Below are 112169 nucleotides of genomic sequence, written 5' to 3'. Positions count from 1 at the left end.
GAGCCGCGGCACGATCCGGCGCAACATGGCGGCGCTGCCGGCGTACTCGTTCCTGCTGGCCCTGCTCGCGCTGCTCGGCTACGTCGCGATCGCGGCCGGGGTGAAGCCGATCGTCAACGGCTCCACCGGGCGGGGGGACTCGAACACCATCGTGCCGGTCCTGTTCGACACCCAGTTCCCGTCGTGGTTCGCGGGCATCGCGTTCGCCGCGATCGGCATCGGGGCGCTCGTGCCCGCCGCGATCATGTCGATCGCCGCGGCGAACCTGTGGACCCGCAACATCTACAAGGAGTTCCTCCGTCGCGACGCCACCCCGCGCGAGGAGGCCCGTCAGGCCAAGCTCGCGTCGCTGGTGGTCAAGGTCGGCGCCGTGCTGTTCATCGTGCTGATCGACCCGCAGTTCTCGGTCGACCTCCAGCTGATCGGCGGCGTGATCATCCTGATGACGCTGCCGGCGGTGGCGATCGCGCTCTACACCCGCTGGTTCCACCGCTGGGCCCTGGTCGCCGGCTGGGTCGCCGGCATGGCGTGGGGGATGTACCTGCTCTACCAGATCCCCAACCCGTCGAACGGCAAGCAGCACTTCGGCGGCTCGGCGCTCGCGCTGGACAAGCTGTCGTTCTTCGGGTGGGCGCCCTGGGACGGCTCCAAGGTGCAGATCTACGTCGGGTTCGTGGCGCTGATCCTCAACATCGTCGTGGCCGTCGTCGCCACCCTCGTGCTCCGCGCGGCGAAGACGGCCGAGGGCCGCGACCACACCGCCGTCTCCGACTACCACGCGACACGCGTCCCGGAGTCGACGACGCCGGAGACGGTCTCGAGCGTGTAGATCGGGCCATACTCCGACGTCATGACCGCAGACGGGCCGGCCGCCGGCACGCTCGCCGACGTCTCGCCCTCGCTGGCGGCCGCGCTCGGCGTCGAGGGGTTCGACGACACCCTCGGCGTCGGCGCGGCCCGCGGGGTCGCGCTGCTGCTCGTCGACGGGCTGGGCGCGACACTGCTCGACGCCCACGCGGAGCGGGCCCCGGCGCTCGCCGAGCTCGCGGCGCGTGGGCGCGTCCTCGACGCCGGGTTCCCGGCGACCACCGCCGTCAGCGTCACGAGCCTGGGCACCGGCCTGCCCTCGGGCGAGCACGGCATCGTCGGCTACAGCATGGGCGTGCCGCCGCTGGACGACCCGACCGGGCCGGCGGACGTCGTCCTCAACACCCTGCGCTGGTGCGCCCACGGCGCCACCGACCCCGTCGACCTGCGCCGGGAGCTGCCGCCGGAGCAGGTGCAGTCCGCACCGACGGTGCTGCAGCGCGCGGCGCGGGCGGGGGTGGCGGTGACGACGGTCGCCCCGGAGATCCAGCGCCGCTCGGGGCTCACGCGGGCCGCGCTGCGGGGCGGGCGGTTCCACGGGGTGTCGGCGCTGGGCGACCTCGGCGCCGAGGTCCTCGACGCCCTCGCCACGGGTTCCGCCGAGGAACGGGCGTTCTGCTACGCCTACCACGGCGACCTCGACATGATCGGCCACGCGCACGGCCCGGGCTCGCGGCCGTGGCTGCTCCAGCTCGCGGTGGTCGACCGGCTCGTCGCGGCGATCACCGAGGAGCTGCCCGCCGACACCGTGCTGGCCGTCGTCGCCGACCACGGCATGGTCGGCACCGACGCGGGCTGGCGCATCGACCTCGACACGACCCCCGCCCTGCTCACCGGCGTGCGTCGCCTGGCCGGCGAGGCGCGGGTGCGGCACGTCTTCGTCGCCGACGGGGCGCTCGACGACGTCGTGGCCGCCTGGCGCGCCGAGCTCGGCGACGCGGCCTGGGTCCGCAGCCGGGACGAGGCGATCGACGACGGGTGGTTCGGCCCGAAGGTCACCGACGCCGCCCGGGGGCGCATCGGCGACGTCGTCGCCGCGGCGCAGGGGAACTGGACGCTGGTCCGCTCGCGGATCGAGCCGATGGAGACCGCGCTCGTCGGACACCACGGGTCGCTCACCGACGCCGAGCAGAAGGTGCCCTTCCTCCTCGCCCGGGGCGCCTGACGGCATGTGAGCGGTTCCTGACCCCGTGACGTAGGAAACCGCTCACATGAGGCCAGGCACCGGGATCCGCGCGTGGACCCGGCCGCCGGCGGTCGTCGCGTCCGCCTCCAGCACGCCGCCGAGCTGCTCGAGGCGTTCGCGCATCGAGGTCAGCCCGACGCCCGGTGTCCACGCCGCCCCGGAGGGCCCGTCGTCGGCGACGAGCAGCTCGAGCACCCCGTCCTCGCGGCACACCGTCACCTCGGCGGTCCGCGCCCGTGCGTGGCGCACGACGTTGAGCACCGCTTCCGACACGACCCGGTACGCCGCGACCTCGACGGCGGCCGGCAGCGCGCCGACGGCGTCGGCCCGGACGGTCACCGTGGGCCCGTCGGCGTCCTGGGTGACGCGCTCGGCCTGCTGGCGGACGGCGGCGACGAGGCCGAGCTGGTCGAGCACCGGGGGCCGCAGGTCGTGCACGAGGCGCCGGACCTCCCCGATCGCGCCGGCGACGTCCTCGCGCAGGGTCGCGAGCAGCTCCGCCGACCGGTCCGGGCGCGACGCGACGACGTTGCGGGCGGCGTCGGCGGTGTAGGCGACGCCGGCGAGCACCGGACCCAGCCCGTCGTGGAGGTCGCGCCGCAGCCGTCGCCGTTCCTCCTCCGCGGCGAGCACGACGAGGCGGCGGGACTCCCGCAGCTCGTCGGCGAGCCGCGCGCTCTGCAGGGCGCGGGCCAGCGGGCCGGCGGCGAGGCGCAGCACGGCGTCGGTCGCCCGCGGCAGCTCGCGGTGGTGCTCGGGCAGGCCGACGACGAGGTCGCCGACGTGGTCGTCCCCGGCCTGGAGCGGGATGGTCGTCACCGCCCCGTCGGCGACGCCGGAGGACGCCACGATCTCGTCGCCGTGCCGCAGGGCGACCGACGGCAGGTCCACCGACGCCCGCAACGCGTCGAGCCACTGCTGCGGACCGCCGCCGCGGCGGAACTCGTCGCCCAGCGTCGTGACGACCCCGACCGGGTCGGGGCGGCCGCCGAAGAGCACCTGGTCCAGGGTGTCGCGGACCTGCAGCCAGGCCGGGTGGAAGCCGGCCGCGACCGCGACGCACAGCAGCGCGGTCACCAGCCGCGACGGCGGCGCGCCGGTCGCCAGCGTGACCACGGCCTGGGCGCCGACGAAGACGCCGAGGGTGAGGTCGACCATGACGACCGACGCCGCCACCTTCGCGATCAGCGCGCGCACGTCGGTCGCGCGGGGGGCGAGGAGCGCCACGACCAGCGTCACCGGCACGGCCAGCCCGCAGAGCAGCGTGAGCGTCAGGAGGACGGTGTCGGCGACGGTGCCGGAGAACTCCTGGGCCGCGAAGACGAGGTGCCCGCCGACGACGGCCGCCGCCCCCGCGCCGAGCAGCAGCCACAGGACGCGTTCGCGGTCGAGGTCGCGGGCCCGCTCGCTGCGCACCCACACGGCGGCCGCGACCGCGGTGACGACCACGATCGCCGCCGGGAGGCCGGCGGGACCCTCGGGGTCGGCGACGAGGACGGCCCCGCCGACCACGGTGACCAGGGCGGCGATCCGTCCGGCGAGGTGCTCGAGCCGCCCCGAGGGGAAGGTCAGCGCGAGCCCGGGCAGCACGAGCGTCAGGACCACCGCGAGCCACCGCTGCTCGAGGGGGATCACCGCGGGGTCGCGGTCGGTCGCGGCCTCGAGCACGGCGAGGACGAGCAGCGAGCAGCCCGTGACGGCGATCCACGCGACGACCCGCCGGTTCCCGCCGCCGCGCCGCACGACCACGGCCGCGGCCCCGCACGCCGCGCCCAGCACCAGCGCGCCGAGCGCCCACGCCGCGCCGATCACCGTCACGGGTGGTCGGGCGACGACCAGCACCGCCGCCGCGACCGTCACGAGGACCCCGACGACCTCGACGACGGTCGGACGGCCGATCGCCCCCGGGCGCCGCAGCACGCCGGCGCCGGTCATCCCGGGCCGCCCAGCCCCGCCGCGCGGGCCTTCGCCGCGGCCTCGGCGCGGGTCTCGACGCCGAGCTTGGTGAGGATCGCCGACACGTGGTTGCCGACGGTCTTGGCGGCGAGGCCGAGCTCGGTCGCGATCGCCCCGTTGCGCCGCCCCCGGGCCATGGCGGTGAGGACGTCGCGCTCGCGCGGGGTGAGGTCCGCGAAGGGGGCCGGGGTGGTGCCGGCGAGCCGGGCGAGCACGTGCGCGGCGGCGGTGGGCGCGACGATCATCTCCCCGGCCACCACGGCGTGGACCGCGCGCCGGATCTCGTCCTGGTCGGCGCCCTTGAGCAGGTAGCCGCGCGCGCCGGCACGCAGCGCGGCCACCACGGTCTCGTCGTCGTCGTGCATCGTGAGCACGAGGACGGCGACCCCCGGGCTCGACGCGGCGATGCGACGGCTCGCCTCGACGCCGTCGAGATCGGGCATCCGGATGTCCATGAGCACGACGTCGGGGGCGAGCAGCTGGGCCTCGCGCACCGCCTCCCGCCCGGTGGCGGCCTGCCCGACGACGTCGATGCCCTCGACCGACTCGAGCAGCGCGGCGAGCCCGCGCCGCACCACGGGGTGGTCGTCGGCGAGCACCACGCGGATCGGCGGGCTGGTCACGCGCCGATCGTGACACTTCGTGGTCACGGTGTCCCCGGCCTTGGCGTCCCGGTTCACCCGGGAAGACGCCCGACCCGATCGGGAGCCCGACGGTTGTGACCGGGTGTGCCCGGCGCGCAGGCTCGTCGGTGTCGCGCCGCCCGTGGGAGGGCCGCGCATCGTCAGGGGGTCGTCATGAGCACACTCACCACGCGCGCCAAGATCGGCTACTGGCTCGCCGTCGTCCTCGGCGTCGTCGACGTCGCGTTCGTCCTGGTCCCGCAGCAGCCCGACGGGCAGGGGCCGCCGTGGGCGGTCACCGTCTTCTCCGCGGTGATGGGCGTGATCACGCTGGTGGCCGCGATCGTCGTCGCGCGGTCGGGGAGCCGGCCGGCGCTGCGGGTCATGGCCGTCGCGCGGATCCTCTCCGGGCTCACGGCGGTCCCCGCCTTCTTCGAGCCCGACGTGCCGCCGCCCTTCGTCGCCGCGGGCGCCGTGCTCGTCGTGCTGACGATCGTCGCCGTCGTCCTGATGATGAGCCGCGCGCGGAGCCGGGTCCCTGCCGGGACCTGAGCCGCGCCGGACCGAGGGGCGCCCTCGCTGCCGGGGGAGCAGCGAGGGCGCCCCTCGCTGCGTCGGCACCTAGGCTGGTGCGCGATGAGTGAGACGCCACCCGAGGACGGGGTCCGCGAGCTCGCGACGCGCGTGTTCGACATGGCGCGCGAGGGCGACGCCGCGACACTCGCGCAGTACGTCGACGCCGGGGTGCCGGTGAACCTCACGAACGACAGCGGCGACACCCTCGTCATGCTCGCCGCGTACCACGGTCACGCCGACGCCGTGGCCGCGCTCGTCGCGCGGGGTGCCGACGTCAACCGGCTCAACGACCGCGGGCAGTCGCCGATCGCCGGGGCGGTGTTCAAGGGCGAGGACGCCGTCGTGCGAGCGCTGCTCGACGGCGGCGCCGACCCCCGGGCGGGTCACCCCACCGCGATCGACACCGCGCAGATGTTCGGCCGCCAGGACCTGCTCGCGATCCTCACAGCGCCTTGAGGATGTCCTCGACCCGGGTCTTGGCGTCGCCGAAGATCATGGACGTGTTGTCGCGGAAGAACAGCGGGTTCTGCACACCCGCGTAGCCCACGGCCATCGAGCGCTTGAACACGACGACGTCCTTGGCCTCCCACACGCGCAGCACCGGCATCCCGGCGATGGGACTGGCCGGGTCCTCCATCGCCGCCGGGTTCACGGTGTCGTTGGCTCCGATGACGAGGACGACGCTCGTGGCGGCGAGGTCGTCGTTGATCTCGTCCATCTCGAGCACGATGTCGTAGGGGACCTTGGCCTCGGCGAGCAGCACGTTCATGTGCCCGGGCAGGCGCCCGGCGACCGGGTGGATGCCGAAGCGGACCTCGACACCGCGCTCGGTCAGTCGACGGGTGAGGTCGGCGACGGGGTACTGCGCCTGGGCCACCGCCATGCCGTAGCCGGGGACGATGACGACCGACGAGGCGTCGGCGAGCATCTCGGCGACGTCGTCGGCCTGGACCTCGCGGTGCTCGCCCTCGACGGCGGCCGACGTCCCGGACTCCACGCCGAAGCCACCCGCGATCACCGAGAGGAACGAGCGGTTCATCGCCTGGCACATGACGTACGAGAGGTACGCACCGGAGGAGCCGACGAGCGCGCCGGTGACGATCAGCAGGGTGTTGTCGAGCAGGAAGCCCGAGGCGGCCGCCGCCCAGCCGGAGTAGCTGTTGAGCATCGAGACGACGACGGGCATGTCGCCGCCGCCGATCGAGGCGACGAGGTGCCAGCCCAGCGCCAGGGCCACCGCGGTGATGCCGATCATCAGGCCGAGCGAGGGCGCGATCGTGAACCCGACGGTCAGGGCGCCGAAGGCCACGAGCGCGCCGAGGTTCAGCGCGTTCTTGCCCGGCAGCGTCAGCGGGCGGGACTTCATCCGCCCGGAGAGCTTGCCGTACGCGACGATCGAGCCGGTGAAGGTGACCGCGCCGATGAAGACGCCGACACCGACCTCGACGGAGTGGATGCCGAGCAGCTCGGGCGCCACCGTGGTCTGGCCTCCGGCGGCCTCGACTGCTTCCACTTCGAGGTAGCCGTTCCAGCCGACCAGGACCGCGGCGAGACCGACGAAGCTGTGCAGCAGCGCGATGAGCTCGGGCATCCCGGTCATCTCGACGACCCGCGCGCGCCAGAGCCCGATGCCGCCGCCGATGACCATGGCCACCGCGAGCAGCGCGATGGCGCCTGCGGTCAGCGACTGGGCGGCGAGCACCACGGTCGCGACGAGGGCGACCGCCATGCCCGCGATGCCGTAGGCGACACCGGAGCGCGCGGTCTCGTGCTTCGAGAGGCCGGCGAGGCTCATCACGGTGAGCAGCGCGGCGACGATGTAGGCGGCGGTCGCCGCGGCCTGGGCACTCACCGGGCCGTCCTCTCCTGGGCGGGGCCCTTCGTGAACATGGCCAGCATCCGTCGCGTGACGGCGAAGCCGCCAACGATGTTGATGCTCGCGAGCAGCACGGCCACGCCGGCGAGCACCGAGACCACGACGCCGTGCTGCCCGAACTGCAGCAGCGCGCCGACGATCACGACGCCGGAGATCGCGTTGGTCACCGACATCAGGGGCGTGTGCAGGGCGTGGTGCACCTTGCCGATGACGTAGTAACCGATCACCACGGCGAGCACGAACACCGTCAGGTTGGTCGCGAGCTCCGCCGGCGCGAACGCGGTGGCGACGAAGAGCACGGCGAACGCGACCGCGATCGCCGCGTAGCGACGGGCCGGCGAGGCGGGCCGCTTCGGCTCGGCGACCGGCGTCGCGGCCTCGGGCTCGACCGGTGCGGCCGGGGCCGCGGACACCGGGATCGGCGGTGGCGGCCAGAGCACGTCGCCGTGGTGGGTCACCGTGACCGAGCGGATGACGACGTCGTCGAGATCGAGGACGAGGGTGCCGTCCTTCTCGGGCACCAGCAGCTTGAGGAGGTTGACGAGGTTGGTGCCGTAGAGCTGCGAGGCCTGCGTGGGCAGGCGCGCGGCGAGGTCGGTGTCGCCGACGATCGTCACGCCGCTCTCGGTCACGACCACCTCGTCGGCGACCGAGCCCTCGACGTTGCCGCCCTGGCCCGCGGCCATGTCGACGACGACGCTGCCCGGCTTCATGCTCGCGACGTCGGCCGCGGTGAGCAGGCGCGGCGCCTGCCGGCCCGGGATCAGTGCGGTGGTGATGACGACGTCGACGTCGGCGGCCTGCTCGGAGTAGATCTCCGCCGCCCGGGCGTCGTAGGCCTCGGAGGTGGCGCGGGCGTACCCGTCGGTGCTCGCCTCCTGCTCGACCTCGACGGCGAGGAACTCGCCGCCCAGGGAGCGGACCTGCTCGGCGACCTCGGGGCGCGGGTCGGTGGCGCGCACGACCGCGCCCAGGCTCGAGGCGGCGCCGACCGCGGCCAGCCCGGCGACACCGGCGCCGGCCACCAGGACCGTCGCCGGCGGCACCTTGCCCGCCGCCGTGACCTGGCCGGTGAAGAAGCGGCCGAAGCGGTGCGCGGCCTCGACGACGGCGCGGTAGCCGGCGATGTTGGCCATCGAGCTGAGCACGTCGAGCGACTGCGCCCGGGAGATGCGCGGGACCGCGTCCGTCGCGAGCACGGTGATGCCGCGGCGCGCGAGGTCCGCGAGCAGGTCCGGGTTGCGGGCCGGGCCGACCATCGCGATGAGCGTCGTCCCGGCGGCGAGCCGGTCCAGCTTGTCCGTCTCGGGAGTGCGCAGCGCGAGCACCACGTCGGCCGACCACGGGTCGCCGATCTCCGCCCCGGCCTCCGCGTACGCGGTGTCGGTGAAGCTCGCCCGCTCCCCCGCGCCCGGCTCGACGACGACCGTCGCCCCCAGGTTGGTCAGACCCACCACCGTGGCCGGCGTCGCCGCCACGCGGGTCTCGTGGTCCCCGGACTCCCGGGGCACGCCGATCCGCACCGTCGTGCTCCCTCTCCCGACCGGCGCCATCGCCGGGTCCGCCGGTCGGGGCTCGCCCGCTGACCGGTCGCAGTGAACCTTAGTCCCGGCGGGTGAGTCCGCTCGGGAGTGGGCTGTCTCACCCTGAGACGGCGTGTGATCCGCGTCAGGTCCGGCGCGAGCGTGTGGCGTCACGGACGCGGACCGTCTGCGGTGGCCCACCGCTGACACGCCCGCAGGAATCACGCGCGGCCGACGGAACGTTGCTCCGGACATGCGCGATCTCGACCTCTCGGTCCTCGACCTCTCCCCGGTGCCCTCCGGCACGCCGACCTCGGCGGCCCTGCGCGAGACCGTGGAGCTCGGGCAGACCGTCGAGCGCGCCGGGTACCGGCGGATGTGGCTCGCCGAGCACCACGGCATCCCGAGCGTCGCGAGCTCCAGCCCCGAGATCCTCATCGGCGCGGTCGCGGGCGCCACGAGCACGCTGCGCGTCGGCTCCGGCGGGATCATGCTGCCGAACCACTCGCCGCTGAAGGTCGCCGAGACGTTCCGGGCGCTGGCGGGCCTCTACCCCGACCGCATCGACCTGGGCCTCGGCCGCGCCCCGGGCACCGACCCGCGCACGGCGATCGCGCTGCGCCGCAGCCGCGAGGCACTGACCGCGGACGACTTCCCCGAGCAGTTCGCCGAGCTCCGCGGCTACGTCGACGGCCTGCCCGCCGACCACCCGTTCGCCGGCATCGTCGCGATCCCCGACGACATCCCGCTGCCGCCGGTGTGGATCCTCGCCTCGAGCTACTACGGCGGGCAGGCCGCGGCGGCGTTCGGCACCGGCTTCGCCTACGCCGGGCACTTCGGGGGCGCCGACCCGGCCGAGGCCACCCGGATCTACCGCCAGCAGTTCCGCCCCAGCGACGCCGCCGGCGCCCAGGACCCGCACGTGATCCTCGCCGCGGCCGTGATGTGCAGCGAGGACGCGGAGCGCGCCCGCGCGATGGGCCGCGCCCACGCCCTGTCGATGGCGCGCCTGCGCACCGGGAACCCCGGGCCGCTGCCGAGTCCCGAGGAGGCCACCGCGCACGACTGGAGCCCGGTCGAGCGGCAGGTCGAGCAGGCGATGGCCCCGAAGATGACCGCCGGCACGCCCGCGGAGGTCCGCGACGACCTCGAGCGGCGGGCCCGGGAGGCCGACGCCGACGAGATCATGATCGTGACGCCGATCCATGATGCCGCCGAGCGGCGCCGGTCCTACGAGCTGATCGCCCGGGAGTTCGGCCTGTCCAGCCCGCAGGGCGCCGAGGCGTCGCTCGCCCAGGTGTAGCCGCCCGTCCTCGGGTGCGGTGTCGATCCCGCCACCCGCGACGTGACGTAGCGCCCGCGTAACAGCCTGGAAACGGCGCGCCCGCAACGTGGGGGCATGGCCGGGCCCCACCTGCCGATCTCCGGATCGGCGCCCGAGCAGGGCGTCAGCACCCACTGCCCGTACTGCTCGCTCCAGTGCGCGATGACGCTGACCCCGCGCGAGCACGGTGCGGGCCCGGTGCTCGAGGTGGCGGGCGCGCCGTTCCCCACCAACCGCGGCGGGCTGTGCGAGAAGGGCCTGTCCGCCGCCGAGCTGCTCACCCATCCCGACCGCCTGACGACTCCCCTGGTGCGGGACGCACGCAACGAACCGTTCCGGGCGGCGACCTGGGACGAGGCGATGCAGCGGATCGCCGACGGCCTCACCGTCGCCCAGGAGCGGTTCGGCCGGGACGCCGCCGGGCTCTTCGGCGGCGGGGGCATGACCAACGAGAAGGCCTACCAGGCCGGCAAGTTCGTGCGCGTCGCGCTGCGCAGCGCCTCGATCGACTACAACGGCCGCTTCTGCATGTCCTCCGCCGCCGCGGCGGCGAACAAGGCGTTCGGCGTCGACCGCGGGATGCCGTTCCCGCTCGCCGACATCGCCCGAGCCGACACTGTGCTGCTCGTCGGCTCCAACCCCGCCGACGTCATGCCCCCGGCGATGCGCTGGTTCGCCGCCGGCCGCGAGCGCGGCGCGCAGCACCTCGTCGTCGACCCCCGCTACACCGCCACCGCGGCCGCGTCCGACGTCCACCTGCAGCCGGTGCCGGGCACCGACCTCGCGCTCGCCAACGGGTTGCTGCATCTCGCGGTGAAGCACCGCCTCGTCGACACCGCCTACATCGCCGAGCGCACCACCGGCTGGCCGGCGGTCAAGCGGGCGCTGCGGCAGTACTGGCCCGACCGGGTCGAGCGCATCACCGGAGTGCCGGTGCGCGTGATGGAGCGCGCGGTGCGGATGCTCGCCGAGTCGCGCGCCACGATGATCCTGTCCGGCCGCGGCGCCGAGCAGCACGCCAAGGGCTCGGACACCGCGCTGGCCTGGATCAACCTCGCGCTCGCCCTCGGTCTGCCCGGCCGCCCGAACTCCGGCTGGGCGACGATGACCGGCCAGGGCAACGGGCAGGGCGGCCGCGAGCACGGGCAGAAGGCCGATCAGCTCCCCGGCTACCGGATGCTCGCCGACCCCGCCGCCCGCGAGCACGTCGCCGGCGTCTGGGGCGTCGATCCCGACGAGCTCCCGCAGCCCGGGGTCTCGGCGTACGAGATGCTCGACCGCCTCGGGACCGACGGCGGCGTGCGCGCCCTGATGATCATGGCGTCCAACGTCGCCGTGTCCGCGCCGCGCGCCGCCCACGTCCGCGAGCGCCTCCGGTCCCTGGACTTCCTCGCGGTCTCCGACATCTTCCTGTCCGAGACCGCCGAGCTCGCCGACGTCGTCCTGCCCACCACCCAGTGGGCCGAGGAGGACGGCACGATGACCAACGTCGAGGGCCGCGTGCTGCGCCGCCGCCGCGCCACCGACGCCCCCGAGGGCGCGCGCAGCGACCTGGCCGTGCTCGCCGACCTCGCCGACCGCCTCGGTCGCGGCGAGCTCTTCGACGACGACCCCCGCACGGTCTTCGACGAGCTGCGCCGCGCCAGCGCCGGCGGGAAGGCCGACTACGCCGGCATCACCTGGGAGCGCATCGAGGCCGAACGCGGGGTGTTCTGGCCGTGCCCCACGGAGGACCACGAGGGCACCCCGCGCCTGTTCCGTGACGGGTTCCCGACCCCGGACGGGCGCGCCCGCTTCCACGTCGTGCACCACCGCGACGCCGCCGAGACACCCGACGACGAGTACCCGTACCGCCTGACGACCGGTCGCAGTCGCGCGCACTACCAGTCCGGCACGCAGACCCGGCGGACCAAGACGCTCCTCGATGCCGAGCCGGAGCCCGCCGTCGAGGTCCACCCCGATCTCGCCGCGCGCCTCGGCGTCGCCGACGGCGGCGACCTGCTGCTGCGCACCCGCCGGGGCAGCGCGCGGATGCGGGTGCGCCTGAGCACGACGATCCGCCCGGACACCGTCTTCGCGCCGTTCCACTGGGCCGGCGAGCAGACGATCAACGACCTCACCAACCCCGCCCTGGACCCGGCGTCGCGGATGCCGGAGTTCAAGGTCTGCGCGGTCGAGCTCACGGCCGTCCCCACCAGCACCGATCGCTGAGTCGATCCCCGTCGCTCCGCTCGCCCCAGGAGAGGACTCCTCCGCATGATGACCACCCCGCGCTTCCTGCAGGGCGCGTTCGCGTTCGAGGGGCAGGGCCTGGACAAGCCGGCGCCCCTGCACCCGTCGCTGACCTACACCGTCCCGGAGGGCGTCACCGGCCAGGTCCTCTACGTCCGCGCCGGCAACTCCTCCGACGAGCTGGCGACCGTCGTGCTGGTGTTCGACGGCGCGCCGGCCCGCTGGCTGCCGGTCGGGGCCAAGGGCGACATGCACGTCTCGCTGCGCGTCGTCGAGGACCTGCTCGCCGGCACCACCGTCGAGGTGCACTACACCGCGCCCGCCGGCGCCGCCGGCACGCTCGTCGTCGACTGCGGCCTGGTGGAGGTCTAGGGGTGACGCAGACCGCCGAACGCCCCGACACCCCGCCGTCCGCCCCGGCCCGCTCGCGCCTCGTCGTCGTCGGCAACGGCATGTCCGGCGCCCGGGCGCTGGAGGAGATCCTCGCCCGCGGCGGCGGCGACACGTTCGCGATCACCGTCTTCGGCGAGGAGCCCTACGGCAACTACAACCGCATCCTGCTCTCGGAGGTCCTGGCGAACGCCGCGGGCGAGGCCGTGGACAACGAAGATGCCGACGACGAGATCTACCTCAACCCGCTCGACTGGTACGACGAGAACGGGATCACGCTGCACGCCGGCGTGCGGATCGTGCGGATCGACCGGCCGTCCAAGGTCGTGTACGGCGACGACGGGTCGGTGACGCCGTACGACACGCTCGTGCTCGCCACCGGCAGCCGCTCGTTCTTCCCGCCGATGGAGGGCATGTGGGCCTCCACGACGCGGCTGACCCCGGGGGTCTTCGGCTTCCGGTCGCTCGACGACGCGACGGGGATGCTCGAGCACGTGCGCGAGCACCGGACGGCGGTCGTCATCGGCGGCGGGCTGCTCGGGCTCGAGGCGGCCGCCGGACTGCAGGCGCACGGTGTCGCCGTGCACGTCGTGCACCCCACCGAGGTGCTGATGAACCAGCAGCTCGAGGCCGAGGCGTCGAAGGTGCTGCGCTCGAAGCTGCAGGACATGGGCATGCACATGCACCTCGGGGTGAAGACGTCGGAGATCCTCGTCGAGGACGGCCGCGTCGCCGGGGTCCGGTTCACCGACGGCTCGGACCTCGCCTGCGACATGGTCGTCGTCACCGCCGGGATCCGGCCCAACATCGGGCTGGCGATGGTGTCCGGGCTGGAGACCCAGCGCGCGATCGTCGTCGACGACACGATGCGCTCGGTCGACGACGACGACATCTACGTGGTCGGCGAGTGCGCCCAGCACCGCGGCGAGGTCTACGGGGTCGTCGGCCCGCTGTGGGAGCAGGCCGCCGTGCTCGCCGACGTGGTCACCGGGACGAACCCCGACGCGCGCTACCACGGCTCGCGGCTGGCCACGAAGCTCAAGGTCGCGGGCGTCGACGTGGCGCAGATGGGCGTGAAGATCCCTGAGCGGTCGTCCGACGAGTTCGTGCAGTTCTCCGAGACCGGACGCGGCGTCTACCAGACCGTCGTCATCCGCGACGGCACGCTGATCGGCGCGACGCTCGTGGGCGACGTCAGCAAGGTCGCGGCGCTGACCCAGGCGTTCGACAGCCGCTCGGCGCTGCCCGAGGAGCGCGTGAAGCTGCTCTTCGACCTCGGCAGCGCGGACGACGGCGCGGCGGCCGCGGACCTCCCCGACGACACCCAGATCTGCAACTGCAACGGCGTCTCCAAGGGCGACCTCGTCGGGTGCGTCGAGGACGGCGCCGAGTCGGTGTCCGCGTGCATGGCCGCCACCCGCGCCGGCAAGGGCTGCGGGTCGTGCAAGGGCCTGGTGAAAGAGGTCGTCGAGGCCGCGCTCGGCGGCGCGGGGCGTGAGGACCCCGCGGACTCCTACTACGTGCCGGGCATCCCGATGGACAAGCCGACGCTGATGCGGGAGATCCGCAGCCGGGGCCTGACGAGCGTGTCGGCGGTGTTCGAGGCCCTGGCCCCGGAGGGCAGGGACCACGTCGGGTCGAAGATGGGCCTGACCGCGCTGCTGCGGATGATGTGGCCGCACGAGTTCGTCGACGAGCGCGACGGCCGGTTCATCAACGACCGCGTGCACGCCAACATCCAGCGCGACGGCACGTTCTCGGTGGTCCCCCGGATGTCGGGCGGGGTGACGTCGCCCGACCAGCTGCGGCGCATCGCCGACGTCGCCGAGAAGCACGAGATCCCCATGGTCAAGCTGACCGGCGGGCAGCGCATCGACCTGCTCGGGGTGCCCAAGGAGAAGCTCCAGGAGGTGTGGGCGGACCTCGACATGCCCTCCGGCTGGGCCTACGGCAAGAGCTTCCGCACCGTGAAGACCTGCGTAGGCACCGACTTCTGCCGGTTCGGGCTCGGGGACTCGACGCAGCTCGGGATCGACATCGAGGAGACCTACAAGGGCATCGAGGGCCCGGCGAAGATGAAGCTCGCCGTCTCCGGCTGCCCGCGGAACTGCGCGGAGTCGATGGTGAAGGATGTCGGTCTGGTCGCTGTGGAGGGCGGGTCCTGGCAGATCTACGTCGGCGGCGCCGCGGGGGCGACGATCCGGAAGGGCGACATCCTGGCCACCGTCGACTCCCACGAGGAGGCCCTGCGGATCACCGGACGGTTCCTGCAGTACTACCGGGAGAACGCGAACTGGCTCGAGCGCACCTACGACTTCGTGCCCCGCATGGGCCTGGAGTACCTGCAGGCCGTGATCGTGGACGACAGCGAGGGGATCGCCGCCGACCTGGACGCCCGCATGCAGGAGGCGGTCGACGCGTACGTCGATCCGTGGGCGAGCGACCAGACCGAGCGGACGCCCGGCCAGTTCCACGACGCGCTGCCGCTCGTCCCGCTGCCCCAGGTGCCCGTGCGATGAGCAGCGTCGACGTGGTCGAGGGCCGCCTGGGGCCGGTCGACCAGATCCCCGTGGGCGAGGGGCGCGCGTTCCTCGTCGGCGACGAGCCGGTCGCGGTGTTCCGCCCGCGCTCGGGCGGACTGCACGCGCTGCGGGCGATCTGTCCCCACCGCGGCGGCCCGCTCGCCGACGGGCTCGTGGACGGTGAGGTCGTGATGTGCCCCCTGCACAACCACCAGTTCTCGCTGGTCGACGGCTCCTGCGCGACCGGGACCGACGACGTCGCGGCCTACAGCGCCGCCGAGGAGGACGGCGAACTGGTGGTGCGCCTCCGCCACACGTGAGCGGAATTCCCGGCTACAGCCGTGAATTTCGCTCACGTGACCATGGGCGCGAGGATGGCCGCATGCCGACGGTGCCCCGCTTCCTCGACGAGATCACCGCCCACACCACGGCGTTCGCGGACGCCACGCGTGCCGTCGACCACGACACCCTGGTGCCGTCGTGCCCGGAGTGGACCGTGCACGACCTCGCCGACCACCTCGGCGGGGTCCATCGCTGGTGCGCGGCGACCGTCGGCAACCCGGGCAAGAAGCTCAAGCGCCGCGGCCCCACGTCCCCGCCGCTGCCCGACCACGAGGGCGAGGTCTCGCTCTGGCTCCGCGAGGGCGCCGTAGGGCTCACGCAGGCCATCCGCGACGCCGGCGAGGACACCGAGGTCGGCGGGTTCGGCCGGATGGTGCCGGTGTCGTTCTGGGCGCGCCGGCAGTGCCACGAGACGCTGGTGCACCGCGCCGACGCCGAGCTCGCCGCGCGCCTGCCGGTGCTCGCCGACGTGGACCCGGTGATCGCCGCCGACGCGGTCGACGAGCACCTGTCCATGGTGGCCATGGGCGCGAAGTACCGGACGGGCCTGCGCGCGGAGGGCGCCACGCTGCACCTGCACGCGACCGACGAGGGGCTGCCCGAGGGTGTGGGCGAGTGGGTCGTGACGCTCGGCGCCGACGGTCCGGTCGTGGAGCACGCGCACCGCAAGAGCGACGTCGCGGTCCGGGGCCCGGCCCGCGCCCTGCTGACCGTGCTCACGAGCCGCGAACGCCCCGAGGACGCCGGTGTCGACGTCCTCGGGGCGGGCGAGCTGCTCACGCTCTGGCGCGAGCACGGGGCGGTCTGATCAGAGGGTGCCGGTGAAGACGGCCGGGTCGTGGCTGAACGACGGGGTCACGTCGACCTGGGCCTCGCCGCTGTTCGCCGTGGTGGAGAAGGCGACGTCGTAGGTCAGGCTGCGGCCGGGCTGGAGCTGGTTCTGCGGGGCGAACCCGTTGATGTCGTTCTGCGAGTCGATGATCGACGACGCCTGGACACCACCGGTGGTCATCGCGACCTGCAGCAGGGTCGGGTCGAACGCGGCACCGGTGTTGTTCGTGACGCGCACCGTGACCTTGTACGCGTGCGGGTTGGTGTTGCCGGCCGCGTAGCGCGAGGGGTCGTAGGACGTCGGCTCGCTGACGGTGACGGCGAGGCCGTCGGCGTAGGTGAAGGTCTGGCCGAAGCCGACGGCGGCGGCGGCCGGCGCCGAGGTCGCGGCCGGGGTGCCGGCGCCGACCGAGGAGAGGTCCTGGCCGAGCTGGTTCACGGCGCCGAACACGATCACGATGCCCCAGATGCCGAGCGCCACCGCGAGGACGGAGGCGACCACGCCGGTGGCCGCGGTCTGGTGTTGGTGGCGAGGCGCTTGCGGGCGCGGGTCACGCCGACGAGCCCGAGCACCAGACCGACGACGCCGAGCAGGATGGCGCCGATCCCGAACAGCGGGATGAGGCCGACGACCAGGCCGCAGAGCCCCAGGACCAGGCCGGCGATGCCGAGTCCGTTGCGGGGCGCGACCGGAGCGGCCATCGGAGCCAGGGGCGCCATCGGGGCGGCCATCGGCATCGGCATGGGCGCCGGGGCCGGGGCGGCGGCGCGGGCGGCGTCCAGAGCGGCCCGCGCGATCGGGACGGTCGGGGCGTCGGTGGCGACGTCGGCCGCCTGGGCACCGTGACGGGAGCGGCGGGGGGCGACCGTGATCGGCCCCGACGGGTGCGGCTCGTGGCCGAAGCCCTGGGCCCCGGTGGGAGCGCGGTGGCGGGGCGGCTGGACGACGGTCATGGTTGGCGATCCCCCGACGAGATGTGTGGTGCCCGCCGTGCGGCGGACTTGCCGCTCATGTCGTCGGGGGTCGCGAACCGTTAGCACCCCTCACCGGATCGAGTGGGTCGAGCCCGTGCGCGGCACCACCAGGGGTCGGCTCCGGCACCGCCGCCGGCGCGTGGTCAGACCGTGAGCACGAGCTTGCCGAACGTCGACCCCTTCTCGAGCTCGCGGTGGGCCGCCGCGGCGTCCTCGAGCGCGAACGTGCCGGCGATCCGGACCGTCACCACGTCCTCGTCCAGGAGCCGCGCGATCCCGGTGAGCGCGACGCCGTCGGGTTCGACGAGGAAGTCGGTGACCCGCTTGCCCTCGGCGTGTGCCTGCTCGGCGAGACCCTCGGGCACGCCGGACGGCACGCACACCACGAGCCCGCCGGGGCGCAGCACCGCCAGCGAGGAGGGCCCGTTCACCTCGGTCAGGTCGACCGCGACGTCGATGTCCCGCGTGGCCTCGGCGATCTCCTCGGTGTGGTGGTCGATCACCTCGTCGAGCCCGAGGGCGACGAGGTCGGCGTGCTTGGCGGCCGACGCCGTCCCGACCACGTACGCGCCGCGGGCCTTCGCGATCTGCATCGCCAGGTGACCGACGCCCCCGCCGGCCGCGTGGATCAGCACCCGCTGGTCGCGCTGCACGTCGGCGGTGTCCACGAGGATCTGCCAGGCGGTGAGGGCGGCGAGCGGGGTGGCCGCGGCGGTGACGTCGTCCACGCCGTCGGGGATGTGCGCGAACTGCCGGGACGGCGCGGTGACGTACTCGGCGTAGCCGCCGGCCTCGCGCGGGAACCACGGCATCCCGAAGACACGGTCGCCCACGGCAAAGCGGGTGACGCCCATGCCCACGGCGTCGACGACCCCGGCGACGTCCCACCCGACCGTGAACGGCGGGGCCGTCATGTCCCCGCCGGCCGAGCCGAGCCCGGCCCCGCCCGCGCGCACCTTCGTGTCGACCGGGTTGACGCCGGCGGCGGTCACCCGCACCCGGATCTCTGTCGGGATCGGCTCCGGGACCGGGGCCTCGGTCAGGTGCAGGACCTCGGGTCCGCCTGCGGTGTCCTGGGTGATCCGTCGCATCTGCTCCGAGTCCCCCGACACCCCCGGACGCACACCCCGTCTGCGCAGCTCCGCTCCGCTGCGTGCGTCGCGAGCAGGCCGGAAGTCGCTCCGAACCCCTCGGTAAACTGGGTGTCATGGTGCAGTCCGACCCCGGTACACGCGTGCCCGAGAAGCCGACCCTCGACGGCCTCGAGGACCGGTGGGCGGACGTATGGGAGAACGAGGGCACCTACGCGTTCGACCGCTCCGCGACGCGCGAGCAGGTGTTCTCCGTCGACACCCCTCCGCCGACGGTGTCCGGGTCGCTGCACGTCGGGCACGTGTTCAGCTACACCCACACCGACATCGTCGCCCGCTTCCAGCGCATGCGGGGCAAGCAGGTCTTCTACCCGATGGGCTGGGACGACAACGGCCTGCCCACCGAGCGCCGCGTGCAGAACTACTACGGCGTGCGCTGCGAGCCGAGCCTGCCGTACGACCCGGACTTCACCCCGCCCGACAAGCCCGGCAAGCAGCAGATCCCGGTCTCGCGACGGAACTTCGTCGAGCTCTGCGAGACGCTGACCGCCGACGACGAGAAGGCGTTCGAGGCGCTGTGGCGGCGCAACGGGCTGTCGGTCGACTGGTCGCACGGCTACCAGACCATCGACGCCCGGGCCCGCGCGATCAGCCAGCGCGCGTTCCTGCGCAACGTCGAGCGCGGCCAGGCCTACGTCTCGATGGCGCCGACACTCTGGGACGTCACGTTCCGCACCGCGGTCGCGCAGGCCGAGCTGGAGGACCGCGAGCACACCGGTGCCTGGCACCGGATCGCCTACCACGGCCCCGGCGACGACATCTTCATCGAGACGACGCGGCCCGAGCTGATCCCGGCGTGCGTCGCGCTGGTCGCGCACCCCGACGACGAGCGCTACCGGGCGCTCTTCGGCACCACGGTGCGCTCGCCGCTGTTCGACGTCGAGGTCCCGGTCCTCGCCCACCCGGCGGCGGAGATGGACCGCGGCGCCGGCATCGCGATGTGCTGCACGTTCGGCGACCTCACCGACGTCCAGTGGTGGCGCGAGCTCGACCTGCCCAACCGCACGGTGATCAACCGCGACGGTCGTCTGGTGCGCGACACCCCGGACTGGATCACCTCGGAACGGGGCCGCGAGCGCTACGCCGAGGTCGCCGGCGCGACGGTGCACACCGCCAAGGAGCGGATCGTCGCGATGCTGCAGGAGACCGGCGAGCTCTCCGGCGACGTCCGCCCCGTCACGCGGCCCGTGAAGTTCTACGAGAAGGGCGACAAGCCGCTCGAGATCGTCTCCAGCCGCCAGTGGTACATCCGCAACGGCGGGCGCGAGGCGACCGTCCGCGAGGAGATGCTCGCCCGCGGCCGTGAGCTGCAGTGGCACCCCGAGTACATGCGGCACCGCTACGAGGACTGGGTGCGCGGCCTCAACGGCGACTGGCTCGTCAGCCGCCAGCGGTTCTTCGGCGTCCCGGTGCCGGTCTGGTACCCGCTCGACGCCGAGGGCGAGGTCGTCCCCGACAAGCCGCTGACTCCGGACGACAGCGCGCTGCCGATCGATCCCACCACCGACGTCCCGCCCGGCTTCACCGCCGAGCAGCGCGACGTCCCCGGTGGGTTCACCGGTGACCCGGACGTCCTGGACACCTGGGCGACCTCGTCGCTGACCCCCCAGATCGCGGGGCTGTGGAGCGTCGACGACGACCTGTTCGCCCGCGTCTTCCCGATGGACCTGCGCCCGCAGGGCCACGACATCATCCGCACCTGGCTGTTCTCGACGGTGCTGCGCAGCCACCTCGAGCACGACAGCCTGCCCTGGGCCCACGCCGCGCTGTCCGGATGGATCCTCGACCCGGACCGCAAGAAGATGTCGAAGTCCAAGGGCAACGTCGTGACGCCCATGGACCTGCTCGTCGAGTTCGGCTCCGACGCGGTGCGCTACTGGGCCGCCGGCGGGCGCCCGGGTGTCGACACGGCGTTCGACCGCGGCCAGATGAAGGTCGGTCGGCGGCTCGCGATGAAGCTGCTGAACGCCTCGAAGTTCATCCTCGGCGTCGGCGTCCCGGCCGGGGAGCCCGACGTGTCCGCGGTGTCGACACCGCTCGACCGCGCGCTGCTGGCCCGCCTCACCGAGGTCGTGCAGAAGGCGACGGCCGCGCTCGAGGGTTACGACTACGCGGTCGCGCTCGAGCTGACCGAGCAGTTCTTCTGGTTCTTCTGCGACGACTACCTCGAGCTGGTGAAGTCGCGGGCCTACGGCGAGTTCGACGAGGCCGGGCGCGACTCGGCCCGCGCGACGCTCGCGGCCGCGCTGCGGGTGCTGCAGCGGCTGTTCGCCCCGGTGCTGCCGTTCGTCGCCGAGGAGGTCTGGTCGTGGTGGCAGGAGGGCTCGGTGCACCGGGCCGCCTGGCCGGACATCCACGAGCTGGCCACGTCGGCGGAGGTCGACCCGCAGGTCCTCGTCGTGGCCTCGGACGTCATCGGCGGCATCCGCCGCGCGAAGTCCGAGCAGAAGCTCTCGATCCGCACGGAGGTCGAGAGCCTGTCGGTGCAGGCGTCGTCGTCGGCGCTCGAGGCCCTGCGCGAGGCGCTCGGCGACGTGCGCGCCGCGGGGCGGGTGCGTGACGTCGAGCTGGTCGTCTCCGCGGACGGCGAGCTGGTCACCACCGTCGGCGGCCCCACGGCCTGAGCTCCGCCGGCATGGAGGATCTCCTCGACTGGGTCGACGACCCCGACGCCGGCTGGAGCGTCGGCACGTTCGGCGCGCTCGCGGAGTTCCTGCGCGACCCCGACGAGCCTGCCGACGTCACCCGCGGCCCGGGGCGGGCCACCGCGGTCACCGCGCGCGGGGCCGTCGACGTCCACCTGAACGGGAACGTCGTCCCGGTGGCGTGGGAACGCCGGTCGGGCGACGCCTGGAACCAGGCTGTCGCGCTGTGCGTGCCGATCGGGGCGGGTGGTCGCTCGGTGATCACCGAGCTCGGTCCCGACACCGACGCGACGCGCGCCGGGGACCGGGAGGACGTGCTCGTCGACCTGGGTGTCGGCGCACCGCACCTCGCCGCGTGCGTCCGGACCGGCGATGCGGCGCTGCTGGCATCGTTGCGCGCCGCCGCCGGACGCCCGCTCGCGGAGGCGGGCTCCGTGGCGGCGGCCCTGGTCGAGGCCGGACCGCACCGGGTGTTCCGGACGGCGGCCGCACGGCTGGAGGTCTACACGCCGATCCCGCCGCCGACCGGCGCCAGCCCCGAGGGGCCGCACACCCACCTGTTGCCGCACCTGCTCGCCCACGGGCGCACCCACGCGGCGACCGATCCGATCCCGCCGGGCCGGGCGCCGGGCGCGACCATCCACCTGCCGCACCCGACACGGGCCGTCGACGGCCGGCGCATCCCGCCGCGTGCCGAGCGCCATCGCCGGGCCCAGGAGGTGCTCGAGCGCTACGGCGACCCCGCGGCGCTGGCGGCGAAGGCGGCGGTGACCGAGGCGCTGGCGACGTCGGCCGAACCGCCGCCGTGGACGCTGACGCGCGACCACCGGGCGACGGTGGAACTGGCGCTACGACAGATGGAGGAGCTGGAGCCCACTCACCCGCACCTCGAGGCGTGGCGAGCCCGGGTGCCACGAGAGCGCTCGGAGAGCGAGGGCCGGCCGCTGACCCACGACCCGGCGCAGGGATGACACGCGCCGGGCGGGTCGCGGGATCAGTCCTGGAGCTCGGACTGCGGGGTGATCGCGAAGCGGAACTCGTCGCCCTCGCCACGCTCGGCGTCGGGCACCCGCTCGACGTCGAGCACCTTGTCGTCGAGCGCCGACGCGGCCTGGGGCTCGAGGAAGATGACGGCGCCGCCACCCTCGAGCACGGTGTCGTCCGCGGCAGGCGTCGGAGCCACGGAGAGCTCGAGGCCCTCCTCGGCCATGTTCGGGGTGGCTGCGATGCGCAGACCCGACCCCTCGGGCATCTCGTTGGACTCGAGGATGGACGAGATGGCCTCGGCCGCCGTCTCCGTCAGTGCCAGCATGCCTCGTTACCATACGGGTCACGGAATGGTCACGCACGTGGATGCGCGTGCCGTCACGCCACGGAAATCCCCAGCTCCACGGCTGAACACGGAGGGGAACAAGAGGATGGCCCTCCCGGTGAGCACTGACCCCACCGATCGGCGCGCCGCGGTGCTCCGAATGCTCAGTGCGTCACCGGATGGGCTGAGCGACGCCGCCCTGGCCCGCGAGCTCGGTGACGACGTCCGCCCGCAGACCGTCAACCAGCTCTGCCGCAAGCTGGTCGCCGAGGGCGAGCTCGAGCGCATCGGGACCCGCCCGATCCTCAACCGTCTCCCCGCTCCGAAGCGCCGCTCGCGCAAGGTCGCGGGCAGGTCGTCGGCGTCGACGTCCTCGCGTTCGGGTGACGCTGATGCGCCGACGTCCGCGGCGCGGCGGCGTGGGTCGGGCGCGACACCTGCGCGGGGTCGTGACGAACCGGCAGCATCGGCCGACTCCGACCAGGACTCTTCGAGAACCGAAGCATCTCCCGGCCCCGAGCCGACCACGGACGTCGAGCCGACCGCCGCCTCGGAGACCACGACCCCGGAGACCACGACCGCGCAGCCGACGACCCGCGGACGCCGAACCCGCTCGACGGCGACGTCGCGTGCCGAGACCGCCGAGACCGCCGAGGCCGCCAAGGCCGCCACCGCCGACGAGGTGCCCGCCGAGCCGGCGGTGACGGCCGACTCCGACCAGGACGCTTCGAAATCCGAAGCGTCTCCCGACCCTGAGCCGACCCCTGCGGCGGTGCCGTCGTCGACGAGCGGGACCTCCGCGAAGAGCACGAAGGCCGGGTCGACGTCGCGGCGCCGCAAGGCCGATCCGGGGATCGCCGCGGAGCCCGCGGCGGGGGCCGCGACACCCACGAGCGCCGCGCCCGACGTCGCCGACGTCGAGGTCGACTCTTCGGAAACCGAAGCATCACCGGAGCCCGCGGCCTCCCCCGCCGCGAACGGCAGCGCCTCGGCGTCGCGGGGTCGCAAGAACGGCGGCCGACGGAAGAAGACCGCGAACAGCGCCGTCACCACTAACGGGACGACGCCGACCGACGCCGGGCTCGAGGAGACGGCCGACGTCCCCGCCTCGGACGACGCGGCGGATCAGCCCGTCGACCAGGTCGATGTGACGTGCGGTCCGCCGGAGTACGACGTGCTCCAGGCGTGGTCGCGGGTGGTCAACGTCCAGGCGCTCGTGGCGGGCTGGCTGGTGCGCTCCGGCGGGACGCTGCGGTCGGCGTCCGCCGACGGGAAGGGCCCCGCGCGGGACCTCGTGGCGTCGCTGGACGGCGACGACGTGCACGTCGAGGTGACGGGCTGGCCGGCGGACGGGGCGCGGACCCACCCGACGACGATCGCCGGGGACTGGTTCAGCGCGGCCGAGCAGGCGGCGGCCCAGCGGCGGCGGGCGCACCCGCAGGCGCGGATCGTGATCGCCCTGCCCGACACCCGCCGCTACCGGGCCCTCACCGAGCAGCGGTCGGCGTCGCTGGCGGGGACGCGGGCCGAGGTGTGGTTCGTGGACCCGGCGGGGGCCGTCCACGCGAGGTGAGGCTCGCCTACCGGTTCGTGCCGGCGGAGCCCGGGTAGCTCCCGGACGCCACCACGCGAACGGAAGGTCTCCATGTCCGCCGACATCACCGAAATGATCCTCGACGACCACGACTGGTTCCGGCGCCAGTTCCTGCGGCTCGCCGACCTCCGGGAGGAGACCGACGAGGCCGAGAAGGTCTGGGACGAGCTGGCGATCCACCTCGAGGTGCACGCCTCGGCGGAGGAGCAGCACTTCTACCCGTCGATGGCGCGCCGCGCCGACGACGACGACGCCTCGGCGACCGAGGACGCGATCGGCGACCACGACGAGATCCGCGAGGGCACGGAGAAGGCGCGCCAGGCGAAGGTGGGCAGCCAGGAGTGGTGGGACGCCATCGACGAGACCGACCAGGCGAACAACCACCACATGGCCGAGGAGGAGCGCGACGACCTCGCTCCGTTCCGGAAGGCGACGTCGCTGGCGTTCCGCCAGGAGCTCGGCGCCAAGTTCGAGCAGTTCAAGGTCGAGCACGCGGGCGGCCGCGGGCTGTCCTTCGAGGAGAAGGACCCCGAGAAGTACGTCGAGGCCGTCACCTCCTGACGGTCACCGTCCGGGATCGGCCGGGAGATCCAGGCCGACCGGGACGACCGGCACGTCCGGCGACACGGCGCCGGCGTCGGTGGCGGCGGACTCCGGTGACGGGTGCGTGACGAGCACGGCCCCGGCACCGGCGAGGCTCAGCACGAGCAGGGTCGACAGCGCCGGCACCGCCCAGCGCGGCGGGCCGTGGTACGCCGCCGGCTGGTACGGCACCCGGACGATGTCGGAGCCCGTCGGCGGTGGCAGCGCGGTCGCGAGGAACGGGACACCGTCGGTCGGGTCGGGATCGTCCGCGGCGTCGGCGACGGGCTCCTCGCCGTGCACCGGCCGCGGCAGGACGAGCGCCGCGGCGCCGTCGAGCGAGCTCTTCCCGACCGGAGCGGGCAGCACGGTCGCCCCGGTGATGCCGGCGAGGTGCTCGACGATCGGCGTGGCGCAGCCCGCGACGAGGATGGTGTCGGCCGACGCCTCCTCGGCGCCGAGGATCAGGGTCACGGTGTCGCGCAGGGCGTGCTCGACGAGGCCGGTGAACTCGTCGCGGGTCAGGTACACCTCCGCCTCGCCCGCGGTGACGATCAGCTCCTCGCCGTCGGTGGTGCACATGATGTGCCGTGCCTCGCGCAGCTCGCGGGCCAGGTGGGCGGCGTCGCGTCGGCCGGCCGCGTCGGCGCGCTCGCGCAGCGCGTCGGCGATCTCCGGCGCCACCACCGCGAGCTTCGAGTACACGACCCCGGAGAGCAGCGCGTCGAGCCGGCTGGTGAGGTCGATCGGCCCGTCGCGGCCGATCTCGACACCGTCGTCGGCGGTGCGCACCGACCACGCCGCGACCTGGTCGCGCCGCGCGTCGAGGACGATCACCGCGGTACCCGCCTCGCGCACCGCCAGCTGCGGTCCCGCCCAGGCCACGGCGTCGGGGAGCCAGGAGGGGTCAGGCAGGCCGGCGAGGTTGACCGCCTCGGTGAGGTCGGCGAAGCGTCCGCTCTCGAGATCACCCGGAACCACGAGCACGAGGTGCTCGGGATCGCTGCCCTCGACCTCCACCACCGTCGTGAGCGCGGCGCTCAGTGCGGTGGCGTACCCGTCCTTCAGCTCGGCCTCGACGCGCCGGTACTCGTCGTCGTCCACCCTGATCGCCGCGAGCGAGCCCGGGACCGCCTCCAGCACCATCGTCCACCGATCCATGTCTCCCCCTTCGGTGGTGCTGACGTAGCCCGAACAGGCGTCTTCTTCCTAGTCTGTTCGGCGTACGATCGCTCTGCGTTAGCCGATCCCGGGATCTTCACCACACTGCGTACATCCCGGTAGACCGTTCACCGATTGATCGTGACCACCGGTGTACGCGCAGACAAGCTGCGGATCAGACGCAGCTCGGGGTCAGAGTGGAGTCACCAGCCGCCGCAACACGCTCAGACCGAGCTGTCCGTGCCGCCGAGGGGTGCGGTTCCGAGTAGTCCCCCGGATCCGTCCGCGCCCGATCCGCGCCAGCGTGGCGCCCGTGCCGGATAGGCTCGGAACCCGTTTCGGGGCAGGTCGGGGAGGTGTCGTGCGCCGGGACCGCGCCCACCCGCACCTCGTGCCGCTGTGGCGCGGCCTGGTGGTCTACCGGGTGGTGGCGCTCGTCGCCGCGATCGTCAACCTCGTCCGCTACGGCGACGGGTGGGCGCGCCCGGTCCTCGGCCTGCTGGTGGTCGCCGTGATGGCGGTGTGGACGGCGCTGTCGTCGCTGCGCTACCTGCACCGCGGCGACCCGCCCACCGCCATCGTCGACCTCGTCGTCACCGCGCTCGCGACCCTCTCGACGCTCCTGGTGGAGAGCCCGGAGCAGATCGCCGCGGGCGACCCGGTGATCACCACGGTGTGGTCGGCGGGCCCGGTGCTGGCGCTGGCCGTCGCCCTGGGGTGGCGCGGTGGTCTCGCGGGCGGGGTGGTCACGGTCGGGGTGCTGTTCGCGGTGCGCCGGACCCTGGACACCGACCTGCTCTACGACGCCCAGCTGCTGCTCGTCGCCGGCCTCGCGGTCGGGCTCGCCGCCGACACCATGCGTCGCTCCGCCGAGCAGCTGCGCACCGCCACCGCGCTCGAAGCGGCCACCGCGGAACGCGAGCGGCTGGCGCGCGACATCCACGACGGAGTGCTCCAGGTGCTCGCGCTCGTCCGGCGCCGGGGCGACGAGCTGGCGCGGCACGTCGACGCCGACGCCCCCGCCGTCGAGATCGCCCGCCTCGCCGGCGAGCAGGAGGTCGCGCTGCGCCGCCTGATCACCTCGGCGCCCACGCCCGGCCCGGACGGCACGGTCGACCTCGGGGCCCGCCTGGCCACGGCGCTGCCCGCACGCGCCTCGCTCGCGGTGCCGGCCGAGCCCGTCCTGCTGCCCGCCGCGGTGGTCGACGAGCTCGCGGCCGTCCTCCGCGAGGGCGCCGCGAACGCCCGCGCGCACGCCGGTCCGGGCGCGGGGCTGTGGGTGCTGGTGGAGGACGACGGCGCCGCGGTCACGGTGAGCCTGCGCGACGACGGCGCCGGCATCCCCGAGGGGCGCCTCGAGGAGGCCGCCGCGGAGGGGCACCTGGGCGTCGCGGGGTCGATGCGGGGTCGCGTGGAGGGCCTCGGCGGCACGATCGCGCTGCACACCGCGCCCGGCGAGGGCACCGAATGGGAGATCACGGTGCCACGGAGCCGGCACGCATGACCGTCGTACCCCCGCACCGGAAGGACGGCTGAATGGTCCGCGTCATGGTCGTCGACGACCACCCGATCTGGCGCGAGGGCGTCGCCCGGGACCTCGCCGAACGGGGTCTCGAGATCGTCGCCACCGCACCGGACGGCGCCGCCGCCGTCCGCATCGCGCCGGCCGCACGCCCGGACGTCGTGCTCATGGACCTCCAGCTCCCCGAGCTCCCGGGTGCCGAGGCGACGGCGCGCATCCGCGAGGCGCTGCCCGACACCCGGGTGCTCGTGCTCTCGGCGAGCACCGAGCACGGCGACGTCCTGGGCGCCGTGCGGGCGGGCGCGTCGGGCTACCTGCTCAAGTCCGCGGCGCTCGACGAGCTCGTCGACGCCGTCACGCGCACCGCCGCGGGCCACGCCGTGTTCTCCCCCGGACTCGCCGGGCTCGTGCTCGGCGAGTACCGCCGCCTCGAGTCCGAGGGCCCCGACGAACCGCGCCTGACGCCCCGCGAGACCGAGGTCCTGCGGCTGGTCGCCAAGGGGCTCACCGCGCGGGCGATCGCGGAGCGCCTGGTGCTCTCCCACCGCACGGTCGAGAATCACGTGCAGAACTCCCTGCGCAAGCTCCAGCTCACCAACCGGGTGGAGCTCACCCGGTACGCCATCGAGCGCGGGCTGGACGCCGACGACTGACATGTCGGAATTGACATGTCAGTTCTGACACGTCAAGGTGGACCCATCGCCGAGGGAGGGCCGCGACGTGGAGCGAGACACCGGTAAGGCCGTGGAGAACGACGAGGGCGGGGAGCAGGGTCGCGGGCACGGCAAGCCCACGCGCCAGATGCTCACCGCGCTGCTCTACGACGTCGGGGCGCCGCTGATCGCCTACTACGTCCTGCACGCGCTGGGGGCGACGGACTGGGTCGCGCTCCTCGTCGCGACGCTCGCCGCCGGGCTGCGCCTGGTGTGGGTCGCGGTGCGCACCCGCGAGATCACGTGGTTCGCCGCGGTGATGCTCGGGGTGTTCGGCCTCGGCCTGGCGCTGGCGTTCGTCGGGGGCGACCCGCGGTTCCTGCTGGTCAAGGACTCGTTCGGCACCGCGCTGGTCGGCATCGTCTTCCTCGCGAGCCTGTTCTTCGGCAAGCCGCTGACGCTCTCGGCGTTCCAGACCTGGCAGCCGCGGCAGGCGCAGGAGATGGAGGGCTACTACCGGACCCTGCCGCCGATCCGGCGGATGTTCCGGCGCAGCGCGATCGTCTGGGGCGTCGGGCTGCTGCTCGAGGCGACGGTCCGCATCCCGCTGATCTACCTGCTGCCGATCGACGTCATGGTCGGGCTGTCCACCGGGATGATGGTCACGGTCATCGTCGGGCTTTCGGTCTGGAACGGCTGGTACGGCCAGCGCGCCGGCAAGAAGGCGCGCGCCTGGGCCGCCGAGCACCTGCCGTCCGACGACGAGCAGCGGGCCGCCACGTCGTGACGACGTTCCGGCCGCGCCCGGCGGAGCGCCGCGACGTCGGCGCCATCTCCGTGGTCCTGGCCCGCGCGTTCCAGGACGATCCGGTCTACCGCTTCGCGATCCCCGACCCGCGGCGGCGGGCGCAGGTCCTCCCCGGCCTGATGCGCACGATGGTCACGGTGATGCACGCCGGGATGGGACCGACGGAGGTCGTCGACGTCGACGGTCACGTGGTCGGCGCCGCGGCGTGGGACGACCCCGGTGCGGTCGAGCCCGGCCCGTGGCGCTCCGCGCGGGCCCTGCCCGGCCTGGTGCGGGCGGTCGGCTCGCGGCTGACCGCGTTCGGGGAGCTCGGCGCCGCCCTGGAGCACGCCCGCCCGACGACCCCGCACCGCTACCTGTTCCACCTCGGCACCGACCCCGGCTGGTGGGGACACGGCGTGGGCACCGCGCTCCTGCGACCCGCGCTGGCCGGCGCCGACGCCCGCGGGGAGACCGTCTACCTCGAGACCCGGCCCGAGAACGTCGGGTACTACGAGCGGTTCGGGTTCGCCGTGGCCGGGGAGATCCCGTCCTCGCCCGTACCGCTCGTCGGGATGAGCCGCTAGCTGAACCAGCCCTGCCGCGCGCCCGGCGACGGAGGAGGCTGTCGCCGGGATCGAGCGGAGGGGCACGCGATGAGCACATCCGAGGCGGACGGGACGGCGTCCGGCGAGGCGCGGCTGGGCCGGCGGGTCGTCGGCCTGTTCCGGCCCTACCGCGCCCGCCTGGTGCTGATCGGCCTCGCCATCCTGGTGACGGCGGGCCTCGGCATCGTCAACCCGTTCCTCACGCAGGCCATGTTCGACGACGCGCTGTTCGCGCCAGGCGGGGCACGGCTGGGGCTGCTCGGCGCCCTGGTCGCCGCGATGGTCGTCATCGCCCTCGTGTCCGGGCTGATCGGCGTCGGCCAGACCTACCTGACGACGGTCGTGGGCAACCGCGTCATGCAGAACCTGCGGGACCGGCTGTTCGCCCACCTGCAGCGGATGCACCTGGGCTTCTTCACCCAGACGAAGACCGGCGTGATCCAGTCACGGCTGGACAACGACGTCGCGGGCGTCCAGTCCGTCGTCACCGAGACCGCGTCGTCGATCCTCGGCAACGTCGTGACGGTGGTGGCGTCGGTGATCGCCATGCTGGCGCTGTCGTGGCAGCTGTCGCTGGTGGCGTTCGTGCTGATGCCGGTGTTCATCCTGCTGCAGATCCGGGTCGGGCGGGTGCGGCGGCGTGTCGCGGCGAGCACCCAGGCGTCCCTGTCGGACATGTCGGCGATCACGCAGGAGTCGCTGTCGGTGTCCGGGGTGCTGCTGGCCAAGGTGTTCGGGCGCCAGGAGCACGAGGTCGACCGCTACCGGACCGAGAACGCCCGGCAGACCGACCTGCAGGTCCGCCAGACCATGACCGGGCAGTCGTTCTTCGCCGTCGTCCAGGCCTTCTTCGCCATCACCCCGGCCGCGGTGTACCTGGTCGCCGGCTACGTGGGCACCGGGACGGGCGGGGCGCTGCTGTCGGCGGGCACGCTCGTCGCGTTCACGACCCTGCAGAGCCGGCTGCTCTTCCCGGCCGTGCAGCTGCTGCGCGTCTCGCTCGACGTCCAGACGTCCCTGGCGCTCTTCAGCCGCATCTTCGCCTACCTCGACCTCGTCCCCGCGATCACCGATCCGCCGGGCGCACGGACCCTCGACAAGGAGCACGCGGCGGGCTCGGTGGAGTTCCGCGACGTCTGGTTCCGCTACCCGCCGTCGGAGGAGGACGGGGACGCCGACGCGCTGCCGGCGGCGCCCACCTGGGCGCTCCAGGAGCTCTCGCTGCGCATCGAGCCCGGGCAGCTGGCCGCCGTCGTCGGGCCCAGCGGCGCCGGGAAGACCAGCCTGTCGTACCTCGTGCCCCGCCTCTACGACGTCGACCGCGGCGCCGTGTGCCTCGACGACACCGACGTGCGGGACCTGACCCTGTCGTCGCTGGCCGAGATCATCGGCATGGTCACCCAGGACACCTACCTGTTCCACGCCACGATCGCCGAGAACCTGCGTTACGCGGCGCCGGACGCCACGGACGCGGAGCTGGAGGCGGCGGCCCGGGCCGCGAACATCCACGACCGGATCGTGAGCTTCGATCTCGGCTACCGGACCGTGGTCGGCGAGCGGGGCTACCGGCTCTCCGGCGGCGAGAAGCAGCGCCTGGCCATCGCCCGCGTCATCCTCGCCGATCCCCGCATCCTCATCCTCGACGAGGCGACGTCCGCGCTGGACACCGTGAGCGAGCGGCTCGTCCAGCACGCGCTGCAGACGGTGATGTCCGGGCGCACGACGATCGCGATCGCCCACCGGCTCTCCACGGTGCTCGCGGCCGACGTGATCTTCGCGCTGGACGGCGGGCGGCTCGTCGAGCACGGCACGCACGCCGAGCTGCTGGCGCGCGACGGGCTCTACGCGAAGCTCTACGCGGAGCAGTTCGGCGCCGGGCAGATCGAGGCGCGCTGCGCGGACGGCGTCCGCTTCCGCGACGGCGAGGTGATCCGCCAGGAGCCGCAGGCCGAGGTCGCCTAGCCCACGGCGGGCTCGACGGCCGCCATCCGCTCCAGCGACCACAGCGCCCAGCCGTGCACGGCCTCGTACTGGCGCAGGCCGTACTCGCCGGCGAGCCGACCGAACGGCAACGGGTCGCCCGGGTGGTGCTCGGCGTCCTCGGCCTCCATGACGGGCCGCAGGCGTGCGATCTCGGCGGCACAGTGCTCCGCGATGCCCTCGAGCAGGCGGCGGGCGTCGTCCGGCTCGAGCGACTGGACGAGGAACATCCGCAGCACCGTCTCGTCGCGCACGGTCGCCTGCTCGGGCCAGTGCAGCATCCAGCGACGCAGCTCGGTGCGCCCGGCGTCGGTGAGCGTGTAGGTCTTGCGGCCGCGCGGGCCCGCCTCGTCGACGACGACCTGCTCCGCCTCCGCCATCTTGCCCAGCTCCGGGTAGATGCGGCTGTGGCCGGCCTGCCAGGCGTACTGGCCGATGCCGCCCTCGAACGCGCGGGTGAGGTCGTACCCGCTGGCCGGACCGTGGGCCAGCAGCCCCAGCAGAGCGTGGCGCAGCGACATGAACCGGACAGTACCAGTCCGATCTGACATGTCCATGTTGACACGTCCTGGCGGAGTGGTCGAGGGTGGCGGCACGTCGTCAGGAGGGCCCGCATGACTCGTTCGACCACCACCCCCACCCCGCTCGGCCGCCGGTCCACGCTCGGCGGCCGCTTCGCCCCGGTGCCGGACGAGATCAACGGGGTCGACCTGCCCGTCGAGGGGACGCTGCCGCCCGAGCTGACGGGCCGCTACGTGCGCAACGGGCCGAACCCGCTGCCCGGCGAGGAGCCCGGCCACCTGTTCACCGGGCACGGGATGCTGCACGGCGTGCGGCTGCGCGACGGGCGCGCCGAGTGGTACCGCAACCGCTGGGTGCGCACCGGCGCGCTCGAGGGACGTCCGTACCTGACCGACGAGGGCATCGACTACACCGCGGTGCCGGCCAACACCCACGTCATCGAGCACGGCGGGCGGCTGTTCGCGCTGGTGGAGAACGGCTTCCCGTACGAGGTGGACCGCGACCTCGCGACGGTCGGGCCCTGCGACTTCGACGGGCGCCTGACGACGGCGATGACCGCGCACCCCAAGACCGACCCGGTCACCGGCGACCTGCACTTCTTCGGCTACTCGCCGATCCCGCCGTTCCTGACCTACCACCGGCTCTCGGCCGACGGCACCGACCTCGTGAGCCGACCCGTCGAGGTCGCCGGGCCGACGATGATGCACGACTTCGCCATCACCGCCGAGCACGTCCTGTGGCTGGATCTGCCGATGACGTTCCAGTGGGAGCGCCTGGCGTCGGGCATGCCGTTCGGGTGGGACGAGGGCTACGGCGCGCGGATCGGCGTGATGCGCCAGGACGACCCGGCGTGCGCGGTGACGTGGTTCGAGGTCGACCCCTGCTACGTCTTCCACGTCGGCGGCGCGCACACCGACGCGCGCGGGCGTGTGGTGCTCGACGCGGCGCGCTACGCGGGCGCCGACGCCGCGGCGATGTGGGAGGACTCCGCGCCCGGCTCCGACCCCGCCGGGCGCGCGGCGGCCACCGGCGCGGCCCGCATGTACCGCTGGACGCTCGACCCCCGCGACGGGTCGTCGACGGGCACGCCGCTGGAGGACCGGGGCGTCGAGTTCCCGACGATCGACGAGTCGCTGGTCGGGCGCGCCGCGCGCTGGTGCTACGCGATCGCCGACCGGGGCGTCGACGGGAAGCGGGCGGGCGCCGTGGTCAAGGTCGACGCCGACGGCAGCACGGTCGCCCACGAGCTGGGGCCCGACGTCACCGCCGGCGAGGCGGTGTTCGTGCCGTCCGCGGCCCCCGGCCGCGCCGAGGACGACGGCTGGCTGGTCACGATCACCACGACCCGCGACGGCACCGCCTCGCAGCTGCTGGTGCTCGACGCGACCGACGTCGCCGGCGCCCCGGTCGCCGCCGTCACCCTCCCCCGCGGCGTCCCCACCGGCTTCCACGGTTCCTGGTTCCCCGACCCCACGTGAGCAGTTGGCGCCCCGATAGGGGCGCCAACTGCTCACAGAGGGCTCAGTTGAGGTGGGCGCGCCACTGGCGGGCGTGGCGGCGCAGGGGCTCGGCGTCGCGGGGGAGCGCCTCGGCCCACTCCTCGAGCAGGTCGGCGGCCTCGCGGTAGGCGGCGCGCCGGCCCCGGATCTCGGCCAGCTCCGCGACCTCGACCGCCGTCACCCCGGGCAGTGCGAGGCGCATCCGCAGCACCCAGCCCAGCTCGGCGAGGTCGCCGCGCGAGCGGTGGATGCCGCGCAGGTTGGCCAGCATGCGCACGAGGACGGCCTCGGACCCGATCGGGGCGAGCAGGGCGTCGTCGAACGGCACGTCGCGGCCGAGGCCGGTCGCCTCCCGGAACCGCCGCACGCAGGCGTCGCGGTCGAGCAGCTCGCCGGAGAACGGGTCGAGGTGCAGCGGCGAGCCGACCGGGTGCACGAGGAAGTGTCCCGGCATCCCGACGGGCTCGAGCGCGACGCCCGCCCGGCGCCCGACCTCGAGGCACACGACCGCGAGCGTGATCGGGATGCCGGTGCGACGGGCCAGGACCTCGGTCAGCGACGAGTTGCGCGGGTCGTAGTAGTCGTCGCGGTCGCCGTGGAAGCCCTCCTCGACGTAGAGGCGGTGCACGAGGCCGTCGAGGTCGGCGACGCCCGCGGCGAGCCGGTCGAGCTCGGCGCGGGCCGCGTCGACGTCGGCCGCGGGGTCGGCGGCGCGGGCGATGACGAGGGCGCCCTCGAGCAGGTCGGGCTCGCCCGCGCCCACGAGGGCCAGGAACTGCTCCACGGCGTCGTCGATCGCCGCGCGGCGGGCCGCGTCGTCGTCCACGCGGGCATCCTGCCCGTCCGCGCGGCGACCCGCCGGGTGGTCAGGCGGGCGCGCCGACGGTCCCGGTCGTCCGTGCCCAGGTCAGCGCCCCGTGCTCGAAGTTCTGCTGGCGCCCGGTCGGGACGTCGTACTCGCCGCTGGTCGGGTAGCCGAGCGGCGAGCGCTCGGCGCCGGCGGCCCGCCAGTGCTCGGCGATCGCGCCGGTCACCGGCCACGCCCCGGTGCGGGGCGACCAGATGACGGTGCCGTGCTCGAAGTCGGTGCTGCGGCCCTGGCCGTCGGCGGTCGGCGCCTCGACGCGGGTGGGCTCGCCGAGGAGCGCCCGGTCGGCGGACCACGCCGTGCGGACGTCGCCCGCCGCCTGCGCGATCAGCTCCTGCACCTTCGCCCGCAGAGGCTCCATCATCGCGTACGCCGCGTCGCCCGGGCACGACGTCCGGCCGACGTCGCGGTGGGCGAAGAGTGCCGGCACCGTCGTCGACTGGCCCTTCGGGACGCGCGAGGTGCCCCCGCCCGACGACGTGAGCGTGACCTGCTGGCGCGGGTCCTGGTAGAGCCCGCCCAGCTTCCAGGCGGCCAGCGCGGCGACCGAGTTCATCTGGGCCGGGGTCGGCTGCACCGTCGTGTAGTTGCCCATCATCGCGATGCCGAAGGTCTCGCGGTTGAACCCGCCGGCGTGCGCCGCGACGACGTTGCGGTCGAGCCCGCCCGCGCGGCCCTCGAAGATCGTCCCGTACTTGTCGACCAGCGCGTTGTAGCCGACGTCGCCCCAGCCCTGCTTCTCCGCGTGGTAGGCGTAGATGCCGCGCACGATGGCCGCGGACTCGGCCGGGCTGTAGTCGTTCGACTCGCTGGTGTGGTGGATGGTCACCGCGCGGACGGCCGGGGTCGTCTGCGGCGGCCAGGTCATCTTCGACTCGTCGGCGCCCCACTGGGCCCGGGTGACGTACTTGGGCGCCGCCGGACCGCGCGCCGCGCCCAGCGACCCGATCGCCTCGTCGTTGCTGCCCACGCCCGGGTCGATGCGCACCACCTGGACCTGGTCGGTGACCGGCTGACCGGCCCGCATCGCACGGACCTCGACGCCCGTGCGGTCGCCCACCCAGATCGGGTCGGTGCCGCCGTGGTCCGGCGCGCCCGTCGGGGTGGGCGACTCCTTCTCGCTGCCCGCGGGGTCGAGGTCGCTCCAGGTGCCCCAGTTCCCCGCGGCGTCGGTGGAGCGCAGGGACACCGCGTCCGGCGCGGGCCCGTTCCAGGTGACGGCGACGAGGCGCAGCGGGGTCTCGCTGCGCGCCTCGCGCCCGCCGAACGCGTCGCGGGCCCCGGGCGCGTAGGTCACCGGCTGGATGCCCGACGCCACCGGTGCGGCGGGGGGCAGGCCGGCCGGCGGCATGACGGCGTGCGCGGGATCCAGCTGCTGGACGCCCGTGGGCGCCAGGGCGGCGGCATCGGCGGGCACGGCGGGCACGGCGGTCGCCGTCGCGGGGTCGGTCGGCACGCCCGGCTCCGCCGCCGCGGCGGGTCCCGAGGCGAGCACCGCCGTGACGATCGCCGTCACCGCAGCCGTCAGCGCCGTTCCCGCCCGCGCCGACCCGCGGGCACGCCCCGCACGCCCCCTGCGGCCCCCGGACCCGGCCATCGCGCACGCACCTCCGCTCGCTCGGCGGGATCCGGACGATCTCCGCCGACGCGCTTACGATGACCCCCACATGCGCACCATTCGCCACACCACGCGCAGAAAGCCGCCCGGTCGGGTGACTTCTGATCTACAGGTGTGCCTGCGCGAACATCGCCACCGTCCGCATCGCCATCGCGTCCGCGCCGGCCCCGATCGGCCCGGCGACGACGGGGATGAGCTTGGTGACGTTCAGGGCGCCGCGCCGCGTGAACCGCGAGGTCAGACGGAAGCCGATCCGCGTGTCGAGCTGGGCGAGGACCTCGGGCGGCAGACCCCGCAGGCCGTGGAGCAGCGAGGCGTTGACCAGGTCGAGACCGGTGTGCTCGGCGAGCTCGATCCCGTCCGCGCCGAGGACGCAGACGAGCGAGGCCGTGCGGATCACCGGGTCGGCGAGGTCGCGTCCGCGCAGGTGGGCGACGGCCGCGGACAGCCGCGTGCCGAGCAGGTAGAGCCCGGTCGTCCCGGCCGGGGCCGTGACGACGAGTGTCGCCGCACCGCCCAGGCTGGTCAGCAGCCCCGAGCTCGCCGCGAGCCGGACGTGCGAGCCGACCACCCGGCGCACGGCGGCGTCGACGTCGTCGTCGGTCGCCGCGAGCGCGTCCGTGGCGACCGCCGCGGCCCCGACGAACGGACCGACTCCACCGACCGCGCGGCGCCACAGCTGGTCGACCAGGGTGTCGGGCAGACCGCGCGAGCTCGCCACCGGGACAGCCTCGCCCATGCCGGACGCGGACAGCGAGCCCGACCCCTCGCGGGTCCGGATCAGCTCACGAGGTCGCACGCCGCCGCGATCGTGCCGCCCCAGCGCTCGCCGCGGTCACGGTCACGCGCCCGCAGGAGCCGCTCGCGCTGGGTCGGGGCGTGCGCCCAGGTCAGGACCACCGGGTGGACGCGCGCGCCGTAGAACGCGTCGATGACGAGCTCGGCGAGGTGGTGGTCGGCGCTGGAGAGCTCCTTGTACTCCCAGATCGCCAGCAGCCGCTCGGGCCGCTCGCCGAGGGCGCCGAGCCCGTCGAGCATCGCCACCGCGGTCGCGCCGGCCGGGTCGTCCGGGTGCAGGTCGAGCAGGGCCGCCCAGACCGCGTCGGCGACGTCGCGGACGGCGTCGCGCTCGAGGTCGCTCCAGTCCGCCCAGTTCTCGGCGATGCGCCCGAGCACGGTGCGCAGGTCGACGCGGTCGTCGGTCAGGGCGCGGCGCAGCAGGAACGGGGTGAGCGCGCGCAGGTCCTCGGGGGTGCCGAGGGTGTTGCCGAGGGCGAGCGCCAGGGTGAGCGGGTCGGCGTCCGCGACCCGCATCTCCCCGTGGCAGTGGGGGCAGCCGGCCAGCGTCCGCGGGGGAGGGTGCGCCACGAAGGCGGCCTCCAGTCCCCACAGCGCGGCGTCGACCCCCGCGTCCGTCTGCACGTCCATCGACAGAAATCTTGGTCCTTGCAACGCGACACGCTGGGCCGATAGAGCGAATATGACCTGCATGTGTGACCGAGCGTCGCGCTGTGTACCGCCGAGCGTGTCGACACGTCCACTCGTCTTGTCGTCGAGGGGGTGCCCTCATGATCGCGACACGCCCGGGACGGGCTCCTCGATCACATCGGCGGGCGGCCGCGTGCCGCGTCGAACAGACTCGGGGTATGCGTTCGCGTGACCAGGCCCCGGCGGCGGGCCCCGAGATCAAGACGACCGGAGGGGTCGTCCGCGGCATCACCACCCACGGGGTGCACGCGTGGCGGGGCGTCCCCTACGCGGCGCCCCCGACCGGCGACCTGCGCCTGCGGGCGCCGCAGCCGGTGGTGCCCTGGGAGGGCGTGCGCGACGGTTCCCGGTACGGGCCGGTGCCGATCCAGGAGCGCATCGGCGAGTTCATCGGGGCCGGCAAGGACACCCCGATGGGCGAGGACTGCCTGACGCTCAACATCACCGCCCCGACTACCGAATCCGACGAGCCGCGCCCCGTGATGGTGTGGTTCTATGGAGGGGCGTTCGTCGTCGGGGCGTCGTCGGCCCCGACCTACCGCGGCTACGACTTCGTGCGCCGCGGCGAGGTCGTGTTCGTCAGCGTCAACTACCGGCTCGGCGCGCTCGGCTACCTCGACTTCTCCGGCTACGGCACGCCCGAGCGCCCGATCGAGTCGAACCTCGGGCTGCGCGACCAGATCGCCGCGCTCGAGTGGGTCCGCGACAACATCGCCGCCTTCGGCGGCCACCCGGACCAGGTGACGATCTTCGGTGAGTCGGCGGGCGCGATCTCGGTGACGACGCTGATGGCGACCCCGTCGGCCCATGGCCTGTTCCACCGCGCCATCGCCGAGAGCTCGGCGCCGGGCATGGTCTTCGGTCAGCAGCGCGCCCGCGCCTGGGCGGCGGGCTTCGTCAGCGCCCTGGGGGCCGACGGCGACCCCCTCGGCGGCCTGGCCAGCGCCACCGAGGAGCAGCTGCTCGGCGCCGCCCGCGTCCTGCGCGAGCGCCTCGGCGACACGCCCGGCACCATCCCCACCGCGCCCGTCGTCGACGGCGACCTGCTCCCCGAGTCCCCGCTCGACGCGTTCGAGGGCGGGCGCGCCGCGGACGTCCCGCTGATCATCGGGACCAACGACACCGAGGGACGGCTGTTCGAGCTGCCGCGGCTTCGCCTCGACGTCCTGGTCAGCGAGCAGCAGGCCACGCGGATGTTCGAGCTCACCCAGCCCGAGCTGCGCGAGCAGGTGCTCGCCGCCTACGAGGGCACGCCCCACCGCAGGGACCTCGGCGGCGACTACATGTTCTGGTACCCGTCGGTGCGCGTCATGCAGGCCCACCGCGGGCCGGTGTGGGCCTACCGCTACGACCTCACGACGCCGGTGCTCAACCTCATGGGCGTGCGCGCGACCCACGGCATGGAGCTGTACCCGGTGTTCGGGCTGGCCGGCTCCGGCGCCGCCCGGTGGCTCACCGCGCTCGGCGGACGGCGGGCCCTGCGCGCGATGCAGGACCGCGTCCAGCGCGACTGGATCCACTTCGCCCACCGCGGGACGCCGACCACGTTCTGGCCGCGGTATGACGCCGGAACGCGGCTGACGAAGATCCTCGACCGCACCGACCGGATCGAGGCCGACCCCCGCCGCGAGCGCCGGCTCGCATGGCGGGGGTTCCGCGGCTACGACTGATCCGGTGCGCTACGACGGATCCGGCGACGCGGCGCGGCGCTTCCGCCCCGCCGCGTACAGCGTGATGGCCAGCGAGACGAGGGCGACGACGACGAAGACGACGCCGAGCACGATCTCGTCGAGGATGAAGAAGAAGATCACCGCCACGGCGAAGGACAGGATCGTGCCGATCGTGCCGATGCCGACGTTGAGCTTCAGCTCGCTCTGCTTCTCCGACGTGCTGTCCGGTGAGGTCGTGTTGCGGACGCGGCGCGCGGGGTCCTCGGTCATGCCCAGAGGACTACCCCGTCCGCCGTGTGCTCATCGTCGGCGGCGCAGCCCCGATGCCCGCCCGATCGGGCGGTCGATCGCCGCCCGCACGGCGTCCTCGCTGCCCACGAGCCGGACGCGCACCCGGGCCCGGGTGACGGCGGTGTAGAGCAGCTCACGCGTGAGCAGCGGCGACTCGGCCGGCGGGAGGATCACCGAGACCCGCGCGAACTGGCTGCCCTGCGCCCGGTGGACCGTCATCGCGTACACGGTCGCGATGCCGTCGAGCAGGCTCGGCGCGATCGCCACCGGCGCCCCGCCGCGGGCGAACACCGCCCGCGGCCCGCGAGCCGTCTCGATCACGACGCCGGTGTCGCCGTTGTAGATGCCGCGGTCGTGGTCGTTGGCCGTCACGAGCAGCGGGCGCCCGGGGTACCACTCCTCGTCGCGATCGGCGACGGGCCCCGCCTCGACGAGCCAGCGCTCGACGTCGCCCGCCCACCGGGTGACGCCGTAGGGCCCGCGCCGGTGCGCGCAGAGCAGCCGGTGCTCGTCGAGGCGCTCCAGCGCGAGCGGCGCGTCGCCGTCGAGCGCGGCCAGCTCGGTCTCGCCCGCGGTGCCGACGACGTCCTCGCGCAGCTCCCGCAGCCCACCCGGGTCGCGGGTGGTGAGGTCGGCGTCCTCGACGAAGACGACGTCGTGCTCGCCGGCCCGCAGCGCCGCGATCGCGGTGTCGGCGTCGCCCGCCCGGATGGCGGCGGCGAGCGTGGCGATCGTGCCGTGGAACCGCCAGGTGCGGTCGAGCACCGTGACGCCCCCGCGGACCGGCGGCCCGGGGGCGTCGACCCGGTCCAGGGCCTCGTCGAGCCGCGGCTCCGGGTCGGCGGGCGCCCCGACGAGGTCGCCGAGCACGGCACCGGCCTCGACCGAGGCGAGCTGGTCCGGGTCGCCGACGAGCACGAGGCGCGCATCGGGGCGGATCGCCTCGAGCAGCCGCGCCATGAGCGTCAGCGACACCATCGACGTCTCGTCGACGACGACCACGTCGTAGGGCAGGTGGCGGTGGCGGTCGTGGCGGAACCGCGAGGTGCCCGCCCGCGCGCCGAGCAGCCGGTGGATCGTCGACGCCGAGAGCCCGGCGACGTGCGCGCGGTCGGCGGCGGGGAGCTCGACCTCCCCGAGCGCCTCCTGCATCCGCGCCGCCGCCTTGCCGGTCGGGGCGGCGAGGGCGATGCGCAGCGAGGGGTCCTGGTCGCGCAGCACCGCGAGCAGCGTCGCGATCGTCGTGGTCTTGCCGGTGCCCGGGCCGCCGGCGAGCACGCTGGTCCAGCGCAGCGCGGACACGGCGACGGCGCGGCGCTGGGCGCCCGACCCCTCACCGGTGACGAGCCGGTCGAGCGCGGCCCGCAGCCGGTCGGTGTCGACGGTCGGGGGCGGGGCGTCGGCCCGGCGCGCGAGGGTGTCGCGGACCTGCTCCTCCTGGCGCCAGTACCGGTCGAGGTAGAGCAGCCCGTCGACCAGGCGCAGCGGGTGGCCGGTCGCGCCGGCCGCGGCGTCGGCCACGAGTGGCGACGCGGCGACGGTCGCGGCCCACGACGCGGAGTCGGGCCAGGGGAGGTCGGAGGTGTCGTCGACCTCGTCGCCCTCGACGAGCACGGTGCGGTCGACGGTGGCCAGGTCGAGGCACACGGATCCGGTGCGCAGGGCGCGCACCACGAGCGCGGCGGCGAGCAGGACCTGCTGGTCGGCCTCGCCCCCAAGGCGGCCCAGGCGGCGGGCGACGTGGACGTCGGTGGCCGCCAGGACGCCGCGCTCGTTGAACGCGGCGAGCAGCCCGGTGGCGCGGGTCGCGAACCGGATGCCGTCCTCGGCGAGCAGCTCCGCCGTCACCGCCCACCCCCGTCGAGGAGCGTGGAGAGGTCGACGACCAGCGCCGGCGACGGGTTCCACGCGAACACCCCGCACGCCGTGCCGTCGACGACCGGGGCGTCGGGCCCGCACATGCCGCGCAGGAACAGGTAGAGCACGCCACCGAGGTGCGTGGCCGGGTCGTAGCCGGGCAGCCGCCAGCGCAGGAACCGGTGCAGCGCGACGGCGTAGAGTGCTGCCTGCAGGGGGTAGTGCGACGCGATCATCGCCGCGGCCATCGCCCGCGGGCCGTAGTGCGCGGCCGTGAGCGCCGCCCGCCCCGTCGGTCCGATCGGCCCGAGCCAGTTCGTCTTGTAGTCGACGACGACGAACCGCCCGTCCGGCCCGCGCAGCACGCCGTCGATGCTGCCGGTGAGGTAGCCGCGCAGGACCTGGTCGCCGACGCCGTGGGCGCCCGGGTGCTCGAGCGCGTCCGGGTAGTCGGCGAGGGGGTCGTCGGCGGGGAGGTGCCGGCGCAGCAGCGCGGCGACCTCGAGCAGCGTCACCGGCGGCGTGCCCGGGCGGACGCGGTCGCCGCCGGCCAGCGGCAGCTCGAAGTCGAGCTCGGCGAGACGGTCGCGCGGGGCCACGTCGGCGAGCGTCGCCGGACCGCCGGCCGGCAGCGGCGTGCGCATCACCGGCAGCAGCGCCTCGGCGAGCGTCGCGGCGTCGACCTCGTCGTGCGGCCGGTGGGTCAGCTCGGTGCGCGCGGCGTCGACGAGGGCCGCGTGCAGATCGCCGGCGGCGGTGTCGACGGTCTCCAGCACCGAGTGCACCAGGGTGCCGAAGGACGGCCCCACCGGCAGGTCGGCCATCGGCGAAGGCACCGGCTCGACCTCGTCGGCCTCGGTCGGGGGCGCGTCCTCGGGATCGGTCTCGTCGGCGACCGTGCGGTCCTCCGGCTCGCTCGCGACCGGGCTCCCGGCGTGGGCGCCCGCGGTGAGCGAGGAGTACGACGACCGCCGCCACGCGAGGTCGAGCGCGCGGTCGAACGGCGCCGCGGCCAGGGGGTGGTGGTCGCCGGCGTCCGGCACGTAGGGCACGGGGCGGCGCGGCTCGACGCGTTCGACGGCGACGTCGTCGTCGGCCAGGGCCTCGAGGTGCGCGAACACCCGCGCGTCCTCCCACACCGGGTAGAGCCGGTCCGGGCCCGTGCCCGGCGCGGGCCGGCCGATGAGCAGGCGGTGGACCGCGGACGGCTTGGTGGTCGTCGACGGCGCCCACCAGCACACGACCTGACCCTGGGCCCGGGTCAGCGCGACGTAGAGCAGCCGGAGGTCCTCGCCGTCGTCCTCTTCGCGGGCGGCGGTCACGTGGTCGCGCCACGCGGGGTCGGTGGCGCCGCCGACCGCGCGCACCCGCTTCTTGTGCTCGTCGTGGTGGGTGACGACCTTCGGCTCGTCGGAGACCCACCGGTCCCACCCGAAGGGCACGTAGACCACCGGGTACTCGAGGCCTTTGCACTTGTGGATCGTGAGCACCTGGACCGCGCCGGCGTCGGACTCGAGGCGCCGGCTGCGCTCGGGCCGCAGCTCGCCGGTGCCGGCCGCGGCCTCGGCCATGCGGGCCCGCAGCCACTCGGCGAGCGCGACGACGCCCAGCCGGGACTCGGCCGCCGCCGCGTGCAGGACCTGGCCGAGGTGGCGGATGTCGGTGATCCGCCGCTCGCCGTCGACGCGGGCGAGCACGCGGGCCGCCAGCCCCGTCTCGGCGGCCACGGCCTCGAGGAACGCCGCCACCCCGCGGTCGTGCAGCACCGCTCCCCAGCGCCGCAGCGAGGCGCCGACCTCGGGCAGCACCGCGTCGGCGTGGGCGTCCAGGTCGGCGGCGGCGTGGCCGAGGAACACCGTGAGCGCGGCCGCCCGCACCCGCGCGGGGCGGCCGGGCTGCTCGACGGCCTCCAGGAGGGTCCGCCACTCCTCGGCGCTCTCGGTGGCGAAGACGCTGGTGGCACCGGCGAGCACCGACGGCACCCCGGCCGCGGTGAGGGCCTCCCGGACCAGCGCGGCCTGGGCGTTGGTGCGCACGAGCACGGCGACGTCGCCAGGACCGAGCGTGGGGTCGACGCGCCCGGCCTCCTCCCAGCGTGACTCCGCGGCGACCAGTTCCGCGACGTCGGCGGCGAGGTCGGCGGCGACCTTCTCGCGCACGCCCGCGACGATCGGCAGGCCGTTGGCGAACCGGCTCCGCAGGCCCTCCCGGGGCAGGACGCGCAGGCGGAACGGCGCCGGGCGCGGGGCGCCGACGAGCCTGCGGCCCTGGTGGGCGGCCTCGACGTGGGGGACCACGATCTTCTCGTCGCCCAGCGCGGCGTTGTTGAAGATCTTCTCGAGGGCTCGGACCAGCGGCGCGTCGCTGCGCCAGTTGGTCGCGAGCCCGGACTTGGTGCCCGCGGACTCGACGGCCTCGAGGTAGCTGACGACGTCGGCGCCGCGGAAGGCGTAGATCGCCTGCTTCGGGTCGCCGATGAAGGTCAGGGCGCTGTGGCCGTGGAACGCGACGCGCAGGATCTCCCACTGGATCGGGTCGGTGTCCTGGAACTCGTCGACCAGCACCACCGAGAACCGCGCGCGCAGCCGGGCGCACGCCGCGTCCCCGAGCCGGGCGTCGACGAGGGCGTTGCGCAGCCGGGTGAGCATGTCGTCGAACGTGAACAGGCGCCGCCGGCGCTTGCGCCGCTCGACCTCGGCGCGCACGGCGCGGGCGAACGAGGCCCGCGCTCCCGCCGGGCCCTCGGCCTCGGGGCCGGGCGCGATCCCGGCCGACGGGTCGCCCACCACCGCGCGCCCGATCTCCAGCGCCTCGGCCCGGTCGAAATCGGGCGCCCCCGCCCCGGGCACCGCGTACTTGCGCAGGTAGAAGTCGTCGACGACCTCGGTGACCACGTCGTCGATGCGCTCGACGAACGTGCCGTCGGGATCGGTGTCGCCGGCGATCCCGAGGCCGGTGAGCATGTCCTGGCAGAACTGGTGGGTGGTCGCGATCGTGGCGGCGTCGAAGCCGGCGAGCGCGGCGGTCAGCCGGGCGCGGCGCGCCGCGACCTCGGTGTCGTCGGCCTGCGCCAGGAGCCGCGTGACGGGGTCGCCCTCGTTGCGCCGTGCCGCCTCGGGGTCGGCGAGCCCGCGCTCGGTGCGCACGAAGCGCTCCCGGACGCGTTCGCGCAGCTCGCGGGTGGCCTCGCGCCCGAACGTCACCAGCATGACCTGCGGCAACGTCGCCCGGCCCTCGGCGACGTAGCGGGCCGCGAGCGCGGCGATCGTGTAGGTCTTACCGGTGCCGGCGCTGGCCTCGAGCACCGTGGTGCCGGTGGGCAGCGGCCCGCCGACGTCGAACGAGGTCGGCGCCTCGAGGAGCGCTGTCACTGGATGCCCTCCGCGTCGCGCACCGGGGTCCACAGCCGCGTCGCGAGGGCGCCGAAGCGGCTCGGGGCGTCACCGGTCGCGGGCCCGACGAGGTCGTCGAGCGCGCGGCGACGGCCCCAGACCAGCACGTGCGCGGGATCGTCCTGCTCGGCGCCGTAGCGGTCGGTCCAGCGGTCGCGGGCGCGGTTCATCGCCGCGATCTCGCCCTTGGTCGCTCGCGCCTGCGCGTAGGCCTCCGACGTCCGGCACATCAGCGGCAGCGGCTCGAGCATCCCTTCGGCGTGCACGGCGAGGAGGTCGTCGAGGACCTTCCGCGCCACCTCGGGCTCGAGCGGACCGAGGGTCGACACGGCAATCGGGTCGTCCCGCCCGCCGCCGCGCCCGACCGTCACCGCCCGCCACGGCCGGTCCGGGTGCGCGGCCGCCACGGCGAGGAAGTTCACCCAGGCCCGCAGCCGGTGCTTGGGCGCCAGCCGGGAGAACGTCACCGTCACCAGCGTCGTGTCGTGCACGCCGGCGACCGAGCCGACGAGCGTGTCGGTGGTGACGTCGAGGTCGACCGCCGGCGTGACGTGGAACCCGGCGACGGCCCGCGTCAACGGCTCGACCAGGCGGCCGACCTCGCGCACGAGCGTGTCGCCCAGCGGGCCCGGCGGGAGCTCGCCGCGGCGGCGCTCCGCCGCGATGCACGCCGCGGGGTCGCGCCCGTCGAGGCGGTCGCGCAGCAGGCGCTCGCCGATCGCCCAGCGCGCGAGGCCGTCGGGCTCGACCGGGATCGCCTCGACGGTCTCCTCCTCGTCCCCACGCGCGAACACGCCGAGACGTTGGCGCAGGAACGCGCGCACCGGGTGCTCGACGAAGCGGGCGAGGTCCTCGAGGTCGAGCGGACCGTGCGCGCGGACGGGCAGCGGGCCGGGCAGGAACGGGACGGGTCCCGAGCGTTCCCGCCGCAGCGCGCGGGTGCCGGCGAGCGCCGCGCCGTCGAAGGAAAAGGGGCCGCTCGCGTCGAAGTCGTCCTCGTCGAACGGCTGGAGCGGGTTGCGGCGGGTGAGGTAGTCGCGGGCGCGTTCCCCGTCTCCGAAGCCGAAGCTCGCGTCAAGGGTGTCGAGCAGCTCGCCGATCGGCACCGCGGGCGGTCGATCGACACCGGTGCGCTCGTCGGCGCCCGAGTAGACGACGACGAGGTGGTCGGTCGCGGCCGCGATCGCGTCGAGCAGGAGCTGGCGGTCCTCGGCGGCGGGGTCGCGCTCGCCGACGCGCGGGTCGCGGGCGAGGACGTCGTCGCCGTCCGCGCGGGTCTCGCGGGGGAAGACCTGGTCGTCCATGCCGAGCAGGCAGACCACGCGGTGGGGCACCGAGCGCATCGGCATCAGCGTCGCGACGGTGAGCGTGCCGGTGCGGAAGTTGGCGCGGGTCGGGCGCCCGGCCAGGCGGTCGCCGAGCACCGCGCGGACGTCGTGCAGCGTCATCACCGGGTCGTGCGGGGCGCTCTCGAGCACCGCGGTCAGCTCGGCGCGGGCCTGCGCGAGCTGCCAGGCGTCGGCCGGGACGGTGGCGGTGAGGCCGTCGAGGCCGCGGCGCAGCGCCTCGATCCACGCCGTGAGCGGCTGCTCGCCCCGCAGCTCCTCGACGACCGCGCCGACCCGGTCGACCAGCTCGCCGAGGCGCCCGACCAGCTCGACGTCGCTCGAGTCGACCTCGTCGAGGGGCAGCGCGTCACCCAGCCAGTCGCCGCCGTCGGCGGACATCGCGACGCCGACGAGCAGGCGGTCGAGGCCCTGCGACCAGGTGTTGTCGGGGAACCGCGCGAGCGAGAACGCCTGCCGGTGCGGGGCGTCGAGGCCCCAGCGCACCCCGGCGCGCTCGGCGAGCTCACGCAGCCGCGGGAGGTCCTCGTCGTCGAACCGGAAGCGGCGCCGGACGGGGTCGGACTCGGCGAGGTCGAGCAGCTGCGAGGCGGTGATCCGCGCGTCGGCGAGGTCGAGCAGGGTCGCGAGGGTGCCGAACAGCGGGTTGACCTCGCGCAGCGACCGGTCGGCGAGCCGGACCCGCAGCCGGTGCCCGGGGTGCGTCGCGCCCTCGCCGTCGCCGGGCCCGAAGCACGCGGTGACCAGCGGCGCGAACGTCTCGATGTCGGGGCACAGGACGATGACGTCGCGCGGCTCGAGCGTCGGGTCGGCGCTCAGGAGGCCGAGGATCGTCTCGCGCAGGACCTCGACCTGGCGGTCCGGGCCGTGGCAGCGGTGGATGTGGATGCTGCCGTCGTCGGTGGCGGGCCGGCCCGAGGGTGCGCGGTCGTGGCGCAGGTCGTCCTGCAACTGCCCGAGCAGCGTCGTCGGCGCCTCGTCGCGCCCGTGGTGGTGGTCGGCCCGCTCGGCGCGCCCGGGGCGGGCGAGGCGCAGCTGGAGCTCCCGGACGTCGCGGCCGAGGCTCGCGAGCAGGGGATGGGCGACGGACCGGGCGCTGGTGTCGTCGGCGCGGCGCTCGGCCTCGTGGCCCTCGAGGCGCTTCCACAGCGCGGGCGACGGGTGCGGCAGCCAGAGGTGCACGTCGTGGTCGACCGCCACGGCGTCGAGGACCGTCAGCTCGGTGGCCGACAGCCGCGTGGCGCCGAAGAGGGAGAGCCGTCGGGGAAAGCCGGTCGGCGTCCCGATGTCGGCGACCGTCTCGGCAGGGCTCGTGGCGTCGAGGCGGGCGCGCAGCCGCCGCCACAGCTCGGGCTGCCAGCGGAGATCGGCCGGAGTGCCGGAGTCGTCGCCGGCGGCCCAGGCGCGGACGAGGGCGGGCCGGTGGTCGGCGTACCTCGTGAACAGCCGGGCGAGGTGTCGCGCGGCCGCGAACCGGCGTCCCTTGCGCGTGCCGCTCGGGTCGCCGACGCCGAGGAATGCGCCGAGCGGGGCGCACCAGGGCTCCTCGGCGCACTGATCGATCGTCTCCAGCAACGGCCAGACGAGGCGTTCCGGGCGCCACGGGTCGTCGTCGGGCACCCCGAGCACCCGCCCGACCACCTCGGACGGCGACGGGAACGCGACGTTGGCGCACACCCCGTCGTCGCCGCTCGTCGTCCCCAGCCGGTGGGCGAGACGCTGCGCGAGCCACCGCTCGATCCCGCGCGTCGGCACCGACACGAGCTCGGCCTGGAAAGGGTCGTCGAGCGGGTCGTCCAGCACGTCGGCGAGGGCCTCGACGAGGTGGTCGGCCCGCTCCGCCCGGTGCACGTGCAGCACGCCCGACACCTCCCCCTCCCGCTTCCCGACGACGCTAGACGAGGGTCCCGACAGCCCCGGTCTCCGGGGGCGCGCGTGTCTCTTGACCTCGACCGTTGTTCAGCGTCGAGCCTCGGGGCATGGACGTGGTGCAGGTCGAGAGATTCGGTGGGCCCTCGGTGTTGCGGCCGGCGACGGTGCCCGACCCGGTGGCCGGCGCCGGCGAGGCGGTGATCGAGGCGACCGCCGCCGACGTGATGTTCCTGGACACCCTGCTGCGCTCGGGCTGGGGCGCGGGCTTCTTCCCGCTCTCGCCGCCGTACGTGCCGGGGAGCGGGGTGGTGGGGCGCGTCGGTGGCCGGCGGGTCGTGGCGGACACGAAGCAGGACGTGGGCGGCGCGGAGGTCCCGGTCGGGGGCTACGCGTCGCGGGCCGTGGTGCCGTCGTCGGAGCTGATCCCGGTGCCTGCGGGTCTCGGTGACCATGCCGCGGTCGCGCTCCTCCACGACGGTCCGACGGTGCAGTTGCTGCTGGAGGCCGTTTCGGCGACGGCGGGTTCGCGGGTGCTCGTGATGGCGGCGGCCGGCGGGGCGGGGGTGCTGCTCGTGCAGGAGCTGACCCGCCGCGGGGTGGAGGTCGTCGCTGCCGCTCGTGGTGCTTCGAAAACAGAAGTACTTCGCTCGCTCGGCGCGGCCCAGGTCGTGGACTACGGGGAGCCCGACTGGGCGGACCGGGTCGGGACCGTCGGGGCGGTGCTGGACGGGGCGGGGAGCGCGCTCGGGCGCGCGGCGTTCTCGCTGGTGGCGGACGGCGGGCGGTTCGTGTCGTACGGGACGGCGGGCGGGGAGTTCGCTGTTCCGGACGCGTCGGACGCTGCCCGGCGCGGGATCGCGGTGACGGGGCTGACCGACCTGCCGCGACTGGACCGGGCGCGGCGCCGTGAGCTGGTGGAACGGACGTTGGAGGAAGCCGCGGCCGGTCGGTACCGAACCGTCATCGGGCAGACCTTTCCGCTGGAGCACGCCGCCGACGCGCACGCGGCGATCGAGGCCAGGAAGACGGTGGGGAAGACGTTGCTGGTGCCGTAACCGAAGGTTGCTCACTTCCCGTCCGATGACGGCAAGGCGGTGGCGACCTCCTCGGCAATGCGCTGCGCGGCGTCGCACGGACCGCCGGACGCTCCTCCGCTGACGTCGACGATGTAGCCCTGCTGAGGGGCCGTACCGATGGTCATCACACAGGAACTCGAGCTCGGCGAGCTCTGTTCTCGCGTAGCCGGCAGCCCCGTAATCGTCAGCGGTTCGAAGACGGGAAATTGGCGCACTCGGTAGGTGTCGACGAGAACGTCGCGGTTCGGGATGACGATGAGGCTGACGTACTGCCCGCCCTCCCTGCTTCGCCAATCGCATGACCGCTCGCCCGTGACGGTCGTCCTGCCCTGCCCGCGGCTGCTCAGCCCGAGGGCGTCAAGACGCGCGCCGGTCAGAGGGCCGCTACAAGGGTCCGCCGCGAACGGAGCGACGTCCTTCGGCGCCGTCACACGAGGCGCCCCGAACCGTCCGTCATCGACCGGTGCCGGCGGCGTCGAGTGCTGCCCGCAGGCGATTGCAGTCACGAGCACCGCGGAAAGCATCAGGAGACGCCCGGTCATGGGGTGGACCGAAGCTCCCGGCCAGCATTCGAGTCGCTCTGTCGGTAGGCGTCGAACCCGGCGCGAAGATCCTCGATCATCCGACCGACCTCGTCGATCCCGGCATCGAGAGCATCCGCGAACGACCCCGCATCGCCTTGGGCCTTGAGCCCGAGCGCGCGTGCCGCGTCGAGGCTGACCTCATCGCGGGCGCCTGGGTCCACCTGCGTCAGCAACGCAGCGTCCTGTCTGATCCTCCGCAGCTCCTCGAGTGCGGCCTCCAGCTCCCCGATCGCCTGAGGTGCTCGGGTGATGTCGACGCTGAAGGACCCCTTGGCGTCCAGGCCCCGGGCTGGGTCATGGGCGTCGTCCCTCCTCCCGGCTGTCGATCAGCCAGAACGCTAGCGAGCGCGACGTGGTCGTGGGGTCGCTTCACCCGAACCCGACCCGAGGTGGTCGGGAGCAACCGTGTCCTGAGGACACGGGTTGCTGGAACTACTTGCCGGGGAGGGGAGGAAGAGCGGCAACGATCCGCTCGGCGATTCGTTGCCCGCCGATGCATGGAGTCCCCGCGTCCCCTGCACCTGCGTAGGCCGAGAAATTCACGATGAACCCCTGTTGATCTGCGGTTCCCACTGTCGTCGAGCACGTCAACGAGTCCGAGGAGCTCTGTTCGAACGTCGCCGGTAACCCGCCGATCACCGTCGGCCGGAAGATGGCGAACTGCCGAGCGCGGTAGGTGTCGACCAGGACGTCGCGCGCTGGCACGACGATCAGCGCGACTCTGCTGCGATTCCCCGTCCCCTGCCGAACACAGGACTGTTCGCCAACCATCAAGGTGCGGAGATCGCCTTCGGAGCTGAAGCCGAGGCCGGACCAATCTGGGCTCGTCAGCGGCCCCGAACAGGGGTCTGTGGCGAAGGGCCGGATGTCGCGGGGCGCCTCCACTGCCGGCGCTCCAAAGCGATCATTAGATCGTGGAGCTGGTGGTTCCTGCGACGAACAGCTTGCGACCGCCACCAGCAGCCCGAGAAGGAGCGCGAACCTGATCATTGCGATTGGTGGAACGACTCGCGCCCGGCGTCGTCGCCACTCTCGTAAAGATCGAAACTGGCCCTCAGCGCCTCGAGCATGCGGTCAACCTCGTCGATTCCTGAGTTGAGCGCGTCCATGAACGCGTGCGGGCCGCCGACCGCGGTCTGGCCCAGTGCTCGGGCGGCGTCAAGACTCACCTCGTCACGTGCGCCCGCATTCACCTGCCCAAGAAGCTGAGCCTCGTCCCTGATGCTCTCGAGTTCCGCGCGCGCCTGCTCCAACTCCCGGATCGCGCCCGGCGCCTGCGAGATGTCGACGCTGAAGGATCCCTTGTCGCCCAGGCCGCCGGGTTCGGTCACGGCGCGGTCCTCCTCCCGCTCGTCGAGCGGATCTCACGCTAGCGATCGGAGGCCCGACGCGGGTGTCGTTCGGCCCAGATCGCCACCCCGGTGACGATCCCGGTCAGATGTGACACCGATCGTCACCCGGACAGCGATCACCGCTCCGCGTCGTGCACCAGCAGCGCGATCTGGGTGCGGTTGTCGAGGTCGAGCTTCGACAGCACGTGCGAGACGTGCGCCTTCACGGTCGCGACGCTCATATACGCCTCGGCGGCGATCTCCGCGTTCGAGCACCCGCGGGCGATGGCGTCGGCGACGTCGCGTTCACGATCGCTCAGGGACCGCAAAGAAGCCCGGGCCTTCTCCCGCGTGCTCTCTTCCGCCCCGGCGCGCTCCATCAGCCGGCGGGTGACGGTCGGGGACAGGATGGGGTCGCCGAGAGCCACTCGCTGCACCGCATCGACGATCTGCGCTGGCGGTGTGTCCTTCAGCAGGAAACCGCTGGCGCCGGCGCGCAGGGCGTGGAGCACGTTCTCGTCGCTGTCGAAGGTCGTGAGCACGACGACCTCGGGCGGATTCGGGCGCTCGCGCAGTCGCTTCGTCGCCGCCAGACCGCCGACGCGCGGCATGCGCAGGTCCATCAGCACGACGTGCGGGGCGTGGGCGTCGACGAACCCCGGCACCTCGTCGCCGTCGGAGGCCTCGCCGACGACGCGGATGCCGTCGGCGCCGTCGAGCATCATGGTCAGCGCGCCGCGGACGAGGGCGTCGTCGTCGACGACGAGCACGCGGATCTCGTCCTCGGAGCTCACGCCGGCCACGGTAGTTCCGCGATCACCCGGAAGTCGCCGTCGGACGTCACGCCGTGCTCGAGGCGCCCACCCACGGACGCCGCGCGTTCACCGAGCCCGACGAGACCGGTGCCGCGCCCGTCGGACGACGCCCGCGGGTGCGGCACCCGGTTGCGGACCTCCACGCGCAACGCCTCACCCGGACCGCCCGCCACGACGACGGCAACCGCCTCCCCCGCCGCGTGCTTCCGCGCGTTGGTCAGGCCCTCCTGCACGATCCGGTACGCCGTGCGACCGAGGGTGTCGGGGACGTCGGTGACCCGGTTGTCCAGCTCCACCGTCACCCCGGCCTCACGCGACTCGCCCACCAGGGACGGGAGGTCGGCGAGGGTCGGTTGTGGGGGTCCGTCCCCGCTAAGCAGGTCGTCGGCCCGCAGGACCCCGATGACCTCCCGGAGCTCCTCCAGCGCCTGGTGCGCACCGGCCCGCACGACGCTGGCGGCGCGGGCGACCTGCTCGGCGGACGCGTCCGGCCGGTACTCCAAGGCGCCCGCCGACGCCGCGACCAGCGAGAGCCGGTGACCGAGGACGTCGTGCATCTCCCGCGCGATCGTCGCGCGCTCGTGACGGCGGGCCGCGGCGACCCGCTCCGCCTGCTCCTCCTCGGCACGCTGCTCGCGCTCGACCCGGGCCGCCTCCCGCAGCCGGATCAGCGCCCCCCAAGCGACGAGCGCGAGATGGACGGCCACGTCGATCACCAGCAACCAGCCGTAGGGCAGGCCCGGGATCGGGCGGACGATGCCCTGGATCGCGTGCGCGACGGTGCTCGCGAGGCCCACCCACACCGCGACCGACAGCGGGCGCTGCGACGCCACCCGCAGGACCGCGATCGTCGCGGCGGGCGTGGCGGCGGGCGAGAACGCGGCGAGTACGGCCATGCCCAGTGCTCCGGGGACCGGCCACCGGACCAGCACCGGCACCAGCGCGCACGCCAGGAGCGTCGCCACGACGTCGGTGACGATGAACGCGAGCGACGCGCGGGTGTCGGTACGGCTGAGGACGGTCAGGCCGCCGAGCACCGCGACGACCAGCAGCACGGTCACCGTGGCCCAGCGCTGCTCCCGACGACCGGCCTCCACGTCGCGGAGCGTAGGCGGCGGTCGACCGCTCACACATCAGACGAAAGTCGACCCGCCGTTCACTCCTGGCGCATCGCGTTGGCGTGCACGGCGTCGCGGACGTACTGCGCCAGCCCCGGCGCCTGGTCCTCGTAGGTCTTCCGGAACCGCTCGTCGTTGACGTACATCCGCGAGATGCAGGCGTGGAACTCCGGCGAGCAGTCGAAGAACCACCGCGCCATGTGCTGCCGGTGGGCCTCCGCGACGTCCATCGCGTGCTCGCCGTCGGCGGGCTCGCCGGCCTGCAGGGCCGCGACGAAGCGGGCGTTGACGTCGTCCGTCTCCGCCTTGATCGTCTCCCAGTCGGCCTTCGTGTAGCGCGCGGTGCGCTGCTGGGACTGGCGCCACGCCTCGGTGTCGCCCCAGCGCTCCTGCGCCTCCTGCTGGTACTCCTCGGAGTAGCCGTCGCCGAACAGCTCGCGCTGCTCCTCACGCGTCAGCTGGATGCCGGACACTTCTGCCTCCAGGGCTCGGTCGATGGCCGTGACGAGCTCGGTGAGCTCGCCCAGCCGGGACGTGACCGCGGCCCGTTGCCGGCGCAGGTGCGCGGCGACGTCCGCGTCGGGGTCGTCGAGGAGGACGGCGACCTCCTCGAGCGCGAACCCCAGCCGCCGGTAGACCACCACGTGCCGCAGGCGCACGAGGTCCTCGTCGGTGTAGATCCGGTACCCCGACGCACTGCGGCGGCTCGGGCGCAGGAGCCCGATCTCGTCGTAGTGGTGCAGGGTCCGCACCGTCACCCCGGAACGCTCGGCCACCTGGCCGACCGTCCACTGCGTGGTCGATCGGGTGGTCCCCGGTGCCGTCTCGGTCATGGGAACCACCCTCGGCCCTCTCGTCGCGTGAGGGTCAAGTGTCGCCTCAGGCGACCCCTTCCGGCGAGGCCCCGGACACCTGGACGCCGTCGGCGGTGATCTTCTCGATCTCGGCGAGGTCGTCCTTTGACAGTGACACGTCCACCGCGGCCAGCGAGCGCTCGATGTTCTTGTCCGACCGCGCGCCGACGATCGCGACGTCGATGCCGTCCTGGGCGAGCACCCACGCGATCGCGAGCTGGGAGACCTCGCAGCCCTTGTCGGCGGCGAAGGACTTCAGGCGCTCGACGACCTCGAGGTTGGTCCGGAACTTCTCGCCGTTGAAGGCGGAGGCTTGCGCGCGCCAGTCGGAGTCCTCGAAGGTGGTCGAGGTGTCCATCGTGCCGGTCAGCAGCCCCGAGCCGAGCGGGCTGTAGACCAGCGTGCCGATGTCGTGCTGGCGCACGTACGGGAGCACGTCGTCCTCGATGCCGCGGCGGAACAGGTGGTACGGCGGCTGCAGCGTCTCCACCGGCCGGCGACGGTCGAACGCGGCCATCTGCTCGGCGGAGTAGTTCGAGACCCCGATGTGCCGGATCTTGCCCTCGTCGACCAGTTCCTGCAGGTAGCCCGCCGTGTCCTCGAACGGTGTCTGCTCGTCGGGCCAGTGCACCTGGTAGAGGTCGACGTGGTCGATCTTCATCGCCTTCAGGGACGACTCGACGCCCGAGCGCAGCCACTCCCGGCGGGAGTCGCGCGGACGGTCGGTGCCGGGGTTGATGCCGCCCTTGGTGGCGATGACGACCGAGTCGCGGTCACGGTCCAGCTCGCTGCGCAGGGCGTTGGCGAGCACCTCCTCGGACTCGCCGAACCCGTAGGCCTGGGCGGTGTCGAAGAAGTTCACGCCGAGGTCCAGCGCGTGCCGGATCGCCCGCTGCGCGGCGTCCGCGTCGTAGGAGCCCCACTCGCCGGAGACCTGCCAGGTGCCGAACGCGATCCGCGACACCTGCAGGTCGGTCTTGCCCAATCGCGTCGTCTGCATGCTCATCGCGTACCCGGGTGAGCGCGGTCGGGAACGACCTCACGGCAGGAGGAGCGTCGAGTCACCGAACTCGTGCCAGAGGTAGCGCTCGGCGACCGCGGCCTCGTAGGTCCGTCCGACGAGCCCCGGACCGGCCACGGCCTCGAGCAGCGCGAGGTGGCTCGCCTCGGGCTCGTGCAGCCCCGAGATCAGGCCCGTGATCGTGCGGGCGGGACGGTGGGCGCCGAGGACGAGGTCGGTCCACCCGTGTCCCGGGGACACGGTGCCGTCGGGTGCGGCGACCGTCTCCAGCGCCCGCACGACCGTCGTCCCGACCGCGACGACCCGCGATCCGGCCGCGTGCGCCGAGTTCACCAGCCGCGCCGTCGTCGGCGGCACCGTGTAGCGCTCGGGGGTCGGCGGCTCGTGCTTCTCGGGGCTCGACACCCCGGCGTGCAGCACGAGCGGCGCCACCGTCACGCCGCGGGCCATCAGCCGCACGAGCAGCTGCTCCGAGAGCGGCCGGCCGGCGCTCGGCATCTCGGCGCTGCCGGGCTCGGTGGCGTAGACGGTCTGGTGGTCGGCGAGCGGGTAGCGGCCCTCGAGGTGCCCGTACGCGATCGGGCGCCCGTAGGTCGCGAGGTACCCGGCCAGCCCGACCAGCGGCCACGGGCGCGCCCGCCACAGCCGCCGCGGGGCGAGCTCGTCGGGGTACGGCGCGACCAGTGTCAGCACCACGCCGGGCAGCCCGAGCCGGTCGCCGGGAGCGACGTCGCGCTCGGGGCCGTCGGGACGGCGCGGCTCGACGACCCAGTCGCCCTCGTCGAGCGCCGTCGCGACGTGCAGCGTCATCGGCCGCCCGTCGTGGTGCCGGACGTCGAGCGCGGCCGGCAGCGTCGCGGAGGTGTTGACGACGAGCAGGTCACCCGGGTCGAGGACGGCCGCGAGCTCGCAGAAGCGCCGGTGCTCGACGCGATCGGGGCGGGCGACGAGCAGTCGCACCCCGTCGCGGGCGAGTCCGCGGTGCTCGGGCGGCTCGTGCGCCTCGGCTCCGGGCGGCAGGACGAACCGGGTGGACGGCAGGACGGAGACGGAGCTCCGCGGAGCTCGACCATCGAGAAGATTCACGACGTCACCGCCGGGGTCAGGTCGGCGGCGCGGTAGCGGCCGCTCGGGTGGTCGCCGTCGACGAGGACGCGCAGCGCGGGGACGACGGTCTCGGGCTCGGGGCGGTCGCTGATGTCCTCGTCCGGGAACGCCTCCTGGTGCATGACGGTGCGCATGTCGCCGGGGTCGACGACGAGCACGCGCCACTGCGGGTTCTCGACGGCGAGGACGGAGCCGAGGAACTCCAGCGCCGCCTTCGACGTGCCGTAACCGCCCCAGCCGTCCATCGGCTCGGCGCCGGCGTCGGACGTGATCGCGAGGATCCGTGCGCCCGGACGCAGCAGCCCGCGCAGCGCCTGCACGAGCCCGAGCGGGGCGAGGACGTTGACGCGCAGGACCCGTTCGAGCACGTCGAGGGGGTAGTCGGCGAGCTGCGGCTGCGGGCTCGGCCCGAGCAGGCTCGCGTTGAGGACGAGGACGTCGAGGCCGCCGAGGTCGTCGACGGTCTCGGCGAGCTCCGCGCGGTGGACGGGGTCGGCGACGTCGCCGGGGACGCTCACGACGTCGGGCAGCCCCGCGACCGCCGCGGCGAGCTCGTCGCCGTGCCGTGCGTCGACGACGACCCGCCAGCCGTCGGTCGCGAGGTCCGCGGTGAGGGCGCGGCCGAGTCCGCGGGACGCGCCGGTGATGAGTGCGGTGGGTCGGTGTTCGGTCATGCTCTCGACGGTGCGACCTGCACAAAGGTCGAGGTCAAGCACCGGTTCCGCGGAACCGCACCCGACGCCGCGGTGGTCGTGCCAGCCTGCCGTCATGGCCGGCGGCTTCGCGGTGGATCCCGACGCGCTGCACCGCGCGGCCGAAGGCGTACGGGCCACGGTCGAGCAGGTCGAGGTCGGGCGCCTCGACGGCGTCGGGAGCGCCGCCGGTCACGACCGGCTCGGCGACGCGATCGGCGAGTTCGCGACGCGATGGCAGCAGGGTGTCGAAGCCCTGGCCGAGGACGGCCGGGCGATCGCCGAGCGCCTGGCCGCCGCCGAGGCCGGGTACCGCCGCGTGGACGGCGCAGGCGCTCGGGGGCTCGACGGCCTGCTGCGCGGTGCAGGTCCCGATCCCGGTGGCGGGTGACGTGCCGGAGCTCGGCGCGACCGACGATCCGGCGACCCTGATCCCCGGCGACCCCGCGGTGCTGCGATCGGCCGGAGGCACCTATCACCGCTACGCCGGGATGCTCCGCGACGCCGCGGCCGGGCTCGGGCAGGTCGCTGCGCCGGAGGGGTGGTCCGGGCCCGCCGCCGACGGCTTCCGCGCCGCGTTCCACCCCGAGCCCCGGCGGTGGCAGGACGCGGCGACGGCCTTCGTCGAGGCGGCGCGAGCGGTCGACGACCATGCGGCGGCGCTGGAGTGGGCGCGGGGACGGGCCGGCGACGCCGTGGCGCGGTGGGCTGCCGCGGGGGCCGCGTCGGAGGCCGCGCGGACTCAGTACGACCGGGCGATCGCCGCCGGCGCGACGCCGACACCCTTCGTGGACCCGGGGGAGACCGCACGTGTCGACGCGCAGGCCGTCCTCACGCAGGCCCGCCGGCACGTGCGGGAGTCCGGCGACCGGTCCGCCGCTGTTGTCACGGCCGCGTGCGCCGCCGCCCCGTCGGCACCGGGATTCTGGGGTCGGCTCGCCGATGGCACGGGAGCGGTCGCCGCCGACGCCGGGAACGCGCTCGCGTCGGTCGGCAACGCCCTGCTCGGCCACCCCGCGGACGTCGCGGCGATGGTCGCCGGTGGCGCGTTGGCCACGGTGAGCGCCGTGGGTGTCGTCGGCTCGGTCGCACTCGACGCCACGGGGGTCGGCGCCGTCGGCGGTGTCCCGCTCGGCGGCCTGTCGGCGGCCGGCGTGGCGACCGGCGTCGGTATCGCGGGAGTCGGCGCCGCCGACGTGGTGCAGCACGCCGTGACCGACGACCGCGTCGCCCCGTTCAGCGTCGCCGCGGATGCTGATGCGGGCGCGGACGTGCCGCTGAGCCCAACGGAGCGCATCACCACCGCCGGCGTGCCCGGCGGACAGGAACGGGTCCGCGAGCTCCCCGACGAGCAGGCGGTCGAGGATCTCTACGACGACCTCGCTCGGGACGGCTCGCCGGTGGAGTGGAACCGCTACTCCGGCGAGACGCCGCTGCGTCTGGACGACGGCACGGAGATCGGGCTACGCCAGAGCACCCGGCATGGGAGCACCATCGACGTCAAGCTTCCGAACGGAGAGCAATGGAAGGTGCACATCCCGCGATGACCGAGGACGACGGCGCCGCGAAGGTGCTGCTGCGCGGCCTCTACGACGCGGTGAGCCTCGCCGAGGTCCGCTTCCTGGTCAGCCTGGCCGAGCCGGACGATGTCCCCTACCTCGAACGCGAGCCGGTCGCGCTCCGCGAGGCGAGCCTGCGCGCGATCGATCTCCTCGTCGGGCGTGGCCTGGTGGAGCTGGGCGACGTCGTGGCCGTGGCCGCTGTCCCGCCGGAGTCCGAGGACGGGAGACGCACCGGGCCGCCTCCGGTTCGTTTCGAGCCGTGGCCGCTGTCGAACGAGGAGGGCCTCGAGCGCATTCGCCGAGAATGGTGGGACCCGGAGCGCGACCTCGACCCCGGCAACGTGGTGTGGCTCCAGAACACGTCCACCGGGGACGAGGTCGCCCGCGCGATCGAGGCCGCCCGGCATGGATAGCCCAGGTCCGGAAAGACTCTTCGATTCCCGAAGCATCTCGAGAACCCGAGCCCCGGACATCGAGCCGTTCCTCCCCGGCCCCGACCGCAGTAGCGTCGCCCGGCACGGAGGACGGGACATGGACATACGGGAACTCCGCTACGTGGTGACGCTGGCGGAGGAACGGCACTTCCGGAAGGCGGCCGAGCGGCACTACATCGCTCCGCAGGCCTTCGGGCGGCATGTCCGTGCCCTCGAGAAGGAGATCGGCGCGCGGCTGTTCGACCGCACGAGCCGGCGGGTCGACCTCACGCCCGCCGGGGTGCGGCTGGTCGAGCGGGCCCGGGACGTGCTGGCGCGGGTCGACGACCTCGCCGCCGCCGTCCGCGACGCGCCGCCCGCGCACGACGACGGGGTGGTGCGCGTCGGCGTCCTCGGGTTCGGGGCCGCCGACCGCTGGCCGGCGCTGCGCCGGCTCGTCCAGGCCCAGCTCCCCACCAGCACCCTCGTGCACATCGAGCTGGACTGGGACTCGCAGTTCGACGCCGTGCGCGAGGGCGAGGTCGACGTCGCCGTGGTCCACGACGTCGGGCCGGTCGACGGGCTGGGCCTCGACCACGTGCTGACGGCCGGACGGGTCGCCGTGGTGCCGGTCGCGTCCCCGTTCGCCGACGCGGAGCGGCTCGACGAGGACGACGTCGCGGGCTCGGCGTGGGTGCGCCCGGTCGGGCGTCACCCCGGTCTCGGACGCTGGGCCGGCCCGGCGACGCAGGTGTCGCGCCGCAGCCCGATGGTGCGCACCCCGGCCGCGATCCCCGCGGCGGTGGCGACGTCGGGGATGCTTGGCATCCACGGCGACCCGGCCCGGCGGTTCTTCGCCCGCCCGGACGTGCGCTTCGTGCCGCTGGCGGGCGAGGAGTGCCACGTCTCGGTGGCCACCCGCGTCGGCGACACCTCCCGCACGGCGCTGGCGTTCCGCCAGGCGGCGGAGCTCGTGGGCGTGTCAAGCCCGGATCGCAACCGAACCGGCACCTGATCCGCGACGCGATCCGCGCCACGGTGGCTTCCACGACCCCGACGACGTGGGAGGCCCACGATGCCCCGCCGGCTCAGCGACCACTTCGGCCACCTGTTCCCGACGACCGCGGTGGGCTCGTACCCGCGGCCCAAGTGGAACACCTTCGACCTCGGCGGCGAGGACATCCGCGTGGCGATGCGCCGCGGTGACTTCGCCGAGGCCTACTCCGACGGCGTCCGCGCCATGATCGGCGACCAGATCGACGCCGGGATCGACCTGCCGACCGACGGGCACCTCTGGTACGACCGCCACGAGGGCTTCATCTCCTCGTTCCTGCTCTACCCCGCCTACCACCTCGACGGCGTCACGGTGGAGCCCGCGCCGAACCACCTGTTCGACATGTTCGGCGCCGAGACCGCAGCGCCGTTCGCCGGCACGTGGAGCGAGGTCGCGGTCGACGGGCCGATCGGGCGCGGCACGATGCACCTCGCCGACCTGTGGAGCGCCGCGCGCGCCGTGAGCCCCCGCACCGTGAAGTTCGCCAGCGGCATGGGCCCGGCCAACATCGCCGGCTGGCTGACCGACCGCCACTACCACGACAAGAAGGCGCTCTACCGCGACCTCGCGGCCGCCTACAACGCCGAGTTCAAGGACGCGGTCGCGGCCGGGGTCGAGGTGCTCCAGCTCGACGACGTCGGCTTCACGCTGCACCAGCCCGAGGACTACCCGCTGGTCCTCGAGACGCTCAACCAGGCCCTCGAGGGCGTCGACGCCCTGACGATCTTCCACATCTGCCACCTGGCCAGCGGCGTCCCGGTCGGCATCACGCCGTACGCGGGCTTCCACGAGCTCGTCGCGAACGAGCTCCAAGTCGACGCCGTCGAGTACGCGTTCGCCGAGACCGGCTTCCCCGACGACGACTTCGCCCTGTGGTCGCGCTTCCCGAGCGACAAGGGCATCGGGGTCGGCTGCATCGACATCAAGCGGCTGGTGGTCGAGACCCCCGAGGCGATCGCCGCCGGGGTGCGCAAGGCCCTCGAGCACGTCTCGCCCGACCGCGTGCACCTGACGTCGGACTGCGGCCTGTTCTCCTTGGCGCGGCCGATGGCGCGCGGGAAGCTCGTGTCGATGGCCAGGGCCGCGGAGCTGCTGCGGGCCGAGTTCGGCTGAGGAGGGTTCTTGCGCTGGAGCACGTTCCGTACCGCGGACGGCGACGAGCGGGTGGGCGTGTGGCAGGGCGGCCTGCTGCACCCCGTCCGGAGCACCTCGTCGCTGCTCGAGCTGGTTGCGCGGGAGCGGCTGGACACGGCGGCGCAGGAGGCGGCGGACGAGCCGGGCATCGACCCGGCCACCGTCACCCTCCTCGCCCCGATCCCGCGCCCGCCGTCGATCCGCGACTTCATGGCGTTCGAGGAGCACGTCGTCACGGCGAGCGCCGCGATCGGGCTGACGGTCGATCCGCTCTGGTACTCCCAGCCGGTCTTCTACTTCACGAACCCGGCGTCGCTGCGCGGCGCGCACGACGACGTCGCGATCCCGCCCGGCAGCGAGGCGCTGGACTACGAGCTGGAGATCGCCGCGGTCATCGGGCGCGAGGGCCGGGACCTCGCGCCCGACGCGGCCGGGGCGTACATCGCGGGCTACGTGCTGTTCTGCGACTGGAGCGCCCGCGACCTGCAGGGCGCCGAGATGAAGCTCAACCTCGGCCCGGCCAAGGGCAAGGACTTCGCGTCGAGCTGCGGGCCCTGGATGCTCACGCCCGACGAGCTCGTCCCGTCCGCGGCGATGGCCGCGTCGGTCAACGGCCAGGACTACAGCGCCGGGCGCCTCGACTCCCTCTACTGGAGCTTCGCCCAGATGATCGCCTACGCGTCGCGCGGCACCCGCGTCGTCCCGGGGGACCTCATCGGCTCGGGCACGGTCGGCACCGGCTGCCTGCTCGAGCTCTCCCGGGTGCACGGCGCCGAGGCCTACCCCTGGTTGCAGGCCGGCGACCGCGTGCACCTCGAGGCCGACGGTCTCGGTGCGATCGACGCGGGGATCGTCCCGGGCGTCGACCCGATCCCGCTGAAGGAGACGTAGTGAGCTCCCGTCACGACGACATCACCGTCCCGGGACCCCCGCGCCGCGAGGAGGTCTCCGACGGCATCCACGCCTACGTGCAGCCCGACGGCACGTGGTGGATCAACAACACCGGCTTCGTGGTGGGCCCGCAGGGCGTGCTCGCGATCGACGCGTGCTCCACCGAGCGGCGCACCCGCGCGTTCCTCGACACCATCGCCTCGGTGACCGACCGCCCCGTCCGCACGCTGGTGAACACCCACCACCACGGCGACCACACCTTCGGCAACGCGCTGTTCGGCGGCGCCGCGATCGTCGCGCACGAGCGTGCCCGCGCCGAGGCCATCGCGTTCGGCCCGGCCCGCGAACTGCCCTACTGGCAGAACCCCGAGTGGGGCGACCTCCCCCTCGACCCGCCGTTCGTGACCTTCACCGACCGCGTCGCGGTCTACTCGGGCGACCTGCGCGCCGAGGTCGTCCACGTCGGCACCCCCGCGCACACGACCAACGACACGATCGTCTGGTTCCCGGAGCGCTCGACGCTCTTCTGCGGCGACCTCGTCTTCAACGGCGGCACGCCGTTCCTGCTGATGGGGTCGGTCGCGGGCGCGGTCGACGTCCTCGAGAACGTCCTGAAGCCGCTCGCGCCACAGACCACCGTCCCCGGCCACGGGCCCGTCTACCACGACCAGGCCCCGCTCGACGCGACGCTGGACTACCTGCGCTTCGTCCTCGACGTCGCCGAACGCGGCCGCGCCGCCGGCGTCACCCCGCTGCAGGCGGCGCGCGACACCGACCTCGGTCGGTTCACGGACTGGCCCGACGCCGAACGCATCGTCGGCAACCTCCACCGCGCCTACGCCGAGCTCGACGGGCTCGACCGCGGCGGGCAGATCGACGTCTTCGCGGCGTTGGACGACATGGTCACCTACCACGGCGGCCCGCTGACCTGCTTCGCCTGACACCGGGCACGCGGTCGGCGATCTCGGCGCACCGGTGCCGCTCGACCTCGACGCCTGGGCCCCGCTGAGATGCTTCGGTTTCCGAAGCGTCCCCGTCGACCTCGCCGTCCACCGATCGACGGCCACCACGACACGGCCTCCCGTCCGGTGTCACCCTGGGCCGCGTCGGTCAGGGAGGCGATGCATGACGACGATCTCCGGCGCCCAGGTGTTCGACGGGAACGACGTGCTCGGTCCCGCAAGCGTGACGATCGAGGGCGGGATCATCACCGACGTTCGCTCCGGGACGGCCGAGGGCGACGTCGACGGCCGTGGCATGACCCTGCTGCCCGGGCTGATCGACGCCCACGTCCACCTGCGCGGCGCCGGCAACCTCGGCCAGGACCTGCGGCACGGGGTCACCACCGTCCTCGACATGTTCTCCGCGCCGCCGCAGTTCACCGCGATGCTGCGCGGGCGCGCCGCGGCGCACACCCACGAGGCCGACCTGCGCAGCTCCGGGCTCATGGCCGGGGCGGTCGACGGCTGGCCCGCGGTGATGCTGCCGCCGGATCCGTCGGGCTGGCGGATGCCGGGGCTGTCCGGACCCGAGGACGCCGAGCAGTTCGTGGCCGACCGCGTCCGCGAGGGCTCCGACTATCTCAAGGTCTTCGTCGAGAACAGCGCCGACGTCGACCGCCCCGTCCTCAGCCCCGAGACCGTTGCCGCCGTCTGTGCCGCCGCGCGGTCGCACGGGCTGCTGACCGTGGCGCACGCGCCGACCCTCTGGGCTTTCCGCACGGCGATCGCCGCCGGCGTCGACGTCCTCACCCACGTGCCGCTCGACGGGCCGCTCGACGACGACCTCGACCTCGCCGGGCTCGTCGTCTGCCCGACCCTCGCCATGATGCGGGCCCGCGCCGACGCCCGGAGCACCGACGACCTGCTCGCCGACCCGCGCCTCCTCGCCGGCCACGACCCCGAGGTCGTCGCCGCTCTGCGTGCCGGGGACCGGGGCCACCTCCCGGTCAGCGACCGCCCCGGCACCGCGTACACCCACGCGGCGGAGAACCTCGCGCGCTTGGCCGACGGCGGCGCGACGATCCTCGCGGGCACCGACGCGAACGACGTCCCGGGCCACGCGGCGGCCGTGCTGCACGGGGCCTCGATGCACCTCGAGCTGGAGCTGCTCGTCCGCGCCGGGATGGCGACGCGGAACGTGCTGCGCGCGGCGACGGCGACGCCGGCGGACGTCTTCGGGCTCGGCGACCGCGGGCGGATCGCCGTCGGGCAGCGGGCGGACCTGCTGCTCGTCGCGGGCGACCCGCTCGCCGACATCACCGCGACCCGCGAGGTCCGGGGCGTGTGGCGATCGGGTGTCCGGCTTTCTGTCGCTGTCTAGCGTCGTCGCGAGACGCCCGGTGACATCGTGAGACATCCCGAGCATCCGGCCGTATGCCGCTCTCTTGCCTCGTCGCTAGACGGCCCGAGAGTTCACGATTCCGGGGCGAACAGGGCGGTCCGCGGCAGCAACCACCCCGCCTCGGGCCCGGCGCGCCAGGTGTCCACCGACCGGTGGTCCTCCTGCTCGACCTGACCGAGCGCCATGAGCAGGTTCGCGTCCCGGAGGAGGGCGATCATCATGTCCTCCTCGGTGAGCGGCTCGCCCTGGCGAATCCAGTAGAGCCCGAGCCCGTCGTACAGCGCGGACACGAGAGCCTGGGTCCGCTGCGGGCCCTCGACCAGCAGGATCCCCACCACTGTCTCGACGAGGAGTCGCCGGAAGCTGCCCGCCGGGAAGGCGGCGCGCAGGCGCCGCACGGCCTCGACGGGATCTGCCGCGCTCTTCGTCGGTGACAGGACCCCGTGCCGGGCGCGGGCGAGGCGGCTCCTGCGCACCAGATCGTGGACGACGACGAGGGGATGCAGGTCGTCCTCCCGTTGCGCCGGCGGCGCCTCGTCACCCCTGGGGTGCCACATCGGGTACCGCTGCTGGATCTGCCGCACGACCGTCCGTGGCAGCCGACCCTGCGGGGTCAGCTGCACGCCGCCGGCGATGGCGTCGAGCACGACCTGGACCCCCGCCGGAACGCGGCCGAGGACACGCTGCAGGCGCGCGCCGATCCGGTCGGCGTCGAACGGACGCAGCTCGCCGGCCTCGCGGGCCCGGGCGTAGCCGGTCGCTCCACCGATGTCGTCGAGCGGCTCGTCGCCCTCCCCGGACACGAGGCCCGGCTCGTCGTCGCCCGGACCGAGGACGGTGACCGTGAACGACCACCAGTCCCCGAAGTCGTAGACGTAGCTGAGCTCCGGCGCCACGGCGCTCAGGCGGACCTCGGTGGCGTCGACCAGCTCCTCGTCCGCGTCCTCGTCGATCGGGCCGTATCGGGCCTCGCCGGCACCAAATTCGTAGAGATGCGTGTCGACGAACCCGAGCGCCGCCTGCAGCAGGAGGTGGACCTCGGCGAGGGTCGACGTCGCGGGGACGTCGAGCACCCGCAGCAGCGGCGGCGTGATCTCGTCGAGCCGGACCTGGAGCCGTGTCGTGCGCACCGACCCACCTCACCACGCGTGAGATCCGCGCCGACCGGGGCCGTTTCGATCCTCAGGTCGGGTGATGAACCAGGACCTGATGGACCCGAGTACATCCTGGGCGGCGACACTGGATCCGACGGCAGCGGTGGAGAGGACCGATGGGCTGCCCGGGGGGAGGACCATGACGACGACACAGGATCTGCGGGTCGCGGCCGGGCTCGCGCCGCCGAGGGCGTTCGACGCCGCGTGCCGGATGGTCGTCGACTACCTCGCGCAGGTCGTGCCGCTCGACGCCTGGGCGGTCACGCGCGTGGCCGACGGGCAGCAGACGATGCTGGTCACCGCCGACGCGGGCTACGGCCTGGCGCCGGGGCTCAGCGCGCCGTGGACGGCGTCGATGTGCCAGTACATGGTGGCCGGCACGGCGCCGCGGATCGTGCCGGACACCCGCGACGTGCCCGACCTCGAGCGCATCGCCTCCGAGGCGGCCGCCCAGGGCATGGACGTCGGGACCTACGTCGGGACGCCGATCGTCACCGGCGACGGCGCGCTGTTCGGGACGGTCGTGGGCATGAACCGCGAGCCGGTCGACCCGCGTCTGGTCGACCAGGAGCCGCTGCTCGACCTGCTCTCGAGCCTGCTGTCGTCGGTGCTCGAGGCGGACACCGCCGCCGTCGACTCCGCGCGCGCCCTCGAGCGGGCGGTCAGCGACGCCGAGACCGACGCGCTGACCAGCCTGCTCAACCGCCGCGGCTGGGAGCGCTGGCTCGCGCGCGAGGACGACCGCTTCCGCCGCTTCGGCGACCCGGCCTCGGTGGTGATGCTCGACCTCGACGGGCTCAAAGAGGTCAACGACACCGAGGGCCACGACGCGGGCGACCGCCACCTGCGCCACTGCGCCGCCGTGCTCCGCTCGACGATCCGCAGCACCGACCCGCTCGCGCGCCTCGGCGGTGACGAGTTCGCGCTCGTGGCGCAGGTGGGCACCGAGGACGCCGAGCGGCTCGTCCTCCGGCTCCGCGACGCCCTCGACACCGCGGGCGTGCCGTGCTCGATCGGCACCGCGCCGTTCACGGTCGGCGGCGGCTTCCCCGGCGCCTGCGCCGACGCCGACGCACTGATGTACGAGAACAAGCGGGCCCGCCGCGGCGGCGACCGCAGCGTCCCGAGCCCCCGCCAGGACCCCCCGACCCTGCCGACCGCCTAGCCCGTGAGCTGGGCGGTCGCGGTCGCGGCGGCGTTGCGGATGTGGAGCACGCACGCGTCGGCGGCGGCCTCGGCGTCCCGGGCCTCGACGGCGTCGACGACGGCGCTCAGCTCCTGGGCGGCCTGCGTCGGGCGGCCCGGCGCGGACAGCGAGGTCGCGCGCAGCAGCCGCACCCGCGCCTGCAGGCCCGCGAGCGTCTGCTGGAGCGGACCGCTCGCCGAGCCCTCCATGAGCACCTCGTAGAAGCGGTCCTTGGCCGCGAGGTGGTCGCCGGCGGCCTCGGCGCTGCGCGCGATCTCGTCGACGGCCGCGCGCAGCGCGCGCACCTGGTCCTCGCCGGCGCGCTGGACGAAGCGGCGCACCGCGAGCGCCTCGAGCGAGGCGCGCATCTCGTAGATGTCGGCCGCATCGGACGCCGACAGCGAGGTCACCTCGGCCCCGCGCTGGGGCACGACGGTGACCAGCCCCTCGGCGGCGAGCTGGCGGATGACCTCGCGGACCGTGGCCCGCGAGACCCCGAGGTTCTCGGTGAGCTCGCGCTCGATGAGCCGCTCACCGGGACGTAGGCGCAGGTCGAGGATGGCCGCACGCACCCGGTCGGTGACCTGCTCCCGCAGCGGCGCGGCGACCCGCGGCAGCGGCTCCGGGCCCCAGACGGAGGACGACACGACGTCCATGGTCCCACCCGCGCCGATCAGCGACCGTCCGCCAGCTCGGCGAGGATCGGCGCCGCGGTGGTCGCGGCGTGGATGCCGACCACGCTCGCGATCTCGAACATCTCCAGGATCTCCGCGACCGTCGCGCCGTGGCCGAGCGCGTTGCGCAGGTGCAGCTTGAGCCCTGGCACGTACAGGTGGGTCGCCGAGGCGTCGAAGGCGCAGTAGACGAGCTCCTTGACCTTCGGCTCGAGCGTGCCGGTGTGCCACGGCACCGACGAGAACGCGACGTAGGCCTCGAACAGGTCCGGGTCCAGCTCGAGGATCTCGTCCCAGAACGTGTGCCAGTAGCCGCGGGTCTCGGTGAACTCGGCCTTGAGCCGCTCCTGGCGCTCGTCGAGGGGGGCCGGCCCCTCGCGCAGCCCCTCCTCGACGAGCACCTCGACCAGCAGCGGGACCCCGATGTTGGCCGCGTGGATGCCCAGCGTGCTCGTGAGCTCGAGGACCTCCATGATCTCCCCCGGCGTCGCCCCGGCGTCGAGGGCGGCGGCGACGTGCTGGCGGACGCCCGGCGTGTAGAGGTGGGTCGCGGCCGCGTCGACCGCGATGTACAGCAGCTCGCGCACCTTCGGGCTCAGGGCGCCGGGCTCGCGGCGCCACGGCACGGCCGAGAAGTCCAGGTAGGCGCGCACGAACGCGGGGTCGAGCTCGAGCATGTGCTGCCAGGGCTCGCCCCAGGTCCCGCGCACGCGGACGAACTCGTCCTTGATGGTCTGCTGCTCGTCGGTGAGCGTCATGACTGCCCCTTCTCTCCTGGGTCGAGCTCCCCCTATCGGCGTGCTCGTCTGTTTGCTCCGTCTCCCGACTCCCGCAGCCAGCGGGCGATCTCGGTGTGGTCGGCGCCCGGTCCCAGCGCGGCGAGGGCCTCGTCCCACACCGCGACGGTCGCCGCGGCGTGCCGGGTGGGGACGCCCGTGCTCCCGGCGAGCTCGAGGGCGATGTGGATGTCCTTGACCATGAGCCCGATGCCGAACCCGGCGCCGTAGGTGCCGGGCAGGATGTGGTTGGGCCACTTGTTCTCGGTCGAGCCGCTGCGTCCCGACGAGCCGTTGACCACCTCGAGCATCACCGCCGGGTCGAGCCCGAACTCCTCGCCGACGAGCACCGCCTCGGAGCTCGCGAGCAGGTGCGCGGCCGACATCAGGTTGTTCAGCGCCTTGAGCGCGTGCCCCGCGCCGACCGGCCCGACGTGGCGCGGGCGCCCGATCGCCGCGAGCACCGGCTCGAGGTCGGCGACGACGTCGTCCGGCCCGCCGACCATGATCGCGAGCGTCCCGGCCCGGGCGCCGGAGACGCCGCCGGAGACCGGGGCGTCGATCAGCACGCGGCCGTTCTCGGCCAGCTGGGCGGCCAGCGCCCGCGTGCGCAACGGCTCCGACGAGCTCATGTCGACGATCACCCGGGCGGCGTCCAGCTCGGCGACCACGGACTCGACGACGTCGGAGTTCGGCAGGCACAGCAGCACCGCGTCGGCGCCGGGCGCGGTGTCGGCCGCGTCGTCGACGACCACCGCGTCCGGCACCGCCGCGGCGAACGCCCCCCGCGCGTCCGCCGCCGCGTCGTAGGCCCGGACGGTCACGCCGGCGTCGACGAGACGCGACGCCATCGGCGTGCCCATGTGCCCGAGGCCGACGAACCCCACCGTGGTCACGTCCGCCCCTCCTCGTCCAGCACCTTCTCCGCGACCCGGAACGCCTCCAGGCCCGCCGGCGCCCCGCAGTACACGGCGGCCTGGAGCAGGGCCTCCTGGATCTCCTCGGTCGTGCACCCGTTGGTCACCGCGCCGCGGACGTGCACCGCGAGCTCGTGGGAGCGCCCCAGCGCGGTGAGCATGACGAGGTTGAGCAGGCTGCGGGTGCGCCGGTCGAGGCCGGGCCGGTCCCAGACCTCGCCCCAGCAGGCGCGTGTCACCCACTCCTGGATCGGCCGCGAGAAGTCGCTGACGTTCGCCATCGAGCGCTCGACGTGCGCCTCGCCGACGACCTCCTTGCGCACCGCGAGGCCGCGCTCGAAGCGGGGATCGCTCCCGTTCGCCCCGCTCACCGCCCGACCTGCCCGTACTCGTCGGCGGACACCTCGTCGAGCCACGTCGTCGTGCCCAGCGAGGTCGCGAGGTGCGTCATGATCGAGCCGGGCCCGGCGCCGTGCCAGTGCCGCTCCCCCGGCGGCACCCAGACGACGTCGCCGACGGTCAGCGGCTGCGGCGTCTCCCTGTGCGTGCAGACCCACCCGGTGCCCGCGGTGACGACGAGGATCTGCCCGCCCTCGTGGTGGTGCCAGAACGTGCGCGCGCCCGGCGTGAACGTCACCGAGTTGATCGTGGTGCCGTCGGTGGTCGGCAGCACCGGGTCGCCCCAGACGGTGCCGGTGAACGTGGCGCTGCGCGCCTCGGTGACCGCGCCCTCGGCGCGCCCGTGGACGATCTTCACGAGACCTCCTGGCTGATGGGCTGCTGGATCCGGACCCCGCCGGCGAGGTCGCCGAGGGCGTCCACGACGCGGTTGGAGATGACGTCGCCGTAGCCGAGGTGCGCGGCCAGGCCGAACGACGCCAGCGGGCCGGCGGCGTTGAGCGACGGCACGCCGAGCCGCCCGAGCAGCTCGGTGTAGAGCGTGACGTCCTTGGTCATGAGCCGGCTGGTGAGCCCGCCCTCGAGGTAGTCGCCCTCGACGATCCGCGGGAAGCGGTTGGTCGACGCGAACGACTGCCCGCTGCCCCCGTTGACCGCCGCGAGCAGCGTCCGCAGGTCGAGCCCGGCCCGCTGTCCGGCCACCATGACCTCGGCGGTCGCGGCGAGCGTCACCGCGTTGAGGAAGTTGTTGAGCAGCTTCGCGGTGTGCCCGGCGCCGACCGGGCCGAGGTGGTGCACGGTCGCGGCGATCGGCGCGAGGACGGGGCGGATCGCGTCGACGGCGGCCGCGTCCCCGCCCGCCATGATCGTCAGCGTGCCCTTCTCGGCGGCCGCGGCGCCCCCGGAGATCCCGGCGTCGAGGTAGGTGACGTCGTGCGCGGCGGCCTCGGCGGCCAGCGCGACCGTGGACTCGGGCGAGGCGGTGGACAGGTCGACGATCGTCGTCCCGGCGTGCGCGGCGCCCAGCAGGTCGCGGACCACGGGCTCCACCACCGTCGAGTCGGGCAGCGAGAGCAGGACGGTCGGGCAGCGGCGCGCGACCTCCGCCGGGTAGGCCGCGGGCGTCGCGCCGGCCTCCTCGGCCCGGCCGGCGACCGGGTCGTGGCCGACGACCTCGACCCCCGCGTCGACCAGCCGGCGGGTCATGCGCCCGCCCATGTTGCCCAGACCGACCATGCCGACCGGTGTCATCGGATCTCCTCCCGGACGTCGAGGCGGATGACGAGGTCATCGATGCCGGTGCCCTCCGCGCGGCCGGGGAAGCGGCGGCCGACGTCGGCGTCGTGCCCGGCGACGAGCGCGCGGCCCGGGCGTTCCGTGAGCTCGCGCAGCGTGTCGAAGCCCGCGTACATGGCCTCGAGGTCGGCGACCACGAAGAACGGGCGATCCCGGGTGAGCTCGTCGTAGAAGTGCAGCGCGTCGGCGGCGAGCACGACCTCCCCGCCGTCGACGGTGATGCGCCCGATGAGCTGGCCCGGCGTGTGCCCGCCGACCTCGACGAGCGCGAACCCGTCGCCCACCTCGCAGCGCCCGCTGAACGTCGTCACCCGGCCTTCGTCGCGGGCCTTCACGAGCGCGGCGATCTCGGCGGCCTCGGTCGAGTGCGCGAACTGGACGCGCCCGGCGTGCGGCCCGGTCCAGAACGCGAGCTCGCGGGCCGTCAGGACGATCTCGGCGGACGGGAAGTGGGCGAGGTTGCCGATGTGGTCGTAGTGGGCGTGGCTGACCACGAGCCGGTCGACCGTCGCGGGCTCGACGCCGAGCGCGCGCAGGGCGTCGACGGGGTCGACGAGCGTCTCGCGGCCGCGGCGCGCGCCCACCTCGGGATCGAAGCCGCAGTCGACGACCGTCGTGCGCCCGCCGCCGCGGACGACCCAGAAGAAGTAGTCCATGCGGAACGACTCGTCGGGCTCGCCGTAGACGTGCCAGTTGAGGTAGGCCTCGCCGCGGGTGGTGACGCGGGTGCCGTAGCGGACGGCGAGCACCTCGTTCACGGCGCTGTTCATCGGAGTCCCTCCAGCACGGGCAGCAGGTACTCGAGCAGGCCCTCGGGGTCCTCGGACATCGGGAAGTGCCCGCGCCCGGGCATGACGACCAGCTCGCCGCCGAGCCGCGCGGCGGCGTCGCGGCTCATCTCCGTGGTGGCCGAGTAGTCGTACTCGCCGCTGAAGACGTAGAGCGGGCACGTCGCGCGGCCCAGCCCGGCGGCGATCGGCGGGAAGTCGATCGAGTAGAAGGCGGTGTCGCCCTGGTAGATCCCGGGCCCGTTGCTGGCGTAGCCCCACAGCGTCTGCGCCCGCGGGCCCTCCGGGCTTCCCGGCGCGATCAGCCCGCCGACCCAGCTGGCCAGGAAGCCGGAGTGGTCGACGTCGGCGCGGTGGGTCCACTCGACGAAGCGCCCGGGGCTGCCGAGACCGCCCTCCAGCGCGCACACCCCGGCGAAGCGGTCGCCGTGCTCGGCGGCGAGGTAGAGCGCGATCGCCCCGCCCATCGAGCAGCCGAGCAGCACCGGCCGGTCGAGCGCCAGGGCGTCGGCGACGGCGAGCACCGTCGACGCGTAGGTCGCGGTGTCGAGCCGATAGGTGCGCTGCTGCCAGTCGTCGGGCGGGTCGGAGCGCCCGTGCCAGGGCATGTCGAAGGCGATCACCTGGTGGTGGTCGGTGACGCGCGGGTCCTCGAGCAGGCCGCGGAACTGGCGCGAGTCCGCGCCCGCGGTGTGCAGGCAGAGCAGCGGCGGCCCGTCGCCCGCGGTCTCGACGAAGATCCGCCGGCCGTCGTCGAGGTGCAGGTAGCGCCCCACGCTCGGCCCGAACCCCGGCGGTGGTGGGGCCGGGTCGGGGCGGTGCTTGCGCTCGCCGGGACGCAGGGCCTCGAGGAACCGGTCGATCGCCGGCGCCGCCCGCGCCCACACCTCGCGGCGGCCGGTGACGCGCTCGGCGCCCCGGGTCGCGACGAGCGCCTGGGCCGATGTGGCCCCGCGCGGTGGCGGGTCGGCGCAGAACTCGGCCCACTCCTGCTCGGACACCGCGAACCCGACGTCCCAGGTCGCGTTGATCCCGGGCGACCCCTCGCAGCGCACCGTGCCGTCGACGACGCGCACGAGGTGCCGCCCGGTCCCGATCTCCAGCAGCAGGCTCCAGTCGGGGCCGGGCGGGAGGCCGTCGAGCAGGTCGTCGGTGAGCCTCGCGGTGATCTGCTGCTCGTCCGGACCCATCGCGCGCCTCCTCGTCGTCGGCTGGTCGTCGTTGACACCGGCTGCGGCCCGACCCTACGTTGCCGATTGTCTGACAGCCAGACATGAGGAGTGGTCTCGATGACGAGTCCCGAGCAGGCCGGGTCGGTGACCACGGCCGCGGCGACGGAGAGCCCGGAGCGCGCGGCGAAGCGGAGGTCGGCGACGCGCGGCGCGTTCTTCGCCGAGTTCGTCGACATGTTCGACATCTACCTGCCGACCGTGATCCTCACGCCGGCGCTGCTCTACTTCCAGCCGCCGGGCAAGCTCGACCCCGGCACGGCCGCGATCTTCACGTCGCTGGTGTTCGCGACGACCCTGGTGGGCCGGCCGATCGGCGCCGCGGTGTTCGGCGCGCTCGCCGATCGGGTCGGCCGGCGCCGCAGCACGATCATCTCGGTCACCGGGTTCGGTGTGATCACGCTGCTCATCGCGCTGATCCCGGGCTACGCGACGCTCGGCATCGCGTCGTACTGGATCCTCATCCTGCTGCGGTTCCTCGACGGGATCTGCCTCGGCGGCGGCTACACCGGCGCGCTCCCGCTGGCGATGGAGTATTCGCGCAAGAGCGGACGCGGCCTGCTCGGCGGGATCATCCTGTCGGCGTTCCCGCTGGCCTACGTCGTGATCACGCTGCTCGGACTGGCGTCCTTCGCGCTGTTCCCGCTCAGCGGCGCGGACTCGCCGTACGCGGTGTGGGGCTGGCGCGTGCCGTTCGTGCTCGGCGCGCTGCTCGCCTTCGTCCTCGCGATCTACTACGTGCGCAGCGTGTCGGAGTCGGAGATCTGGGAGGCCGCCGCGGCCGCGAAGGCCGAGGGCACCTCGCAGGGCGGCGCCGGACGCCCGCTGCTCGCGGTGCTGCGCAGCTCGACGTTCCTGCAGGTCTTCGCGATGATGACCGGCTTCTGGCTGACCCAGAACCTCGTGACGCTGTTCCTCCCGACCACCGTGCTGCGCAACCTCGTCGGGCTCTCGAACAACCAGCTCACGCTCGCCCTGCTCGTCGCGTACGTCTGCCTCGTCGGCAGCTACATCGGCGCCGGCGTGATCGGTCAGCGCATCGGGCGGCGGCGCTTCTTCATGATCGGGGGCGCGGCCATCGCGACGGTCGGCGTCGCGCTCATGGCGGTGCTCGTCAACGGCAAGGGCCTGCCGTTCGGGCTGATCGTGCTGGTCGTGGCGGTGTTCTCGGTGGTCGTGACCGCGCCGTGGGGCGTCGTCCTGCCCTACATCACCGAGCGGTTCCGCACCGACGTCCGCGCGTCGGGCTTCGGGCTCGGGTTCAGCGTGTCGGTCGTGATCCCGTCGTTCTACGCGTTCTTCCTCGAGGGCCTCGGCGGGCTCATGCCCTACGCCGCGGCCGTCCTCGTCCTGCTCGCGTTCGGCGGGGTCCTGGGCGCCGTCGGCGCCGCGGCGGGACCGGAGACAAAGGACGTGGACTTCGAGGACACGGTGCCGACGAGCTGACCGTCAGCCGTCAGCCATCCGCCGTGCGCTGTTCCTGCGCCAGGAAGTGCGCGGCCTCGGCGGTCGCGGGGTAGAGCGCGCGGTAGTGGGCGTGGAAGGCGTCGTAGCGAGCCGTGCGCTCGGGATCGGGCGTCACGGTGGCGACGATCGGGTTCCAGGTGCCGGCGTCGGCGTCGAGCCCGATCGCCTGCGCGGCCAGCAGGGCGTCGCCGAGCGCGGCGCCCGTGGTGTCGGCGGGGACCTGCTGCTCGTGGCCGGTCACGTCGCTGACGATCTGCGTCCAGAGCCCGCCCCGCGTGCCGCCGCCGACGGCGACCAGGCGGGGTTCCGGGCCGCCGGCGTCGCGGAACGCCTCGAGGTTGTGCCGCACGCCGTGGGCGATGCCCTCGAGGGCGGCGCGGTAGAGGTCGGCGCGCCCGTGGCTCGTGGTCAGGCCGAGGAGCAGGCCGCGGGCGTCGGGGTCGAAGATCGGCGTGCGCTCGCCGGCGAAGTAGGGCAGCAGGAGCAGCCCGCGGGCACCGGGCGGGACCTCCGCGGCCTCGTCGACGAGGGTCGCGTAGTCGGCGCCGACGAGGTCGCGCAGCCAGCCGGTGATCGCCCCCGACGTCGCCATGCCGGCCGCCGTGGTGAACGAGCCGGGGGCGACGCCGCGGGTCGCCCAGAGCGCCGGGTGCCGCACGGCCGCGTCCGTGACCTGCACCAGGAACATCGTCGTGCCGTACATGACCATCGTGTCGCCGGTGTCCCGCACGCCGACGCTCGCGGCCTCGGCCCAGGCGTCGACGGTCCCGGCGATCACGGGGGTGCCCTCGCGTAGGCCCGTCGCCCGGGCGGCCGCGGCGGTCACCGTCCCGGCGATCTCCCCGGGCCAGAGCAGCCGGGGCCGTGCGAGCCCGGGCGCGACGAATTCGGACCACTCGGGCTCCCAGTCGGCGGCCTCGAGGTCGTACATCGGGTCGCACTGGCTCGCCGAGTGGTGGTCGAGGACGTACTCGCCGGTGAGACTATGCACGACGAACGAGCTCGCCATGAGGAACAGGCGCGTGTCGGCCCAGACGTCGGGCTCGTGGCGCTGCAGCCACCGCCACTTGGGGCCGACCGCCTGGCTCGACAGCGGTGTCCCGCCGCGCGCGACGATCGCGTCCGCCCCGAGCTCGTCGGTCAGCTCCGCGATCTCGCGTGTCGCCCGGGTGTCGACGCCGTAGAGGATCGCCGGACGCAGCGGCCGCCCTTCGGCATCGGCGGGCAGCAGCACCGGCCCGATCCCGCTGACGCCGACCGCGTCGGGGGTGCCGTGGGCGAGGAGCTCGCCGGTGAGCGCGGCGAAGTCCGCCCACCAGACGCCGTCGGCGTCGTGCTCCACCCATCCGGGGTGCGGGAACGACGTCGCGCGCTCCCGCTCGGCGCGCGCCACCACCCGCCCCGCGTCGTCGACGAGCACGCCCTTCGACGACGACGTGCCGATGTCGATCCCGAGCACGAGCGCCACGCTGCCGACGATAGGTGCGCTGCGGCGATGTGACAGCCTCACCCGAACTGCGCAGAGATCGGGGGCGGCAGATGACCGGGACGGACGAGCGGCAGTACTGGGTGTGGGTGGCGGCGCCCGATCGGTACGGCACCGAGGACGGCGGCGAGCACCCCGACCTCGACCCGGCCTCGGGCGGCACGTGGTGGAGCTGCCACCGCGACACCCGCGCCGGCGACCTGGCCGTGCTCTACCGCTCCCGCGAGGCGAAGGACATCGCCTACCGCCTCCGCGCCGTCGGCGACGCCTACGAGCTGCCCGAGGTCGAGCGCCCCGGCCCCGGGCAGACCCACGCCTGCGCGGTCGAGGTGCTCGACCGCTTCGTGCGCCCCGTCCCCCTCGCCGACCTCAAGGCCGACCCCGTCGTCGCGGAGTGGCCGGCGCTCAAGTCGTCCTTCTCCCGCGGCGCGGCCGCCGTGCCGCCCGACGTGTGGGCGCGGCTGATGGAGCTGGCCGAGGTGTCCGAGGTGTTCGGTGGCGAGCTCTCCGCGATCGCGGCGGAGGAGCTGGCGGCCGAGGAGCTCGCCGCCGAGCTCGCGGTGGCCGACGTCGCCGCCGAGATCGCGGCCGACGAGCCGGCGCTCCCGGCGTGGGGCAGCAAGCCCGATCTGGCGGCCACGGCGCGCCGCCCGACCCCACAGACGATGGCGATCGGTCTGGGTGCGGTCGGGGTGGTGGTCGTGGCCGGAGCGGTCGTGTGGGGTGTGCGCCGGCGGCGGTGACGGCGGGTGCGCCTGTTGCAGCGAACGCGCTGTTCGCTGCTTCTATGCGCGTGAAGTCCCCGTTGATCAGTCGATCCACTCCAGCCAGGTCCCGTGCCCGTCGACCCAGGCCAGGGGACGGTGCCCGTCGCGGACCAGCAGTGACGGCGTCGGGCCCGGCGGCGGTGCCGGGAGGTCGGTCGGCGGCGGGGTGGGGAGGTCGGCGAGGACGGTCGTCGACTCGTTGCCCAACCACACCGCACCGAGCCGCGCCACGACCTCCGCGAACGCCGCGCGCCGCTCGGCCGGCACGTAGGCCAGCACCGCCGAGTGGACGACCACCAGCGTCGCGTCCGGCGGTGCCTCGGCGGCCAGGGCGGGGAGATCGTCGACGAGGTCGCCCCGCACGATGCGCGGCGGGTCGGCGCGAGCGACCGCGGCGGCCGCGTCGAGCCGCTCGGCACGCCCCTCCTCGCCCGGCCAGATCAGGCAATGGAGCCAGCGCAGGTCGTCGGGGTCGGCGACGTCGAGCGGGTTGAGGTCGATCCCGGCGCGCCACACGACCGTCGGCGGCACCGTCGGCAGCGGTGCGGGACCGCGGACCTCGCACGTCAGCATCGGCTCACCGGGGAGGACGACCTCGGTGGGCGGGAAGCGGTAGCCGTAGCGGTCGGGGTAGAGGCACAGCCCGGCGCTCGCCCCGACCTCGAGCAGGGCCAGCGGCCCCTCGATCTGCGCCAGCGCCGGTAGGAGGGTGGCGCAGCGCGCGGGCTCGTTCGTCTGGGTCCGGCGGGCGAGCATCGTCGCGGCGACCTCGTCCCGCCGGTCCAGCACCACGTCACGGAACGCCGCGTAGTCGGGCTGGACGCCCGCGAGGAACCGGACCGTCGCCAGCAGCAGGTTCGGCTGGCGCTTGCCGGGCGGGAGCTCGTCGAGGAACGCCTGGAGCGACGGATCGTCGGCGACGCCCAGCGTCAGCGCCTCGTAGAGCGGACTCCGCCCCCGGGCTTCGCGGAGGCCGAACCGCCGGTAGTTCTCGGCGACCCCGCGATGGAGCTCGTGCCCGATCACCAGGCCAGCGGCAGGCGGTGCAGCCCGTAGATCAGGGTGCGGTGGCGGAACTCGGGCTCGCCCGCGAGGTGCAGGTCCGGGAACCTATTGAGCAGGGCCGGGAACGCGACGCGCATCTCGATGCGGGCGAGCGGGGCGCCGAGGCAGTGGTGGATGCCGTGGCCGAAGGCGAGGTGCGGGGCCGGGGCGCGCGAGATGTCGAGGCGGTCGCCGTCGTCGACGGCCTCGGGGTCGCGGTTGGCCGCGGCGAGCGAGGAGATCACGAGCTCGCCGGCGGCCACCGGGTGCCCGCCGATCGTCGTGTCCTCGACGACCGCGCGGGGGAAGCCGCCGTGCACGACCGTCAGCCACCGCAGCAGCTCCTCGACCGCCCCGTCGACCGCGGACGGGTCGTCGCGGACGCGGGCAAGCTGGTCGGGGTGCTCGAGCAGCGCGAGCGTGCCCAGCGACAGCATGTTCGACGTGGTCTCGTGGCCCGCGACGAGCAGCAGGTTGCCGATGCCGATGAGCTCGTCGTCGGTGACGTCGTCGGAGTGCTCGCGGATGAGCATGCCGAGCAGGTCCTCGCCGGGGTCGGCGCGGTGGCGGTCCACCAGCGAGGTCATGTAGGCGCGGGACTCGTCGGCCAGCCGCATCCGCTCCGGCGCCGAGATCGTGCTGTCGAGCGAGAGGGCGCTGCGCTCGGTGAAGTCGTCGCGGTCGTCGTAGGGCACGCCGAGCAGTTCGCAGATCACCATCGACGGCACGGGGAGCGCGAAGTCGGTGACGAGCTCGGCCCGCCCGGCCTGCTCCATCGCGTCGAGATGCTCGGTGACGATCTCCTCGACGCGCGGCACCAGCCGCTTCATCCGCTTGACGGTGAACTCGCCGGTGAGCATGCGGCGCAGACGGGTGTGGTCGGGCGGGTCCTGGCCGAGGAGGTTGCCGGCCTGGCGGCGGCGGAACTCGGCGTTGTCCCGCCCGGCCGCGATGAGCGCCGGCGGCGCACCGACCCCGTCCAGCCGGAAGCGCGACGGGTCGCCGTGCAGCTCGCGGACGTCGGCGTAGCGGCTGAACATCGTCGCCTCGTGCCCGAACGGTGTCGCCACCCGCGCGGTCTCCCCGGACGCCCGCAGCGCCTCGACCTCCGGGAGCAGCGTGAACCCGTCGCGCTGCGCGGCCACCTCGCCGGTCCACGCCTGGCTCTCGTGCGTCACCTGGTCGGTCATCGCGATCCTCCCGTCGACGGCGATGGGCCTCGCCCTCGATGGTGCTCTCGTCACTGAGGAACCGCTCATCCGCCGACCGGAACATCCTGTTCGGCTCTCTGCGATCGGGCGGGCGACGGAACGGCACGTGCCCGTGCGAGCAATGCGGCTTTGCTGGCGTCTCACGCCAGGATCGCCACATGCTCGCCGGCGCGACACGCCGCGCGGAGCGCTCAGGGCAGGGACCGGGCGTGGTCGGCAAGGTGCGCCCACGGATCGGTCTTGCGGGCGAGCCGGCGCGGGATCGACCGGACGTCGTGCTGGTCGGGGCCGACGCGGCTGAGCTCGTCCCAGTCGAGCGGCGTCGCCGTCGGACCGCCGGGGCGGGCGCGCGGCGAGTACGGCATGACCGCGGTCTGGCCGTAGGCGTTGCGGCCGATGTCGAGGAAGGTCCGGCCGCCGCGGGCGTCCTTGCGCACAGCCGTCGTCAGCTCGTCGGGGTGGTCCGCGGCGACGGCCTCGGCGATCTCCTCCGCCTCGGCGCGGACCCGGTCGTGGCCCGCGGACCCGTCGAGCGGGGCGACGACGTGGTACCCGCGGCTGCCCGTGCTCTGCAGGAACGCGACCAGCCCCCGCCCCTCGACCGCCGCCCGGACGGCGCGGGCGACGTCGCGGATGCCGGCGAGGTCGGCGGTCTCGCCGGGGTCGATGTCGACGATGAGCCGGTCGGGCCGCTCCAGCGACCCGGCGACGGCGTTCCAGCCGTGCAGCGTCACGGTGCCGTACTGGACGAGCCGGAGGAGGTCGGCGGTCTCCTCGACCTCGGGGTGGTGGACGACGTCGTCGGCGCCCTTCTTGGCGTCGCGCCGCGGCGTGTCGACGGTGTGCAGGCCCTTCGGCGCCCGCTGCCCGGCGTCCTGCTGCACGAAGCCGCCGGCGTCGAGCCCGTCGGGGAAGCGCTGGAGGGTCAGGGGGCGGCCGGCGAGGTGCGGCAGGACCGTGGCGGCGATCGTCTCCCAGTACTGCGCGAGATCGGCCTTCGTGATGTCCTCGCCGCCCTCGCGGGCGGGCAGCAGCACCTTGTCCGGGTGGGTCACGTTCACCCCGGCGACGGTCAGGTCGGCCATGCGCCCAGCATTGGCCTCGACCCCCGCGGGGACAAACCCTCGCGCCCTGTTCGAGCAATGCGGCTTTGCTGGCGTGTGACGCCAGGATCGCCACACGCTCGCCGGCGCGACACGCCGAGGTCAGCGCCTCAAGCCCGCCACGAGCTCAGCGAGCACCCGAGGACGCACGTCGATGGACTCCAGCTCGTCGAGGCGGTGCCAGCCCGCGGCAAGGTGCGGCTCCTGGCTCGCGGGATCGGCGGCGTCGACGCGGACGGCGAAGACGTGGTTGACCTCGCGGTGCTCGACGCCGTCGTGCACCCACTCGTTAGGCACCTCACCGAGGACGTCGTCGACCGTGGCCCCGACGTCGAGCTCCTCCCGCAGCTCGCGCACCACCGCGTCGTGCGGGCTCTCCCCGGCCTCGACGTGCCCGCCGGGGAAGAACCAGTAGCCCGCGGCGATCTCCTGCACGAGCAGGACGTGGTCCCCGCGACGGACGACGGCGCGGGCGATGGTCTCCTCCACGACCGGCATCCTCAGCACCCCAGGTCACGAACACGTCACGGCCTCGCGAAACGGCCACCGGAGCCCGCGCCGCTGTCCCTAGCGTCCGCGTCCATGACCGAGCGCGGACGGGCGTGGCTGATGGGCCTGGTTCTCGTGCTGGTCATGCCGCTCGTGGCCCTCGCGCTCTCGCTCGCGTCGCCTGCGCTCGGCGAGACGGTGAGCTGGACCAGCGCGTTCGGGCTGATCGCCGCCGTCCTGATGGCGGCGGCCGTCGTCCTCGCGTCCCGGGTGCGCGGGCTGACCCGGCTGCTCGGCGTCGAGCTCGGCACGCGGACCCACCGACGTCTCGGCGCCACCGCGGCCGGGTTCGTGCTCGCCCACGTCGTCGCCGCGACCTCGCACTCGCCCCGCGGCCTGGGGCTGCTCAACATCGTCGCCGTCGGCCCACCCATCAAGGCCGGGATCGCCGCGCTGAGCGTCATCCTCGTCGCGGCGGTGGTGCTGCCCCGGAGGTCGGTCCGTCGCTTCGGGCTCGTGGCGCGGGTGCACGCGGTGTTCGGTGCGCTCGTGGCTGTCCTCGTCGCCACCCACGTGGCACTGTTCGGCCACCTCACCGAGAACCCGCTGATCGGCGTGCTGCTGGCGATCCTCGGCGCCGTCGTGCTCGCCCTGCTCGCGCGGCGCTGGCTCGTCGCACCGCTGCTCGGACGCGGGGCGTACCTCGTCACCGCTGTCCGGCCGGAGTCGTCGAGCACCTCGACCGTCGTGCTCAGCCCGCACGGACGCGCGCTCGACCCGCCGCCGGAACCCGGCCAGTTCGTGTGGCTGCGCCTGCGCCGCGTTCCGTTCGCCGAGGAGCACCCGTTCACGATCGCCGCCTCGACACGCTCCGGACTGCTCGAGCTGACCGTCCGCGACCAGGGCCCGTTCAGCGGCGGCCTGCACGACCTCCCGCCCGGGCGACGGGTGTGGCTCGACGGGCCGCACGGCGCGTTCGTGCCCACCGAGGTCGCGGTCCGCGGCGACGGCGGGCTCGTGCTCATCGCCGGCGGGGTGGGCGTCACGCCGATCATGAGCATCCTGCGCGCCCACGCCGCGGCCGCCGACCCGAGGGCGCACGCCCTCCTGCTCGCCGAGACCGAGGGCGAGGCGCTCTTCGCCGGGGAGATCCGCGCGCTCTCCCACCGCCTCGACCTCGCCGTGCTGCGGACCGGCGGGCAGCGCCTCGACCCGGCGATGCTCAGCGCCGTGCTGCCGGCCGGCGTGCCCGAGAGCCACCAGTACTTCGTCTGCGGACCCCCGCCTCTGGTCGGCGCGGCCCTGCAGGGGCTGGGGCACCTCGGCGTGCCGGCCCGCGCGATCACGACCGAGCGGTTCGGCTGACCGTCACGCCGGCAGTTGGCCGAGCTGTCCCAGGATGGTCATGTTGTCCCAGGTCACCCACAACTCGGCGAGCTTGCCGTCGCGCGCGTGGACGATGCCGCCGAAGTCGAAGCTGACCTTCCGGTCGGACGCGGGGAACGGGCCGAACGAGCCGGTCTGGGTGCCTTCGTAGGTCACCCAGATCCCGGCGCGGTCGTCCTCGGCGACCACGTGGACGAAGGTCTGGACGTTGTCGGGGAACGACGCGGTGTTCGCCCGCAGGAACTCCTTGAAGTCGTCGCGACTGCGCACGTCGAAGTCGGGCGTCGCCTGGCAGTGCCGGACGAAGTCATCGGCCATGATGTCGTCGAGCAGTTCCAGCTGCCGCGAGTTCATCGCGTCCTCCAGGCGCCGGAGGAGATCGCGCATCTGTGCGGGGTCGGTCATGGCGGTGTCCCTGTCTCGTCGGCGAACGGGGCATGCCGTCCAGTCGCGCCTCCGGGGAAACGGAGGTCAGCGAACGACCGAGTCGTGCTCGCCGGCTCCCCCCGTCACTCCCGACCGATCGGCACGATCGGATCGTGGCCCCGCCCGGCAGCAACGGTCGATCGGCCGGCAGGCCGCATTTCCGCGTCGATCGGCGGCCGTCGTCGTCGCTCTTGGACCGTGGGTCGCCGGCCGGCGACGTGGGGTGATCGGCCCCTCTCCCCACCCTCCCGACGCGTGCGACGACGATGAGGGCGTGCGGCGTCCGAGGGTCCGGCCGGGGCGACGGGTCCGGCGGGGCCTCGGCGTGGTCGCGCTGCTCGCGATGGCGGCCTGCTCGACGCCGGCACCCGCCCCGCCGCCCGACCCCGCTGCCCTGCGCGTCATGACCTGGAACGTCGAAACGCACGCCCACGACCCGTCCGACTGGGCCGAGGTGATCGCCGTGCAGCACCCCGACGTCCTCGCGCTCCAGGAGATCTGCGCCGGCGAGGCCGACGAGCTGGCCGCGATCCTGCAGCGCGACCACGGCATGGCCTACCGGTCGGTGCCCGGCCCGATCCGGCCGCCGACACCCGACGAGGCCCGCGCGCCGGTCAACGAGGCGCTCGGCCCGGCGTGCGGCACCGGCCCGGACGATGTCGCCTTCGGTCTCGCCGTGCTCTCCCGGCTCCCCGTGAGCGACCCGAGGATCACGGCCTATCCGCCCGACCACCGCGACGAGCAGCGCGGGTTCATGAGCCTGCGCGTGACCACCGGCGTGGGCCCGACGGTCGCGGTCTACAACACCCACCTCGGCCTCAACGGCGTCGGCCTTGACCAGGTCCGTCGCTTGGCGGACGCGGCGACCGCCAGGCCCGCCGTCGTCCTCGGCGACCTCAACATCGGCCCCACCGACCCCGAGCTCGCGCCCCTGCGCGCGGGGTTCACCGAGGTCGATCCCGGCGCCGAGCACCCCACCACCGCGGAGGGGAAGATCGATTACGTCTTCCTGCGCGGCCTGACCACCGTCGACCCGCCCGACACCCCGGACACCACGGCCTCGGACCACCGGCCCCTCGTCGCCGACCTCCGCCCGAGCGGGTAGGCAGGACCCTCGAAGGAGGTGGCGCCGTGCCCGATCGGTTCGTCATCCAGCGCCACCACGCGTCGACGCTGCACTTCGATCTCCGGCTCGAGATCGACGGCGTGCTCGTGTCGTGGGCGGTGCCCAAGGGCCCGTCGACGGACCCGGCGCAGCGCCGGCTCGCCCGCCGGGTGGACGACCACGCCCTCGACCACATCAATGTCGAGGGCCGGCTCGGCTCCGGCACCGTGATCGTCTGGGACACCGGGACCTACGCCATGCGCCACGCCGACACGACGGCCGCCGGGGCGCTCGCGGCGGGGCACCTCTCCGTCGTGCTGGACGGCACGAAGCTGACCGGCGGCTACGCCCTCACGCGCACCGGCGGCGACGACTGGATCCTGGTCAAGACCCGCGACGACGCCGCGGAGCCGGACCGGGACCCCGCCGCCACCGAGAACACCTCGGTGCTCACCGGCCGCACCAACGACGATTACGTCTGAGCCGGCACCGCCGAGTCGAGCACCGTCGACAGCGGCGTCGCGGGGCGGCCCAGCAGGCGGGCCAGCGTCGGGTCGGCCGGCTCGAAGTCGCCGCGGCGGCTCGCAGCGAACATGGTCAGCAGCATGTCGGCCGCCGTCTCCGGGACGCCGTGCCCAACGAGGTCGGCGCGGTAGTCGTCGTCGGACACGGTCACGTGTCGGATCGTGCGCCCGGCGGCCTGCGACGCCAGCGCGGCGACCTGCTCCATCGACAGCGCCTCCGGCCCCGTCAGCGGCGGCGTGAGGCCGTCGAACGTGTCGGTGGTGAGCGCCAGGGCGGTGACGTCGGCGAGGTCTCCGTGGGTGGTCCACGCGACCGTCCCGGCCTCGGGCGTGCGGAACTCGCCGGTGTGCCAGGCGCTCTGGAGCAGCATCGGCACGGTCGAGGCGTAGAAGCCGTTGCGCAGCGACGTCCACGCGGCGCCGCTGCCACGCAGGATCGCCTCGGTCGCGAAGTGGTCGGGCATCGGCGGCATCGGCGAGGTCGGGCTCGCGCCCATGTGCGCCGTGTAGAGCACGCGGTCGGCGCCGGCCGCGACGGCCGCCTCGATCGCCGTCCGGTGCTGGCGCAGGGCCTCCTCGCCGAGGACGTTGGCGGACACGACCAGCACCTGCGACGCGCCCTCGAACGCCTCGGCGAGGCTCGCCGTGTCGGTGTAGTCGCCGCGGCGGACGCGCACGCCGCGCGCGGCGAGGTCGGCGACCTTGCCGGGGTCGCGCACGCTTGCACCGACCCGGTCGGCGGGCACGCGGTCGAGGAGCCGCTCGAGGACGGCGCGGCCCAGCTGGCCGCTCGCCCCGGTCACGATGATCATGACATCTCCGTTTCCAGTGGTAACGCCTCGACGGTAGCACCGTTGTTAGCGGTGGAAGCGCGTCAGCGCTATCGTCGTGAACATGGAGAGCGACGACGGGCCGCGCGAGCGGATCGTCGCGGCCGCCCTGCGTCTGCTCGAAGGTGGAGGCGCCGAGGCGGTGTCGACGCGCGCGGTCAGCGCCGCGGCCGGGGTCCAGGCGCCGACGATCTATCGGCTCTTCGGTGACAAGCAGGGCCTCCTCGACGCGGTCGCCGCCCAGGGCTTCGCGGCGTACACCGCCAGCAAGACCGCGGGTGACCCGCATCCCGACCCCGTCGAGGAGCTGCGTCAGAGCTGGGACGAGCACATCGCGATGGGCCTCGCCCACCCCGCGCTCTACGACCTCATGTACGCCCGCACCCGCCCCGGCTCGCCGGCGATGGAGGCCGCCGCGAGCGTCCTGGCCAAGCGCATCGGACGGATCGCGGAGGCCGGCCGGCTCCGCGTGCCCGAGGAGCGCGCCGTCGCCCTCGTCCGCGCCGTCGGCGAGGGCACCGCCCTGACCCTCATCGCGACGCCGGAGGAGCACCGCGACCCTCAGCTCGCGGTCACGGCCCGCGAGGCCGTCATCGCCGCGATCACCACCGACGCGCCCGCGCTCCCGTCGCCCGGCCCGGTGCCCGCGGCCTCGGCGCTGCGCGCGGCGCTGCCGGACGTCGACGCCCTGAGCCCGGCTGAGCTGGGGGTGCTGCGCGAGTGGCTCGACCGGATCACGGCCGGCGCGTAGGACGGGCCTTCAGTCCCACCAGAACCGCCAGTGACGGGCGTTGCGGATCGTCCGCCCGTAACTCCGGGGGGTGTAGACCGTGCCGTTCTGCGGGTCGACCTGGTCCGGGCAGAAGGCGAAGTGCTCGGACGCCACGAGATCGGCCTCATCGTCCGTCGTCGGCGGGAACGCCACCGACAGCACGAGCGTGGACATCGTCATCACCGAGAGGACGGCCCCGAACCGTTCCTCCCAGCTCCGCAGGACGGCACTGAGGCGGACGTTGTCCTGGTGCGAGTAGTTGCACGCTCCGCCCCAGCCCACGACCGCGGGGATGTCGGCCGGCCGAGCAGCCCGCACGAGGGCCAGTCTCAGTCCCGAGGGCGGGCAGACCACGAGGTCTTCGGCCATCCCGATTGCCTCGTCGAACGTGCGCCGGGCCCGTGATCGGTCCTCCGCACCGGCGCGGGTGAGCTCTGGCAGGTCCCCCAGGAAGGGGTCCAGGCACGCACAGCCGTCGGGACACGGACCGGGCCACCACTCCGAGAGGACGCGGTAGGGGTCATGGGCACCGATCGCGCCGCTCGGGTCGTCCGGCACGGGCAGGACCCCGAGCCGGCAGTCGTCGTGGGCAAGCCACACCGGGACGCAGTTCTCCGTGCGGGCGTGGCGCAGCAGGTCGTCGTACACGGTCGGGCTGCCGTCCCGCAGCAGCTCGACCGTGTCGGGGAGTGAGAAGTCTGAAGTCGTCATATGGCGTTTGATGGCGCCGAACCCGTTTCGGTTCCCTCCCGCGACGAAGTCGCCGGGGATCCTGGAGCCATGACCGTCGACTACGGCCCCCACGGATCGAGCTTGCGCGACCTGCCCCGGCTGCGTCGCACCCGGCGCCGTCGCTCCTCGAGCTGGGACCGCACCGGCGGCAACGACGATCGCGCGACCCTGCGCCCCGGCGAGACCGCGACGATGCTCGACGTCGCCGGCGCCGGCGTCGTCACCCACCTCTGGGTCACGGTCGCCGCGTCGCGCACCGTCCGGAACCCCCGCGGGAAGACGGACGACCTCCTGCGTCGCCTCGTCCTGCGGGCGTGGTGGGACGGCGAGGAGCACCCGAGCGTCGCCGTGCCGCTCGGCGACTTCTTCGGCGTCGGGCACGGCCGCACCACCAACTTCGTCTCGCTGCCGCTGCAGATGAGCCCGGAGGACGGCAAGGCGTTCAACTGCTGGTTCGCGATGCCTTTCGGTGCCGGCGCGCGGATGGAGATCACGAGCGAGGTCGAGGACGCCGACGTGCTCGTCTACTTCTACGTCGACTACGAGGAGCTCGACGAGGTCGGCGACGACGTCGGGCGCTTCCACGCGCAGTGGCGCCGACAGCTCACCCAGGGCGTCCGACCGGGGCCGTCGAACGCGCACTACCAGTTCGGTGGCACCAACCTGACAGGAAATGACAACTACACGATCCTCGAGGCCGAGGGCCACGGGCACTACGTCGGCTGCGTGCTCAACATCCAGAACCGGCGCCGCACCCGCCGCTGGAACTGGTACGGCGAGGGCGACGACATGATCTTCATCGACGGCGACGTCTGGCCGCCGACTCTGCACGGGACGGGCACCGAGGACTACGTCAACACCGCCTGGTGCCCCACCCAGACCTACTCGGCGCCGTACCACGGCGTCACACTGGCCGGCGGCAAGAACTGGCGCGGCCCGGTGAGCCTGTACCGCTTCCACATCGAGGACCCGGTGGTCTTCCAGCGCTCGATCCGCGTGAGCATCGAGCACGGTCACGCGAACCGGCGGAGCGACGACTGGTCGTCGGTCGCCTACTGGTACCAAGCGGAGCCGCACACGCCGTTCGAGGTGGCTCCGGTCGGGGAACGCCTCCCCCATCAGTAGGAGAGCAGCGGCATCAGCGAGGCACGTCACTGCCCGTCCGGCGAGGGTCACACCTCTCCGATGTGGCAGGGTGCCGCTTCCTCCTCGCACCATCGGGGCCCGACCAAGGAGGTACCGCCGATGAACGACCAGGAACGCTACGACCGATTCCTCTCCGCCCTTGCCTTCCGCGCCAACCTCGACGGGACGACCCCGGCCGACGGCGTGGACCTGACCGACCTCGACGGCGAGCCCGTCGACCCGGCCGTGCGCCTGCACGTCTGCCCGCGCCGCCTCGCCGAGCACGTCAGCGACGACGAGGGCGTCGCCCCGAGCGCCCGCCCGTCGCTCGACGACGACCCGGACGCGCTCGACGACGCCGAGGCCGCCTCGCTGCAGTCGCTGCTCGCGCAGATCGAAGAGGCGATCCTGGTCCGCGAGCCGGGCAAGGACCACCTCGTGCTCGTCGACGGCGGCGTGCGCGCGGTGTCGGCGGAGCAGGTGCCGGCCTGATCTCCTGAGCCCATCTGTCGGGCTCGCGAGTCTCCGTGATCCCGGCCGGTGCGCCGCTCTCTCAGCGACGGCCCCACCCGGGACCATAGGGGCGATGCCCGCAGGTCTGACGAGAGCGCGCCAACAGACCGATGTCGGCGAAGGTCTCGCCGTCGGCTGCCTGGTCTCCGGCGTGCACGCGATCGACACCGTGGCGGAGCTGGATCCCGCTCTGGTTCGCGCCCTCGCGTCGTGGCCGTGGGCCGCGCGCTATCCCGCGGTGCGGCGCACCCCACGGCTCGGGGACATCTTCCGGCGCAGTTCCGGACGTCGCTCGAGCCGCATCGCGCAATGGACGGTGTCCGGCGGTGGGTTCGTCCCCCAACTCTGCGACGACGAGTGGGACCTGCCCGCGGCCTGCGTCCGGCTCGAGGAGGCGACCGCCGTGCCCGCGCGGCGGTGGTGCGAGCTGGCCGGCACCTTCCTACGAGCGCTGGGTGACGACCCCGTTCGGCGCGGTCAGCCGCTGGATCCGGTAGAGGAGTTCTGAGCGCAAGCGGCCCGCCACCGAACGGATCTCAGCCCAGATGCGGGTGCTTTCTCCATCTGCCTGCGCGATCGCGCCCGGTCTTGCCACGCTGGCCAGCCAGGGGGTGCGTGGCATGGCCGACGGCTATGAGGTGGATCTGTCGGCGCTGCGAGCCGCGGCCGACGGCATCGCTCGCACGGTCGACCAGGTCGCCGCGCACCCGGTGCGGTCGCTCGCGACGGGCGCCGGCGTGCTGGGACACGACCGTCTGGCCGGGAGCCTCACAGCCTTCTCCGGGCGCTGGCACGACGGCGTCACCCACCTCGTCGAGGACGGCCGCTCCGCCGGCGAGCACCTGACCGTCGCCGCCGCGGCGTACCTCTGTTCCGAGGACGCGACGCAGGGCAGCCTCGACGACGTCCTCCGGCGGCCCGGACCGGACCCGGCGCCCCGCTGATGGCCGAGCTGGGTGAGACCGCCGACCCGCGCCTGCTCGTGCCCGGCGACCCCGACGCGGCCCGGGCGGTGGCGCGATCGATGATCGCGTTCGCGGGCAACCTCTCCCAGGCCGGCGACGGGCTCGCCCGCATCACCACGCCGCAGGGCTGGAGCGGCGACGGCGCCGACGCCTTCCGCGGCCGCTTCGCGATGCAGCCGCCCGCGTGGCAGGACGCCGGCGACGCGTTCACCGTCGCGAGCCGGGCACTCGACGTCTACGCCGAGACCCTCGAGTGGGCCCAGCGGCAGGCGGCGGAAGCCGTGCGGCTGTTCGCCAAAGCCCAGGCGACGACCCAGCGCGCTGCGAGCACTCCGACCGATCCCGGCGAGGTCGGGCGGGCGCAGGCGCACGACATCCTCGGTCGAGCTCGAGGTCAGCTGGCCGCAGCCGGCGACGACGCCTCCCGAACCCTCGACGACGCCGCGGCGGCGGCACCGGAGGAGCGGGGCTTCTGGGACGACGTCGGTGACGCCGTGGTCGACGTCGGGCGCGACCTCGTGAACGGCGCCGCGTCCGTCGGCAACGCCGCCCTCCACCATCCCGGCGATGTGGCCGCCATGCTCGCCGGCGGCGGCCTCATGGCGCTCGGCGGCGTCGGCGAAGTGGGGGGATTCGCGCTCGACGCGACCGGTGTCGGCGCCCCGGCGGGCGTCTCCCTCAACATCGCTTCGGCAGGCCTCATCGCCACCGGCGCCGGCATCGCCGGCGCGGGCGCGATCTCCGTTGCGATGAACGCCACCGGCGACGACAGAGTCCAGCCCGTCGGGGGTGGAGGCGAGCCTCCGCCGTTCCCGCAACGGCCGTCGGCAGCGCGGCCTGTCGTCCGGGATCCGCGGTTGGACAACATCGTTCGACGCTTGTACCGGGGAGCCGACTCGCCGAGCCGCGCGGGCGATGGGACGACGGCGGATGCTGTCCGTGCGGAGCGACTGACGGGTGGCGACGTCGGCGGCAAGCACCACATCACCAAGGCGAACGAATCAGTACGCGCCCTGCGCAACTGGCTCCGCCGCAACCAGGACGCTTCGCCGGAGGACCGCGCGATCGCCACCAACGAGATGAACAATCTCCTCAACGCTCTGGGGAGGATCTGACATGGGAAGCAACGACGACGTACCCATCAACGAGGACGACGGTCGTCGGGTCGCGGAAGCCATCGCCGCGACCTCCTCCGTGGCCGGCGAGCTCGTGCGAGACCACGAGGCCGAACACGGGGAGATTCTCCCGACCTTGCTGCTCGACGAGATCGGTCAGTGGTTCGTCGACACCCTGGGCCGTGACGCCAACGCCTGCCGTGCCGTCGACGCCGTCAGCGAGCTGTACGAGACCGGCGACGACGACATCCAGACCATCGTCGTGACCGGATTCCTCGAAGCCATGCCGCACGTCGGTCACACAGGACGGGAGGTCGTCGATCAGCTCTCGGGGGCCCTCCGCGCGGAGCTACGCGGTATGGAGAACCGGACACCGAACTGATGCGCAGCCGCTCTGTCCCGTTCGCGGTGGTCATCGGCGCGGCGACACCTTCCAGTCTTCGTGACGAACCTTCCACCGGGGATCCCGCAGCCCCGGATGTTTGAGCGCGATCCACGCACGCGCTCCGAAGCCTGGCCGCACGCGCCGTTCTCGCCCGTACTGCGCATCCCGGCGAAGGAGGACGCGCTCGGCATCGACGACCGCTGCGAAGACGCGCGCCGCCTCCTGTCCGAACGTCACGACGATCTCCGCAAGAGGGACCCGGAGTTGGGCGGCGATGGTGCCGGCCAGCAAATTGATCGTCTCTGGCGAGACATCCTCAAGGTCGTCGGAGACATGCTCGACGAATCTGCTGCCGACCATTTCAGTAGCGACAGACCTATTTCAGTCTAAGCCGCGTCGAGTGCACTGGCCTGCAAGACGGGTTGCGGCATCGGACGGTCGAGACGCCACGTAATGGAGATCGGACGCTCATCGTGGTGTTCGACAACGCGCGCCGCGCCTAGGCAAACGAACGGTGCCCCTCCCCCGAACTCATCGCTACGAGCCGCCCGGGTGAACAGCAGCACGTGGCTTGTTCCTTCCATATACCGTCGACCCGCCGCCGAGCTGAGGGTCGTCGAGTTCTGTGATTCCCAGTGAAAGAGGTCAGCGGAGATCGGGTAGTCGCGGTACCGCGTCGAGGGCGCGAACTCCTTGTCCTCCTTGCGGAGGGTCACGAGCAGCGCGTCCACGTTCGTGCTCTCGCTGTAGACGACTCCCGCTGCCTGGCCGCGCGTCTTGCGCTTGCCGTCGGCCCAGCCGATCCCCGCGAGGACCTCATCACGGCGATACGTGCAGTGCGAGCGGAGCTCGACGCCCGGGATACCAAGGTCGCCTGGCACGACACGAGCTTCGTCGGTACCCAGACGCATCAGGGTCGTCGCCTCACGAACAAAGGCGGGATGCCGCCGCAGCGTCCTCAACGCGTAGTCGGCGGAGACGTGATTGCCGAGATCGGGCCAAATTGTATAGACGAGCATGTGCGCGAGGACGCGCTCGGTCGCGCTGAGGTCGGTAAACCGCGGTCCCTCGGGAAGCATCAGGCGCATGTAGGTGGAGGCGCGTTCGAGGTCGTCGACGTGTACCAGGCTCCCGATCCGGCGCAGCAGCTCGTCCTCGCGCGGGCCCGGGTCGGCGGTCGGGAAGCCGGCGTCCCGGCGCAGGGCCGTCCAGCTCTCCCCTGGGCGCCCGTAGACGTCGGCAAGCTCGTGGCCGCTCTCGCGTAAGTACGCGACGAGCGACAGGTCGCCGTGCGAACGGACGTCGTCCACCAGCGCCTTCCGACCGCCGCGCAGTCCCTGCTTGACGTTGGCGAGCACAACCTCGGCCGCCACGCGGTCCAGGAGCAGCCGGCTTCCCGACGGCAGGTACGGGAACCCCTGCTCGATGTCGCGGACGAGCCCTGCGCGCGTCGAGCCGGTCAGCGCGCGGTAGCGGAGGTCGAAGCGGAACTCGCGACGATGCTGGCCGATGAAGTCGAGCACCGTCAGGACGGCCTTGTCCGGCGCGCGTCGGAGACCACGGCCGAGCTGCTGGAGGAAGATCGTCGCGCTCTGGGTGGGGCGCAGGAAGAGGACGGTGTCGACAGTCGGGAGGTCGACGCCCTCGTTGTAGAGATCGACGGTGAACAGGCAGGCGACGTCGCCGCGGCGGAGGTCGGCGGCGACCTGGTCGCGGTCGACTCGCGCCGTCTCGCCGGTCACGGCGCGCGACGGGATGCCGGCCTCGCTGAACTTCGATGCCATGTATTCGGCGTGCGCGACGGAGACGCAGAAGCCGAGAGCCCGCATGCGGCGCGGGTCGGTGACCCGGGCTTCGAGAGCGGTGAGGACGAGACGGGTGCGGGCGTCGTTGCCGGTGTAGAGCTCGTCGAGGGCGTCGACGTCGTAGGCGCCACGCTTCCACTCGAGGCGCGAGAGGTCGGTGTTGTCGGCGATCCCGAAGTAGTGGAACGGGCAGAGCAAGTCCTGCTCGAGGGCCTCCCCGAGCCCGATCTCGACGGCGGTGCGGCCGTCAAAGAACTCGCGGACGTCCACGCCGTCGGCGCGGTCGGGCGTGGCGGTGAGCCCGAGGAGCTCGCCGGCGTCGAGTCGCTGCAGCAACGCGCGGTAGGACGGCGCCTCCGCGTGGTGGAACTCGTCGATAACGGCGACGTCGTAGGCGCCCAGGTCGACGTCGCGCAACGACTGCACCGACGCGAACACATGCCGCCACCGTGTCGGGCGCTCGCCGCCGACGAGCAGCTCGCCGAACGTGCCGTCGCCGAGCACCTCGCGATAGGTGCGTCGGGCCTGGTCGAGCAGCTCCTTGCGGTGAGCGACGAACAGCAGGGACCGCTCTGCCCCGCCGAGGCGGCGGTAGTCAAGGGCGGCGACAACCGTCTTGCCGGTGCCGGTGGCCGCGACGACGAGGTTGCGATGACGGTTGTGCACGGTGCGCTCGGCCTCGAGCGCCTCGAGGATGCGCTCCTGGTGCGGGCGGGGCCGGACCTCGAGCCCGGAGAGGACGAGCGTCGATGACCCGCCACCGGCCTGTGCGCCCAGGGCGCGATCGAGGAGGTCGGCGTCGCGGTCGGGGTCGTAAGGGCGGAAGTCGGGGTTGTTCCAGTAGGTGTCGAAGGTGGCCTCGAACTTGCGCACGAGAGCAGGCGTCGCCACCGATGAGATGCGGACGTTCCATTCGAGGCCGTCGACGAGCGCGGACTTCGAAAGGTTCGAGCTGCCGACGTACCCGGTGTCGAACCCGGTGTTGCGACGGAAGAGCCACGCCTTTGCGTGCAGGCGGGTGCACTGCTCCTCGTACCGGATCCTGACCTCGGCGCCGAAGCGACGGACGAGCTCGTCGACAGCGCGGCGCTCGGTGCCGCCGAGGTAGGTCGTCGTGATGACGCGGAGGCGCTTGCCGCGGCTGCGGAGCTCCTCGAGTTCGTCGGTGAGCAGGCGCATCCCGTGGAACTTGACGAACGCACAGAGCAGGTCGACCTGGTCGGCGCTGGCCATCTCGGCGCGCAGCTCGGCTCCGAGCGACGGCTCGTCGGGCGTGTTGGTGAGGAGCGCGGTCTCCGATAGCGGCGTCGCTGGGCGGATGACTCGGTGCACACCCGGCGCGACTCTGATGGCGAGGAGCTGCTCGAGGGCAACGATGGCGTCGTCCTCGGACGACTCGAGGAGCTCGACGACGCCGTTGACGAGCGCTTCCCGACGGGCGTCGTCGGAGTGATCGGTCAGGGTGCGACGAACGACCTCGGCGACATGGCGGGCCAGCACGTCCGGAGCGGCGGCGCTACCGATCTTGTCCCACACGGCCGCACCGGCGGGGAGAGACTGAAGCCGGCGCTCGAGGCCCGCCGTGTGCAAGGACTCGTACAGCCCGTCGTCGTCGACGCCTTCCGGCATGATCCGCAGCCTGTCACGGGCAGGAGAAGCCCTTGGTCGACGGCCCCAAGTACTGCCGCGCGGCATCGCCACGGCGGCTCCTGACCCCGTCTCGCGGCGTGGACCGTGACCAGGCTGTGTCGATATTGAGATGAGATCTATATCGCCGTGGCCACTCGAACAAGGGGGACGAGTGACTATCGAGCTTCCCGGCATGACGCCGGACGACCAGCGGTACTGGGACGCGATCGCGGCGTGGAAGGCCAAGCGGCTGCACTCGACACCGCGCGAGCTGGTGCCGGCGTCGTGGCGCGCCAAGGCGTCGAAGGCCTCCAGCAAGACCCGAGAGAGCTTCGGCTCCGCCGCTCAGAAGATCCCGAATGTCCGTCAGAGCAGCGATCAGCCCGTGCTCCGACCACGCGACCCACGACGACGCCCAGCTGCCCCGACGTCGCGTCGGAGGGAGGGCGGTCATGACGGGCAGCGGAGGCACGCTCACACAGCTCAGCGACGCGGTCGCCGGATTCGCGATCGCGATGTCGGACTGGCCCGCTACCGTCATCGGCATGACCGCTCCGGCGCCTCGAGAGCACCCGGATGACCGCTCGCTCGCCCTCGGGGCGTCGCCGGCGGCGATCCACTCCGGTCTCTTCCCCGAGGACCGCGAGGCCTTCCTCGCGGCGTACGACGCCGCTCTCGAGAAGGCCCGGTCGACGTTGCACCTCGCACCGGTCCACGACGTCCTCGAGGAGTGGCGCCGCCGTGCCGTCCTGCAGTCCGACCCCGACGCCTTCCGGCGCGCGGTGCGCCGGGCCGCCGAGCTCATCACCGGCGAGCCCGTACCGGACGACGAACCCTTCGAGATCACTCGGGCGCACGCCGGTATGTAGGGCGCCCGTGTACCGGGTCGAGACGGTCGGCGACGACATCGACGCGGCCATCGAGGCGCTGCCGCCGGAGTTCGTCGCGGGCTTCCTGAATCTGTGGGCGGCTCTCGGCGACGATCCGTGGGCCGCCGGACGCCCCTACGTCGCGAGCAACCCGCGCGGGTCGCAGACGGCGACGTTCGGCCCCGACGGTCGCGGTCTCGCCCTCTTCGTCGTCCACGACCGCGAGCACGTCGTCGCCACCTGGCAGATCATGGTGGCCCCTGAGACGCGGGGCTGAGTCCCGTGCTCGACGTCCGTCCGGAACGCATGGACGTCCGCGACTCGGGGGTACTCGGCGCGGCGAGTAAGACACGCGCACCAAGGAGGCCACGACCGTGTCCCACCAGCCGCCCGACCCCTACGAGTTCCTGCCCGACGTCGCGACGTTCACCGTCACCAGCACCGACGTCAGCGACGGGCAGACGCTCCCGAACGCGCAGGTCAGCGGGATCATGGGAGCCGGCGGCCAGGACGTCACGCCGCAGCTGAGCTGGTCCGGCGCGCCCGAGGGCACCAAGAGCTACGCGGTGACCTGCTTCGACCCCGACGCCCCGACCGCCAGCGGGTTCTGGCACTGGGCCGTCACCGGCATCCCCGCGTCCACCACGAGCCTGGAAACCGACGCCGGCGACCCCGACAAGGGCCTGCTGCCGCAGGGAGCGGTCACGCTGGCCAACGACGCCGGCGCGAAGCGCTACATCGGCGCCGCGCCACCGCCCGGGCACGGCGCGCACCGGTACTTCTTCGTCGTGCACGCCGTCGACGTCGAGGACCTCGGGGTCGGCGCCGACGCCACGCCGGCGTTCCTCGGGTTCAACCTCTTCTTCCACAGCATCGGGCGCGCGATCATCACCCCGACCTACGAGATCAGCGGCTGAACCAGGAGGCGGCGGTGGCGGACGAGGACGACCGGCCGCCACTGCCGAATCTCGACCGCGTCTCGGCGTTCAGCGACGGCGTCTTCGCCATCGCGATCACCCTGCTGATCCTGCCGCTGACCGACGCGCCGATCCGCGACGGCCACGTGCTCGAGGACCTGTCGGCCCTCGGGCACCAGTTCCTCGCGCTCCTGCTGAGCTTTGCCGTGATCGGCGGCTTCTGGCTGATGCACCACGACGACCTCGCGGCGATGCGAGCCGTGAGCCGCCCGTTGCTCATCGCCAACCTGGTGTTCCTGTTCTTCGTGGTCATGCTGCCGTTCCCGACCGCATTGCTCGGCGACGGCACCAGCACGACGGCCACGATCGTCTATGCCCTCGCGATCATGGCGACGTCGGTGAGCTCGCTGGGGCTGTGGTGGACCGCCGAACGCCAGGGGCTGCTCGACGGCGAGCGCGCCCGGCGCTGGGGTCGCGCGAAGTACCTCGGGACCGCGGCCCTGGTCGTCGGGTTCCTGCCGTCGCTGCCGCTCGCCTACGTCTCGCCCGAGTGGGCCCGGGCCAGCTGGGCGCTGGCGATCCCGCTGGGTCTGCTCGCGGACAGGGTCGAGGACCGGCGCCGACGCGCCGACTAGACGTCGTTCCGCATCAGACGGCGCAGGACGATGAGGCAGTACAGGGTCGCCGCGAGCAGGATCAGGCCGACGACGGTGCTCCCCGTCTGCGACTGCACGATCCCGTACATCACGCCCGCGCCCCCGAGGATCCCGGTGAAGGCGGCGCTGAGGGCGAGACGCCCGCGACGGCCGGCGCGGTCGGGACCGGGGTTCACCACGGCGCGCACGCTACGCGCGGGGCTGGCCCCACCCGAGGCCGCCGGTGATGCTGTCGGTCGTGGTGACGGACGAGCAGGTGCACCCCGAGGACGTCGACGCCTGGCGCGCCTGGCTCGCCGAGCACCACGACCGCGGCGGCGGCGTCTGGCTCGTCACCTGGAAGCCCCGCACGGGACGCCCGACCGTCGGCTACGAGGAGTCCGTCGAGCAGGCCCTGTGCTTCGGCTGGATCGACAGCACCACGCGCTCGCTCGACGACGAGCGCACCGCGATGTGGTTCAGCCCGCGGCGGCGGGGCAGCGGCTGGGCCCGGTCGAACAAGCAGCGCATCGAACGGCTCGAAGGTGCCGGCCTCATGGCCCCGCCAGGGAGAGCGCTCATCGACGCCGCCAAGGCCGACGGCTCCTGGACGATGCTCGACGACGTCGAGGACCTCGTCGTCCCGCCCGACCTCGCCGAGGCCTTCGCCGCCCACCCGGGCTCCCGCGAGCACTGGGACGCGTTCAGCCGCTCGAAGCGCCGGGCGATGCTCGTCTGGCTGGTCGAGGCGAAGAAGGCGACGACGCGCGCCGCGCGCATCGAGAAGATCGCCGCATGCGCCGCGACCGGCACGGTCGCGTACCCGACGACGTGAAGGATGAGCCCGTGGCCGCACCCTGGGTCCTCGACGAGGACGACGCGCTCGAACTGCTTGCGTACCTGGTCACGTCGGCCCGCACCCAGGTCGACGAGGCCGCCGAGTACGGCCCGATGCGCCTGCTGACCGCCGCCCACCGGCTGGCCGAGGCGATGGGTCCCCGCGCCACCGAGGCCACGGCGGAGGCATTGAACGGCCCCCTGAAGGACATGCCGCTGCTCGCCGTCCCCCGCGACGACCGCAGCGCGTACGTCGAGCAGCTCGACGGCGTGTGCCGCTCCGTCGCCGCTCACCTGCGCGAGAAGTACGCGCCATGACCGACCCCGTCCTCGCCGCCATCCGCCGCCGGCGGGTCACGCGCGCGATGAGCGACGAGCCGGTGGCGCGCGAGCAGGTCGAGACCATCCTCGACGCCGCGCGCTGGGCCCCGACCGCGGGCAACCGGCACCTCCAGCGGTTCGTCGCGACGACCGACCCGGGCACGCTGCGGGTGCTGCGCATGGTCTCGCCCGGCATGATCGCGAAGCCGACCGCGGCGATCGCGATCTGCATCGACCACGGGCTGGTCGAGGCGTACGGCTTCCCGCCCGAGAACAAGGGACCGTGGATCGACGTCGGCACCGCGACCGCGACGATCCTGCTCGCCGCGCAGGCGGTCGGTGTGGGAGCCGGGCCGGTGAGCTCGTTCAGCAAGGCCGCCGTCGGGGTCGTGCTGGCGCTGCCGGAGACCTGGACCGCCGAACTGATCATCGGCCTCGGCCACCCGGCGCCCGTCCAGCCTGGCGCCATCCAGCCGAAACGGGCGCTGAGCTGGCGCGACCTGACGCGGTGGGTGCCGGCCGAGGGCTGACCTCACGGTCGTCGCAGGACGAGCTCGACGACGGCGCGATCGTCGACCTCGGTCCCGGGCGGCACGTCGTCCAGGACCGTGCGGACGACCCGCAGCTCCGCGGTGTCCGCACCGACAATGTCCCGGCGCTGGACCCGGTCGACCCGCCACCGTCGCGAGGTCCCCGGCACGCGCACCCCGTGATAGCCGTCCCAGGGGAAGTGGCTCGCGTACAGGAACCCCTCCGCCTCGAGGCGCGCCCCTGCCACACGGCCGCCGGCGCCGGCCAGGAGGACGGCGAGGTCACCGATCCGCAGGACCGGGACGATCGCGTCGCGGTCCGGGGTGGGGTGGTGCTCGAGCCGGCCGCGGGTGTCGAGGCCGCTCGGCCGCGCGAGGAGCATGTCGACCCCGCCACCGACCTCCCGCATCGCGAAGGGATCGAGCACGAAGCTCGGCTCGACCACCGCTCCCGCGCGGACGCCGGCGTACGCCTCGAGCACGTCACCCGGCAGGTCCGCCCGCACCCGCTCGACGGTCCGGGCCCCGTTCCCCGACCGGCGTCGGGTTCGCTTCGTCCTCGTTCTCGTCGTCGCCATCTCGACTCCTCTCCTCGAGGAGTTGGACGACGCCGGGGCCCGATCGGCTCCATCGAGTTTCAGGGCACCGCCACCTGCCGCGAGACGACCACGACGTCGCTCTCGTTCCCGCGCGCCTGGCGCAGGTCCGGCGGCCGCGGGGCGAAGCCGGGGACGCCGGCGAGCCCGAGGGTCTGGTCGTCGACGCGGAGCTGCACCGGCCCGGTGGCGACGAGGTCGACGGTCACGCCCTCGGGCGGCACCGCGTCGAGCCGCAGATTCAGCGGCCCCGGCGACGGCGGGAGTGCGAGCGGCGGCGCGCCGGGGAACGTCACGGTGCCGCCGGCGACGGGCAGGTCGCTGCGCAGGAAGACCGTCGGCGCGCCGCGGGGCGAGGTCACCTGGAGCCGCACGCCCTCGGGGGTCCGTCCGACGACCGTCGCGGTCGGTCCCGGCACCGGCACCACCGGTCCGGGTCCGCTGCCGACGGCGTCGTCGCCGGGCCAGAGCACGTCCGGCGCCGGCGCTCCGCCCGCGTAGCCGCGGGTCCAGTCGGCGGGCGCCTGGTCGGTGGTGACCCACTGCCCGGCGCCGCCGCGGTCGGCGTCGACGACGAGGGCGAGCGCGCTGCCCTGGGGGTTGCCGTCGTCGGTGCGGTCGTACAGCAGCCCGCCACCGCCGAGGATCAGCACCCACACGATCGCGAGGATCGGCAGCGCGTAGCCACGGACCGCTCCTGGCCGCGGGAGCGCGGACAGCGCCGCGCCGATCGGGATGCCGACCAGCGTGAACACCGCGACCGCCAGCCCGTCGGACACCCCGGCGACGCCGAAGGACGACACCGCGAACGGGATCAGCAGCGCCACCGCGGGTGCCGCCCCGAGCACGAGCAGCGGGGTCGCGAGCCAGAGCCGCTCGCCCGAGACCAGCACCAGGATCATCCCGAGCGCGAGCCCGATCACCGGCCACGCGAGCAGGAACACCGACCCGGGCGCGACGACGGCGAGCCCGACCGACAGCAGCGCCAGCACCAGCAGGGCGCCGGTGCACAGCGCAGCACCGCCGGGCCGGCGCCGCAGCAGGCTCACGACCAGCGTCGTCACCGCGAAGGCGAGGACACCCGCGGCGATCTCGTAGAGCAGCGGTTGCCCGAGGAACGGGCCGGTGTCGGCGTACGACGGCCGCAGCCACACGAGCGCCTGCCAGAACCCGATGCCGGCCGCGAGCGCGGCCGCGAGGCCCACGACGTAGACGACCGCGCCCCCGAGCACGCCCCCGACCGAGAAGCGCCGGCGCCCGACCACCGTCAGCACGATCACGAGGACCAGCGCCAGACCGGCGATCGGCCAGGCCCAGGAGGTGTCGTAGGTGACGAGGCGGCCGACCACCGTGAAGTAGGTCCGGTCGCCCGTCGCGGGCTGGCGTGACGCGGCGGGGTCGAGCGGCGCCAGGTCCCGGTCGCCGAGCGCGCGGGTCAGGGCCAGCGCGTTGCCGCCGTGGTTCTGCACCGACGAGCGGCTGAGGTTCAGCGGGATGTCGCCCGGCGTGTGGTACTGGTGCGCGCCCTCGATGAACGCCGCGTTCATCCCCGGCCGGCCCGCGTCGAGGACGGGCGTGAGGTCGGTGTCGTTGGGGAGGAAGCGGTAGATCTCGACCTGCGACGAGTCGCCGCGGGGATACGGCACCGAGCTCGACCAGGCGTCGACGAGGCCGGCGTTGCCCGGCGAGGTCTGGAACAGCAGCGACGGCCCCGAGACGCCGCGGGCCTCCCAGTTGAGGACGACGGTGGGCCGGTTCTTGGGCATTGAGTCCCGGACCCACGCACGCGCCCCGTAGAGGCCCGCCTCCTCGCCGTCGGTGAGCACGACCGTGACGTCGTTCCGCGGCGCCGGACCCGCGCGCAGCGCCCGGACCGTCTCGAGGATCGTCGCGACGCCCGACATGTCGTCGGCCGCACCCGGCCCGGCCGTCACCGAGTCGTAGTGCGCCATCAGCACCACCGACCCGGTCGGGGCGCTGCCGGGCAGGGTGGCGACGACGTTCTCGACCCGGCCGGCGCCGGTCTGCCCCTCCTCGGAGTACAGCGACGCCGACGTCTCGACCCGCGTGGCGAGGCCCTCGGCCTGCAGCCGCCCCACCAGCGCGTCGCGGGCGGCGTCGGAGGCCGGGCTGCCGATGGGGCGGGGCACGCGCGCGAGGGCGTCGACGGCCGCCGTGGCCCGTTCGGCGCTGAAGTCGGCGGGCGAGGCGGACGCGGGGACCGGGTCGGGCGGGCGTTCGGCGACCACGGCGACGACGCCGATCACCGCGAGGAGGACCACCGCGAGCAGGCGCCCGATCACGGCGAGCACCGTCCCGCACCCGCGAACCGCGCGCCACCGGCGAACCACAAGATCGGCCGTCCGGCCCTTCCGAGATCGACGTGGTGTCGGTCACGGTGGAGACGACGAGGATGTCGATCGAGGGAGCGGAGAGCCATGGGACAGCTCGACGGGAAGGTCGCCTTCATCACCGGCGCGGCGCGCGGTCAGGGGCGCAGCCACGCGCTGCGGCTGGCGCAGGAGGGCGCCGACATCATCGGCGTGGACCTCTGCGAGCAGGTCGACACCGTGCAGTACGCGGGGGCGACGCCGGAGGACCTCGCCGAGACCGCGAAGCGCGTCGAGGACCTCGACCGCCGGATCGTCACCCGACAGGCCGACGTGCGCGACCACCGCGCCCTGAGCGACGCCTTCGAGGCCGGGATCGCCGAGCTCGGCCGGGTCGACATCATCCTGGCCAACGCCGGCATCGCGAACCAGGTCGGCGGCGAGCCCGAGGACGAGTTCCTCGGCTGGCAGACCGTCATCGACATCAACCTGACCGGCGTCTACAACACCGTGAAGATCGCGGCGCCGCGGATGATCGAGCAGGGCGACGGCGGCGCGATCGTGCTGACCAGCTCCACCCAGGGCCTGTCCGGCCGGGGCGGCGACGGCGGCGGGGCGATGAGCGGCTACGCCGCGGCCAAGCACGGCGTCGTCGGGCTCATGCGGACGTTCGCGCACTGGCTCGCGCCCCACAGCATCCGCGTCAACACCGTCCACCCGACCGGCGTGAACACGCCGATGGTCGTGAACCCGCAGCTCGAGGCATGGATGGCGGCGAACCCGGAGAAGGGCGACGCGCTGACCAACCTCATGCCCGTCGAGATGGTGGAGCCCGTCGACATCTCCAACGCGATCCTCTACCTCGTCAGCGACGCGGGGCGCTACGTCAGCGGCGTGACGCTGCCCGTCGACGCGGGGTTCTGCGTGAAGTAGGGGGCGCAACGCTGCGGAAATCGAAGCATCTCGACCGGCAACGCACCCCGACAGCGAGCGCGGCCGTCGTGTCGGGCGTCTGCGTTACCGTCTCGAGATGACGACGACCTACTCCGTCGACGACGAGCCCGCGGACCCGGCCGCCCACCCCCTGAGCAAGGGGGCGTCGCCCGACGCGATCCGCGCGTCCCTGGCCGGGCCGGACGATCGGGCCGAGTTCGACGCCGCGCTGGCCGCCGCGCTCGACGAGGTCAAGGCGAGCCTGGACCTCACCGAGCTGTTCCGGATGCTCGACCAGTGGCGACGCATCGCCGTCCTGCAGAGCGACCCGGAACGCTTCCGCCGGGTGGCGCGCCGTGCGGCCGAGGTCAACATCGGGCGGCCCGGCCCGGAGGACGAGCCGCTCGCCGAGGCGCGCGGGGACGCCGGCATCTGAGCGACGTCCTCAGGCCGCGGTGCCCCGGTGGTCGATCACCATCGCGGCCACGACGATCGGCCACACGGCCTGGGCGAGGACGACGATCCGCTGCGACGCCCCGTACCAGGTGCCGCCGGTGACGAGCTGAATCCCGAACCAGCCCACGAGCACCACCAGCACGACCACGGTCATCGTCGAGGCCCACCGCAGCCGCAGGTCCACCGTCCGGGAGAACGCGAGCCCGAGCGGCCACAGCGTGAACGCCGCCCAGGCCAGGCCGGCCGTGGCCATGTGCACCATGTTGTAGCCGCCGACGGGCTGCGGCTCGAGGCCGGCGAGCACGAGCAGCGCCCCACCCGCGGCGAGGACGACCCACGACGGGGTCGGCACCCGGCCCCGCAGCCCGGCGGCGACGAGCACGAGCAGCACGCCGACGAGGCCGAGGGCGCTCGACATGATCCAGCGGTTGGTCGCCCCGAGACCGGCGAGCGTGCTCAGCGACTGGTCCCACGCGTCCGGCCCGGGCCAGGCGGCCTGGGCCGCGAGCAGCCCGGCGACGAGCACGACCGGCGCCGCGACGGCCAGGCCGAGCGTCGCCGCCCCGGACCCGGTGCCCGGGCGCTCGCGGGTCGGACCGCGCCACGCGGCGACGGCCACCCGCGCCGGCCACACCGTCTGGCTGAGGATCAGCACGCGCTCGGCGACCCCGAGCCACGTCCCGTCGGTCCACGCCTGCGCGCAGAGCCACGCGAGCGCGAGGGTCATCACCGCGGCCGCGACGAGCGAGTCGCGGCGCAGCCGTGCGGCCAGGGTCCGGTCGAGCGCCAGCGGCACCGGCCAGAGGACGAAGAGCCCGCACGCGGTCGCGGTGGCGGTCATGTGCAGCACGGAGCTGCCGTGGGCGGGCTGGGCGGCCAGGGCGGCGACGACGACCGCGACGCCGCCGGCGCCGAGGATCAGGCGCGACGCCCGCGGTACCCGTCGCAGACCCGCCGCGACGAGCACGAAGATGCCGCCGACCACGGCGAGCGTCGTCGCCATGATCCAGCGGTCGACCGCGCCCCGGCCCGCGAGCGTGCTGACCGTCTGACCGACCGCGTCGTAGGTCCCCGGCGGCTGGGCCAGCTGGGCGCCGATCCCGCCGAGGACGAGCACGACCGGCGCGGCCAGGGCGAGCGCCACCACGGCCGGCGCCGCGAGACCGGTCCGGGGCGGCCGCCGCGTCTCCGCGGCCCTCCGAGTGATCGTTCCCCCCATGCCCCCGATCATCCCGCGATCAGGGCGTCGGCGCCCGCATCATCAGCCACGTCCGTGGCCCCGTGTCGGGAACGGCGTCGCGGACGACCTCGAAGCCCGCCCGCGCGTAGTAGGCGACGTTCGCCTCGCTGGTCGTCTCCAGGTAGGTGGGCAGGCCGCGGCGGTCGGCGTCGTCGAGCATCGGCGCCAGGAGCGACGTCCCGATCCCGCTCCGCTGCCGGGACGGGTCGACGCCGAGCGCGAGCAGGAACCAGTGCGGGTCGGGGACGAGCGCCGCGCGCTGGCCGTCGAGCCACGACGTGTAGGCGACGAAGCGCCGGAACGCACCCGGGCCGAGCGTCGCCGGGAAGGCGAGCATCCCCGAGCGCAACATGCCGAGCGCGGACATCGACGTGCTCCCGGGCGGCAGCCAGATCGCTCCGCCCGCGCGGTCGGGCGTGGTCAGGCCGTGACCGCACAGGTGTCCGTAGCGGACGGCCCCGCGGAAGAAGCGGTCGAGCCTCGCGGGGCGGCGCGCGGGGTCCGGGAAGACGAACGTGAACATCCCGTCGTCGGCGAACGCGCGCGCCATCGCCGCGGCGACCTCGTCGACGTCGTCCGGCGTCACGTCCACGGCGGCGTCCCCCATGGCCTTGGATCCTTCCAGGTGCGCTGCGCGCAGGTGAGCAGTTCGGACGGCGATCGCAAGGCCAACTGCTCACCTGCGCGGAGCGCACCTCGTCGTGCTCGGCGCCTCGCCGAAGCGCGCCCGGTACTCGGCGGCGAAGCGGCCCGCGTGGGCGAAGCCGTGCCGCAGGGCCACGTCGGCGACGGACGCGTCCTCGCCGGAGCTCAGGTCCCGGTGGACCGCGTCGAGGCGCCGGCGGCGCAGGTAGGTCACCGGCCCGACGCCGAACTCGGCGTGGAAGATCGTCCGCAGGGTGCGCTCGCTGACGCCGGTCAGGCGCGCGAGCTCCGGCGCCGTGGGTGGGCGGGCGGGGTCGGCGGCGGCGCGGTCGAGCACCCGGCGCACGACCGTCGACGACGCGGGCGGGGCCGGCTCGCGCAGCGCGTCGCGGTACGAGTGCGGGTGACCGAGCAGCAGCGCGGTGCCGACGACGTGTTTGAGCGCCGACCACACCCGCTCCGGCGGCCCCTCCGGCCCGGCCGCGACGCACGTGCTGCGCACCAGCTCCGCGGCGCCGTTCAGCGTGCCGCCGCCGCGCGGCGCCTCGAGGTCGAAGCTCAGCGGGCGGTCCGGGGTGCGCCCGAGCAGGGACGCGAGCTCCCGCTCGAGGTCGACCCGGTCGATCTTGAGGACGAGCAGGTCGAGACCCGGGTCCCACTGCATCGTCAGCGGCCCCGACGACGAGAACACGGCCCCGCAGGCGGTCGACGCGCGCACCCGCATGCCCCGGTGCTCGGCGCGGAACCCGCCGCGCGACGGCAGGTGCACCGTCGCGAAGTCGTCGAGGGGGTGCGACCGGATCTCCACGCCGGCGCCGTAGGAGAACCGCAGCAGGCCGAGCCCGTCACCCGCGACCCATCGGACGTCGGCCCGGAACGCGCCTTCGCGGCCGACCGCCATCCGGTGCCCGGTCATGAGGCGCTCGGTGCGCTCGTGCGCGTCCTCGGAGTCGGCGGTGCGGAAGCCGCCGCGCACGACCCCGGCTGCCGCCATCCCCGCACCTCCTCGTACCGCGCCTCGACGCTGGCCGCAGGCCCGCGAGGTGTCAAGACGTGCCGGAAGCGGACGGCGCCGCCGGAAGTGGCTACCGGGACACCGCGACGCCTCCTAGCGTCGAGTGACCCACCGCACACCCGAGGACGTGACGCCGGTGACGACGACCGACGAGTCAGAGCAGGCGGGGACGGTCATCCCGCTCGGCGAGTACGCCGACGCCGACTTCTACCCCGGCTACGAGCCCCGGCTGGAGTCCCGGCCGTTCCTCGCCGAGCCCCTCGCGCCGTTCACGCGCGCCGACGAGGGCCGGTTCTGGATGCGGGACTCCCAGCACTTCGCCGAGGGCATCACCCCGGCGAGCATGGCCCTGCTCGAGGACGCCCAGACCTGGGGCACGCAGTACGGCGCCGAGATCGTCGGCATCCCGCCGACCGCGGGGATGGTCAACCGGATCGCCGGCGTGCACGTCTACCTCGGGCAGTGCCCGATCACGTCGGCGTGGCAGATGGGCACGCGCGCCGACCGGTTCGGCGCCTTCGCCGCGCCCCGGCTCGCCGACTTCGACACCTACTGGGCGGGCTACCGCGCCGAGCTCGAGTCGGCCTACGCCCACTTCGACGCCCTCGACGTCGACGCGATGGATCGCACCGAGCTGCACGCCGCGCTGGTCGACGCGATCGCCTTCCACCGCCGGGCGTGGGGGGTGCACTTCGAGGTCATGTACCTGCTCGCCGCCAACTACCTCGCCCTCTTCGGTCTCGCGACCGATCTGGGCCTCGAGACCGGGCAGATCGCGCAGTGGCTCGCCGGCGAGGAGACCTCCTACCTGCGCACCGACGAGGAGCTCTGGCGCCTCGCCGGCCGCGCCCGGGAGCTCGGCGTCGCCGAGGCGCTCACCGAGCCGACCGTCGAGGGCGTCCGCGCGGCGCTGGCCACGCAGCCGAACGGGCCGGCGTGGTGGGCCGAGCTCGAGGAGTTCCTCGCGGTCTGGGGGCAGCGCACCGACGAGACCGCCACCCTGGACCGCCCGTCCTGGGCCGAGCACCCGGCGACGCCGCTGGGCACGATCCGCGAGTTCCTCACCCGCCCCGAGGGCCACGACTTCGCCGCCGCCCGGCGCGAGGTGCTCGCCGAACGGGACCGCCTCGTCGCCGCGGCGCGCGCCGCGATCGCGGACGAGGGCGACCGCGCCCGCTTCGACGAGGTGCTGGCCTCGAACCGCGCGGCGAACTTCGTGTGGTGGAACGAGGAGCACAACTTCCTCATCGACCGCCGCATCCACCTGCCCCTGCGCCGGCTCACGCTCGCGGCCGCCGACCGGCTCGTCGCCGACGGCCGTCTCGGCGCCCGCGAGGACGTCTTCTTCCTGTTCCGCCACGAGCTGCTCGACGAGCTCGCGGGGTCCGGGCCGCCGAGCTGGGGCGAGCTCATCGCGGCCCGTCGCGACTACTACGACCATTGGTCGGCGCGCGGCGGCGAGCTCCCGCCAGTGATGGGCGACGTCCCCGACGTCATCCACGACCCGATCATGACCGAGCTCTTCGGGCTGACCCCCGACTACTTCGCGACGATCAAGGCGCAGCAGGCGGCGGCGACGCTGTCGGGGTTCGCCGCGTCGCGCGGCACGGTCGTCGGCACCGCGCGGGTGGTGCGCGCGGCGCAGGACATCGACCAGGTCCGCGACGGCGACATCCTCGTCTGCGGCGGCACCACCACCGAGTGGACGCCGGTGTTCGGCCTGGTCACCGGGTGCGTCACCGACACCGGCGGGACGCTCTGCCACACGGCGATCATCGCTCGCGAGTACGGCATCCCGTGCGTCGTCGGCACCGGCGTCGCCACCTCGACGATCTCGACCGGCGACCGGGTGCGCATCGACGGCGACCGCGGCGTGGTGGAGGTGCTGTGACGGATCTGGAGGCGCTGGCGGGCACGGCCGAACGGGCCGCCCGCGCCGGCGGCGCCGTGCTGCTCGAGTACCGCGACAAGGTCCTCGAGGTCACCCTCAAGGACGCACGCGTCGACGTCAGCTCGTCGGCCGACCTCGCCGCCCAGGAGGCGACGATCGCCGCGATCCGCGCCGAGCGCCCGGACGACGTCGTGCTCGGCGAGGAGGACGCGCCGGACGTCAGCCGTCCCGGCGAGGGCCTGCAGTGGTGGGTCGACCCGCTCGACGGCACCCGCTCGTTCATCGACGGCTTCCCGTGGTTCGCGACGGCGGTGTCGGTGACGCTCGGTGGCGAGCCGGTGGTCGCCGCGGTCTACGACCCGCTGCGCGACGAGCTGTTCCGGGCCGTGCGCGGCGGCGGGGCGACGTGCAACGGGACGTCGTTGCGGGTGTCGGGCGCCGAGAAGGCCGCCGAGGTCGTCGTGGTCGTGCAGGCGCAGTCGTCGGACCCGGCGGTGATCGCGGAGTTCGCGCGGCTGATGCGGGCGATGCTCACGGTCTCCGGCGGCGTGCGCTTCCCCGGCGCCCCGGCGCTCGTCATGGCCCACCTCGCGGCCGGGCACCTCGGCGGCTACGTCGAGCGCGACATGCCGCCGTGGGACGTCGCCGGCGGGCGGCTGCTGGTCGAGGAGGCCGGCGGGCGCGTCACCGACTTCGCCGGCCGGGTCCGCGACGCCTCCACCCGCTACGACGTCGTCGCCAGCAGCGGCGGGGCCGTGCACGACGAGCTGGTCGCGGCCACCGGCCTGCGCTTCGAGGAGGGCCGATGACCGCCCACACCGAGATCGCCGTGACGACGACCGGCGGCTGGGCGCGTCCGGGGTGGTGGGACGTCGTCGAGCCCGCCGAGGCCGCGGGGCGCTTCGGCCCCGACGACGAGCGCGAGCTCTACGACGACTACTGCCGCCTCGCGATCGACGACCAGGAGCGCTGCGGGCTCGACATCGTCACCGACGGCGAGCACCGCCGGCGCGGGTGGATCGAGAACATCACCGCCGCCCTGCCCGGCCTCGAGCTCCAGCCCGCACCGCGCCGTCTCGGGGCCCTGGGCTACGACATGCTCGACGTCTGGAAGGTCACCCGGCCCCTCGACGAGCTCGCGTGGATGTGGGACTTCGTCGGCGAGTACCGCTTCCTGCGCGCCGCGACCGACCGCCGTCCCCGCGTCGGCATGCCGGGCCCGTACGGGATGACCACCGAGCTGGATTTCCGCGACGTCTACCCGTCCCGCAAGGCGTGCGCGGAGGCCCTCGTGCCGGCGTTGCGTGGGCACATCCGCGAGCTGATCGACGCGGGCTGCGACTACATCCAGCTCGAGGAGCCGATCACCCCGGCCGTCGCGGACGACGACCGCAGCCCCGCGTCGATGGTCGAGATCATCAACAAGGTCGTCGACGGGTTCGACGGCTGCACCTTCACCGTGCACATCTGCTTCGGCTCGTTCCGCCGCCTGCCCTACGCCAAGCGGACCTACCGCTGGCTCTTCCCGACCCTGCTCGACGCGCACGTCCACGGGTTCAGCCTGGAGTTCGGCGGGCGGGAGATGGCCGAGATCGACCTGGTCGGGCAGTGGGATCCGGGGAGGTTGCTGTCCGCGGGCCTCGTCGACATCAAGACGCACTACGCCGAGACCACCGACGACCTCGTCGAGCGCCTGCACACGTGCCTGAAGTACCGGGACCCGGCGGCGCTGGAGATCTCCACCGACTGCGGGCTGCGGCGCGTGCCGCGCAACCTCGCGATGGCGAAGATGACCGCCGCCGCCCGGGCCGCGGAACGGGTGCGTCGGGATGGGTGACCTCGACATCCGGGCCGAGACGGTCGGCTCGCTGCTGCGGCCCGCGTACCTCCGCGACGCGATGGCGGCCGGCACGGTCTCGCGCGAGATCCAGGACCGGGCCGTGCTGGAGGTCCTCGAGCTGCAGCGATCCGTCGGGCTGCCCGTCGTCGGCGACGGGGAGATGCGCCGGCGCATCTGGCACGGGCCGGTCCTCGACGTCACCGACGGCTTCGACCCCGAGGGCTTCACGCGCACGTGGACCAGCGAGGACGGGCGCACCGCGTCGCACACCTCGCCCGTCGTCGAGTCCCGCCTGACCGAGCGCGGCAGCCTCGTCGACGTCGAGGCGGGCTTCGTCCTGGCGCACGCCGACCGCCCGGTGAAGGTGACCCTGCCGGTGCCGACGAACTTCCTGAGCTACTGGACCGCCGGCGTCTCCGACCGCGCCTACCCCGACCCGCAGGAGTTCCTCGACGACCTCGTGACGATCCTGCAGCGCCAGGCGCGGGCCCTGGCGGACGCGGGCGTGCGGTACCTGCAGCTCGACGCGCCGAAGTACACGTTCCTGGACAACCGGCGGCTGTTCCCCGACCCGGACCGGTGGGCCGGGCGGCTCGCGGAGCTGGTGCGCACCGACCGGCGGGTGTTCGACGGCCTCCCGGACGACGTCGTCACCGGCATCCACGTCTGCCGCGGCAACTACCGCAGCATGTACGAGAGCACCGTGCCCTACGACGAGATGGGCGAGGTCCTGTTCGCCGAGGCGCGCTACGACCGGCTGCTGCTCGAGTACGACGACGCGCGCGCCGGCGGCTTCGACGCCCTGCGCCACGTCCGCCCCGAGAGCACCGTCGTGCTCGGACTCGTCACCACCAAGCACCCGGAGCCCGAATCGGTCGACGACCTGCGGCGCCGGATCGACGAGGCGTCACGGCACGTGCCGCTGGACCGGCTCGCGCTCAGCCCGCAGTGCGGGTTCGCCAGCACGTGGGAGGGCAACGAGCTCGGCGTCGACGACCAGCGTCGCAAGCTCGAGACGGTCGTGCGCACCGCGGAGCTGGTCTGGTCGTAGCCGTTCTTGATCCTCGCGGGCGGTCGCGGGAAGGTCGTCGGTCTGACGGAGACCGTGACCGCCGGGGGGCGCGATGGAGGAGGTCCGCGACTGGGCGGCCGAGCGGCTCGACGAGATCGTCGACGACCTCGCCGTGCTCGTCGACACCGAGACGCCGAGCACCGACTCGGTCCTGCTCGCCGACGGGCGCGCGGTGCTCACCGGATGGGTGCTCGAGTCCTGGACGGACGCGGCGGCCTCGACGCTGCCGGGCCCGGTGCTCCAGGTCGACACGCCGGGATCGCTGCCGGGCACGGTGGTGCTGCTGGGCCACATCGACACCGTGTTCGACGCCGGCACGGTCGCGCGCCGGCCGTTCTCGGTGACCGACGGGATCGCTCGCGGGCCCGGGGTGTTCGACATGAAGGCGGGCCTGGTCCAGGGCGTGTCCGCGGTGGCCGCGCTCGACGCGCTCGGGATCCCGCGCCCGACGGTGCGCCTGATCGTCAACGAGGACGAGGAGGTCGGGACCGTCGCCTCGCGGGACGCCATGGTGGCCGCGGCGACGGGCTGCACGGCCGTGCTCGTGCTCGAACCGGGCGCCGAGGCGGGCACGGTGAAGACCGCGCGCAAAGGCGTCGGGCTCTGGCAGGTGGCGGCCACCGGGGTCGCGGCCCACGCCGGCCTCGACCCGGAGGCGGGCTCCTCGGCGGTCCACGCCCTCGCGGCGCTGACCTGCCACCTCGTGGGTCTCGCCGACCCGGCCGCCGGGACGACCGTCAACGTCGGGGTGCTCGCGGGCGGGACGCGAGCCAACGTCGTCGCCGAGCACGCACGCCTGGAGATCGACGTGCGGGCGCGGACGGCGTCGGAGGCGGAGCGGGTGGGGTCGGCGCTGGCGGCGTGGGCACCGCCCGATCCGCGCGTGCGTCTCCACGTGACCGGCGGCTGGAACCGGCCGCCGTGGCAGGCGTCGGCGACGTGGCTCGTCGACCGGGCGCGGGCGGTGACGGCCTCGCTGGGCGTCCCGTTCGATGCCCGCGAGGTCGGCGGCGGCAGCGACGGCAACATCCTCGCGGCCGCGGGGCTGCCGGTGCTCGACGGTCTCGGGGCGAGCGGCGGGGGCGCGCATGCCGAGCACGAGTACGTCGTGCTCGATGACCTGCCGGTACGGATCGCGCTGCTCGCGGGCCTCGTCGCGGGATCTCCCCCGGCACGCTGAGCGCCTGCCGCCGTCGGCGTCCGGATGGCCGTCATCCGAACCGGCGATGAACGACACCCATGTCGTTCAGAGTGCGTCACAGATGGGTCACGAACACATTGCGGAGTGGGGGTGATAACGCGCGAACGGGTGAGTTAAGGTCCGCGTTTGTGAGCCAGACGGGCGATGCTTCTCAGACCAACGTGTTCGACCTGACGAAGCGGGGATACAACCCGAACCAGGTCGACGGGCACGTCCAGGCCCTCCTGGCCCGCGTGGAGATGCTCGAACACGCGCACCACCAGGAGCAGCAGCGCGCCGAGGAGGCCGAGGCCGAGCTGACCCGGGCGCGATCGCGCGCCGACCGTCCGGCGGACGCGGACCCCGGCGACTCCACCGTCCAGCAGGGCTTCGGCCACCGCGTCGAGCGGGTGCTCCGCGTGGCCGAGCAGGAGGCGTCGAACGCCCGGGCCGCCGCGGCGCGGGAGGCCTCGGCGCTGATGGAGCGCACGCGCAAGGAGGCCGAGTCGCACCGCCGCGAGGTGGAGCAGAACCTCTCGGCCCGTCGCGCCTCGCTCGACGAGGAGGCCTCGCGCCGCCGCTCGGAGCTCGACGAGCGGGAGCGCGAGCTCGACGAGCAGGCCGCCACCACGCGGGAGGAGGCCGAGCAGACGCTCGCCGAGGCCCGCACGGGCGCCGAGCAGATCACCCGCGACGCCGAGGCCGAGGCCCAGCGTCGCCGCGAGGACACCGAGGCGCTCATCCGCCGCCGCCACACCGACGCCGAGAACGAGCTCGAGCGCCTCAAGGGCCTGCACGACGGCGTCCGCACCGACCTGGGCAGGCTGCTCGAGTCGCTGTCCGGGCAGCTGCCCGCGCGCGACGGCGGGCGTCACCTCTCGGTCGCCCAGGCGGCCGCGGCGGCGCAGGCGCCCATGGTGTCGTCGGCCGCGCCGTCGTCCGCGCCTTCGTCTGCTCCGGCCGGCGAGACGATCGAGGAGCCGCGATCGAACCTGCACTTCGGGCCGCAGGAGACCGGCGACGAGGACGGCGCGCAGTCCGGTGAGGCCGGCTCCGCATGACCTCCGGGGGGATGGCGGTCGGCCGTGGTCTGACGTGGACCTACGGCGACTCGCAGGACGACGGCCACCGCCGCGCGGCACGCTCCGCCGAGGACACCGCCGTGATCTCCCCGGTCGTGGCCGACGAGACCCGCGCGACCCCGATCGCCCCGCCGGCGCTCACCGCGCTCGACGCCCTCCCGGCCGTCCAGCGCCGCGCGCTGGTGATGCGCCACATCCGCGGCATGGACGCCGAGGACATCGCCGCCGCCGACCGCGTGGCCGTCGACGTCGTCGACCGCCGCCTGACCCACGGCGAGCTCGCCTTCGCCCACCACCTCGGCCTCGCGGTCGGGCCGGAGACGCCGGGCGCCGTGGCCGAGCGCGAGCTCGCCCCGCTCGCCGACCTCCCCGACGCCTCGATCGCGGGACCCACGTTCGCCCCGATGCACGCGACGTCGGCGCGCTCGCGCCTGAGCCGCGGGTGGGGGCGGGGTGGGCGCGATGTCGCCACGGCCGGAGTCGCTGGTCACGCGGCCGGCGGAGACGGTGGCGTGACGGCGACTGCAGTCCCGTCGGGAGTGTCCCTTCCGGGAGGGGCACCTGCCGGTGGAGCGTCGACGGGCGCCGCGACGGCGGCGACGGTCGGCCTCGCGGGAGCCGCGGCGGGCGCGTTCGCCGGTCGTTCTCCCGCTGACGCGCGCCCGGGCGCTCCGTGGGCGCCGGATGCTCCGACTCAGGCGAGTGCGAGGCGCGGCCCCACCTCCCCGGCCCGGGGCTGCGGCGGGGTCGCGTCGTCCGGTGCGGCGGCGGGGCTCGCCGCCGGTGCCGCGCTGCCGGCCGAGACGCCGCCGGCCGAGCGCCGCAACCGTCTCCCCCTCGTCGCGG

Annotated in this window: 112 protein-coding genes (2 of these 112 cut by a window edge); 60 read left to right on the top strand and 52 right to left on the bottom strand. The window is 73.9% G+C overall.

What is annotated here, in order from left to right; genetic code table 11:
* Together mctP and QSK03_RS10690 are read left to right on the top strand one after the other, a co-directional pair.
* Positions 1–829: the 3' end of a monocarboxylate uptake permease MctP gene (gene mctP, locus QSK03_RS10695; RefSeq protein WP_502872153.1), read on the top strand. Its footprint begins 833 nt before the window's first position; 829 of the gene's 1662 nt are visible here — the last part of the coding sequence; its start codon lies off the left edge, out of view; its stop codon occupies positions 827–829.
* A gap of 21 nt (positions 830–850) precedes the next feature.
* Positions 851–2032, top strand: a complete 1182-nt coding sequence (locus QSK03_RS10690) for an alkaline phosphatase family protein (RefSeq protein ID WP_285651401.1) — start codon at positions 851–853, stop codon at positions 2030–2032.
* 42 nt (positions 2033–2074) lie between these two features.
* Here QSK03_RS10690 and QSK03_RS10685 read toward each other — a convergent pair whose 3' ends face one another.
* Positions 2075–3988, bottom strand: coding sequence for a sensor histidine kinase (locus QSK03_RS10685; RefSeq protein WP_285651399.1), 1914 nt, complete (start codon positions 3986–3988; stop codon positions 2075–2077).
* Positions 3985–4632, bottom strand: a complete 648-nt coding sequence (locus QSK03_RS10680; RefSeq protein ID WP_285651395.1) for a response regulator — start codon at positions 4630–4632, stop codon at positions 3985–3987. The genes QSK03_RS10685 and QSK03_RS10680 overlap by 4 nt, the downstream gene beginning before the upstream one ends.
* A gap of 174 nt (positions 4633–4806) precedes the next feature.
* Here QSK03_RS10680 and QSK03_RS10675 point away from each other — a divergent pair, with 174 nt between their 5' ends.
* Both QSK03_RS10675 and QSK03_RS10670 read left to right on the top strand, forming a co-directional pair.
* Positions 4807–5184 carry a hypothetical protein gene (locus tag QSK03_RS10675; RefSeq protein ID WP_285651390.1) on the top strand — a complete coding sequence of 126 codons (378 nt, stop codon included), beginning with the start codon at positions 4807–4809 and terminating at the stop codon, positions 5182–5184.
* A gap of 84 nt (positions 5185–5268) precedes the next feature.
* A complete protein-coding gene (locus QSK03_RS10670) occupies positions 5269–5664 on the top strand; it encodes an ankyrin repeat domain-containing protein (RefSeq protein ID WP_285651388.1) in 396 nt (131 codons plus the stop codon).
* On the opposite strand, the gene pntB is transcribed toward QSK03_RS10670, so the two are convergent.
* Together pntB and QSK03_RS10660 are read right to left on the bottom strand one after the other, a co-directional pair.
* Positions 5651–7060, bottom strand: a complete 1410-nt coding sequence (gene pntB / locus QSK03_RS10665) for a Re/Si-specific NAD(P)(+) transhydrogenase subunit beta (protein ID WP_285651385.1) — start codon at positions 7058–7060, stop codon at positions 5651–5653. The two genes, QSK03_RS10670 and pntB, sit on opposite strands and share 14 nt — an antisense overlap.
* Positions 7057–8607: a Re/Si-specific NAD(P)(+) transhydrogenase subunit alpha gene (locus QSK03_RS10660; RefSeq protein WP_285651383.1), complete on the bottom strand. Its 1551-nt coding sequence runs from the start codon at positions 8605–8607 to the stop codon at positions 7057–7059. Before QSK03_RS10660 ends, pntB begins: the two co-directional genes overlap by 4 nt.
* A gap of 253 nt (positions 8608–8860) precedes the next feature.
* Between QSK03_RS10660 and QSK03_RS10655 the strand changes: the two genes are divergently transcribed.
* The 6 genes from QSK03_RS10655 to QSK03_RS10630 all read left to right on the top strand — a co-directional run bounded on the left by QSK03_RS10655 (position 8861) and on the right by QSK03_RS10630 (position 16225).
* Positions 8861–9910, top strand: a complete 1050-nt coding sequence (locus QSK03_RS10655; protein ID WP_285651380.1) for an LLM class flavin-dependent oxidoreductase — start codon at positions 8861–8863, stop codon at positions 9908–9910.
* A gap of 96 nt (positions 9911–10006) precedes the next feature.
* Positions 10007–12142 carry a molybdopterin oxidoreductase family protein gene (locus QSK03_RS10650; RefSeq protein WP_285651377.1) on the top strand — a complete coding sequence of 712 codons (2136 nt, stop codon included), beginning with the start codon at positions 10007–10009 and terminating at the stop codon, positions 12140–12142.
* Positions 12143–12187: 45 nt separating this feature from the next.
* Positions 12188–12535 carry a molybdopterin oxidoreductase gene (locus QSK03_RS10645; protein WP_285651376.1) on the top strand — a complete coding sequence of 116 codons (348 nt, stop codon included), beginning with the start codon at positions 12188–12190 and terminating at the stop codon, positions 12533–12535.
* 2 nt (positions 12536–12537) lie between these two features.
* Positions 12538–15072, top strand: a complete 2535-nt coding sequence (gene nirB, locus QSK03_RS10640) for a nitrite reductase large subunit NirB (RefSeq protein ID WP_285651374.1) — start codon at positions 12538–12540, stop codon at positions 15070–15072.
* Positions 15069–15395, top strand: a complete 327-nt coding sequence (locus QSK03_RS10635; protein ID WP_285651371.1) for a Rieske (2Fe-2S) protein — start codon at positions 15069–15071, stop codon at positions 15393–15395. The genes nirB and QSK03_RS10635 overlap by 4 nt, the downstream gene beginning before the upstream one ends.
* 62 nt (positions 15396–15457) lie before the next feature.
* Positions 15458–16225, top strand: a complete 768-nt coding sequence (locus tag QSK03_RS10630) for a maleylpyruvate isomerase family mycothiol-dependent enzyme (RefSeq protein WP_285651369.1) — start codon at positions 15458–15460, stop codon at positions 16223–16225.
* Here the strand turns inward: QSK03_RS10630 and QSK03_RS10625 are convergent, their stop codons facing one another.
* The 3 genes from QSK03_RS10625 to QSK03_RS10615 form a co-directional block, all read right to left on the bottom strand.
* Entirely contained in the window at positions 16226–16750 is a 525-nt protein-coding gene (locus tag QSK03_RS10625) for a hypothetical protein (protein WP_285651367.1), read from the bottom strand. It abuts the gene before it with no gap.
* Positions 16702–17202, bottom strand: coding sequence for a hypothetical protein (locus QSK03_RS10620; RefSeq protein WP_285651365.1), 501 nt, complete (start codon positions 17200–17202; stop codon positions 16702–16704). The genes QSK03_RS10625 and QSK03_RS10620 overlap by 49 nt, the downstream gene beginning before the upstream one ends.
* Positions 17203–17366: 164 nt before the next feature.
* Positions 17367–18335, bottom strand: coding sequence for an NADP-dependent oxidoreductase (locus QSK03_RS10615; protein ID WP_352231973.1), 969 nt, complete (start codon positions 18333–18335; stop codon positions 17367–17369).
* A 95-nt stretch (positions 18336–18430) separates the two neighbouring features.
* Here QSK03_RS10615 and valS point away from each other — a divergent pair, with 95 nt between their 5' ends.
* Both valS and QSK03_RS10605 read left to right on the top strand, forming a co-directional pair.
* The gene (gene valS, locus QSK03_RS10610; RefSeq protein ID WP_285651363.1) at positions 18431–20998 is read left to right on the top strand and encodes a valine--tRNA ligase; all 2568 of its coding nucleotides are present in this window, start codon (positions 18431–18433) and stop codon (positions 20996–20998) included.
* Between the two features lie 11 nt (positions 20999–21009).
* The gene (locus QSK03_RS10605) at positions 21010–21990 is read left to right on the top strand and encodes a DUF6925 family protein (protein ID WP_285651361.1); all 981 of its coding nucleotides are present in this window, start codon (positions 21010–21012) and stop codon (positions 21988–21990) included.
* Between the two features lie 23 nt (positions 21991–22013).
* On the opposite strand, the gene QSK03_RS10600 is transcribed toward QSK03_RS10605, so the two are convergent.
* On the bottom strand, positions 22014–22331 hold the full coding sequence (locus tag QSK03_RS10600) for an adhesin (protein ID WP_133827011.1): 318 nt from the start codon (positions 22329–22331) through the stop codon (positions 22014–22016).
* Positions 22332–22449: 118 nt separating this feature from the next.
* On the opposite strand from QSK03_RS10600, the gene QSK03_RS10595 reads away from it, so the two are divergent.
* Both QSK03_RS10595 and QSK03_RS10590 read left to right on the top strand, forming a co-directional pair.
* Complete coding sequence (locus QSK03_RS10595; RefSeq protein WP_285651355.1) at positions 22450–23904, top strand: hypothetical protein; 1455 nt, start codon at positions 22450–22452, stop codon at positions 23902–23904.
* Between the two features lie 72 nt (positions 23905–23976).
* A complete protein-coding gene (locus tag QSK03_RS10590; RefSeq protein ID WP_285651352.1) occupies positions 23977–24486 on the top strand; it encodes a hemerythrin domain-containing protein in 510 nt (169 codons plus the stop codon).
* Between the two features lie 3 nt (positions 24487–24489).
* Here QSK03_RS10590 and QSK03_RS10585 read toward each other — a convergent pair whose 3' ends face one another.
* On the bottom strand, positions 24490–25668 hold the full coding sequence (locus QSK03_RS10585) for a hypothetical protein (protein WP_285651350.1): 1179 nt from the start codon (positions 25666–25668) through the stop codon (positions 24490–24492).
* Between the two features lie 361 nt (positions 25669–26029).
* Here QSK03_RS10585 and macS point away from each other — a divergent pair, with 361 nt between their 5' ends.
* From macS to QSK03_RS10560, 5 genes are all read left to right on the top strand, one after another.
* Positions 26030–27172 (top strand): MacS family sensor histidine kinase, encoded by a 1143-nt coding sequence (macS, locus tag QSK03_RS10580; protein ID WP_285651347.1) that lies wholly within the window; start codon positions 26030–26032, stop codon positions 27170–27172.
* Between the two features lie 32 nt (positions 27173–27204).
* The gene (locus QSK03_RS10575) at positions 27205–27843 is read left to right on the top strand and encodes a response regulator (RefSeq protein ID WP_285651344.1); all 639 of its coding nucleotides are present in this window, start codon (positions 27205–27207) and stop codon (positions 27841–27843) included.
* A gap of 67 nt (positions 27844–27910) precedes the next feature.
* A complete protein-coding gene (locus tag QSK03_RS10570; RefSeq protein WP_285651342.1) occupies positions 27911–28630 on the top strand; it encodes a VC0807 family protein in 720 nt (239 codons plus the stop codon).
* On the top strand, positions 28627–29217 hold the full coding sequence (locus tag QSK03_RS10565; RefSeq protein ID WP_285651340.1) for a GNAT family N-acetyltransferase: 591 nt from the start codon (positions 28627–28629) through the stop codon (positions 29215–29217). Before QSK03_RS10570 ends, QSK03_RS10565 begins: the two co-directional genes overlap by 4 nt.
* A 69-nt stretch (positions 29218–29286) precedes the next feature.
* A complete protein-coding gene (locus tag QSK03_RS10560) occupies positions 29287–31200 on the top strand; it encodes an ABC transporter ATP-binding protein (protein ID WP_285651339.1) in 1914 nt (637 codons plus the stop codon).
* Here QSK03_RS10560 and QSK03_RS10555 read toward each other — a convergent pair.
* A complete protein-coding gene (locus QSK03_RS10555; protein ID WP_285651337.1) occupies positions 31197–31739 on the bottom strand; it encodes a PadR family transcriptional regulator in 543 nt (180 codons plus the stop codon). The genes QSK03_RS10560 and QSK03_RS10555 overlap by 4 nt on opposite strands.
* A 93-nt stretch (positions 31740–31832) precedes the next feature.
* Here QSK03_RS10555 and QSK03_RS10550 point away from each other — a divergent pair, with 93 nt between their 5' ends.
* Complete coding sequence (locus tag QSK03_RS10550; RefSeq protein ID WP_285651335.1) at positions 31833–33218, top strand: carotenoid oxygenase family protein; 1386 nt, start codon at positions 31833–31835, stop codon at positions 33216–33218.
* Between the two features lie 43 nt (positions 33219–33261).
* Here the strand turns inward: QSK03_RS10550 and QSK03_RS10545 are convergent, their stop codons facing one another.
* From QSK03_RS10545 to QSK03_RS10530, 4 genes are all read right to left on the bottom strand, one after another.
* Positions 33262–34065, bottom strand: coding sequence for a transglutaminase family protein (locus QSK03_RS10545; RefSeq protein ID WP_285651332.1), 804 nt, complete (start codon positions 34063–34065; stop codon positions 33262–33264).
* Between the two features lie 40 nt (positions 34066–34105).
* Positions 34106–35704: an N-acetylmuramoyl-L-alanine amidase gene (locus QSK03_RS10540; RefSeq protein WP_285651330.1), complete on the bottom strand. Its 1599-nt coding sequence runs from the start codon at positions 35702–35704 to the stop codon at positions 34106–34108.
* Positions 35705–35831: 127 nt separating this feature from the next.
* A complete protein-coding gene (locus QSK03_RS10535; protein ID WP_285651328.1) occupies positions 35832–36524 on the bottom strand; it encodes a hypothetical protein in 693 nt (230 codons plus the stop codon).
* A complete protein-coding gene (locus QSK03_RS10530) occupies positions 36506–37153 on the bottom strand; it encodes a hypothetical protein (protein WP_285651325.1) in 648 nt (215 codons plus the stop codon). Before QSK03_RS10530 ends, QSK03_RS10535 begins: the two co-directional genes overlap by 19 nt.
* A gap of 218 nt (positions 37154–37371) precedes the next feature.
* Between QSK03_RS10530 and QSK03_RS10525 the strand changes: the two genes are divergently transcribed.
* Positions 37372–38883, top strand: a complete 1512-nt coding sequence (locus QSK03_RS10525; protein WP_285651323.1) for a carboxylesterase/lipase family protein — start codon at positions 37372–37374, stop codon at positions 38881–38883.
* Between the two features lie 9 nt (positions 38884–38892).
* On the opposite strand, the gene QSK03_RS10520 is transcribed toward QSK03_RS10525, so the two are convergent.
* Genes QSK03_RS10520 through recC form a run of 4 tightly spaced genes read right to left on the bottom strand, consistent with a single transcriptional unit; the run spans position 38893 to position 47629 of the window.
* Positions 38893–39153 (bottom strand): hypothetical protein, encoded by a 261-nt coding sequence (locus QSK03_RS10520; RefSeq protein WP_285651321.1) that lies wholly within the window; start codon positions 39151–39153, stop codon positions 38893–38895.
* Positions 39154–39183: 30 nt separating this feature from the next.
* A complete protein-coding gene (gene recD, locus QSK03_RS10515; protein ID WP_285651318.1) occupies positions 39184–41022 on the bottom strand; it encodes an exodeoxyribonuclease V subunit alpha in 1839 nt (612 codons plus the stop codon).
* Complete coding sequence (locus QSK03_RS10510; RefSeq protein WP_285651316.1) at positions 41019–44402, bottom strand: UvrD-helicase domain-containing protein; 3384 nt, start codon at positions 44400–44402, stop codon at positions 41019–41021. Before QSK03_RS10510 ends, recD begins: the two co-directional genes overlap by 4 nt.
* Entirely contained in the window at positions 44399–47629 is a 3231-nt protein-coding gene (recC, locus tag QSK03_RS10505) for an exodeoxyribonuclease V subunit gamma (RefSeq protein ID WP_285651314.1), read from the bottom strand. The genes QSK03_RS10510 and recC overlap by 4 nt, the downstream gene beginning before the upstream one ends.
* Before the next feature lie 119 nt (positions 47630–47748).
* Between recC and QSK03_RS10500 the strand changes: the two genes are divergently transcribed.
* Positions 47749–48696 carry a zinc-binding dehydrogenase gene (locus QSK03_RS10500; protein WP_285651312.1) on the top strand — a complete coding sequence of 316 codons (948 nt, stop codon included), beginning with the start codon at positions 47749–47751 and terminating at the stop codon, positions 48694–48696.
* Positions 48697–48707: 11 nt separating this feature from the next.
* Here QSK03_RS10500 and QSK03_RS10495 read toward each other — a convergent pair whose 3' ends face one another.
* From QSK03_RS10495 to QSK03_RS10450, 10 genes are all read right to left on the bottom strand, one after another.
* Positions 48708–49259 (bottom strand): DUF3558 family protein, encoded by a 552-nt coding sequence (locus tag QSK03_RS10495; protein ID WP_285651311.1) that lies wholly within the window; start codon positions 49257–49259, stop codon positions 48708–48710.
* Complete coding sequence (locus QSK03_RS10490; RefSeq protein WP_285651725.1) at positions 49256–49522, bottom strand: PE domain-containing protein; 267 nt, start codon at positions 49520–49522, stop codon at positions 49256–49258. The genes QSK03_RS10495 and QSK03_RS10490 overlap by 4 nt, the downstream gene beginning before the upstream one ends.
* A gap of 211 nt (positions 49523–49733) precedes the next feature.
* A complete protein-coding gene (locus QSK03_RS10485) occupies positions 49734–50291 on the bottom strand; it encodes a DUF3558 family protein (protein WP_285651309.1) in 558 nt (185 codons plus the stop codon).
* On the bottom strand, positions 50288–50632 hold the full coding sequence (locus QSK03_RS10480; RefSeq protein WP_285651307.1) for a PE domain-containing protein: 345 nt from the start codon (positions 50630–50632) through the stop codon (positions 50288–50290). The genes QSK03_RS10485 and QSK03_RS10480 overlap by 4 nt, the downstream gene beginning before the upstream one ends.
* Positions 50633–50769: 137 nt before the next feature.
* Complete coding sequence (locus QSK03_RS10475) at positions 50770–51435, bottom strand: response regulator (protein WP_285651306.1); 666 nt, start codon at positions 51433–51435, stop codon at positions 50770–50772.
* A complete protein-coding gene (locus QSK03_RS10470; RefSeq protein WP_285651304.1) occupies positions 51423–52544 on the bottom strand; it encodes a sensor histidine kinase in 1122 nt (373 codons plus the stop codon). The genes QSK03_RS10475 and QSK03_RS10470 overlap by 13 nt, the downstream gene beginning before the upstream one ends.
* Before the next feature lie 59 nt (positions 52545–52603).
* Entirely contained in the window at positions 52604–53398 is a 795-nt protein-coding gene (locus QSK03_RS10465; RefSeq protein WP_285651301.1) for a MerR family transcriptional regulator, read from the bottom strand.
* Between the two features lie 46 nt (positions 53399–53444).
* Positions 53445–54425 carry an aldo/keto reductase gene (locus QSK03_RS10460; protein WP_502872152.1) on the bottom strand — a complete coding sequence of 327 codons (981 nt, stop codon included), beginning with the start codon at positions 54423–54425 and terminating at the stop codon, positions 53445–53447.
* Between the two features lie 33 nt (positions 54426–54458).
* Positions 54459–55526, bottom strand: coding sequence for an S-adenosylmethionine:tRNA ribosyltransferase-isomerase (locus QSK03_RS10455; protein ID WP_285651299.1), 1068 nt, complete (start codon positions 55524–55526; stop codon positions 54459–54461).
* On the bottom strand, positions 55523–56221 hold the full coding sequence (locus tag QSK03_RS10450; protein WP_285651297.1) for an SDR family NAD(P)-dependent oxidoreductase: 699 nt from the start codon (positions 56219–56221) through the stop codon (positions 55523–55525). The genes QSK03_RS10455 and QSK03_RS10450 overlap by 4 nt, the downstream gene beginning before the upstream one ends.
* Positions 56222–56315: 94 nt before the next feature.
* On the opposite strand from QSK03_RS10450, the gene QSK03_RS10445 reads away from it, so the two are divergent.
* The 8 genes from QSK03_RS10445 to QSK03_RS10410 all read left to right on the top strand — a co-directional run bounded on the left by QSK03_RS10445 (position 56316) and on the right by QSK03_RS10410 (position 63615).
* The gene (locus QSK03_RS10445) at positions 56316–56630 is read left to right on the top strand and encodes a hypothetical protein (RefSeq protein WP_285651295.1); all 315 of its coding nucleotides are present in this window, start codon (positions 56316–56318) and stop codon (positions 56628–56630) included.
* Entirely contained in the window at positions 56620–57786 is a 1167-nt protein-coding gene (locus QSK03_RS10440; RefSeq protein ID WP_285651293.1) for a WXG100 family type VII secretion target, read from the top strand. The genes QSK03_RS10445 and QSK03_RS10440 overlap by 11 nt, the downstream gene beginning before the upstream one ends.
* On the top strand, positions 57783–58214 hold the full coding sequence (locus QSK03_RS10435; RefSeq protein WP_285651292.1) for a hypothetical protein: 432 nt from the start codon (positions 57783–57785) through the stop codon (positions 58212–58214). The genes QSK03_RS10440 and QSK03_RS10435 overlap by 4 nt, the downstream gene beginning before the upstream one ends.
* 118 nt (positions 58215–58332) lie before the next feature.
* A complete protein-coding gene (locus QSK03_RS10430; protein WP_285651288.1) occupies positions 58333–59229 on the top strand; it encodes a LysR family transcriptional regulator in 897 nt (298 codons plus the stop codon).
* A 60-nt stretch (positions 59230–59289) separates the two neighbouring features.
* Positions 59290–60381, top strand: a complete 1092-nt coding sequence (locus tag QSK03_RS10425; protein ID WP_285651285.1) for a hypothetical protein — start codon at positions 59290–59292, stop codon at positions 60379–60381.
* 9 nt (positions 60382–60390) lie between these two features.
* Complete coding sequence (locus QSK03_RS10420; protein ID WP_285651282.1) at positions 60391–61293, top strand: fumarylacetoacetate hydrolase family protein; 903 nt, start codon at positions 60391–60393, stop codon at positions 61291–61293.
* Complete coding sequence (locus QSK03_RS10415; protein WP_285651279.1) at positions 61293–62234, top strand: MBL fold metallo-hydrolase; 942 nt, start codon at positions 61293–61295, stop codon at positions 62232–62234. The genes QSK03_RS10420 and QSK03_RS10415 overlap by 1 nt, the downstream gene beginning before the upstream one ends.
* A 184-nt stretch (positions 62235–62418) precedes the next feature.
* Complete coding sequence (locus QSK03_RS10410; protein WP_285651276.1) at positions 62419–63615, top strand: amidohydrolase family protein; 1197 nt, start codon at positions 62419–62421, stop codon at positions 63613–63615.
* A gap of 92 nt (positions 63616–63707) precedes the next feature.
* Here the strand turns inward: QSK03_RS10410 and QSK03_RS10405 are convergent, their stop codons facing one another.
* Positions 63708–64766: a plasmid pRiA4b ORF-3 family protein gene (locus tag QSK03_RS10405; RefSeq protein ID WP_285651274.1), complete on the bottom strand. Its 1059-nt coding sequence runs from the start codon at positions 64764–64766 to the stop codon at positions 63708–63710.
* A 163-nt stretch (positions 64767–64929) separates the two neighbouring features.
* Between QSK03_RS10405 and QSK03_RS10400 the strand changes: the two genes are divergently transcribed.
* Complete coding sequence (locus QSK03_RS10400; RefSeq protein ID WP_285651272.1) at positions 64930–65955, top strand: sensor domain-containing diguanylate cyclase; 1026 nt, start codon at positions 64930–64932, stop codon at positions 65953–65955.
* On the opposite strand, the gene QSK03_RS10395 is transcribed toward QSK03_RS10400, so the two are convergent.
* The 8 genes from QSK03_RS10395 to QSK03_RS10360 are packed head-to-tail and all read right to left on the bottom strand — an operon-like array spanning position 65952 to position 72016.
* Complete coding sequence (locus QSK03_RS10395) at positions 65952–66623, bottom strand: GntR family transcriptional regulator (protein ID WP_285651270.1); 672 nt, start codon at positions 66621–66623, stop codon at positions 65952–65954. The genes QSK03_RS10400 and QSK03_RS10395 overlap by 4 nt on opposite strands.
* 26 nt (positions 66624–66649) lie before the next feature.
* On the bottom strand, positions 66650–67408 hold the full coding sequence (locus QSK03_RS10390; RefSeq protein WP_285651269.1) for a carboxymuconolactone decarboxylase family protein: 759 nt from the start codon (positions 67406–67408) through the stop codon (positions 66650–66652).
* Positions 67409–67440: 32 nt separating this feature from the next.
* Positions 67441–68322, bottom strand: a complete 882-nt coding sequence (locus QSK03_RS10385; RefSeq protein WP_285651266.1) for an NAD(P)-dependent oxidoreductase — start codon at positions 68320–68322, stop codon at positions 67441–67443.
* Entirely contained in the window at positions 68319–68714 is a 396-nt protein-coding gene (locus tag QSK03_RS10380) for a carboxymuconolactone decarboxylase family protein (RefSeq protein WP_285651264.1), read from the bottom strand. The genes QSK03_RS10385 and QSK03_RS10380 overlap by 4 nt, the downstream gene beginning before the upstream one ends.
* Entirely contained in the window at positions 68711–69100 is a 390-nt protein-coding gene (locus QSK03_RS10375; RefSeq protein ID WP_285651261.1) for a cupin domain-containing protein, read from the bottom strand. Before QSK03_RS10375 ends, QSK03_RS10380 begins: the two co-directional genes overlap by 4 nt.
* Entirely contained in the window at positions 69097–69993 is an 897-nt protein-coding gene (locus QSK03_RS10370; protein ID WP_285651258.1) for an NAD(P)-dependent oxidoreductase, read from the bottom strand. Before QSK03_RS10370 ends, QSK03_RS10375 begins: the two co-directional genes overlap by 4 nt.
* Positions 69990–70808, bottom strand: coding sequence for an N-acyl homoserine lactonase family protein (locus QSK03_RS10365; RefSeq protein ID WP_285651255.1), 819 nt, complete (start codon positions 70806–70808; stop codon positions 69990–69992). Before QSK03_RS10365 ends, QSK03_RS10370 begins: the two co-directional genes overlap by 4 nt.
* The gene (locus QSK03_RS10360; protein ID WP_285651253.1) at positions 70805–72016 is read right to left on the bottom strand and encodes an alpha/beta fold hydrolase; all 1212 of its coding nucleotides are present in this window, start codon (positions 72014–72016) and stop codon (positions 70805–70807) included. The genes QSK03_RS10365 and QSK03_RS10360 overlap by 4 nt, the downstream gene beginning before the upstream one ends.
* A gap of 99 nt (positions 72017–72115) precedes the next feature.
* Between QSK03_RS10360 and QSK03_RS10355 the strand changes: the two genes are divergently transcribed.
* On the top strand, positions 72116–73501 hold the full coding sequence (locus QSK03_RS10355) for an MFS transporter (RefSeq protein WP_285651251.1): 1386 nt from the start codon (positions 72116–72118) through the stop codon (positions 73499–73501).
* 10 nt (positions 73502–73511) lie between these two features.
* On the opposite strand, the gene QSK03_RS10350 is transcribed toward QSK03_RS10355, so the two are convergent.
* A complete protein-coding gene (locus QSK03_RS10350) occupies positions 73512–74990 on the bottom strand; it encodes an FGGY-family carbohydrate kinase (protein WP_285651249.1) in 1479 nt (492 codons plus the stop codon).
* 71 nt (positions 74991–75061) lie between these two features.
* Between QSK03_RS10350 and QSK03_RS10345 the strand changes: the two genes are divergently transcribed.
* Complete coding sequence (locus tag QSK03_RS10345) at positions 75062–75751, top strand: EVE domain-containing protein (RefSeq protein ID WP_285651247.1); 690 nt, start codon at positions 75062–75064, stop codon at positions 75749–75751.
* A 66-nt stretch (positions 75752–75817) separates the two neighbouring features.
* On the opposite strand, the gene QSK03_RS10340 is transcribed toward QSK03_RS10345, so the two are convergent.
* The 4 genes from QSK03_RS10340 to QSK03_RS10325 all read right to left on the bottom strand — a co-directional run bounded on the left by QSK03_RS10340 (position 75818) and on the right by QSK03_RS10325 (position 79631).
* Complete coding sequence (locus tag QSK03_RS10340; protein WP_285651245.1) at positions 75818–76801, bottom strand: DUF2332 domain-containing protein; 984 nt, start codon at positions 76799–76801, stop codon at positions 75818–75820.
* On the bottom strand, positions 76798–78009 hold the full coding sequence (locus QSK03_RS10335; protein WP_285651243.1) for a cytochrome P450: 1212 nt from the start codon (positions 78007–78009) through the stop codon (positions 76798–76800). The genes QSK03_RS10340 and QSK03_RS10335 overlap by 4 nt, the downstream gene beginning before the upstream one ends.
* A 212-nt stretch (positions 78010–78221) precedes the next feature.
* Positions 78222–79115 (bottom strand): non-homologous end-joining DNA ligase, encoded by an 894-nt coding sequence (gene ligD / locus QSK03_RS10330; protein WP_285651241.1) that lies wholly within the window; start codon positions 79113–79115, stop codon positions 78222–78224.
* A gap of 120 nt (positions 79116–79235) precedes the next feature.
* Positions 79236–79631 (bottom strand): NUDIX domain-containing protein, encoded by a 396-nt coding sequence (locus QSK03_RS10325; protein ID WP_285651239.1) that lies wholly within the window; start codon positions 79629–79631, stop codon positions 79236–79238.
* Positions 79632–79715: 84 nt separating this feature from the next.
* Here QSK03_RS10325 and QSK03_RS10320 point away from each other — a divergent pair, with 84 nt between their 5' ends.
* Positions 79716–80987, top strand: a complete 1272-nt coding sequence (locus QSK03_RS10320) for a ferric reductase-like transmembrane domain-containing protein (protein WP_285651237.1) — start codon at positions 79716–79718, stop codon at positions 80985–80987.
* A gap of 3 nt (positions 80988–80990) precedes the next feature.
* On the opposite strand, the gene QSK03_RS10315 is transcribed toward QSK03_RS10320, so the two are convergent.
* Entirely contained in the window at positions 80991–81413 is a 423-nt protein-coding gene (locus QSK03_RS10315) for an ester cyclase (RefSeq protein WP_285651234.1), read from the bottom strand.
* Positions 81414–81708: 295 nt separating this feature from the next.
* On the opposite strand from QSK03_RS10315, the gene QSK03_RS10310 reads away from it, so the two are divergent.
* On the top strand, positions 81709–82539 hold the full coding sequence (locus QSK03_RS10310; protein WP_285651231.1) for an endonuclease/exonuclease/phosphatase family protein: 831 nt from the start codon (positions 81709–81711) through the stop codon (positions 82537–82539).
* A 26-nt stretch (positions 82540–82565) separates the two neighbouring features.
* Positions 82566–83021, top strand: coding sequence for a DNA polymerase ligase N-terminal domain-containing protein (locus tag QSK03_RS10305; protein ID WP_285651228.1), 456 nt, complete (start codon positions 82566–82568; stop codon positions 83019–83021).
* Here the strand turns inward: QSK03_RS10305 and QSK03_RS10300 are convergent.
* Positions 83012–83875, bottom strand: coding sequence for an NmrA family NAD(P)-binding protein (locus QSK03_RS10300; RefSeq protein ID WP_285651226.1), 864 nt, complete (start codon positions 83873–83875; stop codon positions 83012–83014). The two genes, QSK03_RS10305 and QSK03_RS10300, sit on opposite strands and share 10 nt — an antisense overlap.
* A gap of 82 nt (positions 83876–83957) precedes the next feature.
* Here QSK03_RS10300 and QSK03_RS10295 point away from each other — a divergent pair, with 82 nt between their 5' ends.
* Positions 83958–84644 carry a TetR/AcrR family transcriptional regulator gene (locus tag QSK03_RS10295; protein WP_285651224.1) on the top strand — a complete coding sequence of 229 codons (687 nt, stop codon included), beginning with the start codon at positions 83958–83960 and terminating at the stop codon, positions 84642–84644.
* A 9-nt stretch (positions 84645–84653) separates the two neighbouring features.
* Here the strand turns inward: QSK03_RS10295 and QSK03_RS10290 are convergent, their stop codons facing one another.
* Complete coding sequence (locus QSK03_RS10290) at positions 84654–85376, bottom strand: DUF4253 domain-containing protein (RefSeq protein ID WP_285651222.1); 723 nt, start codon at positions 85374–85376, stop codon at positions 84654–84656.
* 69 nt (positions 85377–85445) lie between these two features.
* Between QSK03_RS10290 and QSK03_RS10285 the strand changes: the two genes are divergently transcribed.
* The 7 genes from QSK03_RS10285 to QSK03_RS10255 all read left to right on the top strand — a co-directional run bounded on the left by QSK03_RS10285 (position 85446) and on the right by QSK03_RS10255 (position 89890).
* Complete coding sequence (locus tag QSK03_RS10285) at positions 85446–86522, top strand: glycoside hydrolase family 172 protein (protein ID WP_285651218.1); 1077 nt, start codon at positions 85446–85448, stop codon at positions 86520–86522.
* Positions 86523–86642: 120 nt separating this feature from the next.
* Positions 86643–87014 (top strand): hypothetical protein, encoded by a 372-nt coding sequence (locus QSK03_RS10280; protein ID WP_285651216.1) that lies wholly within the window; start codon positions 86643–86645, stop codon positions 87012–87014.
* Between the two features lie 94 nt (positions 87015–87108).
* The gene (locus QSK03_RS10275; RefSeq protein ID WP_285651215.1) at positions 87109–87543 is read left to right on the top strand and encodes a hypothetical protein; all 435 of its coding nucleotides are present in this window, start codon (positions 87109–87111) and stop codon (positions 87541–87543) included.
* 112 nt (positions 87544–87655) lie between these two features.
* The gene (locus tag QSK03_RS10270; RefSeq protein ID WP_285651213.1) at positions 87656–87979 is read left to right on the top strand and encodes a hypothetical protein; all 324 of its coding nucleotides are present in this window, start codon (positions 87656–87658) and stop codon (positions 87977–87979) included.
* Positions 87979–89115, top strand: a complete 1137-nt coding sequence (locus tag QSK03_RS10265) for a WXG100 family type VII secretion target (RefSeq protein ID WP_285651211.1) — start codon at positions 87979–87981, stop codon at positions 89113–89115. Before QSK03_RS10270 ends, QSK03_RS10265 begins: the two co-directional genes overlap by 1 nt.
* Position 89116: 1 nt before the next feature.
* A complete protein-coding gene (locus QSK03_RS10260) occupies positions 89117–89497 on the top strand; it encodes a DUF7674 family protein (RefSeq protein ID WP_285651210.1) in 381 nt (126 codons plus the stop codon).
* 60 nt (positions 89498–89557) lie between these two features.
* Complete coding sequence (locus QSK03_RS10255; protein WP_285651209.1) at positions 89558–89890, top strand: hypothetical protein; 333 nt, start codon at positions 89558–89560, stop codon at positions 89888–89890.
* On the opposite strand, the gene QSK03_RS10250 is transcribed toward QSK03_RS10255, so the two are convergent.
* On the bottom strand, positions 89887–93252 hold the full coding sequence (locus QSK03_RS10250) for a DEAD/DEAH box helicase (protein ID WP_285651208.1): 3366 nt from the start codon (positions 93250–93252) through the stop codon (positions 89887–89889). The genes QSK03_RS10255 and QSK03_RS10250 overlap by 4 nt on opposite strands.
* A 227-nt stretch (positions 93253–93479) precedes the next feature.
* Here QSK03_RS10250 and QSK03_RS10245 point away from each other — a divergent pair, with 227 nt between their 5' ends.
* The 4 genes from QSK03_RS10245 to QSK03_RS10230 all read left to right on the top strand — a co-directional run bounded on the left by QSK03_RS10245 (position 93480) and on the right by QSK03_RS10230 (position 95355).
* On the top strand, positions 93480–93803 hold the full coding sequence (locus tag QSK03_RS10245; protein ID WP_285651206.1) for a DUF6247 family protein: 324 nt from the start codon (positions 93480–93482) through the stop codon (positions 93801–93803).
* 7 nt (positions 93804–93810) lie between these two features.
* Positions 93811–94080 (top strand): hypothetical protein, encoded by a 270-nt coding sequence (locus QSK03_RS10240; RefSeq protein ID WP_285651204.1) that lies wholly within the window; start codon positions 93811–93813, stop codon positions 94078–94080.
* 97 nt (positions 94081–94177) lie between these two features.
* Entirely contained in the window at positions 94178–94720 is a 543-nt protein-coding gene (locus tag QSK03_RS10235) for a YbhB/YbcL family Raf kinase inhibitor-like protein (RefSeq protein ID WP_285651202.1), read from the top strand.
* A 14-nt stretch (positions 94721–94734) separates the two neighbouring features.
* The gene (locus tag QSK03_RS10230) at positions 94735–95355 is read left to right on the top strand and encodes a TMEM175 family protein (protein ID WP_285651200.1); all 621 of its coding nucleotides are present in this window, start codon (positions 94735–94737) and stop codon (positions 95353–95355) included.
* On the opposite strand, the gene QSK03_RS10225 is transcribed toward QSK03_RS10230, so the two are convergent.
* The gene (locus QSK03_RS10225; protein WP_285651197.1) at positions 95352–95555 is read right to left on the bottom strand and encodes a hypothetical protein; all 204 of its coding nucleotides are present in this window, start codon (positions 95553–95555) and stop codon (positions 95352–95354) included. The two genes, QSK03_RS10230 and QSK03_RS10225, sit on opposite strands and share 4 nt — an antisense overlap.
* 59 nt (positions 95556–95614) lie before the next feature.
* On the opposite strand from QSK03_RS10225, the gene QSK03_RS10220 reads away from it, so the two are divergent.
* The 3 genes from QSK03_RS10220 to QSK03_RS10210 are packed head-to-tail and all read left to right on the top strand — an operon-like array spanning position 95615 to position 97043.
* The gene (locus QSK03_RS10220) at positions 95615–96190 is read left to right on the top strand and encodes a YdeI/OmpD-associated family protein (protein WP_285651195.1); all 576 of its coding nucleotides are present in this window, start codon (positions 95615–95617) and stop codon (positions 96188–96190) included.
* 11 nt (positions 96191–96201) lie between these two features.
* Positions 96202–96510, top strand: coding sequence for a DUF6092 family protein (locus QSK03_RS10215; protein ID WP_285651194.1), 309 nt, complete (start codon positions 96202–96204; stop codon positions 96508–96510).
* The gene (locus QSK03_RS10210) at positions 96507–97043 is read left to right on the top strand and encodes a nitroreductase family protein (protein WP_285651192.1); all 537 of its coding nucleotides are present in this window, start codon (positions 96507–96509) and stop codon (positions 97041–97043) included. Before QSK03_RS10215 ends, QSK03_RS10210 begins: the two co-directional genes overlap by 4 nt.
* Positions 97044–97045: 2 nt before the next feature.
* Here QSK03_RS10210 and QSK03_RS10205 read toward each other — a convergent pair whose 3' ends face one another.
* A complete protein-coding gene (locus QSK03_RS10205; RefSeq protein WP_285651190.1) occupies positions 97046–97549 on the bottom strand; it encodes a hypothetical protein in 504 nt (167 codons plus the stop codon).
* A 131-nt stretch (positions 97550–97680) separates the two neighbouring features.
* The gene (locus QSK03_RS10200; protein ID WP_285651188.1) at positions 97681–99951 is read right to left on the bottom strand and encodes a M20/M25/M40 family metallo-hydrolase; all 2271 of its coding nucleotides are present in this window, start codon (positions 99949–99951) and stop codon (positions 97681–97683) included.
* A 126-nt stretch (positions 99952–100077) separates the two neighbouring features.
* Between QSK03_RS10200 and QSK03_RS10195 the strand changes: the two genes are divergently transcribed.
* Both QSK03_RS10195 and QSK03_RS10190 read left to right on the top strand, forming a co-directional pair.
* The gene (locus tag QSK03_RS10195; RefSeq protein ID WP_285651185.1) at positions 100078–100902 is read left to right on the top strand and encodes a mycofactocin-coupled SDR family oxidoreductase; all 825 of its coding nucleotides are present in this window, start codon (positions 100078–100080) and stop codon (positions 100900–100902) included.
* 97 nt (positions 100903–100999) lie between these two features.
* Positions 101000–101338 carry a DUF6247 family protein gene (locus QSK03_RS10190; protein WP_285651183.1) on the top strand — a complete coding sequence of 113 codons (339 nt, stop codon included), beginning with the start codon at positions 101000–101002 and terminating at the stop codon, positions 101336–101338.
* Positions 101339–101347: 9 nt separating this feature from the next.
* Here the strand turns inward: QSK03_RS10190 and QSK03_RS10185 are convergent, their stop codons facing one another.
* The 3 genes from QSK03_RS10185 to QSK03_RS10175 all read right to left on the bottom strand — a co-directional run bounded on the left by QSK03_RS10185 (position 101348) and on the right by QSK03_RS10175 (position 104237).
* Positions 101348–102577: a DUF998 domain-containing protein gene (locus QSK03_RS10185; protein WP_285651180.1), complete on the bottom strand. Its 1230-nt coding sequence runs from the start codon at positions 102575–102577 to the stop codon at positions 101348–101350.
* A gap of 19 nt (positions 102578–102596) precedes the next feature.
* Positions 102597–103205 (bottom strand): GNAT family N-acetyltransferase, encoded by a 609-nt coding sequence (locus QSK03_RS10180; protein ID WP_285651178.1) that lies wholly within the window; start codon positions 103203–103205, stop codon positions 102597–102599.
* 69 nt (positions 103206–103274) lie between these two features.
* The gene (locus QSK03_RS10175; RefSeq protein ID WP_285651175.1) at positions 103275–104237 is read right to left on the bottom strand and encodes an AraC family transcriptional regulator; all 963 of its coding nucleotides are present in this window, start codon (positions 104235–104237) and stop codon (positions 103275–103277) included.
* Positions 104238–104394: 157 nt separating this feature from the next.
* Between QSK03_RS10175 and QSK03_RS10170 the strand changes: the two genes are divergently transcribed.
* The 7 genes from QSK03_RS10170 to QSK03_RS10140 form a co-directional block, all read left to right on the top strand.
* A complete protein-coding gene (locus QSK03_RS10170; protein ID WP_285651173.1) occupies positions 104395–106149 on the top strand; it encodes a PEP-utilizing enzyme in 1755 nt (584 codons plus the stop codon).
* Positions 106146–106958 (top strand): inositol monophosphatase family protein, encoded by an 813-nt coding sequence (locus QSK03_RS10165; protein ID WP_285651171.1) that lies wholly within the window; start codon positions 106146–106148, stop codon positions 106956–106958. Before QSK03_RS10170 ends, QSK03_RS10165 begins: the two co-directional genes overlap by 4 nt.
* Positions 106955–107986: a hypothetical protein gene (locus QSK03_RS10160; RefSeq protein ID WP_285651169.1), complete on the top strand. Its 1032-nt coding sequence runs from the start codon at positions 106955–106957 to the stop codon at positions 107984–107986. Before QSK03_RS10165 ends, QSK03_RS10160 begins: the two co-directional genes overlap by 4 nt.
* The gene (locus QSK03_RS10155) at positions 107979–109040 is read left to right on the top strand and encodes a cobalamin-independent methionine synthase II family protein (protein ID WP_285651167.1); all 1062 of its coding nucleotides are present in this window, start codon (positions 107979–107981) and stop codon (positions 109038–109040) included. The genes QSK03_RS10160 and QSK03_RS10155 overlap by 8 nt, the downstream gene beginning before the upstream one ends.
* Positions 109041–109113: 73 nt before the next feature.
* On the top strand, positions 109114–110241 hold the full coding sequence (locus tag QSK03_RS10150) for a M20/M25/M40 family metallo-hydrolase (RefSeq protein WP_285651165.1): 1128 nt from the start codon (positions 109114–109116) through the stop codon (positions 110239–110241).
* Positions 110242–110390: 149 nt separating this feature from the next.
* The gene (locus QSK03_RS10145; protein ID WP_285651163.1) at positions 110391–111302 is read left to right on the top strand and encodes an ATP synthase subunit B family protein; all 912 of its coding nucleotides are present in this window, start codon (positions 110391–110393) and stop codon (positions 111300–111302) included.
* Positions 111299–112169 carry the 5' end (the start) of an RNA polymerase sigma factor gene (locus tag QSK03_RS10140; RefSeq protein WP_285651161.1) on the top strand. 887 nt of this gene lie beyond the right edge of the window, so the window shows 871 of its 1758 coding nt (coding positions 1–871); the start codon lies at positions 111299–111301; its stop codon lies off the right edge, out of view. The genes QSK03_RS10145 and QSK03_RS10140 overlap by 4 nt, the downstream gene beginning before the upstream one ends.

The organism is Actinomycetospora sp. NBRC 106375, assembly GCF_030269665.1.
GTDB lineage: Bacteria > Actinomycetota > Actinomycetes > Mycobacteriales > Pseudonocardiaceae > Actinomycetospora.
The sequence above is the reverse complement of the archived record's forward strand: the minus strand, read 5'-3'. Positions and strand labels throughout refer to the sequence as shown.

Excerpts from the sequence above, each read along its gene's own strand:
- QSK03_RS10690 (WP_285651401.1), top strand. The coding sequence starts at position 851 with ATGACCGCAGACGGGCCGGCCGCCGGCACGCTCGCCGACGTCTCGCCC.
- QSK03_RS10685 (WP_285651399.1), bottom strand. The coding sequence starts at position 3,988 with ATGACCGGCGCCGGCGTGCTGCGGCGCCCGGGGGCGATCGGCCGTCCG.
- QSK03_RS10675 (WP_285651390.1), top strand. The coding sequence starts at position 4,807 with ATGAGCACACTCACCACGCGCGCCAAGATCGGCTACTGGCTCGCCGTC.
- QSK03_RS10670 (WP_285651388.1), top strand. The coding sequence starts at position 5,269 with ATGAGTGAGACGCCACCCGAGGACGGGGTCCGCGAGCTCGCGACGCGC.
- QSK03_RS10655 (WP_285651380.1), top strand. The coding sequence starts at position 8,861 with ATGCGCGATCTCGACCTCTCGGTCCTCGACCTCTCCCCGGTGCCCTCC.
- QSK03_RS10650 (WP_285651377.1), top strand. The coding sequence starts at position 10,007 with ATGGCCGGGCCCCACCTGCCGATCTCCGGATCGGCGCCCGAGCAGGGC.
- QSK03_RS10645 (WP_285651376.1), top strand. The coding sequence starts at position 12,188 with ATGATGACCACCCCGCGCTTCCTGCAGGGCGCGTTCGCGTTCGAGGGG.
- QSK03_RS10635 (WP_285651371.1), top strand. The coding sequence starts at position 15,069 with ATGAGCAGCGTCGACGTGGTCGAGGGCCGCCTGGGGCCGGTCGACCAG.
- QSK03_RS10630 (WP_285651369.1), top strand. The coding sequence starts at position 15,458 with ATGCCGACGGTGCCCCGCTTCCTCGACGAGATCACCGCCCACACCACG.
- QSK03_RS10620 (WP_285651365.1), bottom strand. The coding sequence starts at position 17,202 with ATGACCGTCGTCCAGCCGCCCCGCCACCGCGCTCCCACCGGGGCCCAG.
- valS (WP_285651363.1), top strand. The coding sequence starts at position 18,431 with ATGGTGCAGTCCGACCCCGGTACACGCGTGCCCGAGAAGCCGACCCTC.
- QSK03_RS10605 (WP_285651361.1), top strand. The coding sequence starts at position 21,010 with ATGGAGGATCTCCTCGACTGGGTCGACGACCCCGACGCCGGCTGGAGC.
- QSK03_RS10600 (WP_133827011.1), bottom strand. The coding sequence starts at position 22,331 with ATGCTGGCACTGACGGAGACGGCGGCCGAGGCCATCTCGTCCATCCTC.
- QSK03_RS10590 (WP_285651352.1), top strand. The coding sequence starts at position 23,977 with ATGTCCGCCGACATCACCGAAATGATCCTCGACGACCACGACTGGTTC.
- QSK03_RS10585 (WP_285651350.1), bottom strand. The coding sequence starts at position 25,668 with ATGGATCGGTGGACGATGGTGCTGGAGGCGGTCCCGGGCTCGCTCGCG.
- QSK03_RS10575 (WP_285651344.1), top strand. The coding sequence starts at position 27,205 with ATGGTCCGCGTCATGGTCGTCGACGACCACCCGATCTGGCGCGAGGGC.
- QSK03_RS10560 (WP_285651339.1), top strand. The coding sequence starts at position 29,287 with ATGAGCACATCCGAGGCGGACGGGACGGCGTCCGGCGAGGCGCGGCTG.
- QSK03_RS10555 (WP_285651337.1), bottom strand. The coding sequence starts at position 31,739 with ATGTCGCTGCGCCACGCTCTGCTGGGGCTGCTGGCCCACGGTCCGGCC.
- QSK03_RS10550 (WP_285651335.1), top strand. The coding sequence starts at position 31,833 with ATGACTCGTTCGACCACCACCCCCACCCCGCTCGGCCGCCGGTCCACG.
- QSK03_RS10540 (WP_285651330.1), bottom strand. The coding sequence starts at position 35,704 with ATGGCCGGGTCCGGGGGCCGCAGGGGGCGTGCGGGGCGTGCCCGCGGG.
- QSK03_RS10530 (WP_285651325.1), bottom strand. The coding sequence starts at position 37,153 with ATGGACGTGCAGACGGACGCGGGGGTCGACGCCGCGCTGTGGGGACTG.
- QSK03_RS10525 (WP_285651323.1), top strand. The coding sequence starts at position 37,372 with ATGCGTTCGCGTGACCAGGCCCCGGCGGCGGGCCCCGAGATCAAGACG.
- QSK03_RS10520 (WP_285651321.1), bottom strand. The coding sequence starts at position 39,153 with ATGACCGAGGACCCCGCGCGCCGCGTCCGCAACACGACCTCACCGGAC.
- QSK03_RS10500 (WP_285651312.1), top strand. The coding sequence starts at position 47,749 with ATGGACGTGGTGCAGGTCGAGAGATTCGGTGGGCCCTCGGTGTTGCGG.
- QSK03_RS10495 (WP_285651311.1), bottom strand. The coding sequence starts at position 49,259 with ATGACCGGGCGTCTCCTGATGCTTTCCGCGGTGCTCGTGACTGCAATC.
- QSK03_RS10485 (WP_285651309.1), bottom strand. The coding sequence starts at position 50,291 with ATGATCAGGTTCGCGCTCCTTCTCGGGCTGCTGGTGGCGGTCGCAAGC.
- QSK03_RS10465 (WP_285651301.1), bottom strand. The coding sequence starts at position 53,398 with ATGACCGAGACGGCACCGGGGACCACCCGATCGACCACGCAGTGGACG.
- QSK03_RS10460 (WP_502872152.1), bottom strand. The coding sequence starts at position 54,425 with ATGAGCATGCAGACGACGCGATTGGGCAAGACCGACCTGCAGGTGTCG.
- QSK03_RS10450 (WP_285651297.1), bottom strand. The coding sequence starts at position 56,221 with ATGACCGAACACCGACCCACCGCACTCATCACCGGCGCGTCCCGCGGA.
- QSK03_RS10445 (WP_285651295.1), top strand. The coding sequence starts at position 56,316 with ATGGCCGGCGGCTTCGCGGTGGATCCCGACGCGCTGCACCGCGCGGCC.
- QSK03_RS10435 (WP_285651292.1), top strand. The coding sequence starts at position 57,783 with ATGACCGAGGACGACGGCGCCGCGAAGGTGCTGCTGCGCGGCCTCTAC.
- QSK03_RS10430 (WP_285651288.1), top strand. The coding sequence starts at position 58,333 with ATGGACATACGGGAACTCCGCTACGTGGTGACGCTGGCGGAGGAACGG.
- QSK03_RS10425 (WP_285651285.1), top strand. The coding sequence starts at position 59,290 with ATGCCCCGCCGGCTCAGCGACCACTTCGGCCACCTGTTCCCGACGACC.
- QSK03_RS10410 (WP_285651276.1), top strand. The coding sequence starts at position 62,419 with ATGACGACGATCTCCGGCGCCCAGGTGTTCGACGGGAACGACGTGCTC.
- QSK03_RS10400 (WP_285651272.1), top strand. The coding sequence starts at position 64,930 with ATGACGACGACACAGGATCTGCGGGTCGCGGCCGGGCTCGCGCCGCCG.
- QSK03_RS10390 (WP_285651269.1), bottom strand. The coding sequence starts at position 67,408 with ATGACGCTCACCGACGAGCAGCAGACCATCAAGGACGAGTTCGTCCGC.
- QSK03_RS10370 (WP_285651258.1), bottom strand. The coding sequence starts at position 69,993 with ATGACACCGGTCGGCATGGTCGGTCTGGGCAACATGGGCGGGCGCATG.
- QSK03_RS10365 (WP_285651255.1), bottom strand. The coding sequence starts at position 70,808 with ATGAACAGCGCCGTGAACGAGGTGCTCGCCGTCCGCTACGGCACCCGC.
- QSK03_RS10360 (WP_285651253.1), bottom strand. The coding sequence starts at position 72,016 with ATGGGTCCGGACGAGCAGCAGATCACCGCGAGGCTCACCGACGACCTG.
- QSK03_RS10355 (WP_285651251.1), top strand. The coding sequence starts at position 72,116 with ATGACGAGTCCCGAGCAGGCCGGGTCGGTGACCACGGCCGCGGCGACG.
- QSK03_RS10345 (WP_285651247.1), top strand. The coding sequence starts at position 75,062 with ATGACCGGGACGGACGAGCGGCAGTACTGGGTGTGGGTGGCGGCGCCC.
- QSK03_RS10335 (WP_285651243.1), bottom strand. The coding sequence starts at position 78,009 with ATGACCGACCAGGTGACGCACGAGAGCCAGGCGTGGACCGGCGAGGTG.
- ligD (WP_285651241.1), bottom strand. The coding sequence starts at position 79,115 with ATGGCCGACCTGACCGTCGCCGGGGTGAACGTGACCCACCCGGACAAG.
- QSK03_RS10325 (WP_285651239.1), bottom strand. The coding sequence starts at position 79,631 with ATGCCGGTCGTGGAGGAGACCATCGCCCGCGCCGTCGTCCGTCGCGGG.
- QSK03_RS10320 (WP_285651237.1), top strand. The coding sequence starts at position 79,716 with ATGACCGAGCGCGGACGGGCGTGGCTGATGGGCCTGGTTCTCGTGCTG.
- QSK03_RS10315 (WP_285651234.1), bottom strand. The coding sequence starts at position 81,413 with ATGACCGACCCCGCACAGATGCGCGATCTCCTCCGGCGCCTGGAGGAC.
- QSK03_RS10300 (WP_285651226.1), bottom strand. The coding sequence starts at position 83,875 with ATGATCATCGTGACCGGGGCGAGCGGCCAGCTGGGCCGCGCCGTCCTC.
- QSK03_RS10295 (WP_285651224.1), top strand. The coding sequence starts at position 83,958 with ATGGAGAGCGACGACGGGCCGCGCGAGCGGATCGTCGCGGCCGCCCTG.
- QSK03_RS10290 (WP_285651222.1), bottom strand. The coding sequence starts at position 85,376 with ATGACGACTTCAGACTTCTCACTCCCCGACACGGTCGAGCTGCTGCGG.
- QSK03_RS10285 (WP_285651218.1), top strand. The coding sequence starts at position 85,446 with ATGACCGTCGACTACGGCCCCCACGGATCGAGCTTGCGCGACCTGCCC.
- QSK03_RS10280 (WP_285651216.1), top strand. The coding sequence starts at position 86,643 with ATGAACGACCAGGAACGCTACGACCGATTCCTCTCCGCCCTTGCCTTC.
- QSK03_RS10275 (WP_285651215.1), top strand. The coding sequence starts at position 87,109 with ATGCCCGCAGGTCTGACGAGAGCGCGCCAACAGACCGATGTCGGCGAA.
- QSK03_RS10270 (WP_285651213.1), top strand. The coding sequence starts at position 87,656 with ATGGCCGACGGCTATGAGGTGGATCTGTCGGCGCTGCGAGCCGCGGCC.
- QSK03_RS10265 (WP_285651211.1), top strand. The coding sequence starts at position 87,979 with ATGGCCGAGCTGGGTGAGACCGCCGACCCGCGCCTGCTCGTGCCCGGC.
- QSK03_RS10260 (WP_285651210.1), top strand. The coding sequence starts at position 89,117 with ATGGGAAGCAACGACGACGTACCCATCAACGAGGACGACGGTCGTCGG.
- QSK03_RS10245 (WP_285651206.1), top strand. The coding sequence starts at position 93,480 with ATGACCGCTCCGGCGCCTCGAGAGCACCCGGATGACCGCTCGCTCGCC.
- QSK03_RS10210 (WP_285651192.1), top strand. The coding sequence starts at position 96,507 with ATGACCGACCCCGTCCTCGCCGCCATCCGCCGCCGGCGGGTCACGCGC.
- QSK03_RS10195 (WP_285651185.1), top strand. The coding sequence starts at position 100,078 with ATGGGACAGCTCGACGGGAAGGTCGCCTTCATCACCGGCGCGGCGCGC.
- QSK03_RS10190 (WP_285651183.1), top strand. The coding sequence starts at position 101,000 with ATGACGACGACCTACTCCGTCGACGACGAGCCCGCGGACCCGGCCGCC.
- QSK03_RS10185 (WP_285651180.1), bottom strand. The coding sequence starts at position 102,577 with ATGGGGGGAACGATCACTCGGAGGGCCGCGGAGACGCGGCGGCCGCCC.
- QSK03_RS10180 (WP_285651178.1), bottom strand. The coding sequence starts at position 103,205 with ATGGGGGACGCCGCCGTGGACGTGACGCCGGACGACGTCGACGAGGTC.
- QSK03_RS10175 (WP_285651175.1), bottom strand. The coding sequence starts at position 104,237 with ATGGCGGCAGCCGGGGTCGTGCGCGGCGGCTTCCGCACCGCCGACTCC.
- QSK03_RS10160 (WP_285651169.1), top strand. The coding sequence starts at position 106,955 with ATGACCGCCCACACCGAGATCGCCGTGACGACGACCGGCGGCTGGGCG.
- QSK03_RS10155 (WP_285651167.1), top strand. The coding sequence starts at position 107,979 with ATGGGTGACCTCGACATCCGGGCCGAGACGGTCGGCTCGCTGCTGCGG.
- QSK03_RS10150 (WP_285651165.1), top strand. The coding sequence starts at position 109,114 with ATGGAGGAGGTCCGCGACTGGGCGGCCGAGCGGCTCGACGAGATCGTC.